This window comes from Enterobacter cloacae complex sp. 302F9 (assembly GCF_050030335.1).
Classification (GTDB): Bacteria; Pseudomonadota; Gammaproteobacteria; order Enterobacterales; family Enterobacteriaceae; genus Enterobacter; species Enterobacter hormaechei_C.
Window position 1 is genome coordinate 1,606,444 of sequence record NZ_JBLGUC010000001.1, and the last position, 115,343, is coordinate 1,721,786.

General features: G+C 55.5%; 100 protein-coding genes, 2 tRNA genes, 1 pseudogene and 1 riboswitch. Of the genes and pseudogenes, 57 read left to right on the forward strand and 46 right to left on the reverse strand.

The window, feature by feature from the left end; translation table 11 throughout:
• Positions 1-25 precede the first annotated feature (25 nt).
• The 8 genes from lolA (at position 26) to ACQG0T_RS07580 (ending at position 9,595) form a co-directional block, all read left to right on the forward strand.
• Positions 26-640 carry an outer membrane lipoprotein chaperone LolA gene (gene lolA, locus ACQG0T_RS07545; protein WP_003858270.1) on the forward strand — a complete coding sequence of 205 codons (615 nt, stop codon included), beginning with the start codon at positions 26-28 and terminating at the stop codon, positions 638-640.
• Between the two features lie 9 nt (positions 641-649).
• Positions 650-1,993 carry a replication-associated recombination protein RarA gene (gene rarA / locus ACQG0T_RS07550; protein WP_023296220.1) on the forward strand — a complete coding sequence of 448 codons (1,344 nt, stop codon included), beginning with the start codon at positions 650-652 and terminating at the stop codon, positions 1,991-1,993.
• Positions 1,994-2,085: 92 nt separating this feature from the next.
• Complete coding sequence (gene serS, locus ACQG0T_RS07555; protein ID WP_003858266.1) at positions 2,086-3,378, forward strand: serine--tRNA ligase; 1,293 nt, start codon at positions 2,086-2,088, stop codon at positions 3,376-3,378.
• Between the two features lie 211 nt (positions 3,379-3,589).
• Entirely contained in the window at positions 3,590-6,034 is a 2,445-nt protein-coding gene (gene dmsA, locus ACQG0T_RS07560; protein ID WP_126499015.1) for a dimethylsulfoxide reductase subunit A, read from the forward strand.
• A 10-nt stretch (positions 6,035-6,044) separates the two neighbouring features.
• A complete protein-coding gene (locus tag ACQG0T_RS07565; RefSeq protein ID WP_017384835.1) occupies positions 6,045-6,662 on the forward strand; it encodes a DMSO/selenate family reductase complex B subunit in 618 nt (205 codons plus the stop codon).
• Between the two features lies 1 nt (position 6,663).
• Positions 6,664-7,527 carry a dimethyl sulfoxide reductase anchor subunit family protein gene (locus ACQG0T_RS07570; protein ID WP_017693703.1) on the forward strand — a complete coding sequence of 288 codons (864 nt, stop codon included), beginning with the start codon at positions 6,664-6,666 and terminating at the stop codon, positions 7,525-7,527.
• 275 nt (positions 7,528-7,802) lie between these two features.
• Positions 7,803-8,951, forward strand: a complete 1,149-nt coding sequence (locus ACQG0T_RS07575) for an MFS transporter (protein ID WP_426723753.1) — start codon at positions 7,803-7,805, stop codon at positions 8,949-8,951.
• Positions 8,952-9,073: 122 nt separating this feature from the next.
• Positions 9,074-9,595, forward strand: coding sequence for an anti-virulence regulator CigR family protein (locus ACQG0T_RS07580; RefSeq protein WP_017384833.1), 522 nt, complete (start codon positions 9,074-9,076; stop codon positions 9,593-9,595).
• A 36-nt stretch (positions 9,596-9,631) separates the two neighbouring features.
• Here the strand turns inward: ACQG0T_RS07580 and pflA are convergent, their stop codons facing one another.
• The 4 genes from pflA to ycaO all read right to left on the reverse strand — a co-directional run bounded on the left by pflA (position 9,632) and on the right by ycaO (position 15,933).
• Positions 9,632-10,372, reverse strand: a complete 741-nt coding sequence (pflA, locus tag ACQG0T_RS07585) for a pyruvate formate lyase 1-activating protein (protein WP_003858250.1) — start codon at positions 10,370-10,372, stop codon at positions 9,632-9,634.
• 203 nt (positions 10,373-10,575) lie between these two features.
• Positions 10,576-12,858, reverse strand: a complete 2,283-nt coding sequence (pflB, locus tag ACQG0T_RS07590) for a formate C-acetyltransferase (RefSeq protein ID WP_003858247.1) — start codon at positions 12,856-12,858, stop codon at positions 10,576-10,578.
• Positions 12,859-12,909: 51 nt separating this feature from the next.
• Complete coding sequence (focA, locus tag ACQG0T_RS07595) at positions 12,910-13,767, reverse strand: formate transporter FocA (protein WP_017384832.1); 858 nt, start codon at positions 13,765-13,767, stop codon at positions 12,910-12,912.
• Positions 13,768-14,172: 405 nt separating this feature from the next.
• Positions 14,173-15,933 carry a 30S ribosomal protein S12 methylthiotransferase accessory factor YcaO gene (ycaO, locus tag ACQG0T_RS07600; protein WP_023303388.1) on the reverse strand — a complete coding sequence of 587 codons (1,761 nt, stop codon included), beginning with the start codon at positions 15,931-15,933 and terminating at the stop codon, positions 14,173-14,175.
• A 127-nt stretch (positions 15,934-16,060) separates the two neighbouring features.
• On the opposite strand from ycaO, the gene ACQG0T_RS07605 reads away from it, so the two are divergent.
• The 13 genes from ACQG0T_RS07605 to ACQG0T_RS07665 all read left to right on the forward strand — a co-directional run bounded on the left by ACQG0T_RS07605 (position 16,061) and on the right by ACQG0T_RS07665 (position 30,984).
• Positions 16,061-16,753, forward strand: coding sequence for a DUF421 domain-containing protein (locus ACQG0T_RS07605; protein ID WP_017384830.1), 693 nt, complete (start codon positions 16,061-16,063; stop codon positions 16,751-16,753).
• Positions 16,754-16,915: 162 nt separating this feature from the next.
• Positions 16,916-18,004 carry a 3-phosphoserine/phosphohydroxythreonine transaminase gene (gene serC, locus ACQG0T_RS07610; RefSeq protein WP_017384829.1) on the forward strand — a complete coding sequence of 363 codons (1,089 nt, stop codon included), beginning with the start codon at positions 16,916-16,918 and terminating at the stop codon, positions 18,002-18,004.
• 68 nt (positions 18,005-18,072) lie between these two features.
• Positions 18,073-19,356, forward strand: a complete 1,284-nt coding sequence (gene aroA, locus ACQG0T_RS07615) for a 3-phosphoshikimate 1-carboxyvinyltransferase (RefSeq protein ID WP_015570969.1) — start codon at positions 18,073-18,075, stop codon at positions 19,354-19,356.
• A gap of 185 nt (positions 19,357-19,541) precedes the next feature.
• Entirely contained in the window at positions 19,542-20,225 is a 684-nt protein-coding gene (gene cmk, locus ACQG0T_RS07620; protein ID WP_015570968.1) for a (d)CMP kinase, read from the forward strand.
• A gap of 111 nt (positions 20,226-20,336) precedes the next feature.
• The gene (gene rpsA / locus ACQG0T_RS07625) at positions 20,337-22,010 is read left to right on the forward strand and encodes a 30S ribosomal protein S1 (RefSeq protein ID WP_003858235.1); all 1,674 of its coding nucleotides are present in this window, start codon (positions 20,337-20,339) and stop codon (positions 22,008-22,010) included.
• Between the two features lie 170 nt (positions 22,011-22,180).
• On the forward strand, positions 22,181-22,468 hold the full coding sequence (gene ihfB, locus ACQG0T_RS07630; RefSeq protein ID WP_003858233.1) for an integration host factor subunit beta: 288 nt from the start codon (positions 22,181-22,183) through the stop codon (positions 22,466-22,468).
• A 212-nt stretch (positions 22,469-22,680) separates the two neighbouring features.
• Positions 22,681-24,945 (forward strand): ComEC family protein, encoded by a 2,265-nt coding sequence (locus ACQG0T_RS07635; protein ID WP_271040653.1) that lies wholly within the window; start codon positions 22,681-22,683, stop codon positions 24,943-24,945.
• A gap of 36 nt (positions 24,946-24,981) precedes the next feature.
• Positions 24,982-26,730 carry a lipid A ABC transporter ATP-binding protein/permease MsbA gene (gene msbA, locus ACQG0T_RS07640; RefSeq protein WP_032103950.1) on the forward strand — a complete coding sequence of 583 codons (1,749 nt, stop codon included), beginning with the start codon at positions 24,982-24,984 and terminating at the stop codon, positions 26,728-26,730.
• Positions 26,727-27,704 (forward strand): tetraacyldisaccharide 4'-kinase, encoded by a 978-nt coding sequence (gene lpxK, locus ACQG0T_RS07645; RefSeq protein ID WP_015570966.1) that lies wholly within the window; start codon positions 26,727-26,729, stop codon positions 27,702-27,704. Before msbA ends, lpxK begins: the two co-directional genes overlap by 4 nt.
• A 43-nt stretch (positions 27,705-27,747) precedes the next feature.
• Positions 27,748-28,977 carry a winged helix-turn-helix domain-containing protein gene (locus ACQG0T_RS07650; RefSeq protein WP_271040654.1) on the forward strand — a complete coding sequence of 410 codons (1,230 nt, stop codon included), beginning with the start codon at positions 27,748-27,750 and terminating at the stop codon, positions 28,975-28,977.
• A gap of 45 nt (positions 28,978-29,022) precedes the next feature.
• Positions 29,023-29,205, forward strand: a complete 183-nt coding sequence (gene ycaR, locus ACQG0T_RS07655) for a protein YcaR (protein WP_003858220.1) — start codon at positions 29,023-29,025, stop codon at positions 29,203-29,205.
• Positions 29,202-29,948, forward strand: a complete 747-nt coding sequence (kdsB, locus tag ACQG0T_RS07660; RefSeq protein WP_015570964.1) for a 3-deoxy-manno-octulosonate cytidylyltransferase — start codon at positions 29,202-29,204, stop codon at positions 29,946-29,948. The genes ycaR and kdsB overlap by 4 nt, the downstream gene beginning before the upstream one ends.
• Before the next feature lie 142 nt (positions 29,949-30,090).
• The gene (locus tag ACQG0T_RS07665) at positions 30,091-30,984 is read left to right on the forward strand and encodes a YcbJ family phosphotransferase (protein ID WP_003858216.1); all 894 of its coding nucleotides are present in this window, start codon (positions 30,091-30,093) and stop codon (positions 30,982-30,984) included.
• Here ACQG0T_RS07665 and elyC read toward each other — a convergent pair.
• Entirely contained in the window at positions 30,961-31,740 is a 780-nt protein-coding gene (gene elyC / locus ACQG0T_RS07670) for an envelope biogenesis factor ElyC (RefSeq protein WP_015570963.1), read from the reverse strand. The genes ACQG0T_RS07665 and elyC overlap by 24 nt on opposite strands.
• Before the next feature lie 120 nt (positions 31,741-31,860).
• Here elyC and cmoM point away from each other — a divergent pair, with 120 nt between their 5' ends.
• From cmoM to ACQG0T_RS07705, 7 genes are all read left to right on the forward strand, one after another.
• On the forward strand, positions 31,861-32,640 hold the full coding sequence (gene cmoM, locus ACQG0T_RS07675) for a tRNA uridine 5-oxyacetic acid(34) methyltransferase CmoM (protein ID WP_271040655.1): 780 nt from the start codon (positions 31,861-31,863) through the stop codon (positions 32,638-32,640).
• A gap of 3 nt (positions 32,641-32,643) precedes the next feature.
• On the forward strand, positions 32,644-33,966 hold the full coding sequence (gene mukF / locus ACQG0T_RS07680) for a chromosome partition protein MukF (RefSeq protein ID WP_015570962.1): 1,323 nt from the start codon (positions 32,644-32,646) through the stop codon (positions 33,964-33,966).
• Positions 33,947-34,651: a chromosome partition protein MukE gene (mukE, locus tag ACQG0T_RS07685; RefSeq protein ID WP_017384823.1), complete on the forward strand. Its 705-nt coding sequence runs from the start codon at positions 33,947-33,949 to the stop codon at positions 34,649-34,651. Before mukF ends, mukE begins: the two co-directional genes overlap by 20 nt.
• Positions 34,651-39,099 carry a chromosome partition protein MukB gene (gene mukB, locus ACQG0T_RS07690; RefSeq protein WP_032619973.1) on the forward strand — a complete coding sequence of 1,483 codons (4,449 nt, stop codon included), beginning with the start codon at positions 34,651-34,653 and terminating at the stop codon, positions 39,097-39,099. Before mukE ends, mukB begins: the two co-directional genes overlap by 1 nt.
• Positions 39,100-39,278: 179 nt before the next feature.
• Positions 39,279-41,102 (forward strand): L,D-transpeptidase, encoded by a 1,824-nt coding sequence (ldtD, locus tag ACQG0T_RS07695; protein WP_032619971.1) that lies wholly within the window; start codon positions 39,279-39,281, stop codon positions 41,100-41,102.
• 175 nt (positions 41,103-41,277) lie between these two features.
• Positions 41,278-41,829 (forward strand): YcbK family protein, encoded by a 552-nt coding sequence (locus tag ACQG0T_RS07700; RefSeq protein WP_003858202.1) that lies wholly within the window; start codon positions 41,278-41,280, stop codon positions 41,827-41,829.
• 20 nt (positions 41,830-41,849) lie between these two features.
• The gene (locus ACQG0T_RS07705; RefSeq protein WP_032619969.1) at positions 41,850-42,497 is read left to right on the forward strand and encodes an MBL fold metallo-hydrolase; all 648 of its coding nucleotides are present in this window, start codon (positions 41,850-41,852) and stop codon (positions 42,495-42,497) included.
• Positions 42,498-42,550: 53 nt separating this feature from the next.
• On the opposite strand, the gene ACQG0T_RS07710 is transcribed toward ACQG0T_RS07705, so the two are convergent.
• The 4 genes from ACQG0T_RS07710 to pncB all read right to left on the reverse strand — a co-directional run bounded on the left by ACQG0T_RS07710 (position 42,551) and on the right by pncB (position 48,362).
• A complete protein-coding gene (locus ACQG0T_RS07710; RefSeq protein WP_017384820.1) occupies positions 42,551-43,741 on the reverse strand; it encodes an amino acid aminotransferase in 1,191 nt (396 codons plus the stop codon).
• 184 nt (positions 43,742-43,925) lie between these two features.
• Positions 43,926-44,984, reverse strand: coding sequence for a porin OmpF (ompF, locus tag ACQG0T_RS07715; protein ID WP_017384819.1), 1,059 nt, complete (start codon positions 44,982-44,984; stop codon positions 43,926-43,928).
• Positions 44,985-45,590: 606 nt separating this feature from the next.
• The gene (gene asnS / locus ACQG0T_RS07720) at positions 45,591-46,991 is read right to left on the reverse strand and encodes an asparagine--tRNA ligase (RefSeq protein WP_015570955.1); all 1,401 of its coding nucleotides are present in this window, start codon (positions 46,989-46,991) and stop codon (positions 45,591-45,593) included.
• Between the two features lie 168 nt (positions 46,992-47,159).
• Positions 47,160-48,362 carry a nicotinate phosphoribosyltransferase gene (gene pncB, locus ACQG0T_RS07725; RefSeq protein ID WP_015570954.1) on the reverse strand — a complete coding sequence of 401 codons (1,203 nt, stop codon included), beginning with the start codon at positions 48,360-48,362 and terminating at the stop codon, positions 47,160-47,162.
• A gap of 254 nt (positions 48,363-48,616) precedes the next feature.
• On the opposite strand from pncB, the gene pepN reads away from it, so the two are divergent.
• Positions 48,617-51,229, forward strand: coding sequence for an aminopeptidase N (gene pepN, locus ACQG0T_RS07730; RefSeq protein WP_271040656.1), 2,613 nt, complete (start codon positions 48,617-48,619; stop codon positions 51,227-51,229).
• Positions 51,230-51,328: 99 nt separating this feature from the next.
• Here pepN and ssuB read toward each other — a convergent pair whose 3' ends face one another.
• The 5 genes from ssuB to ssuE are packed head-to-tail and all read right to left on the reverse strand — an operon-like array spanning position 51,329 to position 55,569.
• Positions 51,329-52,099 (reverse strand): aliphatic sulfonates ABC transporter ATP-binding protein, encoded by a 771-nt coding sequence (ssuB, locus tag ACQG0T_RS07735; RefSeq protein ID WP_015570909.1) that lies wholly within the window; start codon positions 52,097-52,099, stop codon positions 51,329-51,331.
• Positions 52,096-52,887 carry an aliphatic sulfonate ABC transporter permease SsuC gene (ssuC, locus tag ACQG0T_RS07740; protein ID WP_003858185.1) on the reverse strand — a complete coding sequence of 264 codons (792 nt, stop codon included), beginning with the start codon at positions 52,885-52,887 and terminating at the stop codon, positions 52,096-52,098. The genes ssuB and ssuC overlap by 4 nt, the downstream gene beginning before the upstream one ends.
• Before the next feature lie 9 nt (positions 52,888-52,896).
• Positions 52,897-54,042 (reverse strand): FMNH2-dependent alkanesulfonate monooxygenase, encoded by a 1,146-nt coding sequence (gene ssuD, locus ACQG0T_RS07745; RefSeq protein WP_426723754.1) that lies wholly within the window; start codon positions 54,040-54,042, stop codon positions 52,897-52,899.
• Positions 54,039-55,001, reverse strand: a complete 963-nt coding sequence (locus tag ACQG0T_RS07750) for a sulfonate ABC transporter substrate-binding protein (RefSeq protein WP_040117456.1) — start codon at positions 54,999-55,001, stop codon at positions 54,039-54,041. Before ACQG0T_RS07750 ends, ssuD begins: the two co-directional genes overlap by 4 nt.
• A complete protein-coding gene (gene ssuE / locus ACQG0T_RS07755; protein ID WP_003858180.1) occupies positions 54,994-55,569 on the reverse strand; it encodes an NADPH-dependent FMN reductase in 576 nt (191 codons plus the stop codon). Before ssuE ends, ACQG0T_RS07750 begins: the two co-directional genes overlap by 8 nt.
• 249 nt (positions 55,570-55,818) lie before the next feature.
• On the opposite strand from ssuE, the gene pyrD reads away from it, so the two are divergent.
• Both pyrD and zapC read left to right on the forward strand, forming a co-directional pair.
• Positions 55,819-56,829, forward strand: coding sequence for a quinone-dependent dihydroorotate dehydrogenase (gene pyrD, locus ACQG0T_RS07760; RefSeq protein WP_023299739.1), 1,011 nt, complete (start codon positions 55,819-55,821; stop codon positions 56,827-56,829).
• A gap of 166 nt (positions 56,830-56,995) precedes the next feature.
• A complete protein-coding gene (zapC, locus tag ACQG0T_RS07765; RefSeq protein WP_015570906.1) occupies positions 56,996-57,538 on the forward strand; it encodes a cell division protein ZapC in 543 nt (180 codons plus the stop codon).
• Here zapC and ACQG0T_RS07770 read toward each other — a convergent pair.
• Positions 57,535-58,644 (reverse strand): YcbX family protein, encoded by a 1,110-nt coding sequence (locus ACQG0T_RS07770; RefSeq protein ID WP_252051910.1) that lies wholly within the window; start codon positions 58,642-58,644, stop codon positions 57,535-57,537. The two genes, zapC and ACQG0T_RS07770, sit on opposite strands and share 4 nt — an antisense overlap.
• 98 nt (positions 58,645-58,742) lie before the next feature.
• Between ACQG0T_RS07770 and rlmKL the strand changes: the two genes are divergently transcribed.
• The 6 genes from rlmKL to rmf all read left to right on the forward strand — a co-directional run bounded on the left by rlmKL (position 58,743) and on the right by rmf (position 66,668).
• Positions 58,743-60,851: a bifunctional 23S rRNA (guanine(2069)-N(7))-methyltransferase RlmK/23S rRNA (guanine(2445)-N(2))-methyltransferase RlmL gene (gene rlmKL / locus ACQG0T_RS07775; RefSeq protein ID WP_026080728.1), complete on the forward strand. Its 2,109-nt coding sequence runs from the start codon at positions 58,743-58,745 to the stop codon at positions 60,849-60,851.
• A gap of 12 nt (positions 60,852-60,863) precedes the next feature.
• The gene (locus ACQG0T_RS07780) at positions 60,864-62,771 is read left to right on the forward strand and encodes an ABC transporter ATP-binding protein (RefSeq protein ID WP_045344709.1); all 1,908 of its coding nucleotides are present in this window, start codon (positions 60,864-60,866) and stop codon (positions 62,769-62,771) included.
• 13 nt (positions 62,772-62,784) lie between these two features.
• Positions 62,785-64,038, forward strand: a complete 1,254-nt coding sequence (pqiA, locus tag ACQG0T_RS07785; RefSeq protein ID WP_017693685.1) for a membrane integrity-associated transporter subunit PqiA — start codon at positions 62,785-62,787, stop codon at positions 64,036-64,038.
• Positions 64,039-64,042: 4 nt separating this feature from the next.
• Positions 64,043-65,683: an intermembrane transport protein PqiB gene (pqiB, locus tag ACQG0T_RS07790; protein WP_015570901.1), complete on the forward strand. Its 1,641-nt coding sequence runs from the start codon at positions 64,043-64,045 to the stop codon at positions 65,681-65,683.
• Positions 65,680-66,246 carry a membrane integrity-associated transporter subunit PqiC gene (gene pqiC, locus ACQG0T_RS07795; RefSeq protein ID WP_015570900.1) on the forward strand — a complete coding sequence of 189 codons (567 nt, stop codon included), beginning with the start codon at positions 65,680-65,682 and terminating at the stop codon, positions 66,244-66,246. Before pqiB ends, pqiC begins: the two co-directional genes overlap by 4 nt.
• A 254-nt stretch (positions 66,247-66,500) precedes the next feature.
• Positions 66,501-66,668, forward strand: a complete 168-nt coding sequence (gene rmf, locus ACQG0T_RS07800) for a ribosome modulation factor (RefSeq protein ID WP_003858162.1) — start codon at positions 66,501-66,503, stop codon at positions 66,666-66,668.
• A gap of 71 nt (positions 66,669-66,739) precedes the next feature.
• Here rmf and fabA read toward each other — a convergent pair whose 3' ends face one another.
• Both fabA and ACQG0T_RS07810 read right to left on the reverse strand, forming a co-directional pair.
• Positions 66,740-67,258 (reverse strand): bifunctional 3-hydroxydecanoyl-ACP dehydratase/trans-2-decenoyl-ACP isomerase, encoded by a 519-nt coding sequence (gene fabA, locus ACQG0T_RS07805; RefSeq protein WP_000227926.1) that lies wholly within the window; start codon positions 67,256-67,258, stop codon positions 66,740-66,742.
• Between the two features lie 68 nt (positions 67,259-67,326).
• Entirely contained in the window at positions 67,327-69,087 is a 1,761-nt protein-coding gene (locus tag ACQG0T_RS07810) for an AAA family ATPase (protein WP_017384808.1), read from the reverse strand.
• Positions 69,088-69,273: 186 nt separating this feature from the next.
• Here ACQG0T_RS07810 and matP point away from each other — a divergent pair, with 186 nt between their 5' ends.
• Positions 69,274-69,726, forward strand: coding sequence for a macrodomain Ter protein MatP (matP, locus tag ACQG0T_RS07815; protein WP_006809347.1), 453 nt, complete (start codon positions 69,274-69,276; stop codon positions 69,724-69,726).
• Positions 69,727-69,791: 65 nt separating this feature from the next.
• Here matP and ompA read toward each other — a convergent pair whose 3' ends face one another.
• Positions 69,792-70,844, reverse strand: a complete 1,053-nt coding sequence (gene ompA / locus ACQG0T_RS07820) for a porin OmpA (protein WP_017694761.1) — start codon at positions 70,842-70,844, stop codon at positions 69,792-69,794.
• Positions 70,845-71,200: 356 nt separating this feature from the next.
• On the reverse strand, positions 71,201-71,710 hold the full coding sequence (gene sulA, locus ACQG0T_RS07825; protein WP_032104231.1) for an SOS-induced cell division inhibitor SulA: 510 nt from the start codon (positions 71,708-71,710) through the stop codon (positions 71,201-71,203).
• Between the two features lie 217 nt (positions 71,711-71,927).
• Here sulA and ACQG0T_RS07830 point away from each other — a divergent pair, with 217 nt between their 5' ends.
• Complete coding sequence (locus ACQG0T_RS07830) at positions 71,928-72,554, forward strand: TfoX/Sxy family DNA transformation protein (protein WP_017384804.1); 627 nt, start codon at positions 71,928-71,930, stop codon at positions 72,552-72,554.
• Here ACQG0T_RS07830 and yccS read toward each other — a convergent pair.
• Positions 72,511-74,673, reverse strand: a complete 2,163-nt coding sequence (yccS, locus tag ACQG0T_RS07835) for a YccS family putative transporter (RefSeq protein ID WP_271040657.1) — start codon at positions 74,671-74,673, stop codon at positions 72,511-72,513. The genes ACQG0T_RS07830 and yccS overlap by 44 nt on opposite strands.
• An 18-nt stretch (positions 74,674-74,691) precedes the next feature.
• On the reverse strand, positions 74,692-75,138 hold the full coding sequence (locus ACQG0T_RS07840; RefSeq protein WP_003858149.1) for a YccF domain-containing protein: 447 nt from the start codon (positions 75,136-75,138) through the stop codon (positions 74,692-74,694).
• A gap of 122 nt (positions 75,139-75,260) precedes the next feature.
• Here ACQG0T_RS07840 and helD point away from each other — a divergent pair, with 122 nt between their 5' ends.
• Positions 75,261-77,315, forward strand: coding sequence for a DNA helicase IV (gene helD / locus ACQG0T_RS07845; RefSeq protein WP_271040658.1), 2,055 nt, complete (start codon positions 75,261-75,263; stop codon positions 77,313-77,315).
• Positions 77,316-77,368: 53 nt separating this feature from the next.
• On the opposite strand, the gene mgsA is transcribed toward helD, so the two are convergent.
• Positions 77,369-77,827, reverse strand: coding sequence for a methylglyoxal synthase (mgsA, locus tag ACQG0T_RS07850; protein WP_426723755.1), 459 nt, complete (start codon positions 77,825-77,827; stop codon positions 77,369-77,371).
• Between the two features lie 80 nt (positions 77,828-77,907).
• On the reverse strand, positions 77,908-78,570 hold the full coding sequence (csgI, locus tag ACQG0T_RS07855; RefSeq protein WP_023296276.1) for a curli synthesis inhibitor: 663 nt from the start codon (positions 78,568-78,570) through the stop codon (positions 77,908-77,910).
• A gap of 171 nt (positions 78,571-78,741) precedes the next feature.
• Here csgI and ACQG0T_RS07860 point away from each other — a divergent pair, with 171 nt between their 5' ends.
• Positions 78,742-79,155 (forward strand): CoA-binding protein, encoded by a 414-nt coding sequence (locus ACQG0T_RS07860; protein WP_006809337.1) that lies wholly within the window; start codon positions 78,742-78,744, stop codon positions 79,153-79,155.
• Positions 79,156-79,187: 32 nt separating this feature from the next.
• Here ACQG0T_RS07860 and hspQ read toward each other — a convergent pair whose 3' ends face one another.
• Positions 79,188-79,505 (reverse strand): heat shock protein HspQ, encoded by a 318-nt coding sequence (gene hspQ / locus ACQG0T_RS07865; protein ID WP_003858136.1) that lies wholly within the window; start codon positions 79,503-79,505, stop codon positions 79,188-79,190.
• Positions 79,506-79,565: 60 nt separating this feature from the next.
• The gene (gene rlmI / locus ACQG0T_RS07870) at positions 79,566-80,756 is read right to left on the reverse strand and encodes a 23S rRNA (cytosine(1962)-C(5))-methyltransferase RlmI (protein ID WP_017693677.1); all 1,191 of its coding nucleotides are present in this window, start codon (positions 80,754-80,756) and stop codon (positions 79,566-79,568) included.
• Between the two features lie 93 nt (positions 80,757-80,849).
• On the opposite strand from rlmI, the gene yccX reads away from it, so the two are divergent.
• Positions 80,850-81,131, forward strand: coding sequence for an acylphosphatase (gene yccX / locus ACQG0T_RS07875; RefSeq protein ID WP_003858131.1), 282 nt, complete (start codon positions 80,850-80,852; stop codon positions 81,129-81,131).
• On the opposite strand, the gene tusE is transcribed toward yccX, so the two are convergent.
• Positions 81,128-81,457 carry a sulfurtransferase TusE gene (tusE, locus tag ACQG0T_RS07880; RefSeq protein WP_003858129.1) on the reverse strand — a complete coding sequence of 110 codons (330 nt, stop codon included), beginning with the start codon at positions 81,455-81,457 and terminating at the stop codon, positions 81,128-81,130. The genes yccX and tusE overlap by 4 nt on opposite strands.
• Positions 81,458-81,545: 88 nt before the next feature.
• Positions 81,546-82,205: an FtsH protease modulator YccA gene (gene yccA / locus ACQG0T_RS07885; protein ID WP_003858127.1), complete on the reverse strand. Its 660-nt coding sequence runs from the start codon at positions 82,203-82,205 to the stop codon at positions 81,546-81,548.
• A gap of 270 nt (positions 82,206-82,475) precedes the next feature.
• On the opposite strand from yccA, the gene ACQG0T_RS07890 reads away from it, so the two are divergent.
• On the forward strand, positions 82,476-84,104 hold the full coding sequence (locus ACQG0T_RS07890) for an ABC transporter substrate-binding protein (protein ID WP_032670182.1): 1,629 nt from the start codon (positions 82,476-82,478) through the stop codon (positions 84,102-84,104).
• Between the two features lie 144 nt (positions 84,105-84,248).
• Positions 84,249-84,336, forward strand: a tRNA-Ser gene (locus tag ACQG0T_RS07895).
• 60 nt (positions 84,337-84,396) lie between these two features.
• Here the strand turns inward: ACQG0T_RS07895 and ACQG0T_RS07900 are convergent.
• The 3 genes from ACQG0T_RS07900 to ACQG0T_RS07910 are packed head-to-tail and all read right to left on the reverse strand — an operon-like array spanning position 84,397 to position 87,190.
• On the reverse strand, positions 84,397-85,158 hold the full coding sequence (locus ACQG0T_RS07900; protein WP_032671209.1) for an ABC transporter ATP-binding protein: 762 nt from the start codon (positions 85,156-85,158) through the stop codon (positions 84,397-84,399).
• Positions 85,155-86,186 carry a FecCD family ABC transporter permease gene (locus ACQG0T_RS07905; protein ID WP_271040661.1) on the reverse strand — a complete coding sequence of 344 codons (1,032 nt, stop codon included), beginning with the start codon at positions 86,184-86,186 and terminating at the stop codon, positions 85,155-85,157. Before ACQG0T_RS07905 ends, ACQG0T_RS07900 begins: the two co-directional genes overlap by 4 nt.
• On the reverse strand, positions 86,183-87,190 hold the full coding sequence (locus ACQG0T_RS07910; RefSeq protein WP_271040662.1) for an ABC transporter substrate-binding protein: 1,008 nt from the start codon (positions 87,188-87,190) through the stop codon (positions 86,183-86,185). Before ACQG0T_RS07910 ends, ACQG0T_RS07905 begins: the two co-directional genes overlap by 4 nt.
• A 173-nt stretch (positions 87,191-87,363) precedes the next feature.
• Here ACQG0T_RS07910 and ACQG0T_RS07915 point away from each other — a divergent pair, with 173 nt between their 5' ends.
• The gene (locus tag ACQG0T_RS07915; protein ID WP_032104945.1) at positions 87,364-88,977 is read left to right on the forward strand and encodes a mechanosensitive ion channel family protein; all 1,614 of its coding nucleotides are present in this window, start codon (positions 87,364-87,366) and stop codon (positions 88,975-88,977) included.
• A gap of 40 nt (positions 88,978-89,017) precedes the next feature.
• On the opposite strand, the gene ACQG0T_RS07920 is transcribed toward ACQG0T_RS07915, so the two are convergent.
• Positions 89,018-89,536, reverse strand: coding sequence for a LuxR C-terminal-related transcriptional regulator (locus ACQG0T_RS07920; protein WP_003858117.1), 519 nt, complete (start codon positions 89,534-89,536; stop codon positions 89,018-89,020).
• A gap of 254 nt (positions 89,537-89,790) precedes the next feature.
• On the opposite strand from ACQG0T_RS07920, the gene ACQG0T_RS07925 reads away from it, so the two are divergent.
• A tRNA-Ser gene (locus tag ACQG0T_RS07925) sits at positions 89,791-89,878 on the forward strand.
• Between the two features lie 42 nt (positions 89,879-89,920).
• Here the strand turns inward: ACQG0T_RS07925 and ACQG0T_RS07930 are convergent.
• Positions 89,921-90,922 carry a magnesium transporter gene (locus ACQG0T_RS07930; protein ID WP_045142614.1) on the reverse strand — a complete coding sequence of 334 codons (1,002 nt, stop codon included), beginning with the start codon at positions 90,920-90,922 and terminating at the stop codon, positions 89,921-89,923.
• A gap of 60 nt (positions 90,923-90,982) precedes the next feature.
• A riboswitch (M-box (ykoK) riboswitch) is annotated at positions 90,983-91,152 on the reverse strand.
• A gap of 159 nt (positions 91,153-91,311) precedes the next feature.
• On the opposite strand from ACQG0T_RS07930, the gene ACQG0T_RS07935 reads away from it, so the two are divergent.
• Complete coding sequence (locus ACQG0T_RS07935; protein WP_015570881.1) at positions 91,312-91,815, forward strand: DedA family protein; 504 nt, start codon at positions 91,312-91,314, stop codon at positions 91,813-91,815.
• A gap of 1 nt (position 91,816) precedes the next feature.
• On the opposite strand, the gene ACQG0T_RS07940 is transcribed toward ACQG0T_RS07935, so the two are convergent.
• The gene (locus ACQG0T_RS07940) at positions 91,817-92,566 is read right to left on the reverse strand and encodes an SDR family oxidoreductase (RefSeq protein ID WP_426723756.1); all 750 of its coding nucleotides are present in this window, start codon (positions 92,564-92,566) and stop codon (positions 91,817-91,819) included.
• Between the two features lie 100 nt (positions 92,567-92,666).
• Between ACQG0T_RS07940 and ACQG0T_RS07945 the strand changes: the two genes are divergently transcribed.
• On the forward strand, positions 92,667-93,026 hold the full coding sequence (locus ACQG0T_RS07945) for a winged helix-turn-helix transcriptional regulator (RefSeq protein WP_017384779.1): 360 nt from the start codon (positions 92,667-92,669) through the stop codon (positions 93,024-93,026).
• A 66-nt stretch (positions 93,027-93,092) separates the two neighbouring features.
• On the opposite strand, the pseudogene ACQG0T_RS07950 reads toward ACQG0T_RS07945, so the two are convergent.
• Positions 93,093-93,200 (reverse strand): annotated as a pseudogene (locus tag ACQG0T_RS07950) (winged helix-turn-helix transcriptional regulator); the annotation flags it as partial.
• Between the two features lie 152 nt (positions 93,201-93,352).
• Between ACQG0T_RS07950 and agp the strand changes: the two are divergent.
• Positions 93,353-94,594 (forward strand): bifunctional glucose-1-phosphatase/inositol phosphatase, encoded by a 1,242-nt coding sequence (gene agp / locus ACQG0T_RS07955; RefSeq protein ID WP_126291286.1) that lies wholly within the window; start codon positions 93,353-93,355, stop codon positions 94,592-94,594.
• A gap of 32 nt (positions 94,595-94,626) precedes the next feature.
• Here agp and ACQG0T_RS07960 read toward each other — a convergent pair whose 3' ends face one another.
• Entirely contained in the window at positions 94,627-94,854 is a 228-nt protein-coding gene (locus ACQG0T_RS07960) for a YccJ family protein (RefSeq protein WP_006809324.1), read from the reverse strand.
• Positions 94,855-94,872: 18 nt separating this feature from the next.
• A complete protein-coding gene (gene wrbA, locus ACQG0T_RS07965; protein ID WP_252051404.1) occupies positions 94,873-95,469 on the reverse strand; it encodes an NAD(P)H:quinone oxidoreductase in 597 nt (198 codons plus the stop codon).
• A gap of 391 nt (positions 95,470-95,860) precedes the next feature.
• Between wrbA and ACQG0T_RS07970 the strand changes: the two genes are divergently transcribed.
• Positions 95,861-96,031, forward strand: a complete 171-nt coding sequence (locus ACQG0T_RS07970) for a general stress protein (protein ID WP_001273664.1) — start codon at positions 95,861-95,863, stop codon at positions 96,029-96,031.
• Positions 96,032-96,147: 116 nt separating this feature from the next.
• On the forward strand, positions 96,148-97,068 hold the full coding sequence (locus tag ACQG0T_RS07975) for a DMT family transporter (RefSeq protein WP_017384777.1): 921 nt from the start codon (positions 96,148-96,150) through the stop codon (positions 97,066-97,068).
• A gap of 110 nt (positions 97,069-97,178) precedes the next feature.
• Here ACQG0T_RS07975 and rutG read toward each other — a convergent pair whose 3' ends face one another.
• Genes rutG through rutA form a run of 7 tightly spaced genes read right to left on the reverse strand, consistent with a single transcriptional unit; the run spans position 97,179 to position 102,613 of the window.
• On the reverse strand, positions 97,179-98,501 hold the full coding sequence (rutG, locus tag ACQG0T_RS07980) for a pyrimidine utilization transport protein G (RefSeq protein ID WP_094089241.1): 1,323 nt from the start codon (positions 98,499-98,501) through the stop codon (positions 97,179-97,181).
• 21 nt (positions 98,502-98,522) lie between these two features.
• Positions 98,523-99,014 (reverse strand): NADH-dependent FMN reductase RutF, encoded by a 492-nt coding sequence (gene rutF, locus ACQG0T_RS07985; protein ID WP_040117474.1) that lies wholly within the window; start codon positions 99,012-99,014, stop codon positions 98,523-98,525.
• A 12-nt stretch (positions 99,015-99,026) separates the two neighbouring features.
• Positions 99,027-99,617 (reverse strand): malonic semialdehyde reductase, encoded by a 591-nt coding sequence (locus tag ACQG0T_RS07990; RefSeq protein ID WP_103270012.1) that lies wholly within the window; start codon positions 99,615-99,617, stop codon positions 99,027-99,029.
• A 9-nt stretch (positions 99,618-99,626) separates the two neighbouring features.
• Positions 99,627-100,427 (reverse strand): pyrimidine utilization protein D, encoded by an 801-nt coding sequence (rutD, locus tag ACQG0T_RS07995; RefSeq protein WP_045907445.1) that lies wholly within the window; start codon positions 100,425-100,427, stop codon positions 99,627-99,629.
• Between the two features lie 7 nt (positions 100,428-100,434).
• Complete coding sequence (gene rutC / locus ACQG0T_RS08000; protein ID WP_040117477.1) at positions 100,435-100,821, reverse strand: pyrimidine utilization protein C; 387 nt, start codon at positions 100,819-100,821, stop codon at positions 100,435-100,437.
• Positions 100,822-100,832: 11 nt separating this feature from the next.
• On the reverse strand, positions 100,833-101,522 hold the full coding sequence (gene rutB, locus ACQG0T_RS08005; RefSeq protein ID WP_063151336.1) for a pyrimidine utilization protein B: 690 nt from the start codon (positions 101,520-101,522) through the stop codon (positions 100,833-100,835).
• A complete protein-coding gene (gene rutA, locus ACQG0T_RS08010) occupies positions 101,522-102,613 on the reverse strand; it encodes a pyrimidine utilization protein A (RefSeq protein WP_063151337.1) in 1,092 nt (363 codons plus the stop codon). Before rutA ends, rutB begins: the two co-directional genes overlap by 1 nt.
• A 245-nt stretch (positions 102,614-102,858) precedes the next feature.
• Between rutA and rutR the strand changes: the two genes are divergently transcribed.
• Positions 102,859-103,497 (forward strand): HTH-type transcriptional regulator RutR, encoded by a 639-nt coding sequence (rutR, locus tag ACQG0T_RS08015; RefSeq protein ID WP_032647941.1) that lies wholly within the window; start codon positions 102,859-102,861, stop codon positions 103,495-103,497.
• Here rutR and ACQG0T_RS08020 read toward each other — a convergent pair.
• The gene (locus ACQG0T_RS08020) at positions 103,494-103,889 is read right to left on the reverse strand and encodes a lysozyme inhibitor LprI family protein (RefSeq protein WP_032647943.1); all 396 of its coding nucleotides are present in this window, start codon (positions 103,887-103,889) and stop codon (positions 103,494-103,496) included. The two genes, rutR and ACQG0T_RS08020, sit on opposite strands and share 4 nt — an antisense overlap.
• Positions 103,890-103,989: 100 nt before the next feature.
• Entirely contained in the window at positions 103,990-107,952 is a 3,963-nt protein-coding gene (putA, locus tag ACQG0T_RS08025; protein WP_271040664.1) for a trifunctional transcriptional regulator/proline dehydrogenase/L-glutamate gamma-semialdehyde dehydrogenase, read from the reverse strand.
• Positions 107,953-108,374: 422 nt separating this feature from the next.
• Between putA and putP the strand changes: the two genes are divergently transcribed.
• Positions 108,375-109,883: a sodium/proline symporter PutP gene (putP, locus tag ACQG0T_RS08030; protein ID WP_017384768.1), complete on the forward strand. Its 1,509-nt coding sequence runs from the start codon at positions 108,375-108,377 to the stop codon at positions 109,881-109,883.
• 72 nt (positions 109,884-109,955) lie between these two features.
• On the forward strand, positions 109,956-110,375 hold the full coding sequence (locus ACQG0T_RS08035; protein WP_271040665.1) for a DUF3574 domain-containing protein: 420 nt from the start codon (positions 109,956-109,958) through the stop codon (positions 110,373-110,375).
• 72 nt (positions 110,376-110,447) lie between these two features.
• Here ACQG0T_RS08035 and ACQG0T_RS08040 read toward each other — a convergent pair whose 3' ends face one another.
• Positions 110,448-111,632 (reverse strand): NupC/NupG family nucleoside CNT transporter, encoded by a 1,185-nt coding sequence (locus ACQG0T_RS08040; protein ID WP_017384766.1) that lies wholly within the window; start codon positions 111,630-111,632, stop codon positions 110,448-110,450.
• A 251-nt stretch (positions 111,633-111,883) separates the two neighbouring features.
• On the opposite strand from ACQG0T_RS08040, the gene efeU reads away from it, so the two are divergent.
• From efeU to efeB, 3 genes are read left to right on the forward strand one after another with little or no spacing between them, the layout of a single operon-like run.
• Positions 111,884-112,717: an iron uptake transporter permease EfeU gene (gene efeU, locus ACQG0T_RS08045; RefSeq protein ID WP_252051413.1), complete on the forward strand. Its 834-nt coding sequence runs from the start codon at positions 111,884-111,886 to the stop codon at positions 112,715-112,717.
• Between the two features lie 40 nt (positions 112,718-112,757).
• Positions 112,758-113,885 (forward strand): iron uptake system protein EfeO, encoded by a 1,128-nt coding sequence (gene efeO / locus ACQG0T_RS08050; RefSeq protein ID WP_039271135.1) that lies wholly within the window; start codon positions 112,758-112,760, stop codon positions 113,883-113,885.
• Between the two features lie 3 nt (positions 113,886-113,888).
• Positions 113,889-115,172: an iron uptake transporter deferrochelatase/peroxidase subunit gene (gene efeB / locus ACQG0T_RS08055; protein WP_023296295.1), complete on the forward strand. Its 1,284-nt coding sequence runs from the start codon at positions 113,889-113,891 to the stop codon at positions 115,170-115,172.
• Positions 115,173-115,343 lie beyond the last annotated feature (171 nt).

Consider the following 115,343-nt stretch of genomic DNA (forward strand, 5'->3'; position numbering starts at 1 on the left):
GGAAGACGTATTTTAAGGAATAACAATGAAAAAAATCGCCATCGCCTGTGCATTACTCTCCAGTTTTGTTGCCAGCAGCGTCTGGGCTGATGCAGCCAGCGACCTTAAAAGCCGACTGGATAAAGTGAGCAGCTTCCACGCCAGCTTCACGCAAAAAGTGACTGACGGCAGTGGCAACGCGGTGCAGGAAGGTCAGGGGGATTTGTGGGTGAAACGCCCGAATCTCTTCAACTGGCACATGACCCAGCCGGATGAAAGCGTGCTGGTGTCCGACGGGAAAACCTTATGGTTCTACAACCCGTTTGTTGAGCAGGCGACCGCCACCTGGCTGAAAGACGCGACCAGCAATACGCCGTTTATGCTCATTGCCCGTAACCAGTCCAGCGACTGGCAGCAGTACAACATTAAACAAAACGGTGATGAGTTCGTCCTGACACCAAAAGGCAGCAACGGTAACCTGAAGCAGTTCACCATTAACGTGAGCAGCAACGGTACCATTAATCAGTTCGGTGCGGTTGAGCAGGACGATCAGCGCAGTAGCTATCAGCTCAAGTCTCAGCAAAACGGCGCCGTAGATGCTTCGAAATTCACCTTTACCCCACCGCAGGGCGTAACGGTGGACGACCAACGTAATAAGTAAGAGGCATGAGTGAGCAACCTGTCGCTCGATTTTTCAGATAATGCGTTTCAACCTCTGGCCGCCCGTATGCGGCCAGAAAATTTAGCGCAGTACATCGGCCAGCAACACCTGCTGGCTGCGGGGAAACCCTTGCCGCGCGCCATAGAGGCGGGGCATCTGCACTCCATGATCCTCTGGGGGCCACCCGGCACCGGCAAAACAACCCTCGCTGAAGTGATCGCCCGCTATGCTAACGCGGACGTTGAGCGCATCTCGGCGGTTACCTCCGGCGTGAAGGAGATTCGTGAGGCGATCGAGCGCGCGCGGCAAAACCGTAATGCCGGGCGCCGCACCATTCTGTTTGTCGATGAAGTCCACCGCTTCAACAAGAGCCAACAGGATGCGTTTCTGCCGCACATTGAAGACGGCACGATTTTCTTCATCGGCGCAACCACGGAAAACCCGTCGTTTGAGCTGAACTCTGCGCTCCTTTCCCGCGCCCGCGTTTACCTGCTTAAATCCCTGACTACAGAGGATATCGAAAAGGTTCTGACCCAGGCGATGGAGGACAAAGCGCGGGGTTACGGCGGACAGGATATCGTTCTGCCGGACGATACGCGTCGTGCGATCGCTGAACTGGTCAACGGCGATGCGCGTCGTGCACTGAATACGCTGGAAATGATGGCCGATATGGCCGAAGTGGATGATGCCGGCAAGCGCGTACTGAAACCTGAATTGCTCACCGAAATAGCCGGTGAACGCAGCGCGCGCTTCGATAATAAAGGCGATCGTTTTTACGACCTGATCTCTGCGTTACATAAGTCCGTGCGCGGCAGCGCCCCGGATGCGGCGCTCTACTGGTACGCGCGTATCATTACCGCCGGTGGCGATCCGTTATATGTCGCGCGTCGCTGCCTGGCCATTGCGTCGGAAGATGTCGGTAATGCCGATCCACGCGCCATGCAGGTTGCTATTTCCGCCTGGGACTGCTTTACCCGCGTCGGACCCGCAGAAGGTGAGCGTGCCATTGCGCAGGCAATTGTCTATCTGGCCTGCGCGCCGAAAAGTAACGCGGTGTATACCGCCTTCAAAGCGGCGATGTCAGATGCACGTGAACGTCCGGACTACGATGTGCCGGTTCATCTGCGCAATGCGCCAACTAAATTGATGAAAGAGATGGGGTATGGGCAGGAGTATCGCTACGCCCATGATGAACCCAATGCCTACGCCGCCGGCGAGGAGTATTTCCCGCAGGAGATGGCACAAACCCGCTATTATCACCCCACAAACAGAGGTCTTGAGGGTAAGATTGGCGAAAAGCTCGCCTGGCTTGCCGGACAGGATCAAAATAGCCCTATAAAACGCTACCGTTAGTTCAATCGTTGCGGTAATGTTGGCAATATATCTCTGTGGCCGCAGGCTGTGGTCACTTTTTCCTTTTTTAATTCGATAAGCACAGGATAAGCATGCTCGATCCCAATCTGCTGCGTAATGAGCCAGACGCAGTCGCTGAAAAACTGGCACGCCGGGGCTTTAAGCTGGATGTAGATAAGCTGCGCGCTCTTGAAGAGCGTCGTAAAGTTTTGCAGGTACAAACTGAAAATCTGCAAGCAGAGCGTAATTCTCGATCGAAATCCATTGGCCAGGCGAAAGCGCGCGGGGAAGATATTGAGCCATTACGCCTGGAAGTGAACAAACTGGGTGAAGAGCTGGATCAGGCGAAAGCTGAACTGGATGTTCTTCAGGCTGAAATTCGTGATATCGCTCTGGCGATCCCGAACATTCCTGACGACAGCGTGCCTGTCGGCAAAGACGAAAACGACAACGTTGAAGTGAAACGCTGGGGCACGCCTCGCGAGTTTGACTTTGAGGTGCGCGATCACGTCACGCTGGGCGAAATGCACGCGGGCCTGGACTTTGCGGCTGCGGTTAAGCTGACCGGTTCTCGCTTCGTGGTAATGAAAGGTCAGATTGCCCATCTGCACCGTGCGCTGGCGCAGTTTATGCTGGATCTGCACACCGAGCAGCATGGCTACAGCGAAACCTACGTTCCGTATCTGGTTAACCACGATACGCTGTACGGTACAGGCCAGCTGCCGAAATTTGCCGGCGATCTGTTCCACACCCGTCCGCTGGACGAAGAAGCTGACAGCAGCAACTACGCGCTGATCCCAACCGCGGAAGTGCCGCTGACCAACCTCGTGCGTGATGAGATCATCGACGAAGACGATCTGCCAATCAAACTGACCGCACACTCTCCATGTTTCCGTTCTGAAGCCGGTTCTTACGGTCGCGATACGCGCGGTCTGATCCGAATGCACCAGTTCGATAAAGTTGAGATGGTGCAGATCGTTCGTCCGGAAGAGTCTATGGACGCGCTGGAAGAGATGACCGGTCATGCTGAGAAAGTGCTGGAGCTGCTGGGCCTGCCGTACCGCCGTATGGCGCTGTGCACCGGCGACATGGGCTTCGGTGCCTGCAAAACCTTCGACCTTGAAGTCTGGGTGCCTGCGCAGAACACCTACCGTGAAATCTCCTCCTGCTCCAACGTCTGGGATTTCCAGGCGCGTCGTATGCAGGCGCGTTGCCGCAGCAAATCTGACAAGAAAACCCGTCTGGTTCATACCCTGAACGGTTCCGGTCTGGCAGTAGGCCGTACGCTGGTTGCTGTGCTGGAAAACTACCAGCAGGCTGACGGACGCATTGAGATCCCTGAAGTGCTGCGCCCTTACATGAAAGGCCAGCAGTTCATCGGCTAATTATTTGCTCTAAGACAAAAAAGCGCCTCAGGGCGCTTTTTTTATGCCTCTGATTTGATACGAAGCAATAACCCCTCCCTCTAAAGTAGTAATACTCCTCCGAACGAAAGTCAGCATAAAACACTGATAACCAAAAATATCGTTATACATAAAACTATATAGCGGTGTATGCCGCCCTTTATTTCTTTGTGAGCAACCAAAGTGAGTCTTTATGAAAATCAAAGCGCCTGAAGCGTTAATGGCTGCCGAGGTCACTCGCCGTGGGTTGATGAAAACCACGGCAATAGGCGGTCTGGCGGTTGCCAGCAGCGCCTTTACGCTCCCTTTTACCCGTCTGGCGTCGGCGGCGGAGGCTCTGTCTCCCGCTTCAGCCCCGGAAAAAGTGGTGTGGAGTGCCTGTACCGTTAACTGTGGTAGCCGTTGTCCTCTGCGTATGCATGTTGTGGACGGTGAAATCAAATATGTCGAAACAGACAATACCGGCGATGATAACTACGAAGGGTTACATCAGGTTCGTGCCTGTCTGCGTGGCCGTTCAATGCGCCGTCGCGTTTATAACCCGGATCGTCTGAAATACCCAATGAAGCGCGTCGGTAAGCGTGGGGAAGGGAAGTTCGAGCGTATTAGCTGGGACGAAGCCTACGATATTATCGCGACTAACATGCAGCGCCTGATCAAAGAGTATGGCAACGAATCCATCTACCTCAACTACGGCACCGGCACGCTGGGCGGTACCATGACCCGCTCCTGGCCGCCGGGTAAAACGTTGGTGGCGCGCCTGATGAACTGCTGCGGCGGCTATCTCAATCATTACGGCGACTACTCTTCCGCACAGATTGCTGCGGGGCTGAACTACACCTACGGCGGCTGGGCAGACGGTAACAGCCCGTCGGATATCGAAAACAGTAAACTGGTGGTGTTGTTCGGTAACAACCCAAGCGAAACCCGGATGAGCGGCGGTGGGGTAACCTATTATCTTGAGCAGGCGCGCGCCAAATCCAACGCACGTATGATCATCGTCGATCCGCGCTATACCGATACCGGCGCGGGACGTGAAGACGAGTGGATCCCTATTCGCCCTGGTACCGATGCGGCGCTGGTCAATGCGCTGGCGTATGTGATGATCACTGAAAACCTCGTCGATCAGCCGTTCCTTGATAAATACTGCGTTGGTTATGACGAGAAGACCCTGCCAGCCAGCGCACCGGCTAACGGGCATTACAAAGCGTACATTCTTGGTCAGGGCAGCGACGGGGTAGCGAAAACCCCTGAGTGGGCATCCACCATTACCGGCATTCCAGTCGAGCGTATTGTTCAGCTGGCCCGTGAAATTGGTTCAGCCAAACCGGCTTATATCAGCCAGGGATGGGGACCACAGCGCCACGCGAACGGCGAAATTGCCACCCGCGCTATTTCTATGCTCTCGATTCTGACTGGCAACGTTGGTATTCACGGCGGTAATAGCGGGGCGCGTGAAGGCTCGTATGAAGTCCCGTTTGAACGTATGCCAACGCTGGATAATCCGGTTCAGACCAGCATCTCCATGTTTATGTGGACGGACGCGATCGAGCGCGGCCCGGAAATGACCGCGCTGCGTGACGGTGTTCGGGGCAAAGATAAGCTGGACGTGCCGATCAAAATGATCTGGAACTACGCCGGTAACTGCCTGATCAACCAGCACTCTGAAATCAACCGCACCCATGAAATTTTGCAGGACGACAAGAAGTGCGAAATGATTGTGGTGATCGACTGCCACATGACCTCATCGGCCAAGTATGCCGATATTCTGCTCCCAGACTGCACTGCGTCTGAGCAGATGGATTTCGCGCTGGACGCCTCCTGCGGCAACATGTCCTATGTGATCTTCACTGACCAGGCCATCAAACCGCGCTTCGAGTGCAAAACCATTTATGAGATGACTTCCGAGCTGGCGAAACGTCTTGGCGTTGAGCAGCAGTTCACTGAAGGACGTACTCAGGAAGGGTGGATGCGCCATCTGCACGAGCTCTCACGCAAAGCCATTCCTGACCTGCCGGACTTCGATACCTTCCGCAAGCAGGGCATGTACAAGCAGCGCGATCCCGAAGGGCATCACGTGGCGTATAAAGCCTTCCGCGACGATCCGCAGGCCAATCCGCTGACCACGCCGTCGGGCAAAATCGAGATCTACTCCGAAGAGCTGGCAAAAATTGCCGCAACGTGGGAATTGCCGGAAGGGGACGTTATCGATCCGCTGCCGATTTATACGCCAGGCTTCGAAAACTACAACGATCCGCTGACGGCGAAATTCCCGCTTCAGTTGACCGGTTTCCACTACAAAGCGCGTGTTCACTCCACCTACGGCAACGTTGACGTACTGAAAGCGGCCTGCCGACAGGAGATGTGGATCAACCCGATGGATGCGAAAGCGCGCGGCATCAGTAATGGCGATCGCGTACGTATCTTCAACGGACGTGGCGAAGTGCATATCGAAGCTAAAGTGACTCCGCGTATGATGCCTGGCGTTGTCGCGCTGGGGGAAGGGGCCTGGTATAACCCGGATGCGAACCGTATCGATCAGGCGGGCTGCATCAACGTTCTCACTACGCAGCGTCCGTCGCCGCTGGCGAAGGGCAACCCATCCCACACAAACCTCGTTCAGGTTGAAAAGGCGTAAGGAGTAACCGATGACAACCCAGTATGGATTTTTTATTGATTCCAGCCGCTGCACCGGGTGCAAAACCTGCGAGCTGGCCTGCAAGGATTACAAAGATCTGACCCCGGACGTTAGCTTCCGTCGTATTTATGAATACGCGGGCGGCGACTGGCAGGAGGACAACGGCGTCTGGCATCAGGATGTCTTCGCCTATTACCTGTCGATTGCCTGCAACCACTGCGAAGATCCGGCCTGCACCAAGGTCTGCCCGAGCGGGGCAATGCACAAGCGCGACGACGGTTTTGTGGTGGTGGACGAGGATGTCTGCATCGGCTGTCGCTACTGCCACATGGCCTGCCCGTACGGCGCGCCGCAGTACAATGCCGCCAAAGGCCACATGACCAAGTGCGACGGCTGCCATAGCCGCGTGGCGGACGGCAAAAAGCCCATCTGCGTCGAATCCTGCCCGCTGCGCGCGCTGGACTTTGGCCCGATTGAAGAGCTGCGCAAAAAACACGGTCAGCTTGCTGCCGTCGCGCCGCTGCCGTCTGCGCACTTCACGAAGCCGAGTATTGTGATTAAACCTAACGCCAACAGCCGTCCGACGGGTGACACCACCGGCTACCTGGCAAACCCGAAGGAGGTGTGAGATGGGAAGTGGATGGCATGAATGGCCGCTAATGATCTTCACGGTCTTTGGGCAGTGCGTGGCGGGCGGGTTTATCGTCCTTGCGCTGGCGCTGTTAAAAGGGAACCTCAATGCTGAACAGCAGCAGCGTTTGGTGTTAAGCATGTTTGGCCTGTGGGTGTTGATGGGCATTGGGTTTATCGCCTCTACGCTGCACCTGGGCTCACCGATGCGCGCGTTCAACTCCCTGAACCGCGTAGGTGCCTCTTCGCTGAGTAACGAGATTGCCAGCGGGGCAATCTTCTTTGCCGTTGGCGGGCTGGGGTGGTTACTGGCAGCGGTGAAAAAGCTGCCGTCAGGGTTACGCGCGTTGTGGCTCATCGTCACCATGGTACTGGGCGTTGTCTTCGTCTGGATGATGGTCCGGGTGTACAACACCATCGATACCGTTCCGACCTGGTACAGCGTCTGGACGCCGATGAGCTTCTTCCTGACCATGTTTATTGGCGGGCCGCTGCTGGGTTATCTGCTGCTGCGTGTGGCTGGCATTAATGGTTGGGCGATGCGCCTGCTGCCCGCGGTCTCGCTGCTGGCGCTGGTAATCAGTACCGTTGTCGCGCTCATGCAGGGAGCGGAGCTGGCGACCATTCACAGCTCTATCCAGCAGGCTTCGGCGTTGGTGCCGGATTACGGTTCGCTGATGGCCTGGCGTGTGGTGCTGCTGACGGCGGCGCTGGTGTGCTGGATTGCCCCTCAGCTTAAAGGTTACTCGCCTGCGCTGCCGTTACTGTCCCTGGCCTTTGTGCTGGTGCTGGCAGGGGAGTTAATTGGTCGCGGCGTATTTTACGGTCTGCATATGACGGTCGGTATGGCTATCGCCAGCTAATTTTTAGATTTTGTTATAAAAAGCCGGGACATAGCGCCCGGCTTTTCTTTTTTCATTCATGAAATTTTTCGACTGATGTTTCGTTGTAAAAATTCCCGGAAATAAATAAAAACAAATAGATAATTAATATCAGTAGCAGGCTTTGCATTAGCAGGATGAGTTTTTTAAATCGACAAGGCGCATAACGTGCGTGACGCCTGAACCGGTGGATTGACTTTGTTTTTGCCAGTGGCATGATGCGCACGAAATCTGAACTTCCTCACGGTTTTTAATCCATGACCACCTATACCCGCCCGGTGCTTTTGTTGCTCTGTGGCCTGCTTTTGCTGACCCTGGCGATCGCGGTGTTAAACACACTCGTCCCGCTATGGCTCGCCCATGAAAACTTACCGACCTGGCAGGTGGGTATGGTTAGCTCGTCCTTTTTTACGGGCAATCTGCTGGGCACCTTATTAACGGGCAGCCTTATTAAGCGCTTTGGTTTTAACCGCAGTTATTATCTGGCGTCGCTGATCTTTGCCGTCGGCTGCGCCGGTTTAGGCCTCATGGTCGGCTTCTGGAGCTGGATGGTCTGGCGCTTTATTGCGGGCGTCGGCTGCGCCATGATCTGGGTGGTGGTTGAAAGTGCGCTAATGTGCAGCGGAACGTCCCGTAATCGCGGGCGTCTTCTGGCGGCCTATATGATGGTTTACTACGTCGGTACCGTTCTGGGACAGCTGATGGTCAGCAAACTGCCAACAGACCTGATGAGCGTGCTGCCGTGGGTGACGGGCATGGTTCTGGCGGCGATCCTGCCGCTGCTCTTTACCCGCATTGTGAATCAAAACAGCGAGCATCAGGAAGCTACCCACGTCTGGCCGATGCTGAGACTGCGCCAGGCGCGTCTGGGGGTTAACGGCTGCATTATTTCCGGGATTGTGCTGGGCTCGCTCTATGGCCTGATGCCGCTCTATCTTAACCATCAGGGCGTCAGTGATTCCGGGATCGGTTTCTGGATGGCGGTGATGGTCAGCGCGGGGATTGTCGGCCAGTGGCCGATTGGCCGCCTGGCGGACCGCTTTGGTCGTCTGCTGGTGCTGCGCGTCCAGGTTTTCGTGGTCATCATGGGCTGTCTCGCCATGCTCAGCAACGCCGCAATGGCGCCTGCGCTGTTCATTCTGGGAGCTGCGGGCTTTACGCTCTATCCGGTCGCGATGGCCTGGGCCTGTGAGAAAGTTGAGCATCACCAGCTGGTTGCAATGAACCAGGCTTTGTTGCTGAGTTACACCATCGGCAGTTTACTGGGTCCGACGTTTACCGCTATGCTCATGCAAAATTATTCTGACAATCTGCTGTTTATTATGATCGCCAGCGTGTCGTTTATTTATCTGTTAATGCTGCTGCGCAAAATGGGCGAACATCCAACGCCAGTGGCCCATGCATGACTTATTAAAAGCCTGTCGATGACAGGCTTTTTTGTCCCTGTCACATATAAGACTTTTACTTATTGTGAGTTTTTACTGCCTGGCGATAATTCAAATGAGTTTACCACTAAAAGGCAGCAATCATGTCTACTCGTCGTTTTTCCACTACCGCACTTGCCGTAGTGTTGGCTTTAACGTTTGCAACGGCTCCGGCCATGGCTAATCCTGGAAACGGGAATGGTGGTGGTCACGGAAACGGTGGCGGACAAGGTAATAGCGGCAATCATGGTAACGGGAACGCTGGTAACCATGGTAATAAACACAATAACGGTCAGGATAACCCTGGGAAATCGGATAAGAGCTTTAAAAACAGCAAAGATGTCGGTAATGATGTGGATGCTCGCGTGAGCTTCGATCATGCCCGCCATCTGGCACTGAATTACGGCTTAACGGGCTACGACTCTCTGCCTCCGGGAATTGCGAAAAACCTGGCGCGCGGTAAGCCACTGCCTCCGGGCATTGCGAAGAAAACCGTGCCAGCCGATATGCTGGGTCAGCTTCCTTCCTATCCGGGCTATGAATGGCGCGTAGTAGGTGACGACCTGGTCTTAATTGCGCTGAGTACGGCGATTGTGACTTCCGTTATTAATGGCGTCTTTAAATAGAATATAAAAAGGCCCGGTTTTCACCGGGCCTTTTCGTTAATACATGACCTTGTGGCCATACTGCTCAAGAATACCTTTGACGCGCTCCATCGTCTCTTTTTTCGGCGGCTTCACGCCATCGAGTTTGTACTCTTCACCCATCGCCACCCATTTATGTTTACCCAGCTCGTGATAGGGCAGGAGTTCAATTTTCTCCACGTTACCCATATCCCGGGTAAATTCACCCAGACGATGTGCAGAGTCATCATCATCTGACCAGCCCGGCACCACCACGTAGCGGATCCAGGTCTTGACGCCTTTGTTGGCAATGTATTTGGCAAATTCCAGGGTACGGTGGTTTGAAACGCCAACCAGATTCTGGTGGATCTCATCGTTCATCTGCTTGAGATCGAGCATGACCAGATCGGTCACTTCAAGCAGTTCATCAATAACCGGATCGTAACGGCGCACAAAGCCGTTGGTGTCGAGGCAGGTATGAATGCCTTCTTTGTGGCAGGCGCGGAACCAGTCGCGCACAAACTCAGCCTGAAGAATGGCTTCACCGCCGGATGCCGTCACGCCACCGCCGGACGCGTTCATGAAGTGGCGATAGGTCACCACCTCTTTCATCAGATCTTCAACGGTGACTTCTTTACCGCCATGGGTGTCCCAGGTGTCACGGTTATGGCAGTACAGGCAGCGCATCAGGCAGCCCTGGAAGAAAGTGATAAAGCGGATCCCCGGGCCATCGACGGTGCCACAGGATTCAAAGGAGTGAATGCGACCAATAATTGACATTGCGGTGATATCTCCGAATTTGGCCCATCCGGGGGCCTATGTAGATGCACAGCTCAAAGGCTATGTCGAGTCTGTTTTGGCTGTTATCCATTAAGTATAGATAGCGGACAAAAGAGACTGATGAAGCGAGGGTGTTAAAAAGGCCCCACTTGCGTGGAGCCTTTATTGTACGCTTTTTAACGCGTGATTTCAGTCAATTCCACTTACATGGACTGAGTGAAAGTACGGGTAATAACGTCCTGCTGCTGTTCTTTCGTCAGGGAGTTAAAACGTACTGCGTAGCCAGATACGCGGATGGTCAGCTGAGGATATTTCTCAGGATGTTCCATCGCGTCGAGCAGCATTTCACGGTTCATCACGTTCACGTTCAGGTGCTGACCACCTTCGATGGACGCTTCGTGGTGGAAGTAACCATCCATCAGACCCGCCAGGTTAGTTTTACGCACTTCGTCGTCTTTACCCAGCGCGTTTGGCACGATAGAGAAGGTGTAAGAGATACCATCTTTCGCGTAAGCAAACGGCAGTTTAGCAACGGAGGTCAGAGAGGCAACCGCACCTTTCTGGTCACGACCGTGCATTGGGTTAGCACCTGGGCCGAATGGCGCGCCAGCACGACGACCGTCTGGGGTGTTACCGGTTTTCTTACCATACACAACGTTAGAGGTGATGGTCAGAACAGACTGAGTCGGGATAGCGTTACGATAGGTAGTGAGTTTCTGAATTTTCTTCATGAAACGTTCTACCAGGTCAACCGCCATGTCATCAACGCGAGCGTCGTTGTTACCAAACTGCGGATATTCGCCTTCGATTTCGAAGTCGATAGCCAGACCATCTTCGTCACGAATTGGTTTAACTTTCGCATATTTGATTGCAGACAGGGAGTCAGCCGCAACGGACAGACCTGCGATACCACACGCCATGGTGCGAACGACGTCACGGTCGTGCAGCGCCATCAGAGAGGCTTCGTAGCTGTACTTGTCGTGCATGTAGTGGATAACGTTCAGCGCGGTCACGTACTGTTTAGCCAGCCAGTCCATGAAGTGGTCCATGCGGTCCATGACTTCGTCATAGTTCAGCACGTCGCCTTTGATCGGTTCAGACTTAGGACCAACCTGCATTTTCAGTTTTTCATCAACGCCGCCGTTGATTGCGTACAGCATGGTTTTCGCCAGGTTTGCACGCGCACCGAAGAACTGCATTTGCTTACCAACAACCATTGGACTTACGCAGCAAGCGATAGCGTAGTCATCGTTGTTGAAGTCAGGACGCATCAGGTCATCGTTCTCATATTGCAGAGAAGAGGTGTCGATGGACACTTTAGCGGCGAATTTCTTGAAGTTCAGAGGCAGTTTTTCAGACCACAGAACGGTGATGTTCGGCTCCGGAGAAGGACCCATGGTGTACAGGGTGTTCAGGAAGCGGAAGCTGTTTTTGGTTACCAGAGTACGGCCGTCTACGCCCATACCGCCGATAGATTCGGTTGCCCAGATTGGGTCACCAGAGAACAGCTCATCATATTCTGGGGTACGCAGGAAGCGAACCATACGCAGTTTCATGACCAGGTGGTCAATCATTTCCTGAGCGTCTTGTTCGGTGATTTTGCCTGCTTTCAGGTCACGTTCGATGTACGCATCCAGGAAGGTGGATACGCGGCCGAAGGACATTGCTGCACCGTTCTGAGACTTAACAGCGGCCAGGTAGCCGAAGTAGGTCCACTGGATAGCTTCCTGAGCGTTGGTTGCAGGACCAGAGATATCGCAGCCGTATTTAGCCGCCATCTCTTTGATCTGACCCAGCGCACGGTGCTGTTCAGCGATCTCTTCACGCAGACGGATAGTCGCTTCCAGGTTTACGCCGTTTTCCAGGTCAGACTGGAGAGAGACGAACTGTGCGTATTTGTCTTTCATCAGGAAGTCGATACCGTACAGCGCAACGCGACGGTAGTCACCGATGATACGGCCACGGCCATAGGCATCTGGCAGACCGGTCAGAACGCCAGATTTACGGCAGTTCAGAATGTCTTTGGTGTAAACATCGAATACGCCCTGGTTATGGGTTTTACGGTATTCGGTGAAGATTTTTTTCAGCATTGGGTCCAGCTCGCGGTTATACGCTTTGCAGGAACCTTCAACCATTTTGATACCACCGAACGGGATGATTGCGCGTTTCAGTGGTGCTTCAGTTTGCAGACCAACGATTTTCTCAAGGGCTTTGTTGATGTAGCCAGCATCGTGAGAAGTGATGGTAGAAGCAACGGAGGTGTCAAAATCAACTGGCGCGTGAGTGCGGTTTTCCAGTTTAACGCCTTCCATTACGCTGTCCCACAGCTTGGTGGTTGCGTCAGTCGCACCAGCCAGGAAGGATTCGTCACCTTCATACGGGGTATAGTTTTTCTGAATGAAGTCACGGACGTTGACTTCATTCTGCCAGTCACCTTTCGTAAAACCTTCCCAGGCTGTGGCTAACTTTTCATTAAGCTCGGACATGTAACACCTACCTTCTTAAGTGGATTTTTTATTTACTGCCTGAGACAACCATTAATGATGATCGCCGCCACGCAGGTAAATGACCCAGTATGTCAACCCAACTAACAGACCCCCACCGATAATGTTCCCGATAGTGACGGGGATCAGGTTATCAGTAATGAAGTTCATAATAGTCAGGTGTGAAAAACTTTCCGGGGTTGAACCTACAGCAGTCCAGAACTCCGGGCTTGCAAAGTTGCGGATAACAATCCCCATCGGGATCATGAACATATTCGCAATACTGTGCTCAAAGCCGCTGGCAACAAACATCGCAACCGGCAGAACCATAATCATGGCTTTATCCATCAGGCTACGACCAGAGTAGCTCATCCAGACCGCCAGGCAGACCATCAGGTTTGCGAGGATGCCGAGAGCAACAGCTTCGATAAATGTATGGTGCATTTTGTGGTCGGCGGTTTGCAGGACGTTAAGCCCCCAGCCGCCGTTGGCGGTCATATACTCGCCAGAGAGCCACATCAACAGAACAAAGAGCAGACAGCCAATCAGGTTGCCAACGTAAACGTTGAGCCAGTTGCGCCCCAGTTGACCCCAGGTAATTCTTCCGCTGGCTTTTGCCACCACAATCAGCACCGTTGAGGTGAAGAGGTCGGCGCCGCAGATGACGCAGAGAATCAGGCCCAGTGAGAAGCAAATACCACCAATCAGTTTCGCTATGCCGAAAGGCATCCCGGCAGTGCCGGTGGTGGCTGTGATATAGAAGACGAAAGCGATGGAGATGAACACCCCAGCCGTAATGGCCAGAAAGAACGTCGTCATCGGATGTTTCGTGGCTTTGTAGACACCCGCTTCTTCGGCAACTTTCGCCATCGCAGCGGGGAGTAATAGATCAAAAGGGTTGTCAGCTTTCACACTAACTCTCTCTTTATTAAGTCGGCGACGAGATACTAACAAAGCATTATAGAAGAGAAATTGATATAGATCATATCTCGCCTGGCTTATAGGCCCGCAGTGTGTATGGTTTTACAGCAAAAGCGGAGTAAGTATTTGATTATCCGTATAAAAATAAATTTTAAAAGTTATGAAAAGAGTTGAATTTTTTCCTTCAGCCTCCCGTGGAACAGTTAATTAAAATGGAGTATTTATTATAATTAGTAACAGTAAAGCTCAGGTAAGCGTTTTTATATTTACCCGTGGTTAACTTAATTATTACAATTAAACGTCATTGCGGAAAAATAAAAAAAAAGGGCAATGAAATTGCCCCGTAATATAGCTCAGGCGATTGAATACGCCTACAGCCATTAATGTTATATGCGCTTATTTTGACCAGTAAGCGGCTTTTGCCTTCTGCAATTTTTCATACGCATTCAGCAGTGACTGATGCGCCGGGAAGGCTTTCAGATCGCTGTCAACCGCTTGCAGGCCGTAGAATGGTTCTTCACCGCTCAGCGCCGCGCTGGCAGCTTCAACGGCATCCGCACCGTACATACGTACAAAGGCGTTCAGATACTGCAATGGCTCGCGGTCGTCTTCCTGAGAAAGCAGGAGCAGCGTTTGCAGGCAACGGTAATAGTTAGTGCGCTCGGCGGAGAAGACGGACTGGTTAAACTCCATCGTCCACTCGGTCCAGGCCAAAGCCTGATCCAGATCGCCGCCCGCCAGCGCCAGCATCGCTTTCAGCTCGCCGATGCGCAGGGTATACCAGCCGTTATCTTTTCCGGTCGCCAGACCCAGCAGTTCGCGCACGCGGGTGAAATCATCGTGTCCTTCTTCGTCCAGCTGGGCGATCAGGTTCAGATAATCTTCTTTATCCCACTCGCTGCCTGGCAGGGCCAGCAGGGTTTCACGCAGATGTGCGCCCATGCTGTTGTTCGCCAGCCATAAATCTTCTGCCGGATAAATGTCCGACATACCTGGCACAATAATACGGCACGCGTAAACACCGAGGTGTTCATAGTCGGCAATGTAGACTTCCTGATCTTCCGCGTTAAAGATCGCCATCAGGGTGGCGAACTCTTCTTCCGTCGTACCGGCAAAGCTCCAGTCCACGAACGGATAGTCCGCGTCCTGTTTGAACATATCCCAGGAGATCAAACCGCTGGAGTCGATGAAGTGTGTTTCGAGGTTGGTGTGCTCGGCGACTTCTTCGTCATCAAAGGTTGGCGGAGTAAAGACATCGAGATCTTTCAGGCTACGACCTTGCAGCAGTTCGGTTACGGTACGCTCCAGCGCCACGCCGAAGTCCGGGTGCGCGCCGAAGGAGGCGAAGCAGGTGCCATTTGCCGGGTTGAACAGTACCACGCAGATAACCGGATATTTGCCGCCCAGAGAGCCGTCATAAGCAAAGATTGGGAAACCTTCTGCTTCCAGTTTGGCGATGGATTCCACCACGCCCGGGTAGCGCGCCAGCACGTCAGCCGGGATCTCCGGCAGGCTGATGGATTCAGCAATAATGCGGTTTTTGATATGACGCTCGAAAACTTCAGACAATCCCTGCACGCGCGCTTCGTTGCGGGTATTACCGGCAGACATGCCGTTAGACACATACAGGTTGCCGACGATGTTCATCGGGATATAAACGGTCTGCTCGTCAGACTGACGGGTGAACGGCAGGGCGCAGATCCCACGATCCTCATTGCCGGATTGCAGGTCGATCAACATGCTGCCGGTCAGTTCGTTTTCCGGATCGTAGAACGCGCGCAGGCGGGCATCGAGAATGCCTTCCGGCAGTTCATCGTTTTCGGTCAGCGGGAACCATTTTTCGTTCGGATAGTGAACGAACGGACCGTTGGCAATAGTTTCGCCCAGCCAGAAGTCGGCGAAGAAGTAGTTGGTGGACAGACGTTCAAAATACTCACCCAGTGCAGAGGCCAGCGCCGCTTTTTTGGTCGCGCCTTTACCGTTGGTAAAGCACAGCGCACAGTCTTTGTCGCGAATATGCACGGACCAGACGTGAGGCACCGGATTCAGCCAGGAGGCTTCTTCGATATTAAAGCCCAGGTCGGTCAGTTTCTGCTGGAAGCGAGCGATGGAGTCTTCCAGAGCGGCGTCTTTGCCGGGGATAAACGTTTGAGTCATGGCGTTCACTTTTATCGTACGTAAAGCGCGCAATGATACGGGTTTTGCGTGACGGGTGCTATCTCCGGCGAAAATAAATGGCTGGACTATGCTTATAAGCAGTAACCTACTGTTAAGGCATAAAAAAATGAAAGCTTTCGATCTCCAGCGGATGGCGTTTGATAAAGTCCCTCCTGAGTTTTTAGGCGAAGTAGCGCTGCGCAGCCTGTACACCTTTGTACTCGTTTTCCTGTTTCTGAAAATCACCGGACGTCGCGGCGTGCGGCAGATGTCGCTGTTTGAAGTGCTGATCATCCTGACGCTGGGGTCGGCGGCAGGGGACGTTGCCTTTTATGACGATGTGCCGATGGTGCCGGTCTTTATCGTCTTCGTGACGCTTGCACTGCTGTACCGGCTGGTCATGTGGCTGATGTCGAAAAGTGAGAAACTGGAAGATCTGCTCGAAGGGAAGCCGGTGGTGATTGTCGAAGATGGTCAACTGGCCTGGGAGAATGTGCAAAGCGCCAATATGACGGAGTTTGAGTTCTTTATGGAACTCCGTTTGAGCAGCGTTGAGCAACTGGGGCAGGTGCGTCTGGCGATTATGGAAACGAATGGTCAAATCAGCGTCTATTACTATTCCGACGATGAGGTGAAGCCCGGCCTGTGCATCCTGCCGGATATGCTCATCGAGCGATACAAAACTGTACCTGAAGCGGGCGAGTACGCCTGCATAAAATGTAGTCATGTCGTGGTTATGCAGGCGGGCGAACATCAATTATGCCCCCGCTGTACGAATCCAGAATGGACGAAGGTTAGCCGGGCTAAACGTAACACCTGACAGCGATTTTGTCGGTTTTGTGACAACGGTACGGCAGATTGTATTGTGTGACGAGGGGCACATTTCTTCGGCCATCAGTTTTAGACATTGCGGCGCGTGTCACTGAATGATAAAACCGATATCCACAGTTATAACTTATGGCTTTTAGCGTGGTGAGGGGAAATGGCTCAAGTCTTTAATTTCAGTTCAGGTCCGGCAATGTTACCGGCAGACGTGCTCAAACAGGCTCAACAGGAGCTGTGTGACTGGAACGGTCTGGGTACGTCGGTGATGGAAGTCAGCCACCGGGGTAAAGCGTTTATTCAGGTGGCGGAAGAAGCAGAAAAGGATTTTCGCGATCTGCTGAACATTCCCTCGAACTACAAAGTATTGTTCTGTCACGGCGGTGGACGCGGCCAGTTTGCGGGTATCCCGCTCAATCTACTGGGCGACAAAACCACCGCTGATTACGTTGATGCCGGCTACTGGGCGGCCAGTGCGGTAAAAGAAGCGCACAAATATTGCACGCCGAATGTCATCGATGCCAAAGTGACCGTTGACGGTCTGCGCGCCGTGAAGCCGATGAGTGAGTGGCAGCTTTCTGACAACGCCGCGTATCTTCACTACTGCCCGAACGAAACCATCGACGGTATTGCCATTCACGAAGAGCCAGACTTTGGCGAAAATGTCATTGTGACGGCGGATCTCTCTTCAACCATTCTGTCCACCCCGCTGGATGTCAGCCGCTACGGCGTCATCTACGCGGGTGCCCAGAAAAACATCGGTCCTGCGGGTCTGACTATCGTTATTGTGCGTGAAGACCTGCTGGGGAAAGCCCATAAGTCTTGCCCGTCAATTCTGGATTACACCGTCCTGAACGACAACGATTCCATGTTCAACACCCCACCAACGTTTGCCTGGTATCTCTCCGGCCTGGTCTTCAAATGGCTGAAGCAAAAAGGCGGTGTGGCGCAGATGGATAAGATCAATCAGCAAAAGGCTGAACTGCTGTACGGCGTGATCGACAAGAGCGATTTCTACCGTAACGATGTCGCCAAAACTAACCGTTCGCGCATGAACGTGCCGTTCCAGCTTGCGGACAGCAACCTGGATAACGTGTTCCTGGAAGAGTCCTTCGCGGCGGGTCTGCATGCGCTGAAAGGCCACCGTGTGGTAGGCGGAATGCGCGCCTCTATCTATAACGCCATGCCGCTGGAGGGCGTTAAAGCCCTGACTGATTTCATGATCGACTTCGAACGTCGTCACGGTTAATTGGCTGTTTTTCACCCCCGCAGCGTTCCTGCGGGGTTTTTATTATGTTGAGTTGAGAGTTGAGTTTCATGGAATCCCTGACGTTACAACCTATCGCGCGGGTAGATGGCACCATTAATCTGCCTGGTTCAAAAAGTGTCTCGAACCGCGCTCTGCTGCTGGCAGCTCTGGCAAACGGCACCACCGTCCTCACTAATCTGCTGGACAGCGATGACGTGCGCCATATGCTCAATGCACTGAAAGCGTTGGGCGTTCAGTACGCGCTGTCTGACGATCGTACCCGTTGTGAAGTCACCGGTAACGGCGGCGCGTTACATTCTGCTGAAGCGCTGGAGCTTTTCCTGGGTAACGCCGGTACCGCGATGCGTCCTCTGGCCGCAGCGCTGTGTCTGGGGAGTAACGATATTGTGCTGACCGGTGAGCCGCGAATGAAAGAGCGTCCGATCGGCCATCTGGTGGATGCCCTGCGTCAGGGCGGCGCGCAGATTGATTATCTTGAGCAGGAAAATTACCCGCCCCTGCGTCTGCGCGGGGGATTCACTGGCGGCAATGTTGAGGTTGACGGTAGCGTTTCCAGCCAGTTCCTGACCGCGCTGCTGATGACCGCACCGCTGGCACCACAGGACACCGTCATCAGCATTAAAGGCGACCTGGTTTCTAAGCCGTACATTGATATCACCCTGCACCTGATGAACACCTTTGGCGTTGAGGTGGAAAACCAGTCTTATCAGCGTTTCGTGGTGCGCGGAGCGCAGCAGTACCAGTCGCCGGGCCACTACCTGGTTGAAGGCGATGCTTCATCCGCCTCCTATTTCCTTGCCGCAGGCGCGATTAAAGGCGGTACGGTAAAAGTGACGGGCATTGGCCGCAACAGCGTACAGGGCGATATCCGTTTTGCTGACGTGCTGGAAAAAATGGGCGCGGTGGTGACCTGGGGCGATGACTTCATCTCTTGTACCCACGGTGAGCTGAACGCCATCGATATGGATATGAACCATATTCCGGATGCGGCGATGACCATTGCCACCGCTGCGCTGTTTGCGAAAGGCACCACCACGCTGCGAAACATTTACAACTGGCGTGTGAAAGAGACGGACCGCCTGTTCGCGATGGCAACCGAGCTGCGTAAAGTGGGGGCCGAGGTAGAAGAGGGCGAAGACTACATTCGCGTCACGCCGCCGGCAAAACTGCAATTTGCAGAAATTGGCACCTACAACGATCACCGCATGGCGATGTGTTTCTCGCTGGTGGCGTTGTCAGATACGCCAGTCACTATCCTTGATCCGAAGTGTACGGCAAAAACGTTCCCGGACTACTTCGAACAGCTGGCGCGCATTAGCACCCTGGCCTGATGATCGTATGCCGCATCACCTGATGCGGCATTTCCTTACGCTTTCTGACACTCATCCTCTTTCATTTCTTCTACACTCTGCTTCAATCATTCCGTAATTTGCACGCAAAGGTAACAGTTGCGCACGTTGGCGCGTATAATGCGCGGCGTTCATGTAAACGGTATGCCTTAATTAAGGAGAAAAAGATGACGGCAATTGCCCCGGTAATCACCATTGATGGGCCAAGTGGCGCAGGGAAAGGTACTCTGTGCAAAGCGATGGCGGAAGCATTGCAATGGCATCTTTTAGATTCGGGAGCAATCTATCGCGTGCTGGCGCTGGCTGCGCTGCATCATCATGTGGATGTTGCGTCTGAAGAAGCGCTGGTACCGCTGGCTGCGCATCTGGATGTGCGCTTTGTCTCGACCGATGGCAACCTTGAAGTGATCCTGGAAGGGGAAGATGTCAGCGGTGAAATCCGTACGCAAGAAGTGGCCAATGCGGCCTCTCAGGTGGCGGCTTTCCCACGCGTTCGTGAAGCGCTGTTACGTCGCCAGCGCGGTTTCCGTGAAGCGCCGGGGCTGATCGCCGACGGCCGCGACATGGGAACCGTGGTATTCCCCGATGCGCCAGTGAAAATTTTCCTTGACGCCTCTTCAGAAGAACGTGCTCAACGCCGCATGCTTCAGTTGCAGGAAAAGGGGTTTAGTGTTAACTTTGATCGCCTTTTATCCGAGATAAAAGAGCGCGATGACCGCGATCGTAACCGCGCCGTCGCACCACTTGTTCCCGCGCAAGACGCATTAGTGCTGGATTCAACCAGTTTAACTATTGAGCAAGTGATTGAAAAAGCGCTACAATATGCGCGCCAAAAACTGGCACTCGCGTAATCGCGACCGATTTAGCAGTACCCCCGCTGCAATGGATTGACGGCGGGTATGTGAAACAACCCCATCCGGCACGGAGCCAGGTGGACGTTAATATTAACCTGAAGATTAAACATGACTGAATCTTTTGCTCAACTGTTTGAAGAATCCTTAAAAGAAATCGAAACCCGTCCGGGTTCCATCGTTCGTGGCGTTGTTGTTGCTATCGACAAAGACGTTGTACTGGTTGACGCCGGTCTGAAATCTGAGTCTGCCATCCCGGCTGAGCAGTTCAAAAACGCCCAGGGCGAGCTGGAAATCCAGGTTGGTGACGAAGTTGACGTTGCTCTGGACGCAGTAGAAGACGGCTTCGGCGAAACCCTGCTGTCTCGTGAGAAAGCTAAACGTCACGAAGCATGGATCACGCTGGAAAAAGCTTACGAAGAAGCTGAAACTGTGGTCGGTGTTATCAACGGCAAAGTTAAAGGTGGCTTCACTGTTGAGCTGAATGGTATTCGTGCGTTCCTGCCAGGTTCTCTGGTAGACGTTCGTCCAGTCCGTGACACCCTGCACCTCGAAGGCAAAGAGCTTGAGTTCAAAGTAATCAAGCTGGACCAGAAGCGTAACAACGTTGTTGTTTCCCGTCGTGCCGTTATCGAATCCGAAAACAGCGCAGAACGCGATCAGCTGCTGGAAAACCTGCAGGAAGGCATGGAAGTCAAAGGTATCGTTAAGAACCTCACTGACTACGGCGCATTCGTTGACCTGGGCGGCGTTGATGGCCTGCTGCACATCACCGACATGGCGTGGAAACGCGTTAAGCACCCAAGCGAAATCGTGAACGTGGGCGACGAAATCACTGTTAAAGTGCTGAAGTTCGACCGCGAGCGTACTCGTGTATCCCTCGGCCTGAAACAGCTGGGCGAAGATCCATGGGTAGCTATCGCTAAGCGTTACCCAGAAGGTACTAAACTGACTGGTCGCGTTACCAACCTGACTGACTACGGCTGCTTCGTTGAAATCGAAGAAGGCGTTGAAGGTCTGGTGCACGTTTCCGAAATGGACTGGACCAACAAAAACATCCACCCATCCAAAGTTGTTAACGTTGGTGATGTAGTGGAAGTGATGGTTCTGGATATCGACGAAGAACGTCGTCGTATCTCCCTGGGCCTGAAGCAATGCAAAAACAACCCATGGCAGCAGTTCGCGGAAACCCACAACAAGGGCGACCGTGTTGAAGGTAAAATCAAGTCTATCACTGACTTCGGTATCTTCATCGGCCTGGACGGCGGCATCGATGGCCTGGTTCACCTGTCTGACATCTCCTGGAACGTTGCAGGCGAAGAAGCAGTTCGTGAATACAAAAAAGGCGACGAAATCGCAGCAGTTGTTCTGCAAGTTGACGCAGAGCGTGAGCGTATCTCCCTGGGTGTTAAACAGCTCGCAGAAGATCCGTTCAACAACTGGGTTGCACTGAACAAGAAAGGCGCAATCGTAAACGGTAAAGTGACTGCTGTTGACGCTAAAGGCGCAACCGTAGAACTGGCTGACGGCGTTGAAGGTTACCTGCGCGCTTCCGAAGCTTCACGTGACCGCGTTGAAGATGCAACTCTGGTTCTGAGCGTTGGTGACGACGTTGAAGCTAAGTTCACCGGTGTTGACCGTAAGAACCGTGCAATCAGCCTGTCTGTTCGTGCTAAAGACGAAGCTGATGAGAAAGATGCAATCGCAACTGTGAACAAACAGGAAGATGCAAACTTCTCTAACAACGCAATGGCTGAAGCTTTCAAAGCAGCTAAAGGCGAGTAAGTTCAGGTTCGCACCATCATTTGAGCTGTAACGCATTTACAGCGCGAAGGATGGAGAGCAGACTTGACAGATTGCAGGATTCGTCCTGTAATCAATAACAAAGGGCGGCTACGGCCGCCCTTGTTTAATAAGCTGTTCAGCTAATGGGTTTGAAAGGAACCGGAGGAATCATGACCAAGTCAGAATTGATTGAAAGACTTGCCAGTCAGCAACCGCATATCCCTGCCAAGGCTGTGGAAGATGCCGTTAAAGAGATGCTGGAGCATATGGCTACCACTCTTGCCCAGGGCGAGCGCATTGAAATCCGCGGTTTCGGTAGTTTTTCTCTGCACTATCGTGCACCACGTACCGGGCGTAACCCGAAGACTGGTGATAAAGTGGAGCTGGAAGGAAAGTATGTTCCGCACTTTAAGCCGGGTAAAGAACTGCGCGATCGCGCCAATATTTACGGTAACTGAGTTTAATCATCAGGGTTAAACTGAGTTTAAAGAAAGCACCTTAGGGTGCTTTTTTTGTATCCCGCCCCTGCATTTCTGAATACGCGCCGCATTTAAATTTTCTCTTTGCTGTAAACGCTTAAAAACGTTGCAGCGCCCGCTGTAAATCACGTTTTTTCTGTCTGACGACGCATCAATCCCGCCGCATAATCACCTGAAACATGGAGGTGAAGATGGGGATCCACGTTATCAGTATGTGCGCCATTCTGGCCATAATCCCGCTCTATTGGTTACCCGTTTTGCCAGATTTGCATATTGTCTGGTTGCTGATTGCCGCAGGAATTGCGTTATCCGTACAGCAGAGAAAATGGCTCAGGTTTTCAGGCCTCGCATTGCTTTTTATGTGCTGGGGGATCCTGGCCGCTCAGGAAAGCGTGTGGCAGATGAACTATTTAACGCAAGCACCGCAGCAGACCGAGGTGGTCATTACCGCAACGGACGGCGCAACGATGCATCAGGGAAGGATTGTCAGCCTCAATGGAGAACGCGTGTGGGCTGCCATGGGCGTGGCGCTGTATGGCAACTATTTGCCGCAAAACGTCTGCGTGGGTCAACGCTGGGCAATGACCCTGCGGCTCAGGGCGGTACACGGAGAACTCAACGATGGCGGCTATGATTCACAGAAAAATGCCTTTGCCCGACACCAGACGCTGAGTGGACGGTTTACCCATGCGGCGCTCGTTGACGAAGGCTGTAGTCTGCGTGCGCAATACCTGACATCACTACAGAATACTCTTTCAGCATATCAGTGGGGACCCGTGATCCTGGGGCTGGGGATGGGGGAGCGGCTGTCGGTCTCGCGGGAGATAAAAAACCTGATGCGTGATACCGGAACGATGCATCTGATGGCAATCTCGGGATTACATATTGCGCTGGCCGCTTCTGTCATCTGGTTTCTGGCGCGGGGCATCCAGTTCTTCCTGCCGGGCCGCTGGATTATCTGGCAAATCCCCTTGCTGGCAGGGCTGATTTTTGCCGCGTTTTACGCATGGCTAACGGGCTTGCAGCCGCCCGCGCTGCGCACGGTTATCGCGCTTGTGGTACTGGCTGCATTAAAAATGAGCGGTCACCAGTGGTCGCCCTGGCAGGTATGGCTTACCTGCGTGGCGGCGATCCTGATTTTCGACCCACTGGCGGTACTGTCACAAAGCCTGGCGTTGTCAGCGTTTGCGGTCGCCGCGCTTATTTTTTGGTATCAGTGGTTGCCTCTCCCGCACTGGCAACGTGGCCGGTGCCTGCGGCCGCTGGTTACGCTGTTGTATTTGCAGGTTGGAATGCTGCTGCTTCTGTTGCCGCTTCAGGTCCTGATTTTCCATGGTTTCAGCCTCTCCTCGCTGGTGGCGAACCTGTTTGCCGTTCCTCTGGTCACGTTTATCTCAGTTCCGCTGATCCTGCTCGGCATGTTTCTGCATCTGTTTCCGGTCGCTGCGCTGGAAAGTATTGTCTGGCTGGCTACTGATAAATCTCTGGCAGGGCTTTTCTGGCTATTGATGCGTTTACCGAATGGCTGGCAGGACGTTGATGAACGCTGGCAATACCTGACGTTACTGCCGTGGCTGCTGGTCATTGGCTGGCGATTCAGGGCCTTCAGCGCAGCACCCGCAGTCTGTCTGGCAGGCAGCGTGGTGCTGGCCTTTCCCCTCTGGCACAGGGTTAAAACAGACAGCTGGTCCCTGCATATGCTGGATGTAGGGCAGGGGCTGGCGATGGTCATTGAGCGTCACGGCAAGGCCATTCTGTATGACACCGGGCTGGCATGGCCCGGTGGGGACAGTGCGCAACAGCTGATTATCCCCTGGCTACGCTGGCATCATCTGAGACCGGAAGGGGTGATCCTGAGCCATGAACATCTCGACCACGCGGGGGGACTGGCATCGCTAAAAGATGCCTGGCCCGCAATGTGGATCAGGAGCCCCTTATCCTGGTCCGGACATCTTCCGTGCTTTCGAGGACAGCGATGGCAGTGGCAGGGTTTAACGTTCTCCGTGCACTGGCCACCCGAAAACACCTCGGCGAAAGGTAACAACCGCTCCTGCGTGGTAAAAATCGATGACGGCGAACAGAGCGTTTTACTGACCGGAGACATTGAAGCGCAGGCAGAACTGGCAATGCTGAGCCACCGCTGGCGTCAGCTTGCGTCTACACTGATTCAGGTGCCGCATCATGGAAGTAACACGTCATCTTCAACACTGTTGCTACAGCGCGTAGAGGGGCAGGTTTCGCTGGCCTCGATGGCCCGCTATAACGCGTGGCGTTTCCCTTCTATTAAAGTGGTCCGGCGCTATCGAACGGAGGGATATCTCTGGCTTGATACCCCGCAGTCCGGGCAGATATCTGTGACCTTTTCGCACCATAGTCGGCAAATTCGTCGCTTACGCGAACACTATTTACCGCGTTGGTATCATCAGTGGTTTGGCGCGCCCGTAGATAACGGGTAGAATATGCGGCTATTTCAACAAATGCTGGTTTTTTGAATGCATAACGACAAAGATCTCTCCACGTGGCAAACGTTCCGCCGGCTCTGGCCGATGATTGCTCCTTTCAAAACAGGCTTGATCGTGGCGGGCGTAGCGTTAATCCTCAACGCAGCCAGCGATACGTTTATGTTATCGCTTCTCAAACCGTTACTGGATGACGGTTTTGGTAAAACGGATCGTTCAGTGCTGCTATGGATGCCGCTGGTGGTTATTGGGCTGATGATCTTACGCGGAATCTCCAGCTATGTATCCAGCTACTGCATCTCCTGGGTATCCGGTAAAGTGGTGATGACCATGCGCCGTCGGTTATTCAGCCATATGATGGGGATGCCAGTCTCATTCTTTGACAAACAGTCAACCGGTACCCTGCTGTCGCGTATTACCTACGATTCGGAGCAAGTGGCCTCGTCCTCTTCCAGCGCACTGATTACCGTTGTGCGTGAAGGCGCATCCATCATCGGCCTGTTCGCGATGATGTTCTATTACAGCTGGCAACTGTCGCTGATCCTTATTGTGCTGGCGCCGATTGTCTCCATCGCGATCCGCGTGGTATCAAAGCGTTTTCGCAACATCAGTAAAAATATGCAGAATACGATGGGGCAGGTGACTACCAGCGCCGAGCAGATGCTGAAAGGCCATAAGGAAGTGTTGATTTTCGGCGGTCAGGAAGTCGAAACCAAACGCTTTGACAAGGTCAGCAACAGAATGCGCCTGCAAGGAATGAAAATGGTATCGGCCTCGTCGATTTCCGATCCGATCATTCAGCTGATTGCCTCTCTGGCCCTGGCCTTCGTCTTGTATGCCGCCAGTTTCCCGAGCGTCATGGAAACCCTGACTGCGGGTACCATTACGGTGGTGTTCTCATCCATGATTGCGCTAATGCGTCCGCTGAAATCGCTGACTAACGTCAACGCCCAGTTCCAGCGCGGGATGGCAGCCTGTCAGACGCTATTCAGCATCCTCGATTCCGAACAGGAAAAAGATGAAGGTACACGCGAGATCGAGCGCGCTAAAGGCGACCTGGAATTCCGTAACGTCACCTTTACCTATCCAGGCCGTGAAGTGCCGGCGCTGCGTGATATCAGCCTGTCCATCCCGGCGGGTAAAACCGTTGCGCTGGTCGGTCGTTCCGGTTCGGGCAAGTCGACCATTGCCAGCCTGATTACCCGTTTCTACGATATCGACCAGGGCGAGATCCTGCTTGATGGTCACGACCTGCGGGAATATACCCTCCAGTCGCTGCGTAACCAGGTCGCGCTGGTCTCGCAGAACGTGCATCTGTTCAACGATACGGTGGCGAACAACATTGCGTATGCCCGTACCGAAGAGTACAGCCGTGAAGAGATTGAGAATGCGGCGCGTATGGCCTATGCGATGGACTTCATTAACAAAATGGATAACGGTCTGGATACGATCATTGGCGAAAACGGGGTGCTGCTCTCAGGTGGTCAGCGTCAGCGTATCGCGATTGCCCGCGCGCTGCTGCGCAACAGCCCGATTCTGATCCTCGATGAAGCAACGTCCGCACTGGATACGGAATCTGAACGCGCTATTCAGTCTGCTCTGGATGAATTACAGAAAAACCGTACCTCGCTGGTTATCGCGCACCGCCTGTCGACCATCGAACAGGCTGACGAAATCGTGGTGGTGGAAGATGGCGTGATCGTTGAACGCGGCAGCCATGCGGACCTGCTGGAACAGCGTGGTGTTTACGCGCAGCTTCATAAAATGCAGTTCGGTCAATGATTGCACGCATCTGGTCGGGGGAATCCCCTCTGTGGGTGCTGCTTCTCCCGCTCTCCTGGCTGTATGGCCTGGTGAGCGGTGCTATTCGTCTGCTTTACCGCCTCGGGATCAAGCGCGCCTGGCGCGCACCGGTACCGGTGGTGGTGGTCGGCAACCTGACGGCGGGTGGAAACGGCAAAACCCCGGTGGTGATCTGGCTGGTAGAACAGCTCCATAAACGCGGTATCCGCCCGGGAGTTGTCTCACGCGGTTACGGTGGTAAAGCGGCGCAGTATCCACTGGTGCTGAGCCCAGCTACGACAACCGCTGAAGCCGGTGATGAGCCGGTACTGATTTACCAGCGTACCGGCGCGCCGGTTGCGGTATCGCCGGTGCGCAGTGATGCCGTGAAGGCACTGCTTGCGGAGCATGACGTACAAATCGTTATTACCGATGATGGTTTGCAGCATTACGCGCTGGCGCGTGACAAAGAGATCGTGGTCATTGACGGCGTGCGGCGTTTTGGCAACGGCTGGTGGCTGCCAGCCGGTCCAATGCGTGAGCGTGCGTCGCGCCTGAAGAGCGTCGATGCTGTGATTGTAAACGGTGGTGAAGCCAGAGCGGGCGAAATCCCGATGCATCTTCGTCCCGGACAGGCCGTGAATATGTTGACCGGCGTGCGTAAAGACGTCGCGCAACTGGAACATCTGGTTGCGATGGCCGGTATAGGTCATCCGCCGCGTTTCTTCGCAACGCTGGAGCAGTGCGGCGCAAAGCTTGATAAACGGGTGCCGCTCGCCGATCACCAAGCGTTAGTTGCCGAAGAGGTTGAAAGGCTGGCAGCGCCGGGACAGACGCTGATCATGACGGAAAAAGACGCGGTAAAATGCCGGGCCTTTGCGAAAGAAAACTGGTGGTATCTGCCGGTTGACGCTGAACTCAGCGGCGAACAGCCGGAACATTTGCTCAAGGAACTGCTCGCGTTAGTGCAGTAACTTCTACGCGGTTCCGGTGGCGCTTTGACTAACAGGAAAACGCATGTCTCTACCGCAATTCTCACTTGCAGCCGCACGAAACCTGCATCTTGCCGCCCAGGGGCTTCTGAAAAAGCCCCGCCGCCGCGCGCAGCCAGCTGATATCCTCTCTACCGTGCAACGCATGTCGTTGCTGCAAATCGACACCATTAACATCGTGGCGCGTAGCCCGTATCTGGTCCTGTTTAGCCGCCTGGGAAACTATCCTCCGCAGTGGCTGGATAATGCGCTAAGTCAGGGCGAACTGATGGAATACTGGGCGCATGAAGCCTGTTTTCTCCCACGAAGCGATTTTGCCCTGGTGCGTCACCGCATGCTCGCCCCGGACAAAATGGGCTGGAAATACCGTCAGGAGTGGATGGTGGAACACGCGGATGAAATAGAGCAACTGATTGCCCATATTCAGGAAAACGGGCCGGTACGCTCCGCGGATTTTGAACACCCGCGAAAAGGCGCAAGCGGATGGTGGGAGTGGAAACCGCACAAACGCCATCTTGAAGGGCTGTTTACGTCGGGCAAAGTGATGGTGGTCGAGCGTCGCAACTTTCAGCGCGTCTATGACCTCACACACCGCGTTATGCCTCACTGGGACGATACGCGTGACCTGCTGTCTCAGGACGCTGCCGAAGCAATCATGCTCGGGAATAGCGCCCGCAGCCTTGGCATCTTCCGTCCACAGTGGCTGGCGGATTATTATCGTCTGCGTCAGCCGCAGCTAAAACCACTGCTGGAATCGTGGCAGCGCGAACAGCGCGTCATGCCGGTCTCGGTAGAGTCGTTAGGTGAAATGTGGTTGCATGCGGATTTGTTCCCTCTGCTGGCGCAGGCGCAGGAGGGCAAACTCCAGGCGACCCACAGTGCCGTGCTGTCGCCGTTCGACCCCGTTGTCTGGGACAGAAAGCGGGCCGGGCAGTTGTTTAATTTCAGCTACCGTCTGGAATGCTACACTCCGGCGCCCAGACGGCAGTATGGTTATTTTGTTTTGCCGCTGCTGCACAAAGGCCAGCTAGTCGGGCGCATGGACGCTAAAATGCACCGTAAAACCGGCATGCTTGAAATTATCGCGCTCTGGCTTGAAGAGGGCATAAAGGTGATGGCTGGCCTGGAGAAAGGGTTAACGACTGCGCTCAGTGAATTTGCCCGCTGGCAGGGGGCGCATGAAATTGTACTCGGTCGCGTGCCTGCGGGGCTGTTTACGACCTGTCGAGGTGGCTGGGAAACAGGCACTCCCTGAAAAGGGAATGTGATAAGCTTTAGCGATTACCCATACGGAGGAACTATGGATCACCGTTTACTTGAAATTATTGCCTGCCCGGTGTGCAACGGCAAACTGTATTACAGCCAGGATAAACAAGAGCTGATTTGCAAACTGGACAGCCTGGCGTTCCCGCTGCGTGACGGTATTCCGGTCCTGCTGGAAAATGAAGCCCGTTCCCTGGTGGCAGAAGAGATCAAACCATGAGTTTTGTTGTCATTATCCCTGCGCGTTATGCTTCAACGCGCCTGCCAGGTAAACCGCTGGTGGATATCAATGGCAAACCGATGATTGTGCATGTCCTTGAACGGGCACGCGAATCGGGCGCCGGACGCGTCATCGTCGCCACCGATCACCCGGATGTTGCGCGCGCGGTTGAGGCCGCGGGTGGGGAAGTGTGCATGACCCGTGCCGATCATCAGTCAGGCACCGAGCGCCTTGCGGAAGTCGTCGAAAAATGCGGTTTCAGCGACGAGACGGTGATTGTGAACGTGCAGGGCGATGAGCCGATGATCCCGGCGGCGATTATCCGTCAGGTGGCCGACAACCTGGCTCAGCGTCAGGTCGGGATGGCGACCCTCGCGGTGCCGATTCACCACGCTGAAGAGGCGTTCAATCCGAATGCGGTGAAAGTGGTCATGGACGCAGAGGGCTACGCGCTCTATTTCTCCCGCGCCACCATTCCGTGGGATCGCGATCGTTTCGCGCAATCGAAAGAGACAATCGGCGAAACCTTCCTGCGCCACATCGGTATTTACGGCTACCGCGCCGGCTTTATTCGTCGCTACGTCGCCTGGGCACCAAGCCCGCTGGAGCATATTGAAATGCTCGAACAGCTTCGCGTGCTGTGGTACGGCGAGAAAATTCACGTTGCGGTTGCCCAGGAAATCCCAGGCACCGGCGTGGATACCCCTGAAGATCTCGAGCGCGTACGCGTCGAAATGCGTTGATTCGCTGGCATCCCCTCGTCTGGGGGGATGCTCTCCCGCCTGGCTATTTTCCTTTTCTTTTTCATTATTGATCTCTACCGGGTGACATCCGGGTTTCGCGCGCTCATTATAAAAGCAGTAGTCTTAATGGGGGTAATCTCATATGGAACAGCTGCGTGCTGAACTCAGCCATCTCCTTGGCGAAAAGCTAAGCCGGGTGGAATGCGTGAATGAAAAGGCCGACACCGCACTCTGGTCGTTGTACGACAGTCAGGGAAACCCCATGCCGCTGATGGCCAGAAGTTTTACCTCGCCGGGCGTCGCCAGACAGCTGGCCTGGAAAATGTCGATGCTGGCGCGGGAAGGGACTGTCCGCATGCCGACGGTCTACGGCGTGATGACCCATGAGGAGCATCCCGGCCCGGATGTTCTGCTTATCGAACGTTTACGCGGGGTTTCTGTTGAAGCCCCGACGCGTACACCGGAGCGCTGGGAACAGCTGAAAGATCAGATTGTCGAGGCTCTGCTTGCCTGGCATCGGCAGGACAGCCGGGGTCTTGTTGGCGCGGTGGACAGCACGCAGGAAAACCTGTGGCCGCTGTGGTATCGCCAGCGTGTTGAAGTGCTGTGGGGCACGCTGAACCAGTTCAACAACACCGGTTTAACGATGCAGGACAAACGTATTTTATTCCGCACCCGGGAGTGTCTGCCGACGCTGTTTGAGGGTTTTAACGACAACTGCGTGCTGGTTCACGGCAATTTCACGCTGCGCAGTATGCTTAAAGACTCGCGCAGCGACCAGCTGCTGGCGATGGTCGGGCCGGGGATCATGCTCTGGGCGCCGCGCGAGTACGAACTGTTCAGGCTGAGCGAGGGCGGGGCGGCGGAAGATTTGCTCTGGCACTATCTTCAGCGCGCCCCTGTTGCGGAGGCCTTTCTCTGGCGACGCTGGCTCTATCTTCTCTGGGATGAGGTGGCGCAGCTGGTCAACACCGGGCGCTTTAATCGCGCCAGTTTCGATCTGGCCGCAAAATCACTCCTGCCCTGGCTTGCCTGACGAACCTTTGAGCCACTGCCAGAGGCGGCCAAGCGTCTCGTAGCCGACGCGATCGCTGTGCATCAGCCATACCGGGGACGGGATTATCCGTTCCCACGGATTGAGCGGGGCGTCAATAGCCATCTGGTTTGCCGGAGCAGGAAGCGGATGCAGGCCCTGCTTCTCAAAGAAAATCATTGCGCGCGGCAGGTGTGAAGCAGAGGTCACCAGCAGGAACGGAACATCACCGATGGCCTGTTTCACCGCCGCCGCCTCTTCTTCGGTATCTTTTGGGCTATCCAGCGTGATGATGGCGGAACGTGGTACGCCAAGCGATTCAGCCACTCTTGCTCCTGCTTCAGCGGTACTGACCGGGTTGGTTTTTGCCGCAGCGCCCGTGAAGATCATCTTCGATCCCGGATTGGCCAGCCACAGGCGGATCCCCTCGTTCAGGCGCGGCAGGCTGTTGTTGATCAGGTTCGAGCTGGGCGCCCAGTTCGGATCCCAGGTATACCCGCCGCCCAGCACCACGATATAGCCCACCTTCTGATTTCCCTGCCATGTCGGGTAGGTGTTTTCAATCGGACGTAATAAACCGTCAGCGACCGGTTGCAGGCTGAGTAACAGCAGCGCCAGCCAGCCCACGGTAACGAGGGATTTACCGCTTTTCTGAAAGCGGCTAAACCATATTAATGCCAGCCCCAGCGCGATGAGAAGCAACAGCAGGGGAAGGGGAAGCATCATGCCTCCGATATATTTTTTTAGGGTAAAAAGCATCCTTTTTGGTTCCTTTTTTAACCATACAGCAGGCGATTGTCGGTGATATTACACCAGAGTGGTTCATTCTCCGCGCGGGTGTGACAAAATAGCGGTTTTGTAGTGAGTGGAACCCTCCCAATGCGGGATCGCAATTTTGATGACATCGCGGAAAAGTTTTCGCGCAACATTTATGGCACCACCAAAGGTCAGCTTCGTCAGACGATCCTCTGGCAGGATCTGGACAAGCTGCTGGCTGAATTCGGTGACCGACCGTTGTGCGTGCTGGATGCTGGCGGTGGGGAAGGTCAGACTGCAATTCTGATGGCGCAGCGGGGACATCACGTCACGCTTTGCGATCTTTCTGCCGAGATGGTTGCGCGCGCAGGGCGAGCGGCAGAAGAGAAAGGTGTGAGCGACAACATGCATTTTATACATTGCGCCGCTCAGGACATTCCGCAGCATTTGGAAACGCAGGTTGATCTGATATTGTTTCATGCTGTGCTCGAATGGATCGCCGAACCACAAGCGATGTTAAAAACGCTGTGGTCGATGTTGCGCCCGGGCGGTGCGTTATCGCTGATGTTTTACAATGCCAACGGCCTGCTAATGCGAAACGTGCTGGTCGGCAATTTTGGCTATGTACAACAGGGCATGTATAAAAAGAAACGACGCACGCTTTCACCGGATTTCCCCCGTGAACCGCAGCAGGTCTATGGCTGGCTGGAGGAGATCGGTTGGGAAATTACCGGCAAAACCGGCGTGAGGGTGTTTCATGATTATCTGCGTGATAAACAAAAACAGGATGACTGTTTAGACGCCTTAACAGAAATAGAGACGCGGTACTGCCGCCAGGAGCCTTATCTGAGCCTTGGCCGCTATATACATGTCACCGCGCGCAAGCCGCAGATGCAAGGATAATCTATGAGTGAATTTTCCCAGACAGTCCCCGAACTGGTTGCCTGGGCCAGGAAAAACGATTTCTCCATCTCGCTGCCGGTAGACAGACTCTCATTCCTGCTGGCGGTTGCGACGCTAAACGGCGAACGCCTGGATGGCGAAATGAGTGAAGGCGAACTGGTGGATGCGTTCCGCCACGTCAGTGATGCGTTTGAGCAAACCAGCGAAACCATTAGCGTGCGTGCCAACAACGCAATCAATGATATGGTGCGTCAACGTCTGCTGAACCGCTTTACCAGCGAGCAGGCGGAAGGAAACGCCATCTATCGTCTTACGCCACTGGGCATTGGCATTACCGACTATTACATCCGCCAGCGCGAATTTTCCACGCTGCGTCTCTCCATGCAGCTCTCTATTGTTGCAGGTGAGCTGAAGCGTGCCGCCGACGCGGCTGATGAAAACGGTGATGAATTCCACTGGCATCGCAACGTTTACGCGCCGCTGAAATACTCGGTCGCCGAGATTTTCGACAGTATCGATCTGACTCAACGTCTGATGGACGAACAGCAGCAGCAGGTGAAAGACGATATCGCTCAACTGCTTAATAAAGACTGGCGTGCGGCCATCTCCAGCTGTGAACTCTTGCTGTCAGAAACGTCGGGTACGCTGCGTGAGTTGCAGGATACGCTGGAGGCGGCGGGAGATAAGCTACAGGCCAATCTGCTGCGCATCCAGGACGCGACGATGGCGCACGACGATTTGCATTTTATCGACCGTCTGGTGTTTGATTTGCAGAGCAAGCTTGACCGCATTATCAGCTGGGGCCAGCAGTCAATCGACCTGTGGATCGGTTACGACCGCCACGTGCATAAATTTATCCGTACCGCCATCGATATGGATAAGAATCGCGTCTTTGCTCAGCGTCTGCGCCAGTCGGTACAGACCTACTTCGATGCGCCGTGGGCGCTGACCTACGCCAACGCCGATCGTCTGCTGGATATGCGCGACGAAGAGATGGCGCTGCGTGATGAAGAGGTCACCGGTGAACTGCCGCCGGATCTGGAATACGAAGAATTTAACGAAATTCGCGAGCAGCTTGCGGCGATGATCGAAGAACAGCTCGCTGTCTACAAAACCAGACAAGCACCGCTGGATCTTGGCCTCGTGGTACGCGACTATCTGGCGCAGTATCCGCGCGCGCGCCACTTCGATGTTGCCCGCATTGTTGTAGACCAGGCGGTGCGCCTGGGCATCGCACAAGCCGATTTCACCGGACTGCCGCCGAAGTGGCAGCCGATTAACGATTACGGAGCCAAGGTACAGGCGCATGTCATTGACAAATATTGAACACGTGATGCCAGTTAAGCTGGCACAGGCGCTGGCGAATCCGTTGTTTCCGGCGCTGGATAGCCAGCTGCGTGCCGGTCGTCACATTGGCCTTGACGAGCTGGATAATCACGCCTTTTTGATGGACTTTCAGGAGTACCTGGAAGAATTTTACGCTCGCTATAACGTTGAGCTGATCCGCGCGCCGGAAGGTTTTTTCTACCTGCGTCCGCGCTCTACCACGCTTATTCCGCGCTCGGTGCTTTCCGAACTGGATATGATGGTCGGCAAAATTCTCTGCTACCTCTATCTCAGCCCGGAACGTCTGGCGAATGAAGGGATCTTCACCCAGCAGGAGCTTTACGATGAGCTGCTGTCGCTGGCGGATGAAAGCAAGCTGCTCAAGCTGGTGAATAACCGCTCAACGGGGTCCGATCTGGACCGTCAGAAATTACAGGAAAAAGTTCGCTCTTCCCTGAACCGTCTGCGCCGTCTGGGAATGGTCTGGTTCATGGGTCACGACAGCAGCAAGTTCCGTATTACCGAATCGGTCTTCCGTTTTGGCGCCGATGTGCGTGCGGGTGACGATGCGCGTGAAGCGCAGCTGCGCATGATCCGTGACGGTGAAGCGATGCCGGTGGAAAACCATTTGCAGCTCAATGACGAGCACGAAGAGAATCAGCCGGATAGCGGGGAGGAAGAGTAATGATTGAACGCGGTAAATTTCGCTCACTAACGCTGATCAACTGGAACGGCTTCTTTGCCCGAACCTTCGATCTGGATGAGCTGGTGACAACGCTCTCCGGCGGTAACGGGGCGGGTAAATCCACCACCATGGCGGCCTTCGTGACGGCGCTGATCCCTGACCTGACCCTGCTGCACTTCCGTAACACCACTGAAGCGGGCGCCACGAGCGGCTCTCGTGATAAAGGTCTGCACGGTAAGCTGAAAGCGGGCGTCTGTTATTCAGTGCTGGACGTCATCAACTCCCGCCATCAGCGCGTGGTTGTAGGCGTGCGTCTGCAACAGGTTGCTGGCCGCGACCGTAAAGTAGATATCAAACCGTTTGCGATCCAGGGACTACCAACCTCCGTACAGCCGACCGCGCTGCTGACGGAAACCCTGAATGAACGTCAGGCGCGCGTCCTCACGCTCCAGGAGCTGAAAGACAAGCTGGAAGCTATCGAAGGCGTGCAGTTTAAGCAGTTTAACTCTATTACCGACTACCACTCTCTGATGTTCGATCTCGGTGTGGTAGCCCGTCGTCTGCGCAGCGCGTCAGATCGTAGTAAATACTACCGTCTGATTGAAGCCTCCCTGTACGGCGGTATCTCCAGCGCCATTACTCGCTCCCTGCGCGACTACCTGCTGCCGGAAAACAGCGGCGTGCGTAAGGCCTTCCAGGATATGGAAGCCGCGCTGCGTGAAAACCGCATGACGCTGGAAGCGATTCGCGTCACACAGTCTGACCGCGACCTGTTTAAGCACCTGATCAGCGAAGCCACCAACTACGTGGCGGCGGACTATATGCGCCACGCCAACGAGCGCCGTATTCATCTCGACCAGGCGCTGGAGTATCGCCGCGAGCTGTTTACCTCCCGCAAACAGCTGGTGGCTGAGCAGTATAAGCATGTCGAAATGGCGCGCGAACTGGGCGAGCACAACGGTGCGGAAGGGGATCTGGAAGCCGATTACCAGGCGGCCAGCGATCACCTGAACCTGGTGCAGACCGCGCTGCGTCAGCAGGAAAAAATCGAGCGCTATGAAGCCGATCTGGATGAGCTGCAAATTCGTCTTGAAGAGCAAAATGAAGTGGTGGCCGAAGCTGCCGAATTGCAGGAAGAGAACGAAGCCCGCGCGGAAGCCGCCGAGCTGGAAGTGGATGAGCTGAAAAGCCAGCTTGCTGATTACCAGCAGGCGCTGGATGTGCAGCAGACGCGTGCGATTCAGTACAACCAGGCGTTGCAGGCGTTGCAGCGTGCCAAAGAGCTGTGCCATCTGCCGGACCTGACCCCGGAAAGCGCTGACGAATGGCTGGATACCTTCCAGGCCAAAGAGCAGGAAGCCACTGAGAAACTGCTTTCTCTTGATCAGAAAATGAGCGTGGCGCAAACGGCGCATAGCCAGTTTGAGCAGGCGTACCAGCTGGTGGTGGCGATCAACGGTCCGCTGGCGCGTAACGAAGCGTGGGACGTTGCCCGTGAGCTGCTGCGCGACGGCGTCAATCAACGCCATCTGGCCGAACAGGTGCAGCCGCTGCGCATGCGCCTGAACGAGCTGGAACAGCGTCTGCGTGAACAGCAGGAAGCCGAGCGTCTGCTGGCGGAATTCTGCAAGCGTCAGGGTAAAAATTACGATTTCGACGAGCTTGAGGCCCTGCACCAGGAGCTGGAAGCGCGTATTGCGGCCCTGTCGGATACCGTATCGAACGCCAGCGAACAGCGCATGACGCTGCGTCAGGAGCTGGAACAGCTTCAGTCGCGTTCGAAGACGCTCTTACAGCGTGCGCCGATCTGGCTGGCTGCACAAAGCAGCCTGAACCAGCTCAGCGAACAGTGTGGCCAGGAGTTTTCCTCCAGCCAGGACGTCACCGAATACATGCAACAGCTGCTGGAGCGCGAGCGTGAAGCGATTGTTGAGCGTGACGAAGTGGGTGCGCGCAAGCGTGACGTCGATGAAGAGATTGAGCGTTTAAGCCAGCCTGGCGGCTCAGAAGATCCGCGCCTGAATGCCTTAGCCGAGCGTTTCGGCGGCGTGCTGCTGTCTGAAATTTACGACGATGTCGGCCTGGACGATGCGCCGTACTTCTCCGCGCTGTACGGTCCATCCCGTAACGCGATTGTGGTGCCGGATCTGTCGCTGATTTCGGACCAGCTTGCAGGGCTGGAAGACTGCCCGGAAGATCTCTACCTCATCGAAGGGGATCCGCAGTCGTTTGATGACAGCGTATTCAGCGTCGACGAGCTGGAAAAAGCGGTGGTGGTGAAAATCGCCGATCGCCAGTGGCGCTATTCGCGCTTCCCGGAACTGCCGCTGTTTGGCCGCGCCGCGCGTGAAAACCGTATTGAAAGCCTGCACGCTGAGCGCGAAACGCTTTCTGAACGTTTTGCAACCCTGTCGTTTGATGTTCAAAAAACGCAGCGTCTGCATCAGGCGTTCAGCCGCTTTATCGGCAGCCACCTGGGCGTTGCCTTTGAGCCCGATCCGGAAGCTGAAATCCGCAAGCTCAACACCCGCCGTGGTGAGCTGGAGCGTGCGCTTGCCAGTCATGAAAATGACAACCAGCAAAGCCGCGTGCAGTTCGAGCAGGCGAAAGAGGGCGTTGCGGCCCTTAACCGCATCCTGCCGCGCCTGAACCTGCTGGCGGACGATACGCTCGCCGACCGCGTAGACGAAATTCAGGAACGTCTGGACGAAGCGCAGGAAGCGGCGCGCTTTGTGCAGCAGCACGGCAATCAGCTGGCAAAACTGGAGCCGATGGTTTCCGTTCTCCAGAGCGACCCGGAACAGTTTGAGCAGTTAAAAGAAGATTACGCCTGGTCACAGCAGGTGCAGCGCGAAGCGCGTCAGCAGGCGTTTGCCCTGACGGAAGTGGTGCAACGTCGCGCACACTTCGGCTACTCCGATTCAGCAGAAATGCTGAGCGGGAACAGTGATCTTAATGAAAAGCTGCGCGAGCGTCTTGAGCAGGCCGAAGCAGAGCGTACGCGCGCCCGTGAAGCGATGCGTACTCACGCCGCACAGCTGAGCCAGTACAGCCAGGTCATGGCCTCGCTGAAAAGCTCCTTCGACACCAAGAAAGAGCTGTTAAACGATCTGCATAAAGAGTTGCAGGACATCGGCGTGCGCGCCGACAGCGGTGCAGAAGAGCGGGCGCGTATTCGCCGCGATGAGCTGCATGCTCAGCTCAGTAACAACCGCGCGCGTCGTAATCAGCTGGAAAAAGCGCTGACCTTCTGTGAAGCAGAGATGGACAACCTGACGCGACGCCTGCGCAAGCTGGAGCGTGACTATCACGAGATGCGTGAACAGGTTGTGACCGCGAAGGCGGGGTGGTGCGCGGTGATGCGCATGGTGAAAGATAACAACGTGGAACGTCGTCTGCATCGTCGCGAGCTGGCGTACCTGTCAGCCGATGAACTGCGCTCTATGTCGGATAAGGCGCTGGGCGCGCTGCGTCTGGCGGTGGCGGATAACGAACACCTGCGCGACGTGCTGCGTATGTCCGAAGATCCGAAGCGTCCTGAGCGAAAAATTCAGTTCTTCGTGGCGGTTTATCAGCACTTACGCGAGCGTATTCGTCAGGACATCATCCGTACCGACGATCCGGTGGAAGCGATCGAACAGATGGAGATCGAGCTGGGCCGTTTGACGGAGGAGCTGACCTCCCGCGAGCAGAAGCTGGCAATCAGCTCCCGCAGCGTGGCGAATATTATTCGTAAAACCATTCAGCGCGAGCAGAACCGTATCCGTCAGCTGAACCAGGGCCTGCAAAGCGTGTCGTTTGGCCAGGTCAACAGCGTGCGGCTGAACGTGAACGTGCGTGAGGCGCACTCCACGCTGCTGGACGTGTTGTCTGAACAGCACGAACAGCATCAGGATCTGTTCAACAGTAACCGCCTGACCTTCTCCGAAGCGCTGGCGAAGCTATATCAGCGTCTGAATCCGCAGATTGACATGGGCCAGCGTACGCCGCAAACCATCGGCGAGGAGCTGCTGGACTACCGCAACTATCTGGAAATGGAAGTTGAGGTTAACCGTGGCTCAGACGGCTGGCTGCGCGCGGAATCCGGTGCGCTCTCTACCGGTGAAGCCATCGGTACCGGTATGTCGATTCTGGTGATGGTGGTGCAGAGCTGGGAAGATGAAGCGCGTCGTCTGCGCGGCAAAGACATCTCGCCATGCCGTCTGCTGTTCCTCGATGAAGCCGCGCGTCTCGACGCCCGCTCCATCGCCACGCTGTTTGAGCTTTGCGAGCGACTCGATATGCAGCTCATCATCGCGGCGCCGGAAAACATCAGTCCGGAAAAAGGGACAACCTATAAGCTGGTGCGTAAGGTGTTCCAGAACAGTGAACACGTACACGTCGTGGGCCTGCGTGGTTTCGCCCCGCAGCCACCGGAGTCATTACCGGGCACGGCTGACGCCTCTTAACCCGGGGTGCGACAAATAGCGGCGCTCATGCGCCGCTTTTTTTATTCACTTAACTTGTGTTCAGGGCTGCGTTATCTTTAAACTTCTTTACATAAGGTAAGGCAGCAGCGAGTATGCCTTTCTATACTGAAGGAAAGCTCCAGAATAATGGGCATGTCGTGAAAAACAGGGGGCAAGGGATGTTGCTTAAGAAAAATCGTGGTCGTCAGCTGTCTGCGCTGAGTTTGTGCCTGACAGTGATGTTTGCTCCACTGTTTACCGCTCAGGCCGATGAGCCTGAAATTGTACCGACTGACAGCTACGCGACGATGGGCGCGCAGCCGACGTCGCTGTCACAACCGCTGGATCAGTCTCCGGCGACGGCCATCATGGCCGGCATTAAACCGCTGCCGGAAGGCATCGATACTGAATCATTACGCCAGCAGCTTATGACCGGCCTGCCCTCGGGCTATACTCCCGCTTATATTAACCAGCTCACGCTGCTTTACGCTGCGCGTGATATGAAACCGATGTGGGAAAATCGCGAGGCGGTACGAGCCTTCCAGCAGCAGCTGGCTGAAGTGGCGATTGCAGGCTTTCAGCCGCAGTTCACGACCTGGGTTGAGCTCCTGACCGACCCTGCCGTTTCCGGACAGGCGCGTGACGTGGTGCTGTCTGATGCCATGATGGGCTACTTACAGTTTGTGGCGGGGATTTCGGTGAACGGCAACCGCTGGTTATACAGCAGTAAACCGTACAAGCTGGCGACGCCTGCGCTGTCCGTCATTAATCAGTGGCAGCTGTCGCTGGATAACGGCGAACTGCCGCGCTTTATCGCAAGCCTTGCGCCTGCCCATCCGCAATATGCCACGATGCATCAGTCGCTTCTTGAGCTGGTCGCGGATTCCCGCCCGTGGCCTCAGCTGCGTGGCACCACAACGCTGCGTCCGGGGCAGTGGAGCAGCGATGTGCCTGCGATCCGCGAAATTATGAAACGCTCCGGCATTCTCGACAGCGGCCCTAAAATTGCGCTGCCCGGTGACGAGACGCAAAATGCGGTCGTCAGCCCGTCGGCGCCGGTAAAAGAGAAAACGGCCGTTGCGTTGAGCAATAAGCCCGCCGCTTACGATCGCGAGCTGGTCGCCGCAGTGAAGCAGTTCCAGGCCGCGCAGGGGCTTGGCGCTGACGGCGTGATTGGTCCATCTACTCGCGACTGGCTGAACGTCTCTCCGGCCCAGCGGGCAGGGGTGCTGGCGTTGAATATCCAGCGCTTGCGCTTGCTGCCGGGCACGTTATCCACCGGCATTATGGTCAACATTCCGGCGTACTCCCTGGTCTACTATCAGGACGGTAGCGAAGTGCTGGCGTCCCGCGTGATTGTCGGCCGACCTGACCGAAAAACGCCAATGATGAGCAGCGCGCTGAATAACGTGGTGGTTAACCCGCCGTGGAACGTGCCGCCGACGCTGGCGCGCAAAGATATCCTGCCTAAGGTATGGAATGACCCGGGTTATCTGGAGCGACACAACTATACGGTGATGCGGGGCTGGAACAGCAAAGAAGCGATTGATCCCTGGATGGTCGACTGGTCAACGATTACGCCTTCGAACCTGCCGTTCCGTTTCCAGCAGGCACCGGGCGCACATAACTCGCTGGGACGTTACAAATTCAATATGCCAAGTTCGGACGCTATCTACCTGCATGATACCCCGAACCATAATCTGTTCCAGAAAGACGCTCGCGCGCTCAGCTCGGGCTGCGTTCGCGTGAATAAGGCCTCGGAGCTGGCGAATATGCTGTTGCAGGATGCAGGCTGGAACGATACGCGGATATCAGATGCCCTGAAGCAGGGGGATACGCGTTACGTCAATATCCGCCACAATATTCCGGTCAATCTTTACTATCTGACGGCGTTTGTAGGCGCGGACGGACGCACCCAGTATCGTACAGATATTTACAATTATGATCTGACAGCGCGATCCGGCGCACAAATTTTGCCAAAAGCGGAACAATTAATCAGGTAAATGAAGTAGTTCGGTAAAAATGATTGTCGTAAGTTATGGTGAATATGAGGCGATCTGGCTGCAAGCCGCGTATTCACTGGGGTTGGGCGCCTTGACGTAGCAGGCTTTGCCAGTTATGGTGCCCTTCGTGCGCTAAGCATATTGACAATTTCTTTTACCTGTAGACCTGATTATCATGGACAAATTTGACGCTAATCGTCGCAAATTGCTGGCGTTAGGTGGCGTTGCGCTGGGCGCAGCAGCCATCCTTCCGACGCCAGCATTTGCCACCCTCTCGACACCTCGTCCGCGTATTTTAACGCTCAACAATCTGCATACTGGTGAGACGCTTAAAGCGGAATTTTTCGATGGCAGAGGCTATATTCAGGATGAATTAGCAAGACTCAACCATTTTTTCCGTGATTTCCGCGCGAATAAAATCAAAGCCATCGACCCTGGATTATTCGATCAGCTTTACCGCTTGCAGGGACTGCTGGGGACCAAAAGGCCGGTGCAACTCATTTCTGGCTATCGCTCTCTGGATACCAACAATGAACTGCGCGCCCACAGCCGTGGGGTAGCGAAAAAAAGCTATCACACTAAAGGGCAGGCGATGGATTTCCATATTGAAGGCGTTTCGTTAGCCAATATTCGCAAAGCGGCGTTATCTATGCGCGCAGGTGGTGTAGGATACTACCCACGTAGCAACTTTGTGCATATTGATACCGGGCCGGTTCGGCACTGGTAATAACGAAACACAGGAGCAGTATGAACTATCGTATTATTCCGGTTACCGCGTTCTCACAGAACTGTTCATTGATCTGGTGTGAACAAACTAAACTGGCCGCGCTTGTCGATCCCGGTGGAGACGCCGGGACAATCAAGCAGGAAGTCGCTGCCAGCGGTGTAACGCTGATGCAGATTTTACTCACCCATGGCCATCTCGACCATGTGGGTGCAGCGGCAGAACTGGCTGAACACTACGGTGTGCCGATTATCGGCCCGGAAAAAGAAGATGAGTTCTGGCTTCAGGGGCTGCCTGCCCAAAGCCGCATGTTTGGTCTGGATGAGTGTCAGCCACTGACACCGGACCGCTGGCTGAACGAAGGCGATCGCGTTAACGTAGGGAATGTAACTTTACAGGTGTTGCATTGCCCAGGGCATACGCCCGGCCATATCGTCTTCTTTGATGACGTGTCGCGCCTGCTGATTTCCGGTGACGTGATTTTCAAAGGGGGCGTAGGACGCAGCGATTTCCCACGCGGCGATCACGGTCAACTGATTCAGTCGATTAAGCAGAAGTTATTGCCGTTAGGTGATGATGTGACGTTTATCCCTGGACACGGACCAATGTCGACGCTGGGCGATGAGCGGTTGCATAACCCGTTCCTTCAGGATGAAATGCCTGTCTGGTAAACCCGGTAAAATAAAAAAGCCTGCGCGATGCAGGCTTTTTTTATGGGTGCAGGTTACAGCACCGCGACAATGGCTTCGCACAGCGGCGCCATGTTGTCAGGCGTCATACCTGCAACGTTCACGCGGCCAGAGGCAACGGCATACACGCCAAACTCTTCACGCAGGCGCAGCACCTGCTCTTTGGTCAGGCCGCTGAAGGAGAACATGCCGTTCTGCTTGATGATGAAGCTGAAGTCACGGTCAGCGCCTTTCTCAGCCAGCGTGTTCACAAACAGCAGACGCATGCGCTGAATGCGCTGACGCATATCGTTCAGCTCTTGTTCCCAGATTGCGCGCAGCGCATCGTTGCTCAGGATCGTCGCGACCACAGACGCACCGTGTGCCGGTGGGTTAGAGTAGTTAGCGCGGATCACGGACTTCATCTGGCTGAATGCGCGATCGACGGTTGCTTCGTCAGCAGCCACCAGCGTACAGGCGCCGACACGCTCGTTATACAGACCAAAGTTCTTGGAATAGGAGCTTGCGACAATCAGCTCCTGATGCACGGCGGCGAATGCGCGCAGACCTTCTGCATCTTCTTCCAGACCACGGGCAAAGCCCTGGTAAGCGAAGTCGAACAGCGGCAGCCAGCCTTTTTCAACGGACAGCTTAGCCAGCTGTTCCCACTGCTCAAGCGTAGGATCGATACCGGTTGGGTTATGGCAGCAGCCGTGGAACAGCACCACATCGCCCGCCTGGGCTTCGCTCAGGCTGGCCAGTAGACCGTCGAAATCCAGCGCGTGGTTTGCCGCGTCGTAGTAGGCGTATTCACGCACTTCCAGACCCGCAGAATTAAAAACGCTCTTGTGGTTCGGCCAGCTTGGATTGCTTACCCACACACGCTTCACAGAGGTGTTTTTCGCCAGGAAATCTGCCGCCACGCGCAGTGCGCCGGTACCGCCTGGGGTCTGCGCCGTGCGGGCGCGTTTTTCGCTCACAATGGTGCTGCCTTTGCCGAACAGCAGCTCCTGGGTGCAGCGACCAAATTCAGGGATACCATCAATACCGAGGTAGTTTTTGGTGGTTTCGTTTTCCAGCAGATACTGCTCAGCTTTTTTGACGCTGGTCAGTACCGGAGTTTTGCCGGTTTCATCTTTATATACACCAATACCCAGGTTGATTTTGCCAGGGCGGTCGTCGGCACGAAACAGATCGGCCAGGCCCAGAATTGGGTCGGCAGGAGCGGCAGTAATGTTCTCAAACATGACGAAGTTCCATTGTGATTACAGAAGTGAAATCCGCTATCAGGTTAACGGTAGATTTACAAAATGCCAACCGTTTGCGACGAAAAGCGTGCGGCTTTTCAAAAGTCGCTATTATTTTCTCTCAGGAATAAAAAAACAGGGCCGAAGCCCTGTTCATTAAGCATATAACAACGAGGTGTGCTGATTAGAACTGGTAAACCAGACCCAGAGCCACGATATCGTCGTTGTTGATGCCCAGCTTGTTGTCGTCTTTCAGCTGGTTGATCTGATAGTCAACATAGGTAGACATGTTTTTGTTGAAGTAGTATGTCGCACCAACGTCGATGTAGTTGATGTAGTCTTCGTCACCGATACCTTCTACGTCTTTCGCTTTAGATTTGTAGTAAGCGATGGATGGACGCAGACCGAAGTCGAACTGGTACTGAGCGACGACAGAGAAGTCCTGAGACTTGTTAGCGAAACCACGGCTGCCCAGACGCGCTGCGTTACGCATCTCGCCATAAATAGCTGCCAGGTAGATGTTGTTCGCGTCATATTTCAGGCCGGTTGCCCACTGTTCAGCTTTGTCACCTTTACCCCATTCCAGCGTCTGCTGGTTGTTGGTACGGTCAGCTGCACCATAAGCACCCACAATGCCGAAACCGTCGAAATCATAGCTCAGAGAGGTTGCCCAGCCGTCACCGTTGGAACGTACTGCATCATCACGTTCATTTTTGCCCAGGTACTGAACACCAAAGTTCAGACCGTCAACCAGGCCGAAGAAGTTGCTGTTACGGTAAGTCGCCAGACCACCCGTACGGCCTGCGAAGAAGTTATCGCTCGCGCCGGTGTCGCCGCCGAACTCAGGCAGCATATCGGTGATGCCGATTGCGTCATAGACCAGACCGTAGTTACGACCGTAGTCGAAGGAGCCTGCGTCACCAAATTTCAGACCTGCGAATGCCAGACGGGTTTTGTTGCCGTTCTGTGCATCGCCACCTTCAGAGTTGTTACCCTGGAAGTTGTATTCCCACTGACCGTAGCCAGTCAGCTGATCGTTGATCTGAGTTTCACCTTTGAAGCCCAGACGCGCGTAAGTGTTGTCGCCATCGTTGCCCGCGTAATCAGAGAAGTAATGCAGGCCAACTGCTTTCCCGTAAAGATCTAATTTGTTGCCGTCTTTGTTATAGATTTCAGCAGCGTTTGCTGCACCGGCTACCAGCAGGGCAGGGACTACCACTGCCAGGATATTGCGCTTCATCATTATTTATTACCCTCATTGGTTTTTTTATGACACTCGCCACTGCCGCCAATAAATTCTGTCAATAAATATTTCCGGAACTATTGATGAGAGTTAGGTGTCTTTATGTGTCTGACAGGCATCTTTCCATTCATAGAACCGTTTCGCTACACTGAAAGTGCTACAATCTTCAAGATTCAGTTACCAAAAGAAAATATGTGTAACTAAATATGTATTTTTGGGAACTTTGTGAAGCACCTCAAATTTCAGTGCCGCCTGGCGAATTAAACATCCGCTTTATTCTTATATATATGATTTCCTTATGTTTAATTTAGCTAAAGGCCTTTCGTATAAACAGAAGTTAAACGGCTCATTTTTTCTTATGATCGACAAAAGCCATCCAGATGGCTGTGAAATTGATTGTTTTTTATGCTAATGCGTAAGAATTGTTTTAAGCGCAATAAGAATGGGGTTATTTTTTTGTCTCAGGATATTTCGTGGAAACAAAACGTAACAGGTAGAGATAATAGCGGGGTTGTGGTTTAAAGACGCTTACTTCTGACTGACGAAAACTGACATTGCAGGATAAAATAATGGCCAGCATTTGCTGGCCATTAATGATTTGGTCGGTTAGAAACTTGCGTTACGCGGTGTGCGTGGGAACGGAATCACATCACGTACGTTCTGAACACCTGTTACGTAAGCAATCAGACGTTCGAAGCCCAGGCCAAAGCCGGAGTGTGGAACGGTGCCGTAGCGACGGAGATCGCGATACCAGCTGTAGTCCGCCGGGTTAAGGCCCATCTCCTGCATACGCGCGTCCAGCACATCCAGGCGCTCTTCACGCTGGGAGCCACCGATGATCTCACCGATGCCCGGCGCGAGGACATCCATCGCGGCAACGGTTTTACCGTCTTCGTTAAGGCGCATATAGAACGCCTTAATGTCTTTCGGATAGTTTTTTACCACAACCGGTGCTTTAAAGTGCTTCTCTGCCAGATAACGTTCGTGCTCGGAGGAGAGATCCACGCCCCAGTAAACCGGGTTTTCGAATTTCTCGCCGCATTTTTCCAGGATAGCGACCGCGTCGGTGTAATCCACCTGCGCGAAGTCTGCGGAGACGAAGCGCTCAAGACGGGCGATGGCGTCGTTATCGACACGCTCAGCGAAGAATTTCATGTCGTCTGCACGCTCTTCGAGAACGGCTTTAAACACGTATTTCAGCATCGCTTCTGCCAGGGCTGCCGCGTCATTTAGATCGGCAAAGGCCACTTCCGGCTCCAGCATCCAGAATTCCGCCAGGTGACGGCTGGTGTTGGAGTTTTCCGCACGGAAGGTTGGGCCGAAGGTGTAGATCTTAGACAGCGCACAGGCGTAGGTTTCACCGTTGAGCTGGCCGGAAACCGTCAGGAAGGCTTCTTTACCAAAGAAGTCTTTGTCGTAATCGACTTTACCTTCCGGCGTACGCGGCAGGTTTTCCATATCCAGCGTTGAAACGCGGAACATTTCACCTGCGCCTTCGGTATCGGAAGCCGTGATCAGCGGAGTAGAAACCCAGAAGTAACCCTGCTCGTCAAAGAAACGATGCAGCGCCTGCGCCAGCGTATGACGCACGCGGGCAACCGCACCAATCAGGTTGGTGCGCGGACGCAGGTGCGCGACTTCACGCAGATATTCGATGCTGTGACGCTTCGCAGCCATCGGGTAGGTGTCCGGATCTTCAACCCAGCCGGTCACTTCCACCGAGGTCGCCTGAATTTCGTAGCTCTGACCCTGGCCCGGAGAGGCCACCACAACACCGGTGACGATCACGGAACAGCCGGTTGTCAGGTGCAGAACGTCATCATTGTAATTGGGCAGAGAATTATTAATGACGGCCTGTACAGGATCAAAGCAGGAACCGTCATAGACGGCGAGGAAGGAGATGCCAGCTTTAGAATCTCGGCGAGTACGCACCCATCCGCGCACGGTGACCTCCTGGTCAACGGCGACACGGCCCTGGAGTACGTCGGCTACAGGCACAACGCTCATAATATTCTCTCTGTTAATAGTCGGAAAAAATAAACACTTGTCCGCCCTTATAGGGGGGATATCTATGTTACCTGCCATCCGCTATCAGACAAGTAAATTTCACCGTCTTAAGAGAAGAAATAAGAAATTAATAAGAGAAGGGGAGCCATGAAGGCTCCCCCGAAGCCGTTAGCTGGCTTTTTTAACCTGAGGCAGATCGAAGGCTTTACGTAATGCGCGGACAAACGCTTTGTCATGGCAGATGGTTTTGCCCGGACTGTCGGAGAGCTTCGCGACCGGCTTACCGTTACATTCCACCAGTTTTATGACGATGTTCAGCGGTTTCACCTGAGGAATATCACAGGTTAACCGCGTACCAATCCCGAAACTCAGGTTCACCCGCGATGAGAAATGGCGATAAAGGTCGACGGCTTTCGCCAGGTCAAGGTTATCGGAGAAGACCAGCACCTTACTCATGGGGTCGATGCCCAGTTTTTCGTAATGGGCGATGGCTTTCTCACCCCATTCAACCGGGTCCCCGGAATCATGGCGCAAACCCTGGTAGCGTTCGGCAAACTCAGGGCCAAAGTCGCGCAGGAACGCGTCCATGGTAATGCAGTCGGTAAGGGCAATACCCAGCCGATCCGGGTATTCCTCTAGCCACGCGGCGAGGGCGGCTCGCTGGCTGTTGGCAAGGTCAGGGCTGATCTGCTGGTGCGCCTGGAACCATTCGTGCGCCTGGGTGCCCATAGGCGTTAAATCAAGGCGACGTGCCAGATCGTAGTTACTGGTGCCAACGAACCACGGCTCCTGTTGCAGACGTCTGACAATGGCTTCCTGAACCTCGCGAGAGAAGCGGCGGCGCGTGCCAAAGTCCATCAGACGGAATCGGGACATATCCAGCCCTTCGGTCAGTCTGGAAAACTCAACGAGTTTATTCTCCAGAGCGGCAACCGCCTGCGTCACACCGGTTTCAGGGGAGCGATAGCGGTGGGCCAGCTCGCTGATCACGGCCAGAAGCGGCACTTCCCACATGATCACCTCACGCCACGGGCCGGTCAGACGAATGTCCAGCTTGCCGTTATCATTGGTGACGGTGACCTGTTCCGGGTTATAGCGGAACTCACGCAGCCAGTTCAGATAATCCGCTTTAAAGAAAGGCAGGCCTGAAAGCCACTGATATTCGTCATCGGTGAGCGCCAGATGCTGCATGGCCTCGACCTGTTCACGAATGGAATCTGCGTAGATACCCAGCAAGTCGTCACCCCGGCAGCGAAATTCCGCCGCAACATGGACATCATGATAGTGGTGAAACACGGCTTGCTGCATATGCAGCTTGTACGCGTCGGTATCCAGCAACGTATGCAGAACCGGAGAAGCGAATTGAGTCATAGGTGCGCTGTAGCATCCTCTCACGGGAGCGTTTAGTACAATAAACAACTCCGGAGTATACCCTGTTTAGTGATTTATTGAACCCCGATCACAACATAAGCACACTTTATGGTCGAGAGCATTTCGTGCCCCGTGTTATAAAAATGTAGCTAAAAAGGGCGTTGTGCCTGAAAAGATGAACATTCTGCATAGCGCGTTTTACACAACAGGAATATATTGAATCGTTACTCGACAAACGATGCATAAGGTTTTCTATGACACAACAGCCACAAGCTAAATACCGCCACGACTATCGTGCGCCGGAATACCTGATAAGCGATATCGATCTGACTTTCGACCTGGATGCCACAAAAACCGTGGTGACGGCGGTAAGCCAGGTGACGCGCCAGAGCGCGACAGCCGTGCCGCTGCGTCTGGATGGTGAAGACCTGACGCTGGTTTCCCTGCATATTAACGATGAAGCCTGGTCAGACTATAAAGAAGAAGGCAACCAGCTGGTCATCGACAACCTGCCGGAACGCTTTACCCTGCGCATCGTGAATGAAATTAGCCCTGCCGCCAATACCGCGCTGGAAGGACTTTACCAGTCAGGCGTAGCCCTGTGTACCCAGTGTGAAGCCGAAGGTTTCCGCCACATTACCTGGTATCTGGATCGCCCGGACGTCCTGGCGCGCTTTACCACCAAAATTATTGCCGACAAAACGCTGTACCCGTACCTGCTTTCCAACGGCAACCGGATTGGTGAAGGGGAACTGGAGAATGGCCGTCACTGGGTACAGTGGCAGGATCCGTTCCCGAAACCCTGCTATCTGTTTGCGCTGGTGGCGGGAGATTTCGATGTCCTGCGCGACACCTTTAAAACGCGCTCTGGCCGTGAAGTCGCGCTGGAGCTGTTCGTGGACCGTGGCAACCTTGACCGCGCACCGTGGGCAATGACCTCCCTCATCAACTCCATGAAGTGGGATGAAACGCGCTTTGGCCTCGAATATGACCTCGACATCTATATGATCGTTGCGGTCGATTTCTTCAACATGGGCGCGATGGAGAATAAAGGTCTTAACATCTTTAACTCTAAATACGTGCTGGCGCGTACCGATACCGCCACGGATAAAGATTACCTCGATATCGAACGCGTTATCGGCCACGAATATTTCCATAACTGGACCGGGAACCGCGTCACCTGTCGCGACTGGTTCCAGCTGAGCCTGAAAGAGGGCTTAACCGTCTTCCGCGATCAGGAGTTCAGCTCCGATCTGGGATCGCGGGCGGTGAACCGCATCAACAACGTGCGCACCATGCGTGGTCTGCAATTTGCAGAAGATGCCAGCCCAATGGCGCACCCGATCCGCCCGGATAAAGTCATTGAGATGAATAACTTCTACACCCTGACGGTGTATGAAAAAGGCGCTGAAATTATCCGTATGATCCACACCCTGCTGGGCGAAGAGAATTTCCAGAAAGGGATGCAGCTTTACTTTGAGCGTCACGACGGCAGTGCGGCCACCTGCGACGATTTCGTCCAGGCGATGGAGGACGCCTCTAACGTCGATTTGTCTCATTTCCGCCGCTGGTACAGCCAGGCCGGTACGCCGATCGTGACGGTCAAAGACGACTACAACCCGGAAACCGAGCAGTACACGCTGACCATCAGCCAGCGCACGCCGCCAACGGCCGAGCAGGAAGAGAAACATCCGCTGCACATTCCGTTCAGCGTTGAGCTATACGACAACGAAGGCAACGTGATCCCGTTACAGAAGGGCGGCCACCCGGTGCATAACGTGCTGAACGTGACCCAGGCAGAGCAGACCTTTATCTTCGATAACGTCTATTTCCAGCCCGTTCCTGCCCTGCTGTGCGAATTCTCCGCGCCGGTGAAACTCGAATATAAGTGGAGCGATCAGCAGCTGACGTACCTGATGCGTCACGCGCGCAACGATTTCTCGCGCTGGGATGCGGCACAAAGCCTGCTGGCGACCTACATCAAGCTGAACGTCAACCGTTACCAGCAGGGCCAGCCGCTGACGCTGCCGGTTCATGTGGCAGACGCGTTCCGTGCCATCCTGCTGGATGAGAACATTGACCCGGCGCTGGCGGCTGAAATTTTGACGCTGCCGTCTGCGACTGAAATCGCCGAGCTGTTTGACATCATCGACCCGATTGCCATCGTCGCCGTGCGTGAAGCGCTGACCCGCACGCTGGCGACCGAACTGGCAGATGAGTTCCTCGCCATTTACAACGCCAACAAGCTGGACGGGTATCGGGTGGAACATGCGGATATCGGTAAACGTTCCCTGCGCAATACCTGCCTGCGCTATCTGGCGTTTGGTGAGGCAGAGCTGGCGAACACGCTGGTCAGCAAGCAGTACCACGAAGCCGATAACATGACGGATGCCCTGGCCGCGCTGGCCGCAAGCGTTGCCGCCGAGCTACCGTGCCGCGATGCGCTGATGCAGGAGTACGACGACAAGTGGCATCAGGATGGTCTGGTGATGGACAAGTGGTTCATCCTTCAGGCCACCAGCCCGGCAGCCGATGTACTCAGCAAAGTACGCAGCCTGCTGAAGCACCGTTCGTTCACCATGAGCAACCCGAACCGCGTCCGCTCTCTGATTGGTGCCTTCGCCAGCAGCAACCCGGCCGCGTTCCATGCCGAAGACGGCAGCGGTTATCAGTTCATGGTTGAAATGCTGACCGAGCTTAACAGCCGTAACCCGCAGGTGGCGTCTCGTCTGATTGAGCCGCTGATCCGCCTGAAACGTTACGATGCGCAGCGTCAGGCGAAAATGCGCGCCGCGCTTGAGCAGCTGAAAGGGCTGGAAAATCTGTCTGGCGATCTGTACGAGAAGATTGCTAAGGCGCTGGCCTGATGTAAAAAAGCCCGGTGGCGCTACGCTTACCGGGCCTACGTGGGGCGCGGGGCATCGGTTTTCTCCCTCTCCCACAGGGAGAGGGCCGGGGTGAGGGCATCAGGCATTAGCCTTTATCCGCTGAATCTCCGCTTCCCCACGTTTCATCACCCGATCCAGTACTTCGGCTTCCAGCTCCGCCAGTCTGGCCGATCCCACGCGGCGAGGACGTGGAATATCTACCGTCAGATCCAGACCAATTTTGCCCTCTTCTATTAACAGCACCCTGTCTGCCATTGCCACGGCTTCACTGACATCATGCGTCACCAGCAGTACCGTAAAGCCGTGCGTCTGCCAGAGGGTTTCAATCAGATCCTGCATCTCGATCCGCGTCAGGGCATCAAGCGCGCCGAGCGGTTCATCGAGCAGCAACAGGCCGGGACGGTGAATCAGCGCGCGTGCCAGCGCTACGCGCTGCTTTTGTCCACCCGACAGGGCCGCAGGCCACTCTCCCGCGCGATTCTCCAGCCCTACCGCTGCGAGTGCCTGCCGGGCGTCCTCCCGCCAGCTGCCCTTCAGGCCCAGCCCGACGTTATCCATCACCGTTTTCCACGGCAGCAGACGCGCGTCCTGAAACATCATGCGCGTATCATCCTGAATCGTGGCCAGCGGCGTAGTGCCTGCCAGAATGTCACCGCTGTTTGGCGCTTCCAGCCCGGCTAAAAGACGCAGCAGGGTACTCTTGCCGCCACCGCTGCGGCCGACAACGGCCACGAACTGTCCGGCAGGAATATGCAGATCCAGTGCATTCAGAATGGTGTTGTCGCCGTAGCGTTTGGTCACGCCGTTCAGCAGTAACGGTGTTCCCTGGTTCAGTCGTGCAGTATTCATGCTTTCGCCTCCTGAGCGGTGTAGGCCGGGTTCCAGCGCAGCCAGCTACGTTCCAGCCACTGGGCGCTGACGTCCGCAAGTTTGCCGAGCAGGGCATAAAGGATAATGGCAACCACCACCACGTCCGTTTGCAGGAACTCGCGGGCGTTCATCGCCAGATAACCAATGCCGGAGTTAGCCGAAATGGTTTCCGCCACGATCAGGGTTAGCCACATCAGGCCGAGCGCAAAACGCACCCCAACCATAATGGAGGGCAGGGCGCCCGGCAGGATCACATGGGTAAACAGGGCAAAACCTGACAGGCCATAGCTGCGGGCCATCTCCACCAGACCGCGATCGATATTACGGATCCCATGCCAGGTATTGATATAAATCGGGAATAACGTTCCCAGCGCCACGAGGAAAATTTTGGCGCTCTCATCAATGCCAAACCACAGGATAACCAGCGGAATAAGCGCCAGATGCGGCACGTTGCGCAGCATCTGAACGGAGGTATCCAGCAGCCGCTCACCCCAGCGTGACAGGCCGCTGATCAGCCCCAGCGTCAGGCCGATGCTTCCGCCTATCGAAAAGCCAATTACCGCGCGCCAGGAGCTGATGGCAAGATGTTGCCACAGCTCACCGCTGGCGCTTAGCGACCAGAACGCTTCCACAACGCCCTCCGGAGAGGGCAAAATGCGGCTCGACAGCCAGCCAGTTGAAGACGCCAGTTGCCAGACGAGGACAATGCCGACGGGCAGAAACCACGGCGCGGCGCGCAGCAGCCATTTTTGTGCGGTTGCAGACATGGTGGCTCCTTAGCTTTGCGCGACTTTTCTCGGGATAAACGCGTTCGCCACGGCTTCGCCCTGCAACTGAAGCTGACGTGGCTGCGGAATTTCCGGGATAGCGACATCCAGATGCGGGAACAGCAGTTCACCCACCTTGTACGCCTCCTCCAGATGTGGGTAGCCAGACAGGATAAAGCTGTCGATCCCCAGCGCCGCGTATTCATTAATGCGTGCCGCTACGGTTGGACCGTCGCCGACCAGTGCCGTGCCGGCGCCGCCGCGCACCAGACCTACCCCGGCCCACAGGTTCGGGCTAATCTCAAGATTTTCACGCTTGCCGTTGTGCAGGGAAGCCATCCGGTGCTGGCCCACGGAGTCGGTTTTGGCAAACGCCGCCTGTGCTTTGGCGATAGTGTCGTCGTTCAGATGAGCGATCAGACGGTCGGCGGCTTGCCAGGCCTCGTCGTTGGTTTCACGGACGATCACGTGCAGGCGAATGCCGAAGCGTACCGTACGGCCATGTTCTGCGGCTTTAGCGCGTACCTGAGCAATTTTATCTTTCACCAGCTCCGGTGGCTCGCCCCAGGTCAGATAGAGATCGACCTGCTCAGCCGCCAGCTCCTGCGCCACGTCCGACGATCCGCCGAAATAGAGAGGAGGGCGCGGCTGCTGTACCGGCGGGAAGTAGAGCTGCGCATCGCGAACGTGGATATGTTTCCCTTCGAAGGTGACGGTTTCCCCTTCCAGCAGACGTCGCCAGACGCGGGTGAACTCTGCGGAGGCTTCATAGCGCTCGGTATGATCGAGAAAGACGCCATCTCCCGCCAGCTCCTGCGGATCGCTGCCCGTCACCAGGTTGAACAGCGCACGGCCGTTGGAAAGCCTGTCCAGCGTTGCCGCCTGACGCGCCGCGACGGTTGGCGACACCACGCTCGGGCGCAAGGCTACCAGGAATTTCAGGCGCTGGGTGACGGGGATCATTGACGCGGCAACCAGCCACGCATCCTCACACGAGCGGCCCGTCGGGATCAGTACCCCGGTAAAACCGATGCGGTCTGCCGCCTGGGCGATCTGCTGTAGATAGCCGTGATCGACCGGGCGGGCGCCTTCTTCTGTGCCAAGATAGTGTCCATCACCGTGGGTGGGTAAAAACCAGAAAAGATTCAGACTCATGATTTTTTTCCTTCAATGACAGCGGGTTGCCAGATGCGTTCGCGAATATTCACCTGCTTTGGAACCAGGCGGTTTTGATAAAAGAGGTCTGCCGTTTGCTGCTGGAGAGCGGCAACGTGGGCGTCAACCGGTGCTATGGTGGTGGGAGGACGGTGGTCAAGATAAGTGGCGATCACCGGTTCAGGCAGGCCCATGGTTTTTGCCAGCAGCGTGATGCTCTGCTGACGCTGGCTTTGGGTCAGCGCATCGGCCTGAGAGAAGGTATCCAGCACCTGCTGAATAAATGCGCCATTTTTCTCAGCGTAAGGACGTGCCGCCAGGTAGAACGAACCGGTCTGCTTCAGGGTGGTGCCGTCTTTCAGCACCCGCACACCGCCCTGCAACAGTGCGGCGGAGTAGTACGGATCCCAGATAGCCCAGGCATCAACATTTTTTTGCTGAAACGCCGCGCGCGCATCGGCAGGCGTCAGGTAAACGGGCTGGATATCGGTGAATTTAAGGCCGGCCTCCTGCAACGCGCGCAGCAGCAGGTTGTGCGAGCTTGAACCTTTCTGGAAAGCAACCTTACGGCCTTTGAGGTCGGCGACGCTTTTGATCTCACTGTTTTCCGGCACCAAAATAACCTCTGCCTTCGGCTTGGCGGGCTCAACGCCAACGTAAACCAGATCCGCCCCGGCAGCCTGCGCAAAGATTGGCGGGATATCGCCGGTGCTACCTAAATCAATACTCCCGACGTTCAGCGCCTCCAGCATCTGTGGTCCGGCAGGGAACTCGACCCATGAGAATTTGGTCTCCGGGAAACGCTTCTCAAGCAACGCATGGCTTTTCGCCAACACCATGCTGACGCTGCCTTTCTGATAACCGATACGCAGGCTCTCCGGCGCTTTCTCCGCCGCCTGAGCCAGCGACGCCACTGCCAGCAGACCTGCCAGCCCGATACGGGTAACTGTTTTAAACATGCGCCACTCCTTGTGATTGATGAAATGCTGCCGCGTGGCGATCCCGACGGTTCAGGGCGTGCCAGAAGGTTTCGAGCGCACTGTCGAGGCGGGTTTGCAGATTCGGCGTGAAATGGGGTTTATGCTGGTAGTCGATTACCTGTGAGTCGTCAGCGAAGACGCCATGCAGGATCTCCTGCGCTTTCAGCGCGTTCAGAACCGGCTTGAGGGCATAATCCACCGCCAGTAAATGAGCTACCGTACCGCCTGTGGCCAGCGGCAGGACGACCTTACCGTCCAGCGCGCGTTCGGGCAGCAGATCGAGCAGCGTTTTCAGTGCGCCGGAAAAAGAGGCTTTATAAATCGGTGTCGCGACGACCAGCCCGTCAGCACTCTTAAGTTGTTCGATCAGGGTTTTCAGCGCCGGGCTGTCGAAACGGGCGTAGAGCAGATCTTCAGGCGCGAAATTGTGCAAATTCCAGTGACACACTTCGACATCCAGAGCATTAAGCTTTTCGCGAGCGTATTCCAGCAGTGCGCTGGAGCGAGAGGGGAAGCGGGGGCTTCCGGCCAGGGTAATGACGCGCATGGTTGCTCCTTATAACTAATTGTTTGCTTTTATCTAACATTCATAACAATTTTCAGGAGTGTGACATTGCGTGGTTATTCCACTAAATGATTTATCCTCAGGATGAATGCAGAAAAATGCATAAGAAGCGAACCGATAAGTAAACGATTGCGTTTTACGTGGCTTTTTTTGCCACAGGTCAATTCCCTTTCCGGGCGGAATCGCACATAATCCCCTCCCGGTTTGCACACCGGGAATCCAGGAGAGTTCATGTACTACCCCTTCGTTCGTAAAGCCCTTTTCCAGCTCGATCCTGAGCGCGCTCATGAATTTACATTTCAGCAGTTACGCCGTATTACAGGAACGCCTCTGGCCGCGCTGGTGCGTCAAAACGTGCCGGAAAAACCAGTTCAGTGCATGGGCCTGACTTTCAAAAATCCACTGGGCCTGGCGGCCGGTCTGGACAAAAATGGCGAATGCATTGATGCACTCGGCGCGATGGGCTTTGGCTCGATCGAAATCGGGACGGTGACGCCGCGTCCGCAGCCGGGAAATGACAAGCCACGTCTGTTTCGCCTGGTTGAAGCCGAGGGGCTGATCAACCGCATGGGCTTTAATAACCTTGGCGTCGATCATCTGGTTGAGAACGTTAAGAAAGCCCATTTTGATGGCGTGCTGGGTATTAATATTGGCAAAAATAAAGACACGCCGGTCGAGCAGGGTAAAGATGACTATCTGATTTGTATGGAAAAAGTCTATGCCTATGCCGGTTATATTGCGGTGAATATATCTTCGCCTAACACCCCAGGGCTGCGTTCATTACAATATGGCGAAGCGCTCGACGATCTTCTTGGCGCCATTAAAAATAAACAAACGGCGCTACAGGCGATCCACCATAAATATGTTCCGGTCGCGGTTAAGATCGCCCCGGATCTTTCGGCAGAAGAATTGATCCAGGTTGCCGACAGTTTAGTTCGCCATAATATTGATGGTGTGATTGCAACCAATACAACACTCGATCGCTCTCTCGTTCAGGGAATGAAAAACTGTGACGAAGCGGGTGGATTAAGTGGCCGTCCGGTACAATTAAAAAGCACCGAAATTATTCGCGCACTCTCCGCAGAATTAAAAGGTCAGCTGCCGATTATTGGCGTGGGTGGCATTGACTCTGTCATCGCTGCACGTGAGAAGATGGCGGCAGGTGCATCGCTGGTGCAAATTTATTCCGGCTTTATTTTTAAAGGGCCGCCGCTGATTAAAGAAATCGTCACGCATATCTAATCTTTTCTCTTAATCAGACAACCAGGGCTTTATTTCCAGCCCTGGTTGTTTTATATTCCGTCATTGTTGCTTATTTAAACATTATAGTCTTTTATTACTAGTGTTATAAGCGAAGCGGCAAACAGGACATTTTTAGTACAGGACGTTTAGGGGACGGGAGAGAAACATGCGAATTAAACCTGACGATAACTGGCGCTGGTATTTTTGTGACGAGCATGACCGTATGATGCTCGACTTAGCCAATGGCATGTTGTTTCGCTCTCGTTTTGCGCGCCGAATGTTAACGCCAGACGCGTTTGCTCCCTCAGGCTTTTGCGTTGACGACGCTGCACTCTATTTCTCTTTTGAAGAAAAATGCCGCGAGTTCGATCTCTCCAAAGAACAGCGCGCTGAACTGGTACTAAATGCGCTGGTGGCGATCCGTTTCCTGAAACCGCAAATGCCGAAAAGCTGGCATTTTCTCGCCCACGGCATGTGCTGGACCCCGGCTATCGGCGATGCGGCGAGCGTCAATCTGAGCGATACCGAAGAAGAGGTGAATTTGCTGGTGGTTGAACCCGGTGAAAACGCTGCGCTCTGTTTGCTGGCCCAACCCGGCGTGACCATTGCCGGGCGAGTTATGCAGTTAGGTGATGCCATCAAAGTGATGAATGACAGGCTGAAGCCACAGCTGCGCGTTGATTCCTTCAGCCTTGAACAGGCAGTTTAAGCTTCCAGCTGTACGGATGTTTTCGGGACACAGCTACAGCACAGGATCGTGCCGTCACTGCCAATCGCAGATTTCTTCAGGGCACTTACTTCACCATCGACCAGTTTAATGCGACAGCATCCGCAAATCCCCGCGCGACAGGAATACGGTACGCGGATACCTGCCTGCTCCAGCTGTTCCAGTAGCACCTGCTGATTGTTACCACGGATAACTTTGCCTTCCCAGTGAATATCCACCGCGGAAGCGACGTTGGTGACAACGTCAACCATCTCTTCTTCCTGACCTGCGCCGTACACCCTGGCAGGCCCGCGGGTGAGAATTTCGACCTCGTCGCCCACGCGGATCACGCCGCTGGAGCGGGGGATCAGGTTCTGGCCGAAGTCGACATCGCCGTTATCCTGCGCGGTACGAAATGACTGCAAGGTTTTCAGCGGTTCGCCGGAAGGGTGTTTCTGGCCTTTCTCCGGGCTGACAGTGGTAAAAATACAGCGGCTGCACGGCTTCACGACATCAAAAATAACGCTGCCGATGCGGATCACTTTCCAGGTATCTTCATCCCAGGCATTCGCTCCGGTCACCACCAGATTCGGGCGAAATTGCTCCATCTGCACGCTGGCTTTGCAACGGTTTTGTAAATCACGCAGCGAGGCCTCGCTGGTCAGAAGGAAGGGAAAACCATCCGCGAAGGAGAGAGGAACCGCATCGTGGCGCTTCACGCGACGGGTCAGCGCAGGCCCAACCCAGCGCAGCTGAACGTCACGGGAGAAAAAGCCGCTCAGCCACTGGTTAATGTTATCCGGCGCGATACGCGCGGTAAAATGATTGCCCCACACTTCCGTTGGCGCATCAACCGGCGCAAAATCAGCAAAGCGGATCACGACGCTTGAACCGTCTGGCGCGGTCAAATGCAGCCCGTCATGAAGCGGGGAAGGGGTAAAGCGAACCATCTGCGGGAACTGACGTGCGGTGATAAACGTACCGTCAGGCTCGGTGACCATAAAAATACGATCGAAGGCGAATCCGCTCATATCGGCCAGCGCGTGAGTCACGCCGATACCGCGCATCGATTTCACCGGATGAATAAAAAGCCTGGATAACGTCGCCACTGCACACTCCCGCTAAAGAAAATAAGCCTTCAACTTTATGACATACACGCCATATTAGCTATAATGCGCGACAATTTTCTATGAGTAAAAGTGACGATATGAATTCTCTGTTTGCCAGTACGGCCCGTGGGCTGGAAGAGCTGTTAAAAACTGAACTGGAAGCCCTGGGCGCGAAAGAGTGCCGGGTGGTTCAGGGTGGTGTCCATTTTGAGGGCGACACGCGGCTTATTTACCAGAGCCTGATGTGGAGCCGTCTGGCGTCGCGCATCATGCTGCCGATGAAAGAGTGCAAGGTCTACAGCGATCTTGATCTCTACACCGGCGTACAGATGATCGACTGGACAGAGATCTTCACCCCGGACGCCACCTTTGCGGTGCATTTCAACGGCGTCAACGATGAGATCCGCAACAGCCAGTACGGTGCCCTGCGCGTTAAGGATGCCATTGTGGACTGCTTCACGCGTCGCAATAAAGAACGTCCGAACGTTGACCGTGAAAACCCGGATCTGCGTATCAACGTCTGGCTGAACGGCGATACGGCCAGTATTTCCCTGGATCTGAGTGGCGCAGGCCTGCATCTGCGCGGCTATCGCGATCGCACCGGGATGGCGCCGATCAAAGAAACGCTGGCTGCCGCTATCGTGATGCGCTCCGGATGGCAGCCAGGTACGCCGCTGCTCGATCCGATGTGCGGTTCCGGTACGCTGCTGATTGAAGCCGCGATGCTGGCCACCGACCGTGCGCCTGGGCTGCACCGCGGCCACTGGGGCTTCAAAGGCTGGGCGCAGCACGATGAAGCCATCTGGAAAGAGGTCAAAGACGATGCGCAGACCCGCGCCCGTAAAGGGCTGGCGGAGTACACCTCTCACTTTTACGGTTCGGACAGCGACGCACGGGTGATTGAACGCGCGCGCAGCAACGCCCGTCGTGCCGGTATCGGCGAGCTGGTGACCTTCGAGGTGAAGGACGTGGCGAATCTGACCAATCCTCTGCCAAAAGGCCCGTACGGTACGGTGATCAGCAACCCGCCGTATGGTGAGCGTCTGGACAGCGAGCCGGCGCTGATTGCACTGCACAGCCTGCTGGGCCGCAACATGAAAGCGCATTTCGGCGGCTGGAACCTCTCCCTGTTTAGCGCCTCGCCGGAGCTGCTGAGCTGCCTGCAATTGCGTGCCGATCGCCAGTTCAAAGCGAAAAACGGCCCGCTGGACTGCGTGCAGAAAAACTACCATCTGGCAGAGGTAGCGGCGGATAGCAAACCGTCAGGCGTGGCGGAAGATTACGCCAACCGCCTGCGCAAAAACCTGAAGAAATTTGAGAAGTGGGCGAAGCAAGAAGGCATCGAATGTTATCGCCTGTACGACGCTGACCTGCCCGAGTACAACGTGGCGGTTGACCGCTATGCGGACTGGGTGGTGGTTCAGGAATACGCCCCGCCGAAAACTATCGATGCGCAAAAAGCGCGTCAGCGTATGCTGGATGTGATTGCGGCCACCATCGCCGTACTCGGCATTTCGCCAAACAAGCTGGTGCTGAAAACACGTGAGCGTCAGAAAGGCAAAAACCAGTATCAGAAGATGGGCGAGAAGGGTGACTTCATCGAAGTGGGCGAATATAACGCGCGCCTGTGGGTTAACCTGACCGACTACCTTGATACCGGCCTGTTCCTCGATCACCGTATCGCCCGCCGCATGCTGGGCCAGATGAGCAAGGGGAAAGACTTCCTGAACCTGTTCTCCTATACCGGCAGCGCCAGCGTTCATGCGGGGCTTGGCGGCGCGCGTAGCACCACCACGGTAGATATGTCCCGGACTTATCTGGAGTGGGCAGAGCGCAACCTGCGTCTTAACGGCTTAACCGGCCGTCAGCATCGCCTGTTACAGGCCGACGTGCTGGGCTGGCTGCGCGATACCGACGAGCAGTTTGACCTGATCTTTATCGATCCGCCGACCTTCTCTAACTCCAAGCGTATGGAGGATAGCTTTGATGTTCAACGCGATCACCTGCGCCTGATGACCGACCTGAAGCGTCTGCTGCGTAAAGGCGGCACCATTATGTTCTCGAATAACAAGCGCGGATTCCGCATGGATCACGACGGCCTGGCCGAACTGGGACTGAAAGCACAAGAAATCAGCCAAAAAACGCTGTCTCAGGACTTTGCCCGTAACCGTCAAATCCACAACTGCTGGCTGATCTCCGCGGTCTGAAAGGAAAAATAAATGTCTTTAATTAGTATGCACGGCGCGTGGCTCTCTTTCAGCGACTCACCGCTTCTCGATAATGCAGAGCTGCATATCGAAGATAACGAGCGCGTCTGTCTGGTGGGCCGTAACGGCGCAGGTAAATCGACGCTGATGAAAATCCTCAACCGTGAGCAGGGGCTGGATGACGGCCGTATTGTTTACGAGCAGGATCTGATCGTCTCTCGTCTGCAACAGGATCCGCCGCGTAACGTCACCGGCAGCGTGTACGATTTTGTGGCCGAAGGGATTTCAGAGCAGGCGGAATACCTCAAGCGTTATCACGAGATTTCGCATCTGGTGATGACGGACCCGAGCGACAAGAATCTCAACGAGCTGGCAAAAGTGCAGGAGATGCTCGATCACCACGGTCTGTGGCAGCTGGAAAACCGCATTAACGAAGTGCTGGCCCAGCTTGGCCTGGAAGCGGATATGGAGCTGTCGGCGCTCTCCGGCGGCTGGCTGCGTAAAGCGGCGCTGGGTCGTGCCCTGGTGAGCGGGCCTAAGGTGCTGCTCCTGGACGAACCGACGAACCACCTGGATATCGAAGCGATTGACTGGCTGGAAGGGTTCCTGAAAACCTTTAACGGTACCATTATCTTCATCTCCCACGACCGTTCGTTCATCCGCAACATGGCCACGCGCATTGTCGATCTCGATCGCGGCAAGCTGGTGACCTATCCGGGCGATTACGATACCTATCTGCTGGAGAAAGAAGAAAACCTGCGCGTGGAAGAGCTGCAAAACGCCGAGTTCGACCGCAAGCTGGCCCAGGAAGAGGTATGGATCCGTCAGGGCATTAAAGCGCGTCGTACCCGTAACGAAGGCCGCGTTCGCGCCCTGAAGGCGATGCGCCGCGAACGTAGCGAACGCCGCGAAGTCATGGGTAGCGCCAAAATGCAGGTGGAAGAGGCGTCCCGCTCGGGCAAGATTGTCTTCGAAATGGAGAACGTGAATTATTCGGTTGACGGCAAAGTGCTGGTGAACGGTTTCTCCGCTCAGGTTCAGCGCGGCGACAAAATTGCGCTGATCGGCCCGAACGGGTGCGGTAAAACCACACTGCTGAAACTGATGCTCGGTCAGCTCCAGGCCGACAGCGGTCGTATCCACTGCGGTACCAAACTGGAAGTGGCGTACTTCGACCAGCACCGCGCCGAGCTGGATCCAGACCGTACGGTGATGGATAACCTCGCCGAGGGTAAACAGGAGGTCATGGTTAATGGCAAGCCGCGTCACGTGCTGGGCTACCTTCAGGACTTCCTGTTCCACCCGAAACGCGCTATGACGCCGGTGCGCGCGCTGTCCGGGGGAGAGCGTAACCGTCTTTTGCTGGCGCGTCTGTTCCTGAAACCCAGTAACTTATTGATTCTCGATGAACCGACTAACGATCTGGATGTCGAAACGCTGGAACTGCTGGAAGAGTTGATTGATGGTTATCAGGGAACCGTAATGCTGGTCAGCCACGATCGTCAGTTTGTCGATAACACCGTGACCGAGTGCTGGATCTTCGAAGGCAAAGGGCGCATCGGGCAATATGTGGGCGGCTATCATGACGCGCGTGGACAGCAATCGCAGTCGCTGGCGCAAAAACAGGCGAAGACCAAAAATGTCGCTGAACCTGTTGTTGCAAAGGCAGAAACTGTCAAAAAGTCTCCTGCTAAAATGAGTTATAACTTGCAGCGCGAGCTGGAAGGGCTGCCGCAGCGTCTGGAAGAGCTGGAAGCTGCACTGGAAGCACTGCAAATCCAGGTCGCTGATGCGTCATTCTTTACGCAGCCTCACGACTATACTCAGAAAGTATTGGCTGAACTCTCCCAGGCTGAACAGGCGCTGGAAGAGGCATTTGAGCGCTGGGAGTACCTTGAGTCTCTGAAAAACGGCGCATAAACAGGGATAATCTATGTGTGACCAGCACCATGCCGATCGGCATATATTATGCTCGCAATGCGATATGCTCGTGGCGTTGCCAGAGCTTGGTCACGGACATAAGGCTGCCTGCCCGCGCTGCGGCGCTACGCTGACGACCGAGTGGGACGCGCCAAGGCAGCGTCCTACGGCTTATGCGCTGGCAGCCTTATTCATGTTACTGCTCTCCAATCTCTTCCCTTTCATCTATATGAAAGTGGGCGGGATGACCAGCCAGGTGGATTTACTGGAAATACCAGGCGTGATGTTCTCGGAAGATTACGCCAGCCTTGGCACCTTCTTTCTTCTTTTCGTGCAGATCGTCCCGGCTTTTTGCCTGGTCGTCATTCTGCTGCTGGTCAACCGCGTCAGGATGCCCACTGTCCTTAAAATCAAACTCGCGCGGATCCTGTTCCAGTTGAAAAGCTGGGGGATGGCGGAAATTTTTCTCGCGGGTATCCTGGTCAGTTTCGTGAAGCTGATGGCCTACGGCGATGTGGGGATTGGCAGCAGCTTTATTCCGTGGTGTCTGTACTGCGTGCTACAACTGCGCGCGTTCCAGTGCGTGGACCGACGCTGGGCCTGGGACGATATTGCCCCGGCGCCTACGCTCTCGCAGACGGTAAAGGTGGGCGTACCGGGTATCCGTCAGGGGCTTCGCTCCTGCTCGTGCTGCACCGCCGTGCTGCCCGCGGATGTCGAGGTGTGCCCGCGCTGTGAAACAAAAGGTCACGTCCGGCGTAAAAATAGCCTGCAATGGACCATGGCGCTGCTGGTGACCTCTGTCATGCTCTATCTGCCCGCCAATATCTTGCCGATCATGATCACCGATCTGCTCGGCGACAGAATGCCCTCGACCATACTGGCCGGGGTGATTTTGCTGTGGAGCGAGGGGTCTTACCCTGTAGCAGGCGTCATATTCCTCGCCAGTATTATGGTTCCGACCTTAAAGATGATTGCCATTGCCTGGCTTTGCTGGGATGCAAAAGGGCACGGTAAGCGAGACAGCGAGCGTATGCATCTGATTTATGAGGTCGTGGAATTTGTTGGCCGCTGGTCGATGATTGACGTGTTCGTGATTGCGGTTCTCTCAGCGCTGGTGCGTATGGGGGGGCTGATGAGTATTTATCCCGCTATGGGGGCGCTGATGTTTGCGTTGGTCGTCATTATGACCATGTTTGCGGCCATGACCTTCGACCCTCGTTTATCGTGGGATCGTGAGCCCGATTCAAGCCATGAGGAAGAGTAAGAGCATGGAAAATAAGAGTGGAGAGGCTAAAGTGCAGAAGGTCAGAAACTGGTCGCCGGTGTGGATTTTCCCCATCGTGACCGCGCTGATCGGTGCATGGATCCTGTTTTATCATTACAGCCATCAGGGACCGGAAGTCACGCTAATTACCACCAATGCAGAGGGGATTGAGGGCGGAAAAACCACCATCAAGAGCCGCAGCGTGGATGTGGGTGTCGTGGAAAGCGCGACCCTGACGGATGATTTAACCCATGTTGAAATCAAGGCCCGCCTGAATGCCGGCATGGAAAAACTGCTCCATGAAGATTCTGTTTTTTGGGTAGTGAAACCGCAGGTCGGAAGAGAAGGGATCAGCGGCTTAGGGACGCTATTGTCAGGGGCCTACATCGAACTCCAGCCCGGCAACAAAGGCGCCCAGCCAGCAAACTATCAGCTGCTGGATTCACCGCCGCTTGCGCCACCGGATGCAAAAGGGATCCGCGTTATTCTGGACAGCAAAAAAGCGGGCCAGCTCTCGCCGGGCGATCCGGTACTGTTCCGTGGATATCGCGTCGGTTCGGTTGAAACAAGCACCTTCGATCCGCAAAAACGGACCATCAGCTATCAGCTTTTTATCAATGCGCCTAATGATCGCCTGGTGACCAGCAACGTTCGCTTCTGGAAAGACAGCGGGATCGCGGTGGATCTGACCTCTGCGGGGATGCGCGTTGAGATGGGTTCACTCACCACGCTGTTTGGTGGGGGCGTCAGTTTTGATGTGCCGGAAGGTATCGATCTGGGACAACCGGTGGCGGAGAAAACCGCCTTCAGGCTGTTTGACGATCAAAAAAGCATTCAGGATGCGCTCTATACCGATCACATCGACTACCTGATGTTCTTTAAGGACTCTGTACGCGGCTTGCAGCCTGGGGCGCCAGTTGAGTTCCGCGGTATCCGTCTGGGGACCGTGGGACAAGTGCCTTACTTTGTTCCGGGACTCAAGCAGATGCTTGATGATGATTATCGTATTCCGGTGCTGATCCGCATTGAGCCTGAGCGTTTGATTAACCAGATAGGCGAGGACCAGGATATTGGGGAGCATATCAGCGATCTGATGAATCGCGGTCTGCGCGGCTCGCTGAAAACTGGCAACCTGGTCACAGGGGCGTTATATGTCGATATGGACTTCTATCCAAAAGCGCCACCAATGACGGGGATCCGTGAATTTGGCGGCTACAAAATCATTCCTACGGTCAGCAGTGGCCTGGCGCAGATCCAACAGCGCCTGATGGAAACACTGGATAAGATCAACAATCTGCCGCTGAATCCAATGCTTGAGGCCGCGACGGGATCACTGCATCAGAGCCAGGCGACGATGCAACGTCTGCAAACCACGCTGGATAATATCAACAAGATCACCGCCAACCAGTCCATGCAGCAGCTGCCGCAGGATATGCAGAAAACGTTGCGCGAACTGAATCGCAGTATGCAGGGCTTCCAGCCGGGCTCAGCGGCTTACAACAAGATGGTGGCGGATATGCAACGTCTTGATCAGGTTTTACGCGAGCTACAGCCCGTTCTGAAAACGCTCAATGAAAAGAGCAACGCGCTGGTGTTTGAAGCGAAAGACAAAAAGGATCCTGAGCCTAAGAGGGCGAAACAATGAAAAAATGGCTAATCATCGCAGGCGCACTGGTATTAACGGCCTGTAGCTCTGGAAGCGATAACAAAAGCTACTACCAGTTGCCGTTAAGCGCGCAATCCGGTGCGCAGAGTAGCAGCTCGCAGGGCAGCCGTCTGCTGTGGGTTGAACAGGTTGCCGTGCCAGATTATCTGGCGGGCAACGGGGTGGTCTACCAGACCAGCGATGTGCAGTACGTTATCGCCAACAATAACCTGTGGGCCAGCCCGCTGGATCAGCAGCTACGCAATACGCTGGTGGCGAATCTGAGCAGCCAGCTCCCTGGTTGGGTAGTCGCCTCGCAGCCTCTGGGAAGCGATCAGGATACCCTGAATGTTAACGTGACGGGATTCCATGGCCGCTATGATGGTGCGGTTGTTATCAGCGGGGAGTGGCTCTTGAATCATCAGGGCCAGCTGATTAAGCGTCCTTTCCATCTGGAACTGAAGCAGCAGAAAGATGGCTATGACGAAATGGTGAAAGTGCTTGCGCAGGGGTGGGCACAGGAGTCGGCTGCTATCGCAAGAGAGATTTCCCGGCTGCCATAAGTAAAATTCATCGACGAAAGCCGCACTCAGCTTCTTGCTGATTGCGGCTTTTTTTTCGTTTTATGTTCAGTTTGTTACTTGTCCCGCGTCACATTTTTTGTACAAACGATCTTCCATGTAGCTCACAAATATGACACCCGTATGAATTTTGAACGTTGACGCTGACGCCGATTCGGGGTATTCGTTAACTGTGCTTGCACATATTGCAATCACTGTTTTCTTTCCACCAGACAAAAGAATGAGGGAAACGAGGCATGAAGAGACAGAAACGAGATCGCCTGGAAAGGGCTCATCAACGTGGTTATCAGGCTGGCATCGCCGGACGTTCAAAAGAAATGTGTCCCTATCAGGCCCTGAATCAAAGGTCCCAATGGCTAGGGGGCTGGCGAGAAGCCATCGGAGACAGGGCAGTACTTGCTTGATACCGTCTCTTTAAAAAGAAACCTCCGCAATGCGGAGGTTTCGCCTTTCTGGAAGGGGCTAAATGCCGTTATCAGAAAGCGGAGGTATCCTGGAACAGACCCACTTTCAGGTCGTTCGCAGTATAGATAAGACGACCATCTACCAGCACTTCACCGTCCGCCAGGCCCATAATCAGGCGGCGGTTAACGATGCGTTTGAAATGGATACGGTAGGTGACTTTCTTCGCGGTAGGCAGAACCTGACCGGTGAATTTCACTTCGCCTACGCCCAGCGCACGGCCTTTACCTTCACCGCCAAGCCAGCCCAGATAGAAGCCAACCAGCTGCCACATGGCATCGAGGCCCAGGCAGCCAGGCATTACCGGATCGCCAATAAAGTGGCAACCGAAGAACCACAGGTCCGGGTTGATATCGAGTTCTGCTTCTACGTAACCCTTATCAAAGTTGCCGCCGGTTTCGGTCATTTTCACGACACGGTCCATCATCAGCATATTTGGGGCCGGTAACTGCGGGCCTTTCGCACCAAACAGTTCACCGCGACCAGAGGCAAGAAGGTCTTCTTTAGTATAGGATTCGCGTTTATCTACCATGTTCTCAGTAAGCCTTATTTTAGTGAAGGACGCAGGATAGCTAACACGTGTACGCTGAACAAGTCCGATCAGTTAGCACTAAACCAACTTAACCAGCGTAACGGCCACGGATAACGATGACGAGCATCCTGCTGTGTCGCCTGAGCTATACGTTCCTGAATGGTCTGCATCAGGGTTGTCTGGCCTTCGCCGTCCCAGACCAGGTTTGTCAGTAATGGTAGTGCATCCTCAACTCCTTCGATGGCCCAGACGGCGAATTGTTCCTGCTCTACCGCATCCAGAATCGCCTGGCTCAGGCTCAAATGGCGAGCGTTAGGCGCCGGAATAATCACGCCCTGTTTGCCGTTTAAACCGCGCTGCTGGCAGATAGCGAAGAAGCCTTCGATTTTCTCATTCAGTCCACCCACCGGTTGAGCACGACCAAACTGATCCACGGAACCGGTAATCGCAATATTCTGATTAATCGGTACGTCTGCAAGCGCGCTGATCACGGCGCACAGCTCTGCCATCGAGGCGCTGTCGCCGTCGACTTCACTGTAGGACTGCTCAAAGGTCAACGAGGCAGAGAAGGGGATCTGCTGCTCCAGCTGAAGTTCAGACATCAGGAATGCCTGCATGATCATCATGCCTTTGGCATGAATGTTTCCGCCCAGTTCGGCCTTGCGTTCGATATCGGTAAATTCGCCGTCACCAATGTGCACGACACAGCTGATACGGGAAGGCTCGCCAAAGGCGCGCGGATGTCCGGGGAACTCGATGACGGACAAGGCGTTGATTTGCCCGATACGTTCGCCTTCGGTCTCCACCAGAATCTGTTCCAGCAGAATTTCATCCTGCATACGGTCAGCAAGATAACCTTCACGCCATTCACGCTGGGCCAGCATCTGGCTAAGCTGCTCGCCGGTAAACGGACCGTTGCCGCTGATAACGCCCACTTCACGCAGCTGTTTACCGATCCAGAGCGGGCAGAGCGGCAGGGTTTCCTGATCGCCAGTGTAGCGTACGGCCTCGCGGATTAAGCCCGGCCACGCATCCTCGGCAGGCGAGGGCAGCGCGAAACGTTCCGCCACGGCCATAACCCACTGACACCACTGCGCCATGTCATCGGCATCGGCGATCTGAATATTGTCTTCAAATTCACTGTAAACCGCCTGCTCCGCGAGTTCTGGCTCCATTTCCTGGAAATCAGCCAGAGATTCACGGTCACCCGTCAGCACGACGGTCAGCGACAGCGGCATAGACGGAATGGAAACAGGCAGCGGACGTGAATCGTCGTAGCCTATCCAGTCAAAACGTTGCTGCATCACCACCGTTTTCAGGCGCATCCACAGCAGAGGCTGTGCGAGCAGGGTGCGAAGGGAGATGAGCAACACACCACCGTTCGCGCGGTGTACCAGACCGGGTTGCAGTGACACATCGCCATTGAACTGACGAAGGCAGCCGAACAGCTGTTCTGCTTCCACCCAGTTGGCGGTGATCACTTCGCCTTTTGCAGCGAATTGTCCGTCTGCCTGCGTGGCAGGTTCGAAGGTCACGTCACGTCCGGCAATATGATACTGACCACCAAAAACGGCATTCGTTTTTGGATGCAACTGGCGCATGGCATCACCGAGAAGCGTCAGATACTCGGCTTCTTCCGGGGCTTTGAGCAGCATGAAAGGAGATGTAGCCCATGGGGATGACATCTGCTCCAGCGCGTAATGCAAACGCGGTTGTGTATCGCTAAGTATGAATTCGTGTTCTTTTGTGAGGTCTGGCTGTGCAAACAGCTCCTGATAGCTCTCGGTATCCGGAACCAGGTCACGCCATGCAAGTTTCGTAATGGTCAAAGTTGATGTTTTTTAGTCAGAAGTAAAACCGTGGAGTATACCGTAAGCGGCGCACTCTGCCCAATCAGGATTCGGGTTTTCGTCATGCGGATCGCCTGCGGCGTTTCACAGGATATGATTTCTTTTCAGCAGATTGCCAAAAAACTGATATTCTGAACAGAGTTACACGGTAACACTGAGATCGCAATGAAATATCAACAACTGGAAAACCTCGAAAGCGGCTGGAAATGGAAGTACCTGGTCAAAAAGCACCGTGAAGGGGAGCTGATCACCTGCTACATCGAAGCCAGCGCGGCACAAGAAGCTGTGGATATGTTGCTGACCCTCGAAAACGAACCGGTACAGGTCAACGGCTGGATTGAGAAACACATTAATCCGGCCTTGTTAAACCGGATGAAGCAAACTATCCGTGCTCGTCGTAAACGGCATTTCAATGCCGAGCATCAGCACACCCGTAAGAAATCCATCGACCTGGAGTTCATGGTCTGGCAGCGTCTGGCCGGGCTTGCGCAGCGGCGCGGGAAAACCCTGTCGGAAACGGTGGTGCAGCTGATTGAAGATGCCGAGCACAAAGAGAAGTATGCCAGCCAGATGTCGACGCTGAAGAACGATCTACAGGCACTGTTAGGTAAAAAATAAGCTTTTTACTTTTCTTCAGATAATAAAAAACCCCGCATCGCGGGGTTTTTTTATAAGACGATAACTTATGCCGCAGGCTGAGTTACAACGTCTTTGATACCTTTAACTTCGATCTCTACGCGACGATCTGGTGCCAGGCAGTCGATCAGTGCAGCGCGTGGTTTCACGTTGTCACAGGTAGAACCGGTAACTGGGTTAGATTCGCCCATACCACGTGGGGAGATCTTGTTAGCTGGGATACCTTTAGATACCAGGTAATCAACTACAGACTGAGCACGTTTCTCAGACAGACCCTGGTTGTAAGCGTCAGAACCGATACGGTCGGTGAAGCCCAGAACCACTACAGAACCGTCTTTAGGATCCAGGTTGCTCAGCTGGGTGTACAGCTGATCCAGTGCCTGCTGACCTTCTGGTTTCAGGGTAGCTTTGTTGAAGTTGAACAGAACGTCAGACTTCAGAGTGAAGTGCTTGGTCTGTACTTCTGGAGCTGGAGCCGGAGCTGGAGCTACGACTGGCGCATCTTCCTGCTGACCGAAACGGTAAGAAACACCAACGCTCAGCATGCCGTTGTCTGGACGAACGCCAACGGTAGCACCGTCACCGATGTTGTTAACCCACTGGTATTCCAGACGGGTAGCGATGTCACGGGTCATTGCCCACTCAACACCACCAGCGAATACTGGGGAAACACCAGTGTCGTGGTCGTCACCAGCGATGCTGTTGCTGGAGTCTGCACGCCATACCATGCCGCCCAGACGGGTGTACACGTCCAGATCGTCAGTTACTGGGTAACCCAGTTTAGCGGTCAGCTGTACGCCTTGAGCTTTGAAAGCGCCATTTACGTTGTCGCCTTTGTAAGGCATACGACCTAACCAGTCGTAACCCATTTCAAAGCCAACATACGGGTTAACCTGATAGCCACCGAACGCACCTGCACCCAGCTGGCTCTCGTGAGTAGGGCCATCGTTGTTCAGGCTGCTGTTGTACCAACCGGTGTCATGGAACTGAGACCAGCCCAGTTTACCACCTGCATACCAGGTATTATCTTTCGGAGCGGCCTGCGCTACGGTAGCGAAGCCAGCCAGTGCCACTGCAATCGCGATAGCTGTCTTTTTCATTTTTTGCGCCTCGTTATCATCCAAAATTTGCCATGAATATCTCCATCGGAGGAATCACGGTTAAATCCTTCACCGGGGGGCGTGGTCAAATATAAACCTACCGATATCTTCGGCTTAGGCCGAGCACCCCTGGCGATGTAAAGTCTACAACGTAGCTGAAAACTTACAAGTGTGAAGTCCGTCAGGCATATGAAAAAAAAAGTTCCGTATACCTAATATTTAACAATTTTTGAACGAATTTTGTGCAGTAAAATTAACGAGAACCGCGTCAGACAAGCCTTGCCGCAGTTTTGACGCGTTGAACTTTTTTTGCATACCGTGGTCGAAAAAAATTCCAGGAAAACTCTTAAAATGACTCAATGGTACACATTTGAGTGAATTTTTAGCCCGGGATGTTGTCCTCTGCGATAGGAATCTCCACGAACCGGCCGCATGATGAAACCCATCGCATTACCTTCTTCAGCCGCTTCAGACAGACGCAAATGTTCCTCTTGCGACAGATCCTCAGGCAACCACCCAATCACGACGCTATAGTTCCCGGTACGTAATGCCCGGACCATCGACTCGACCGTATCGCAAGGGGAGAGTTGATTAATCTGCATCACCTTCGCTAACGGCAGGCCAGCCGACTGAACCCATTCACGACTTAATTTTTGCTGTGGCGTCAGCCAGAGCTGCCAGCGAGACTGTTGCCCGAGCTGCTGCAAAAGCGGCAGGAGTAAGAGTTGTGTTAACAGCGGCTGGTCTTCACGGTAAACCACTTCACTGATAAGCCCTGTCGATACACGCCCGATAGAATTCTGCGCAGCATTGCCTGCGGCAGAAGTGGAAGGTGTTAAGTGATTTGCATAGCCTGAAGTGTACATATTCATTCCAGCCCTGTAGTTACTGTATGGATATACAGTAACCCCTGTGTGCATAAAGATCAACCTCATTTTCGGAAAGCGACTCGCAAATTTCATCCATTCCTGGTGAACCTGAAAAAATCATCTTGCCCAACGGCAATAAGTTGCCTATTTTCCTGCTAACGGATCCGTTAGTAAGAAATATCGTGTTTACTGTATGATTTTTAATGGAATTATCATGAAAAAGATATCTTATGATCGGATTTATCAATCTCAAGAATACCTCTCTCCGCTGGGCGAAATTCATCATCGCGCCCTGTTTGGCGGTTATACCCTGGCCGTGGATGAAGCGGTGTTCGCGATGGTGTCTGACGGCGAGCTGTACCTTCGCGCCTGTGAGCAAAGTGCAAAATACTGTGTAAAAAACGCCTCCTCTTTTCTGACACTGATGAAACGAGGACGGCCAGTGCTGCTTAATTACTACCGTGTGGATGAAGGTCTGTGGCAAAACAGGGAAAAGCTGCTTCAGCTCTCCTCGTTTGCGCTCGATGCCGCCAGGAAAGAGCGCTACCAGCGCCATCAGCGTAATCGGCTTAAGGATCTGCCGAACCTGACCTTTCAGATTGAGGTCCTGCTTATGGAGGCGGGCATTACCAATGAAGAGACGCTACGACAGTTGGGGGCGAAGACGAGCTGGCTGAAAATGCGCTCTAAGAATAAAGCGCTGAGTATCCGGGTATTGTTCGCGCTTGAAGGCGCCATCGAAGGGTTACATGAAGCGGCACTCCCGGCGGATATTCGCCGGGAGCTTATGGAGTGGTTTAATGCGCTGCCTGAGTCGCAGGGCCATCATTCCGCCAGGTAGCGATCTTCTGTCGCAGCCGACAAATTTCCGGCAGCAAAGCGATAAGCAGGCCAATTTGCTGTAGGACCAGCGGAGCTTTGTTGTCGGTGCCAGGATCAAGGTGTGCGATACGTTGCACCAGTTCATCCAGTGCCTGGTGAACCCGTGGCTCATCCGCAGGTTGATGATGAAGCGCATCATCAACGTAGCAAACGGCGTCGTCCAGCAGCGCCAGGATGCCCGGATTTGTCAGTTTCTCACGGTGGGCGCCAAGGGTAGAGATATAGCTGGTGAACGTGTGGTTCAGACACAGCAGGCGGAAGGCTGTCTCCCGGATTTCTGCCGTGGCGCGCGGCTCAGTTGACATATTCGAGACAACGGAAGCCAGCTCTGCGTCCGTGTTATGCGCATCGCGACGGGCAATCCGATAGGCCAGACGGTTATCGCGACCCTGATGGTATTGCTCAAGAATAGCATCCAGATAGCGGCAGTTGGCGTTCATTGCTCTGTCGGACACGCGCGGTAAGTTACGAAAACGCCAGTCCGGCCAGATAAAGCTCACCGCCGCCCAGGCAATGGCGCAGCCGATTAGCGTGTCGATCACGCGGGGGAGGGCCACTTCAAAGCCTTCACCCAGCAGATTGAAGCAGAGCAGCACCAGCAGCGTGATGAACATCGTGGCGTGGGCGTACTGCACATTGCGGAAGGCGAAAAACAGTACACCGGTAATCACGATCAGGATCAGTTGCCCTTCTACGGATGGCACAAAGTAGAGCACCGGCAGCCCGATGGCGACCCCGACTAATGTCCCGACAATACGCAGCGCGAGCCGATGGCGGGTAGCGTTATAGTTCGGCTGGCAGACAAACAGGCTGGTCAGCAGGATCCAGTAACCGTGGTGCAACCCTGTTATCTGGATAAATGCATAGCCGACGCACAGAACCAGCGACATCCTTACCGCATGGCGAAAGAGGGCGGATTCCGGCGTAAAATGACGGCTCAGGCGCAGCCACATATCGCTGAAACCGTTGAGACTGTCGTCGGCAAGCTGGTTGTCGGCGTCATTGCCCGGCATTGCCATCGCCTGTTCAGACTCAATGGTGGCGAGCTGAGCATCGATGGCTCTCAGGTTGTTGAGCAAGAATCCCAGGGCTTTGAACTGTTCCGGCGATGTCCCACTGGCCTGAACGCGATCGAGGGCCGCATCCAGATGACTGAATGCGCGTTCAAAGCGAGGATCGTGCTGATAGGGCGTGCGCAGCAGTATTGAGCGCGCAAGTTGCTGGCAGGCCTGAGACTGCATTGACAGCAGGCGCTGGAAACGGAACATCACGTCGCTGTAGCGGAATTTCTCGCGCAGGTCAGCGTACTGCACATGCGAGAAGCTGGCGCGCTCGTGAATATCCTGGGCGACAAAGTAGTAGTGCAGTGTGCGCCGGGTACCGCGCTGACCGCGATCGCCGCGCAGACGGGTGAGCAGAGACGCTTTGGTCTGATTTAGCGTGGCGACCAGCTGGCCATTTGCCAGCGCCAGATCGTACAGGGGCGCCTGGCTGTCCTCTTCAATATCCGGATCAAACAGCCGGGATTTCAGCTCCAGATAGTGGGCCAGCTGTTCGTAACTGCGGGCAATGTTGTCCTGTAAGGCACGAACCGGAAAAATAAGATGTCCGGTTAAGGTCAGCAGGTTATACCAGATAGCGCCCAACAGCAGCAGGACCGGCTGCTGATACCACTGATCGTAAAGAGAGACGCCCAGCATGGTGTAAATGGCAATCAGCAGGGCGCCAAACGCGATAGTGGCGTAGCGTTGCCCGAGGCCGCCGAGCAAAATGAAGCCGCTGGTAGACACCGTCAGCCCTAAGGCAAACAGCCAGGGCCAGGGGAAAAGCAGCTCAACGGAGGCGGAAGCAATAAAGAAGCAGACCAGCGTGATGACCAGATTACGCAAACGACCGGCCAGGCGGTCGTCGAGATCCGCCAGCGCACCGGCCACCACCCCAAGCGTGAGGGGGATGGTGAGCTTCACGTCATTTAGCCACCACGGCAGAGCGACGGTGCCGCAGAGGGCGATAAAGATCCTGACGTTATACAGCCAGTTACTGTTCCACGTATAGCGACGAAGCAGGGGGCTTAGCATGAGTGCGGCCAGTCCTTATTACTGAAAACGGCGACGGGCGTTGGCTTCACGCGCGGCTTGCGCGACTTCGACCGGGACAACACGGCGTCCTACCGGCCACAGGGCGATGGTAGCAATTTTGAAATTAGCGATGCCAACCGGAATGCCTATAATCGTGATGCACTGGGCGATACCGGCGAAGATATGCATCAGACACAACCACCAGCCAAAGAAGATCAGCCATAAAATATTCAGCAGCGTGCCGCCGGTATTCATCAGGGCATTTTTTCTTTCCGGCTCCAGCTCATCCACGTGTACGGCTTCATTTCCATAAGGAACGAGGGACAGTTTGGTGATTTCCCAGCAGGAGCGCGTCAGCGGAAGGGTGAAGATGAGCACGATGCTCACCAGGGTGGCAAAAAGCCAGGAAAGGGTGGTGGCAAAACCGCCAAGGACAAAATTCAACACATTCAGAACGGTACGCATAAACCCTCATTTCCTTCGATATGATTAACGCCCGGTGATTGTAACGTTTTTTTGGGCTGGAGCACCTTAAAACTGGCAGTTAAACTGTCTGACAAATTATGACCTCGTGGATCCGGCAGGATATGGAACTGAAAGCAACTTCAATGGGCAAACGCCTGGCGCAGCACCCTTACGACAAGATTGTCCTGCTCAATGCAGGAGTGAAAGTCTCCGGTGAACGCCACGAATACCTTATTCCGTTTAATCAGCTACTGGCCATTCATTGTAAACGAGGGCTGGTATGGGGGGAGCTGGAGTTCGTCCTGCCGGCAGACAAAGTGGTGCGACTCCACGGGACCGAGTGGGCGGAAACCCAACGCTTCCACCATCATCTGAACACGCGCTGGCAGCAGTGGAGCCAGGAGATGAGCGTGATTGCCGCACAGGTTCTGCAACAGGTGCTGGACGATATCGCGCTAAGCAATACGCAGCAGAAGTGGCTGACGCGCCAGCAAACCGCCGGGCTTCAGCAAAAAATCGCCCAGGCGCTGACGGCATTGCCTTTACCGGTGGCGCGGCTTGAGGAATTTGAGAACTGCCGCGACGCGTGGCGGAAGTGCCAGGCCTGGCTGAGCGATATCGAGAAAAGCCGTCTGGCGCATAACCAGGCCTGGACTGAGGCGATGCTTACGCAATATGCCGACTTCTTCAGTACAGTGGAGTCATCGCCCCTCAATCCTGCCCAGGCGCGCGCCGTGGTGAATGGCGAACAGTCTTTATTGGTGCTGGCAGGTGCCGGGAGCGGCAAAACGTCGGTGCTGGTGGCGCGCGCGGGTTGGCTTCTGACAACGGGCGAGGCGGTTGCAGACCAGATTTTGCTGCTGGCCTTTGGTCGCAAGGCTGCGCAGGAGATGGATGAGCGCATTCAGGCGCGTTTGCATACCCAGGATATCTCGGCGCGCACGTTCCACTCCCTCGCTTTACACATCATTCAACAGGGCAGCAAAAAAGTTCCTGTTGTCAGCAAGCTGGAGAACGACGCTCAGGCTCGCCAGGCGCTGTTTATCAAGGCATGGCGTCAGCAGTGCAGTGAAAAAAAGGCGCAGGCGAAAGGCTGGCGTCAGTGGCTTGAAGAGGAACTCAGCTGGGAGGTGCCGGAGGGCAGCTTCTGGCAGGATGAAAAGCTGGCGCGCCGGCTGGGCTCTCGTCTCGACCGGTGGGTAAGCCTGATGCGCATGCACGGCGGCTCTCAGGCGGAGATGATAGAAAGCGCACCGGAGTCGATCCGCGCTGTGTTTTCTAAACGGGTTAAGCTGATGGCGCCGATGCTGAAAGCGTGGAAAACCGCGCTGAAAGACGAAAACGCGGTCGATTTTTCGGGGCTGATCCATCAGGCCATCATCATTCTGGAGAAAGGGCGCTTCGTCAGCCCGTGGAAACACATTCTGGTGGATGAGTTTCAGGATATCTCGCCGCAGCGCGCTGCGCTGCTTTCGGCGCTGTGGGCGCAGAATAAACACACGTCGCTGTTTGCCGTGGGCGATGACTGGCAGGCTATCTACCGTTTCAGCGGGGCGCAACTATCCCTCACGACGGCCTTCCACCACTATTTTGGGGAAGGCGATCGCAGCGATCTGGACACCACCTACCGCTTCAACGCGCGGATTGGCGAAATAGCCAACCGTTTTATTCAGCAGAACCCGCATCAGCTGTCGAAACCGCTTAACAGCCTGACGTCGGGGGATAAAAAGGCCGTCACGCTGCTGGCGGACGATCAGCTGGAACCGCTGCTGGATAAACTGAGTGGCTATGCGAAACCGGATGAACGGATTCTGGTGCTGGCGCGTTATCACCACCTCAAGCCGACGGCGCTGGAAAAAGCGGCGACGCGCTGGCCAAAACTTCAGCTCGATTTTATGACCATTCACGCCAGTAAAGGGCAGCAGGCCGACTACGTGATTGTGGTGGGGCTAAAAGAGGGGAGCGACGGTTTCCCTGCACCGGCGCGGGAATCCGTGATGGAAGAGGCGTTATTACCTGTTCCGGAAGATTTCCCGGATGCAGAGGAGCGGCGTTTACTGTACGTGGCGATAACCCGCGCGCGCCATCGCGTGTGGCTCTTGTTCAACAAAGAGGAGCCGTCGGTGTTTGTCGATATTTTGAAAAGTATTGACGTGCCGGTGGCGAGAAAGCCGTAACGCGCCGGGCAAATTCTGTAGGCCCGGTAAGCGCAGCGCCACCGGGCAAAAAACTACTTCAGTCTCTCCGCAAGATAACGCTGATAATCCGGGATCAAAATCTCCACCGGACCGTTAAACTGCGGCGATTCAATGATGAAATCTGCCGTTGAAAGATTGGTGGCTACCGGAATGTTCCACACCGTCGCCAGACGCAGCAGCGCTTTAACGTCCGGATCATGCGGAACCGCGTTCAGCGGATCCCAGAAGAAAATCAGAACGTCAATTTTACCTTCTGAAATCTGAGCACCTACCTGCTGGTCACCCCCCATCGGGCCGCTCAGCATGGCATTCACTTCCAGACCGGTTTCGCGGTGGATCAGGTTGCCGGTTGTTCCCGTGGCAGAAAGGGCATGATGCTGTAAAAGAGGCTGATGGCGACGAACCCAGTTAAGCAGCATTTGTTTACAGTGATCGTGCGCAACCAGAGCAATGTGCTTGCGCGCCGGAAGTGTGCGTGTTGTCAGTTCCATAATCTTATCCGTGAGGTTACCTCGCTACACGATGACGGGAACTGGCTGATGCTGCAAGAGAAAGGACGAAAAAATGTGGCTTACGACGAAGGTTGTTGCTTCGCCCATTGCAGAAAACGGGCGCGCGTGTCCGGATCGGCATTCTGGAACCAGAACTTGAGGCGTTGCTCAGTAAGGGTCTGCGACTGAGGGGGGAGTACATCCAGCTCCGATACGCCCGAAAGCAGGGTACTGTCATCCGCCATCATGGTGGCGAACTGGGGCAGCGAGGCGCGCCTGCTGGCCCTGTTGTAGGTCTCGGTGTCCGCTTCATAGTCTGTTCCCTTTGGCCTTTTTGTCAGCGCCAGAATATCCAGTTTTACCGGGATGGGCATGGAGTCCCCGTCCACCAGTTCAATGCGCGGCGAGGCATCAAATGCCAGTGACTCCTTTTCTGTCTCAAGGCGCGGGAGACGAAAATTGACCTGGCTGATACGCTGGGTATTAAAGCTGACCACCAGCGGAGGCGAAATGTACACCTGCTGTTCGTTGTCGGCGAGGCGAATGGTTTTTTCCACCCGAAAAACCACCTGATGAGGGCCGTTATCCAGCTCGATACTGTCTGCACCCCGCAGCAGGGAGCTGGAGACTTTTTTCCCGTCCAGCACCAGCAGGTCAATGTCGGTTGAGAGTCTGAGGGTGGTTGCGAAAACACAAACCGGCATGATTAACGCAACCACAGCCCAGGCAATGCCGGTTTTCATAGCAGACTCCTGTAGACAAACTACCCGGTAAGAATGTATCAAAAGTTTTCGACAAACACGTTTACTAACATATAGACATATTCTGCCGTTTTGCCCTCATACTTCTGTATGGGATGCGTGGTTGAGATGTCCGCTTTGACGTACACTTTGAAAAAAGCCAGGAGGAAGAGCATGAAAGAGAACGACATTGTCGAGATTCTGACGTCCACGCGCACTATTGCGCTGGTCGGCGCGAGCGATAAACCGGATCGCCCAAGCTATCGGGTCATGAAATACCTTCTGGATCAGGGTTATCACGTGATCCCGGTCTCGCCGAAGGTGGCGGGGAAAACGCTGCTGGGCCAGCAGGGCTATGCGACGCTCGCGGACGTGCCGGAAAAGGTGGATATGGTGGACGTTTTTCGCAATTCAGAGGCGGCCTGGGGCGTGGCGCAGGAGGCGATTGCCATCGGCGCGAAAACGCTGTGGATGCAGCTGGGCGTGATTAATGAGCAGGCGGCCGTGCTGGCGCGCGATGCCGGGCTGAAGGTGGTGATGGATCGCTGTCCGGCAATCGATATTCCCCGTCTGGGGCTGGCAAAATAAAAAAAGCCCGTTTGACGGGCTTTTTTACACCTTCAGTTGCGCAGTCTTGGTGCCTGTAACTGTTTGCGGATGGTCTGAGCAAGCTCGTCCATAGTGGGTTGTTCCGGATGCTCATCCTGTAGTTCACCACTCAGCTGCGCTTCGGCAAGATAGGTATGGACAGGCTGACCATCGTCGCCCTCCATAACCACATGATACCAGGGCGCGGCGCGAAGCTCTGCGTCAACGGCCAGATCGTCTGCTGACGGTTCATCAAGGGAATACTCCGGGTCGATATCCACGACCACACCCAAATATCCAAGCAAGGTGTGGCGGACCTGCTGGCCGATACCGAATTTGCTGGCAATCATAGTCACCTCCCGGGAAACATTACATACACACTATGTGCGGGCAATATTTCTCTTTTCAAGTTACATGACGCGACAGGCAAACCCTTTCAGATACAGCCCTTCCGGGTAGGTAGCGATCACCGGGTGATCGGCGGCCTGACGGAACTGCTCTATAAATTGTACATCACGACCCGCATCTATTGCGGCATCGGCGATGATTTTTTGGAATAAATCTGTCGTCATCAGGCCAGAGCAGGAGAACGTCAGCAGCACGCCGCCCGGGTTCAGCAGCTGGATCGCCAGCATGTTGATGTCTTTATAGCCACGGCAGGCGCCCATCAGCTGGCTTTTGTTTTCCACAAACTTCGGCGGGTCCATCACGATGACGTCAAATTTCTCGCCCTGGTCGCGGTATTTACGCAGCAGTTTGAATACGTCGTCGCGCACAAACTCCGCTTTGCTCAGATCCAGCTTATTCAGCTCAACGTTCTGCTTCGCCACGTCCAGCGCTTCCTGTGAGGTGTCGACGCTCACTACCTGAGCACAGCCGCCCATCAGGGCAGAGACCGCAAAGCCGCCGGTATAAGAGAAGCAGTTCAGCACGCGTTTATCGGCAACGTACTGGCGCGTTGCCAGACGGCTGTCACGCTGGTCGAGGTAATAACCGGTCTTATGGCCGCCCTGGATATCCACCAGCAGCTTCATGCCATGTTCTTCGATAGGCAGCAGGGCAGGCGGCAGTTCGCCGGTGACCGGGCCTTGCGTCAGCTCCATGCCCTCTTTTTTACGTACCGCCACGTCGCTGCGGTCGTAAATGGCACATTCCGGGAACAGGGTTTGCAAGGCGCTAATCAGCGCGGCACGCTGGTATTCCGCCCCGGCGCTCAGCAGCTGCAACACCAGGAAATTGCCGAAGCGGTCAATGGTCACGCCCGGCAGCCCGTCGGACTCTCCGGCAATCAGACGATAGCTGTCCAGCCCGTCACGCTTTGCCAGCCACTCGCGCCACTGCTGCGCCTGTTGCAGACGACGGACAAAGAAGTCGATATCGATGGTTTCGTCTTTATCGAACGTCCAGACGCGCGCGCGGATCTGAGATGCTGGCGAGTATGCGCCGCGTGCTAACCATTTCCCCTGATGGTCAACAATATCGATGGTTTCACCGAGGCTGGCTTTACCTTCCATGCGGGCAACCGCGCCGGAAAAGACCCAGGGATGACGGCGCAGTAATGACTTCTCGCGCCCTTTGGCTAACACTAAACGTACACTCATAATTTGCTATTCTGTCGATTCCAATGAAATGGCCGCCATTTTCCCGACTTCAGTGAGGAAATGCAACGCGCCAGTCGGATAAGGAGAAGGATGATGTCAAATGTTTGCACCATTGCCTGGGTCCATGGCCTTGTACAGGGCGTCGGATTCCGCTACAGCACCCAGCGCGAAGCCCTTCAGCTCGGGCTGACGGGGTATGCGCGTAACATGGATGATGGCAGCGTGGAGGTTGTGGCCTGCGGTGAGGCGGATCGGGTAGAGAAGCTGGTGGCGTGGCTGAAAGCGGGCGGACCGCGCAGCGCGCGGGTTGATAAGGTGCTAACGGAACCGCATCAACCCGGCCGGGAATACGCTGACTTCAGTATTCGCTATTAAATGCATTTTACCGGCTTTGGCAGGCCGGCGATTTTTGTCGCCTGTTTAGCCGGGCCTTTCGGAAACAGGCGATACAGATAACGGCTGTTGCCTTTCTCTTCGCCAAATTTATTCGCCATGGCTTTGACCAGCATGCGGATAGCCGGCGAGGTGTTGAATTCAAGGTAAAATTCTCGCACGAAGCGCACCACTTCCCAGTGTTCCGGGGAGAGGGTAATTCCTTCGTTTTCCGCAATTTTCTCCGCCAGCGCTTCGCTCCACTGGCTGCTCTCTTTCAGATAACCGTCGTTATCGGTTTCGATCTCTTTGCCTTCAAAACTCAACATATTCATTCACGCGTTAGTCAAAAACCGCCTCAGTCTACCAAAAAAACAAAGCCCCGCATAAGCGGGGCCCTGTTCACAGCACGGTGAGTTAATCGCGGCTGGCGAAGCCCAGGATGCTCAGCAGGCTGACAAAAATGTTGTACAGCGACACATACAGGCTCACGGTGGCGCGGATATAGTTCGTCTCACCGCCGTGAATGATGTTGCTGGTTTCATACAGGATTGCGCCGGATGAAATCAGGATAAACACCGCGCTGATTGCCAGATGCAGCGCAGGCAATTGCAGGAAGATGTTCGCCAGCATACCGACCAGCACAATCACGATACCTGCCATCAGCATACCGCCAAGGAAGGACATGTCCTTACGGGTGGTCAGCACGTAGGCCGAGCAGCAGAAGAACACCAGCGCGGTACCGCCCAGCGCCATACCAATTACGTCGCCCATTCCGGCAGACAGATAGGCATTCAGGATTGGCCCCAGAATGTAGCCCAGGAAGCCGGTAAAGGCGAACGCGGAGAGAATCCCCACCGGTTTATCCGCGGTTTTGTAGGTCAGGAACATCAGACCGTACATACCTACCAGCGTGAGGATCAGGCCCGGAGAAGGCAGCATCAGTACGGTGCTGGCCGTCGCGGTGATCGCCGAAAACGCCAGCGTCAGGCTGAGCATGAAATAGGTATTGCGCAGCACCTTATGGGTGCTGAGTAGCGATGTGCGGTCGCGTGAAGAAGTAATTATACGATCCATGAGTCACTCTCTTATGACAGATGTAATTAGCGCAAAGAATAGGAAACGGCGCGGCAGACGCAAAGTGGTTTTACCCATCTTTACTCAGCCCCTTAGGGATTATACTGGTTTTTTATTCTGGCAAAGCCTTTGTACTCAGAATGAAGTGCGGTTTGTAGGGCGTATTCAGATCAACCTCTTATAGGTCACTGAAAAATATTGCGTTATTTCCCTAAGGCCGCTAAGAGTTATTTCCGGATCGTCATAAAAACAGACAATAAGGCGAAGGAAATGAAACCACAAACACGCACGCACTTTACACTCTCTTTGTTAACCGCAGGGATCCTGTGCGCCAGCACGGCAACCTGGGCGGCTAACGTGCCGGCAGGAACCCAGCTGGCAGATAAGCAGGAACTGGTCAGGAACAACGGCAGTGAACCCGCCTCGCTCGACCCGCATAAAGTCGAAAGCGATGTCGAATTCAATATTATCAGCGATTTATTCGACGGGCTGGTCAGCGTCTCTCCGGCAGGTGAAATCCAGCCGCGCCTGGCGGAGAAATGGGAAAATAAAGACAACACCGTCTGGACGTTCCATCTGCGTCCGGGCATTACCTGGAGCGATGGAACCCCCATCACCGCGGAAGATATTGTCTGGAGCTGGCAGCGGCTGGTCGACCCGAAAACCGCCTCTCCGTATGCCAGCTATCCCGGTAGTATGCGTATCGTCAACGGCACTGATATCGCAGAAGGCAAAAAAGCGCCCGAGTCGCTGGGGGTGAAAGCCATCAATGACACCACGCTGGAAGTTACGCTCACGCAACCTAACGCCGCTTTCCTGGCGATGCTGGCTCACCCGTCTCTGGTGCCAATTGATAAAGTCCTGGTAGGCCGTTTCGGTGATAAGTGGACCAAACCGGAGCACTTCGTCAGCAGCGGGGCCTATAAACTGTCACAGTGGGTGGTTAACGAACGCATTGTGGCGGTGCGTAACCCGAAATATTGGGATAACGAATATACCGTCATCAACAAGGTGACCTATCTGCCCATTTCCTCTGAAGCTGCTGACGTCAACCGCTACAAAGCGGGCGAAATCGACATTGTTTACACGGTGCCGATCAACCAGTTTGCTCAGCTGAAGAAAACGCTGGGGAGCGAGCTGGACGTTTCACCGCAGCTTGCCACCTATTATTATCAGTTCAACACCACCCGGCCGCCGTTCAACGACGCCCGCGTGCGCAAGGCGCTGAACCTGGCGCTGGATAAAGACATCATTGCCGGGAAAGTATTAGGGCAGGGCCAGCGCCCGGCATGGCTGATCAGCCAGCCGGATATTGGCGGCGTCAAGCTCCAGAACCCGGATTACGCCAGCTGGCCGATGGATAAACGCATTGCCGAGGCGAAAAAGCTGCTGGCCGAAGCCGGATTTAACGACAGCCATCCGCTCAGCTTTAATCTCCTCTATAACACCTCGGAATCGCACCAGCGTATTGCCATTGCCGCCAGCTCAATGTGGAAGAAGAACCTCGGCGTGGAGGCGAAGCTGCAAAATCAGGAGTGGAAAACCATGCTTGATACCATGCACACCCATAACTTTGACGCGGTACGCTACGCCTGGATTGCCGATTACGACGATGCGGCAACCTTCCTGAACAACTTCCGTACCGGGGATAGCCAAAACACCACTCAGTACAGCAATCCGGACTACGATCGGGCACTGGTGAACGCGGCGAAATCGAAAACGGCGGAGGAGCGCGGTAAATTCTACCAGCAGGCAGAAGATCTGCTGGGACGGGATGTACCGGCGATCCCGGTCTATCATTACGTGCGCACGCACCTGGTGAAACCGTGGGTAGGGGGCTTCACGCCAGACAAGCTCGGGTACTACTACACCAAAGATATGTACATCAAAAAGCACTAACGATCCGCGGTGGATATTATGCTGACAAAACGGCCAATCTGTCGTCTATTCAACCGATTAAACGCATTTTGGCTATTTTTAAAGCGAACGAATGCGCACACTCTTTACAGCGCGCGGTGAGGTGTTTATAGTTCGCCTCACTTAGGAAGCGTGGCCGAGCGGTTGAAGGCACCGGTCTTGAAAACCGGCGACCCGAAAGGGTTCTAGAGTTCGAATCTCTACGCTTCCGCCAAATTCGAAACCCCTGCGATAGCAATATCGCAGGGGTTTTTGTTTTTGCGCCAGTCTTCCGTCATGCCACCATGTTGTAGCTTATCGTGATCCCGGCGTCGGCCTTGCAGACCTGAGCTTTTACGCACCAGGTGTCCTCGATGTTTGCCGGCGTCAGAACCGCTTCGGGCGCGCCCGTGGCGGCGATCTGCCCGGCCTTCAGGAGGATCAGACGCTGGCAATAATTGGCCGCAAGATTGAGATCGTGCAGTGCAACCACCACCGTAAGAGGCAGCTGTGAAACGAGCCGCATCAGCTCCAGCTGGTGCTGAATGTCCAGGTGGTTTGTCGGTTCATCGAGCAACAGCACCTGCGGCTGCTGGGCCAGCGCGCGGGCTATCTGGCTTCGCTGGCGCTCTCCGCCAGACAAAGAGTGCCATCGCCGCTGGCGTAAGCGGCATAACTGCATCAGGCCAATCGCCTGCTCAACCGCAGCCTCATCGTCGCGCGAGGTTCTCTGGAATGTTTTCCGGTAGGGCGTACGCCCCAGTCTGACAATGTCCTCAACGGTCAGTTCTCCGTCGACCTCAGCATGTTGCGGGACAAACGCCATGTGCTGCGCGCGTTTTTTCAGCGGCATCATGCCAAGCGTTGTGCCATTAAGCGCCACGCGTTCGCTGAGTCGTGGAAACAGCCCGGCGAGACAGCGCAGCAGCGTCGACTTGCCTGAGCCGTTTGGCCCTAACAGGCCGATAATCTGCCCGGATGGCAGGTCGAGATCGATATCCTTAAGCACCGTCTGCGCTTGTCGGGTTACGGTTAACCCGGCCACGGTAATATTCATGGATGCTCCTTTCGGTTTTGATAAAGCAACGCCACAAAGACGGGGGCGCCCACCAGCGCAGTCACCACCCCGATGGGCAGAACCTGGTGCACAATCAGCGTGCGTGAGACGATATCGGCGAGGATCATAAAGTGGGCGCCGATAAGAAACGTCAGCGGGATAGATAGACGATGGCCCGGCCCACATAGCATGCGCGTTACATGGGGAATGACCAGCCCGACAAACCCCACTGCGCCCGTGGCGCTCACCAGCGTTGCGGTAACAATGGCACAGGTCAGCAATGAGACAATACGCACGGCGGTAACCGGGATCCCCAGCGTGGTGGAGACCTCATCCCCGAAGGTGAAGGTGTCCAGCGCCCGTGAAAAGAGCAATACCACCAGTAAACCCGCAAGCGTAACGGCCAGCGCCAGCAGCGCGTCAGGCCAGCGCACGCCGCTCAGACTTCCCAGCAGCCAGAACATGACGCTACGGGACTGCTCGGCATTGGCGGACGTACTGACGACGTACGCGGTCATGGCGTTGAAGAGCTGGGTGCCCGCAATGCCAGCCAGCAAAATGCGCGACGGGCTTTCACTCATCCCGTTCGTAATCACCATGATGAGCGCAAAGGCGGCGCACGAACCGACAAACGCACCGCTGCTTACGCCAATCACGCTCCCCCCGATGCCGAGAAGCATCACGCAGACGGCCCCCAGCGATGCGCCCGCGGAAATCCCCAGCAGATAAGGCTCAGCCAGAGGGTTACGCAGGATCGACTGTAACACCAGCCCGCACAACGCCAGGCCGCCGCCGTTGCACGCGGCCATTACTGCCCGGCTCATGCGATATTGCCAGACGATACCTTCCTCCGTTTGCGGCAACGCATAAGAGGTCAAACCCAGTCCGTTGAGGATCGCTTTCCCGGTACTGGCATACGACACCGGCATATCACCGATACTGGCGGCAAAGACCAGCATCAGCGGCAGCGCCATGGCACCTGCTGCCAGTAAACCCTGCTGGCGGCGGTCAAAAGCGAAATGACTCATTGTTCATCCCGGAAAGAAGCCAGCCGATCGCTGATAAGCTCAACCGCATCGACGTTACGCAATGAAGGGTTTAACGACATCGCTGGCACCACGATGATGTGGTTGTTCCTGACCGCAGGCATGTTCTTTGTCACCGGGTCACTGCGCAAGAACGCTTTTTTTACCTCAACGTCATCGGCAGGGTAGAGCCTGCGGGACATCCCGGCGATAACAATCACGTCCGGCTGCGATCGGGCTATATGTTCCCACGTTACAGCGGGCCATTCGTCGTGAGAGTCAATAATGTTCTTCACCCCCAGCGTGCGGCTGATCCAGCCAGGCGCGCCGTAATTCCCGGCCACCCAGGGATCGCCATTCAGACGGCTGCTGGAGAACCAGAATACAACGCTAAGCGGTTTCGCGGAGGCGCGCGCCTGGGCCTTTTTAATACGCTCCGCCAGCGCACGATTGAGCTGCTCACCTCGCGCGGAAACATCAAAAATCCTCGCCAGATCTGTCACTTCCCGTGTAATTTCCGCCAGTGAAAACGGCGCGCTACGTGCTCCGTCTGCGTTTGAGGTTTCCGTTACCGTTTTATCCGTGCAGTCGGCAGGGGAGATCCACGTATTAATCCCCAGCGACGCAAACTGCTCACGGGTTCCCACTTCTCCCTGCGGACCAATGTGCCAGTGATACTGTGCGAGAACGAGTTCAGGTTTCTGCCCTACCACGGCCTCAAAGGAGGGGGAATTATCCGCAAGCCTGGGGAGGTTTTTCCCGGCATCCTCCAGCGGGGCCGGGAGCTTGCCGAACCAGACTGACGTCGCGGCGATCGTTTTCTCCAGCCCCAGTGCGAGCAGTAATTCTGTTTCATGCTGACCCACGGTCACGACGCGCTGAGGAGCCTGCGTAAAGGTCTGCTTAACGCCGCAATTTTCAATCGTGAGGGGCCAGGTGGTTGCGGCGAAAGCGGCAGGCGCCATGGAGAGCAGTGAAGCCAGAAATAACCCATTTTTAAGTAACATAGAACGCAATCCGAAATTGTTATGTTATAACATAATACATATATTGTGACTGAGAGCAACACGCTCACCGTCGCTCGTTGCAGAAACGAAAGGCTGGACTATTCTCAACATACCCACCTGGCATTCGCGGGTTGCCTGAAAAATAACAAGATTTCTGACCTGGGGTAGTAAGGATGAAAAAGATCCTGCTCGCGTTTGCGTTCTGTTTTGCCGCCCTGAGCGCCTTCTCATCGTATGCCGCAGAGCCCCGCCAGGCGCCTACGGAGCAGGAGCGCGCCCGAACGGTCTACATCTTCCATCAGCCCATCGTCATGCTCCAGGCGAAATTTGGCCTGACCACGCCGGAAGAACGCGTTTTACGCATCCGCAACACCCTGCGCAATTTTACCGAGGCGGATGTGCGTGAGCCGCTCAGCATCGTCCCCGTGACCCGCTATAACCAGCAGGGACGGCTGATAGTGATGAACGGGAAACCTGTGATGCTGCTGACGGAAGGGGATTTGGACGAAGGGGACGATCTTACCCTCAATCAGGCCGCACAGCGCGTGCTGGCGCGCATGGAAGCGCAAAGGATGGCGCTGCGCGATCAATACGATACCGGCTGGCTGGCGCTGTCGACGGTAAAAACAGCCGCTGGCCTGCTGGCGCTGTTGCTGCTCTGCTACGGCGCGTGGCGATCCTGGCGCTGGTTCCGGCGCGTCTACCGTCGGCGTATTGTGGAGAATCGCAGCCGGGTGCCGCAAAGCTGGCGGCGGTACATTGGCGCAATTGAGATTCGGCTTTACGCCTTGCTGATGTTCCTGCTGGGGTTGATCGGCTTTTACGTCTGGCTGAGCTGGGCATTCAGTCTGTTTCCGTGGACGCGGGTGTGGGGCACGTCGCTGGGAGACTGGACGCTTCGCGTGGTGCAGCAAATCGCCCTGGCGATTGTCTCGGCCTTGCCGGGGCTGACGATTGTGCTGATCATTTTCCTCATTACCGCTTTTATTCTGAAGCTTCTCAGGATGGTGCTCAATCAGGTGGAGGCTGGTCGTCTGCAACTTCCCGGCGTACATCCGGAAACCGTGGGGGCTACCCGTAAGCTCATTTCCGTTGCCGTCTGGCTATTTGCTCTCTCCGCCGCCTGGCCGTTTCTTCCCGGTGCAAACTCGCTGGCGTTTAAAGGTATTAGCGTCTTCTTTGGCCTGATGTTAACGCTGGGCTCGGCAGGGGTGATGAACCATGCCATGAGCGGTCTGGTCCTGATTTACTCCCGCGCACTGCGCAAAGGCGATGTCATTCGGGTGGCGGATAACGAAGGCAAGGTCAGTGAAATTGGCATGCTGGCGACCAAAATTATTACCCGGGAAAATTATGTCGTTACCGTGCCCAACGCGGTGGTGGTGAGCGGTAAGATCACCAATCTGAGCGCGCTACAGCCCGATGGCAGCCTCAATCTGACGGTCAGCGTCACGATCGGTTATGACACCCCATGGCGTCAGGTGCATGCCATGCTGGAGCTGGCCGCGAAACGGGCAAAAGGGATTGACCTTTCCGAGCCGCCGCTGGTACGCCAGTTAGGGCTAATGGACTGGTATATCGCTTACGAATTGCAGGTCCGTCTGCTGCCCGAACAGTCCCTCGCGGTTGCCCGCAATGAACTGCATAGCCAGATACAGGATGTGTTTAACGAATTTAACGTGCAGATCATGTCCCCGAATTTTGTTATGCAGCCAGAGGGCAGCGTAATGGTTGCCAAAGAGAACTGGTATACCGCGCCAGCCAAACCCCCTCAGGGCGAAACGTGACGGCCCGGTTTTTCCGTGGCAAGGCAAAATGTTACAGCTTTTAATCGACGATCGCCGATTTTACACGGGTCATCGCCAGAATGTTTTTTGAGCGCATATTTAATTTCTCGAGGATCCTCACGCGGTAGGTGCTGGTCGTTTTTTGTGACAGTTGCAGCTTTTTCGCGATCTCATGGTTTTCCAAATGAAACAGCTTCAGCACGTCATATTCGCGTCGCGTAAAGGAGTGTGTTCTGAGCGCCCGGTAAAAGCGCATCAGCTGCTGAAAAGGGTGAGCAGTAAAATGCATCGACGAATAGATAATATTATCGATTCTCACTGCGCGGTTGGCTTCTATCTCATGCATCAGGACAATGTAATCACGCTTAACTTTTTTGACCTGCCGAATGGTTTTATTGCGTAACTTATCCTGTTCAATCGCAATGATAAAATCCATCGCCTGATCGACCCCATCAAGATCGTGAATATCCGCGTCATCGCGAATCAAATGGGTTGATGTCAGGGAGCTTGATACACCATGGCAAAGGTAATAGTTATCACTGATAAATAAAAAATTCATAATCGTCGTTAAATAAAGTCATGGCTAATCTCTTATCGCAGTGATCTACGGTTAATGGGTGTTGTGCGAAAAAGAGTCTAAATGATCACCCGCGAATCTAATAAACGTTATGAATGTAAAAATAAATGTTTACATTTTAGCCAGTCGATGGCGAAGAAATCAGCGGGACGGAAGGGGAGGACGGAAGACGTGTAATGTTATGCAATTTCGTGCTTTACATCATGCTCAGAGATGTTTATAGTGCGCCTCACTTTGGAAGCGTGGCCGAGCGGTTGAAGGCACCGGTCTTGAAAACCGGCGACCCGAAAGGGTTCTAGAGTTCGAATCTCTACGCTTCCGCCAAATTCGAAAACCCTGCGATAGCAATATCGCAGGGTTTTTTCGTTATTCCAGCCCCAGCGTATACTGCGCGATTTTGAAGTAGATAATCAGCCCGGTCCCGTCGATTAGCGTGGCGATAAACGGTGCGGAGACCACCGCCGGATCGATTTTGCAGCGTTTCAGTACCATCGGGATCACCGACGAGACGATGGCGCTCCACAGCGTAATGCAGACCAGCGTCAGGCTGACGATGAGCGTGATTTCCATCCCAATACCCATCATCCAGGCGCGAACGCAGCCCGCCAGACCCAGCGTGGCGGCAATCATTAACGAGGTGCTGATCTCTTTGCGCAGCACGCGACCCACATCGCGAAGGTGGACTTCACCCAGCGCCATGGCGCGCACCAGCGTCGAGGTGATCTGCGTCCCGCTGTTTCCGCCGGTGCCAATCAGCAGCGGAATAAAGAACGCCAGCGCGATGGCAGATTCCAGCGCCTCTTCAAAATGCTGGATCACCGAACTGGTATACGCTTCCGCAACAAACAGCAGCAGCAGCCAGACGGAGCGTTTCTTCCACAGGCTGAAGGCGCTGGTTTCCAGATAGGGCTTCTCCAGCGGCAGCGTCGCCCCCTGAAGCTGGGCATCTTCAGTAACGTCATCTTCGAGCAGATGGGCGATTTCACGCTCGGTAAGGCAGCCCACCAGCTTGCCGTGGGTCACCACAGGCACCACATCCGCACCCGCGTGCGCCAGCAGCCCGGCGACATCCGCCCGCTCATCTTCCGGTTTGAGCTGAATAAAATCCGATATCATCAACCCCTTAACAGGCTGCACGGTATCCGTGGCCTGCAATAATTTGCGTACGGCGATTAAACCTGCGAGGCGACCGTTATCTTCGATAAAAATATGCGACGGAATATCATCATCTTTTAATTTTTCAAAGAACTGCTCGCGTGCCAGAGCTACGCATAATGAAATATCGATAACGATAAAATCGGTATTCATATATTGCGCGATGGCGCTGTCATTAAAAACCAGGTTTTGGTTGTGAATAGCGTAAGACATAGTAAATTCCCTTTGAATATTAAAATCTCTCAGGGGCGAGCAAGACAGGGCATGTCGGAAAGGAGATCCCCACGTCCTGGGTTCAGCACTGTACACCGTATCCCACAAGGGAAGTTATACTGACAAAGCCTTGATTCGACAGTGCCTGTTTTACCCTGTGCCGGTTCTCTCGAACCCACCAGAGCGATAACGTGTATTTGTACAGGAGCCTCGCCATAACGAGATCGTTGTAAAACGAGAGGGATAATACGCCTGTTTAAATTTAGTGCTCAGAAAATTAAATAATGTTTAAGAACGGTTTAGGTAAATCTTATTAATAAAATGTTGAGGGTTTATTTAAGGTTATTCATTTTAAATGGACAATTAAATTATTAACGGGGGAGGGGAAAATGACATGGTTTGATAACCTGCTGAATCATTTTGCGCTATATCCGGCACATCTGTTTGTGCTGTTATTCGTGATGGCGCTGAGCAAATCGACGGTGCTGATCTCCTCCGTGCTGCCGCCTGCGTCGGTGATGCTGCTGGCGGGCATTACCGTCAGCCAGGGGAGCATGCATCCTGCGCTGACGTGGCTCGCCGTGGTGATGGGGGCAACGGCGGGTTCGGTGCTGAATTACCATATCGGCCAACTGATGGGGCATACCAGGATGGTCACGCGCTTCACCTCAAAGCATGCCAATAAGTTCCTGCGGGTCCAGCATCAGCTGCAAAAGAACGGGGTCATCGTGCTTTTTACGTCGCGCTTCCTGGCGGTGTTGCGTTACATCGTCCCGCTGGCGGCCGGGATGCTCAGGCTGAACGCCGTCAAGGTCTACGCCGTCAGCCTGCTTTCCGCCTGTGCGTGGGCGGCGCTGTATGTCGGCGCGGTCACCGGCATCAGCGCCTTTTGAATTACAGGCTCCCCATTCCGCCGTCCACCAGCAGTTCCGTTCCCACCGTGTAGCTCGACTCGTCGGAGGCCAGATAGAGTGCGGCTTTTGCCAGCTCGGTCGTCGAGCCCATTCTGCCCAGCGGCACCAGCTTAATGACCTCTGCCATCATCGCGTTAAGCGCCTCGTCGCTTAAGCCCGTTTTTGTAAACGCCGGGGTTTCCACCGGACCGGGACTCAGACCGTTGACGCGGATCCCGCGCGGCAGCAGCTCCGCCGACAGTGTACGCGCCAGCGACAGCAGGGCGGCCTTGCTCGCGGCATACGCGCTGCTGGTGGGCAGGCCGATGCGCGCGCTCACGGAGCCGCAGAGGATCACCGAGGATGGGTTATTCAGCAGCGGCAGCAGCGCCTGAATTAAAAAGAACGGTCCCTTCAGGTTGATGTTCATCAGACGGTCCCAGGCCTCTTCCTGCCAGGCTTCCAGCGGCGCGTGCGTTACGTCACCGGCGTTGAGAAAGACCGCATCCAGGCGTGGCCAGCGGGCGGTGAGGGTCTCCGCCAGCGCTTTTTGCGACGAAATATCGCCTGCGTCGGTTGGGATCACCCAGGCCTTATCGCCCAGAATGCGCTCTGCTTCGGCGAGGGTATCCGGGTTGCGTCCGGTCACGGCGACGCGCGCCCCTTCGGCGATAAACGCCTGCGCGGTGGCGAGACCGATAACGCTGGTGCCGCCGGTAATCAACGTATACTTATCGGTTAAACGACCCATGTTCTTCTCCTGAAATGTCTCTGGAGAAAGCACTATAGAAACGTTAGTATCGAAAGGAAACCAGGTACCAAATGGATACTAACGAGGCAAGAGGTGTGAAATGGCAGAGCTGCTGGAAGCGTGCTGCGAAAAAAAATCTGAGGCGTATACCTGCCCGATGACGCAGTTTGTGAATCTGATTTCCGGTAAGTGGGCGATCCCCATTCTCTATCGCCTGATTGTGTTCAATACGCCCGTTCGCTTTGGCGATCTGCTGCGTGCCGCTGCCCCCATCACCCAGAAAGAGCTGACGAAGCAGCTGCGCCTGTTTGAGCAGCGCGGTCTGGTGACGCGAACGGTCTACCCGGAGATCCCGCCGCGCGTGGAGTATCAGATCACCGAGCTGGGGCTAACCCTTCAGGACGCACTCTCGCCGCTGGCCGCCTGGATGAGCGAATACGGCGACCAGCTTCAGCGTTAGGCTACTGTTTTACGTAGCGCGGATCCCCGCTTCATCGGTGAGATAGGCCACCAGAATATCGACTGCGACCCCGTAGCGCGCGTCGCGAACAATCAGCAGCGACCACCAGTCGCCGATAATATCCAGCGAACGGGCGACGGGGCAGGTGCTCTCTTCAAGGCGGGTACGTTTCACAGCGAATTCTCCGGTGGGGTATGGTTTTTTTATAAAACTCATCGGCACACGCCGTAAGCACGTTAATCATCAGTTTGAGAAATGCTTCCCGAAAAACCTGTCACGGATCTGTCACACTCAGGGCGACATTAAAAACGTGTGAGGAATTAGGGATGAGAAAAGCACTACTCGCAGTTGCCGTGGCAGGTACCCTTTCCGTGACCTTTGGCGCACAGGCGCAGGACACGCCGGACGGCTATCAGCTGGAACAGGTGCTCATCATGAGCCGCCACAACCTGCGCGCGCCGCTTGCCAATAACGGCAGCGTGCTGGAGCAGTCCACGCCGAAGCAGTGGCCGGAGTGGGACGTCCCGGGTGGACAGCTCACCACCAAAGGCGGCGTACTGGAAGTGTATATGGGTCACTATATGCGCGAGTGGCTGGCAGAGCAGGGGATGGTGAAGACGGGTGAATGCCCGCCAGCGGATGCCGTCTATGCCTACGCCAACAGCCTCCAGCGCACCGTGGCGACCGCGCAGTTCTTTATCACCGGCGCGTTCCCGGGGTGCGATGTTCCTGTGCATCACCAGGAAAAAATGGGCACCATGGACCCCACCTTCAATCCGGTCATTACCGATAACTCCCCTGAGTTTCGTGAGAAAGCGCTGAAAGCGATGGAGACGGAACGGCAGAAAATGCAGCTGGATGAAAGCTACAAACTGCTGGAACAGCTGACAAACTACAGCGACTCGCCGTCCTGCAAGGAGAAAAAAGTCTGCTCCCTGACGGAGGCGAAAGATACGTTCAGCGCCGATTATGAAAAAGAGCCGGGCGTCTCCGGGCCGCTGAAGGTGGGTAACTCGCTGGTGGATGCGTTCACGCTTCAGTATTACGAAGGCTTCCCGACAGACCAGGTGGCCTGGGGGGAAATCAAAACCGATCAGCAGTGGCGCGTACTGTCGAAGCTGAAAAACGGCTATCAGGACTCGCTGTTTACGTCGACGGAGGTGGCGCAGAACGTGGCTAAACCGCTGGTGAAGTACATTGATAAAGCGCTGGTGACCGACCAGGCAAAAGCGCCAAAAATCACCCTGCTGGTGGGGCACGACTCTAACATCGCCTCGCTGCTGACCGCGCTGGACTTCAGGCCTTATCAGCTGCACGACCAGCAGGAACGAACCCCGATTGGCGGTAAAATTGTCTTCCAGCGCTGGCATGACAAAAACACTAATCAGGAGCTGATGAAAATTGAGTATGTTTACCAGAGTTCAGAGCAGTTGCGTAACGCCAGCGTACTGTCGCTGCAATCCCCTGCGCAGCGCGTGACGCTGGAGCTGAAGGGCTGTCCGGTGGATGGCAACGGCTTCTGTCCTGTCGATAAATTCAATGCGGTGATGAACAACGCGGCGAAATAGAAGATAACCCCCCGCGTGGGCGGGGGGAACGTTCAGACGTTTTTACGTTCGATGGTTTGCTCGCCCCAGAACAGCGAGTCTTTGTCGGTTTTTTCGAAGGCGCGAACCAGCACTTCATCGTTGCCTTCTTCCCAAATCTGCTCAGCCAGCTTTTCGTCATAATTGGCGACTTCAAAGATGGCTTCGGCAATCTCCGGAGAGGTATTGCGTAAACTTGCCCATTCGCCCACGTGGTGAGCTTTGGATTCTTGAGTTGGCATACTTGTCCTCCTGTTGGGTTAGCCGTTCAGTTTTTTGGCAAGACCCGCGACGTATTCACCCTGATAGCGGGCGATTGAAAGTTCTTCATCGCTTGGCTGACGTGAACCATCGCCACCGGCAATGGTGGTCGCACCATACGGTGTCCCGCCACGAACCTGGGAAACATCGAACAGTTCCTGCGCGCCGTAGCCAATCGGCACAATCACCATCCCATGATGGGCAAGAGTAGTCCAGGTGGAGGTGATCGTCTGCTCCTGGCCGCCGCCCGTGCCGGTAGAGCTGAACACGCTGGCCAGCTTGCCGTATAACGCGCCGGAGGCCCAGAGCCCGCCCGTCTGGTCGAGGAAGGTGCGCATCTGGCCGGACATATTGCCGAAGCGGGTCGGGGTGCCGAAGATAATGGCATCATAGTCCGCGAGCTCCTGCGGGGTGGCGACCGGGGCGTTTTGTGTTTTCCCCCCGGCTTTGGCGAAGGCTTCCGCCTGCATGGTTTCCGGTACGCGTTTAACCACGACCTCAACGCCGTCTACTCTGTTTGCGCCTTCTGCTACTGCGTGAGCCATGGTTTCAATGTGTCCATACATGGAATAATAGAGCACCAGAACTTTTGCCATTTTGCATCACTCCTCGTTGGTTTTTCTTACAGCGGATCGCTGCGTTCCTTTAAAGATATGACATCACAGCCAGACTGCAAAAATGAACGGCATTTCTTTGATATATAACAATATCTTTTGGTTACGCGCCTTGTAGCAAAATGAAACAACTTTCGCGGCGCGGATTTTTCAAAATATAAGAATGGCTTATGAATAACTTCCCCGATATTTCATACGAAAGGCTGAGATCATGTTGCAGAATATTACCTCTCGCTTGCCGGATAGCCGCATTACACTAAGCTTAGTTTCACGCGGCACAGATAAAGGCACTGCCCTTGAGCCGCGAGGTGAAAGAATCCTCTTTTACTGAATGCAATATGATGTCTAATGTTTCACACTCTGGAGGTTAGAGATGGCAAACCATCGTGGTGGTTCAGGTAATTTCGCTGAAGACCGTGAAAGAGCATCAGAAGCAGGTCGTAAAGGTGGCCAGTCTAGCGGGGGCAACTTCAAAAACGACCCTCAGCGCGCATCAGAGGCTGGTAAAAAAGGGGGTAAAAATAGCCACGGCAGCAATAAGTAGTACGCCGGGTTAACGCCCTGCCGCCGGGTTTCCCGGCGGTTTTTTTATGTCAGCTACATTGAACTGTCATCAAAGGCATCGCACACTACAGGATTAATTCTTCGTGCTGGTGTCCCATGTCCGTTTCCCGTTTTACCTTCTCCATTAAGCCTCAGGAAGCGATCCTGATTTTGATCACCATGTTCTGGGGCGGAACCTTTCTTGCCGTTCAGTACGCGGTCACGATGAGCGATCCGTTTTTCTTTGTAGGGCTGCGCTTTGCAACCGCGGCGATTGCCGTGGCGCTTATTTCGCTGAAAACCCTGCGCGGGTTGACCCTGAGAGAGCTTAAGGCGGGTGTCGCCATTGGTGTGGCGATTGCCATGGGCTACAGCCTGCAAACGTGGGGGCTCCAGTCTATCTCCAGCAGTAAATCCGCCTTCATCACCGCCATGTACGTACCGCTGGTGCCGCTGTTGCAGTGGTTGTGCCTCGGCAGAATGCCGGGCTTGATGTCGTGCATTGGCATCGTGCTGGCGTTCATCGGCCTTATTTTATTAGCCGGGCCGGAAAATAATCTGCTGGCGCTGGGGCCGGGGGAGATCATCACTCTGGTGGGGGCCGTCGCCATTGCGGCAGAAATTATCCTGATTAGCGCCTGGGCAGGAAAAGTGGACGTCAAGCGGGTGACGGTGGTGCAGCTTACCACCGCGTCGCTGGTGGCGTTCGCGACGATGGTGCCGGCAGGGGAGTCCGTCCCGCCGATGTCTACCGGGCTTATCGTCGTGGCGCTGGGGCTGGGCATTTTCAGCGCCATTATCCAGGTCACCATGAACTGGGCGCAGCGCAGCGTATCCCCAACTCGGGCGACGGTCATTTATACCGGTGAACCGGTATGGGCGGGTATTTTCGGGCGACTCGCCGGGGAACGTCTGCCCCTGCTGGCGCTGGTGGGCGCGGCGTTTATTATCGCCGGGGTGCTGGTGAGCGAGTTGAAGTTAAAAAAACGACGTAAGGCGACTGCCGGATTGAGCGCTGAACAAGGGGCAGATAGCTAATAACGCGCAGCCTGCCCGTTTAGCCCGGCGGCGCTTCGCTTGCGCGGGCCTACTTGCCAATTGTAGGCCGGGTAAGCGTAGCGTCACCCGGCAAGAAAGCGGCACGTATTTCAGGTGGAGGGGGTGATGGCTTTTCCTTGCGGTACATCCCTTTTCCGGCGGCTCAGCAGGGCATTGAGCAGGATCGCGCCGAAGGTCGCCGTGCCAATCCCGCCCACCGTAAATCCGCCCAGCGTCAGGGCGAAATCACCCGCCCCCAACACCAGCGTTACCGCCACCATGATCAGGTTACCGTTCTGGCTCAGATCAACATGATTCTGCACCCAGATACGTGCCCCTGCCACGGCAATCAGACCAAATACCACAATCGAGGCGCCGCCAATCACGGGGGCCGGGATGGTGTGGATCAATGCGCCGAATTTCGGGGAAAAGCCGAGCAGCATCGCCATCACCGCCGCCGCCACGAAGACCAGCGTCGAGTAGACTTTGGTCACAGCCATCACGCCGATGTTTTCCGCGTAGGTCGTCACGCCGCTGCCGCCGACCGAGCCGGAGAGCATGGTCGCCAGACCGTCTCCCACAAACGCCCGCCCTATATACGGATCCATATTGCGCCCGGTCATTCCCGCTACGGCTTTCAGGTGGCCCAGGTTTTCAGCCACCAGAATCACCGCGACAGGCGCGATGAGCATCATCGCCTGAGCGTTAAAGGTGGGTGAGGTCATCTGCGGCAGGCCGAACCAGGCGGCCTGGTGAATCAGTGTGAAATCAACCGGTTTGCCGAGACCGAACACGTTCGCCAGCAGCGCGTAGACCAGACAGGCCGCAATCAGCCCGACCAGGATCAGCAGCCGTTGGATCATGCCGCGCGTAAAGACCGCCACCACGCCGATGCACAGCACCGTTATCACCGCCATCCAGCTTTCAAATGGTGAGCCGGAAACGCTCTTCACCGCAATCGGCGCGAGGTTCAGGCCTATCGCCATCACCACCGCCCCGGTGACGACGGGGGGCATCATCCGCTCGATCCAGCGCGTGCCGACTTTCATCACCACCAGACCGGTCAGGGTGTAGACCAGCCCACAGGCGATAATGCCGCCGAGGGCCACGCTCAGGTTGGGGTTAATACCCTGACCGTTAAACCCGGTCGCTGCAATGACCACCCCAACGAAGGCGGCGCTGGAGCCCAGATAGCTGGGCACACGCCCGCCGGTGACAAAAAAGAACAGCAGGGTACCCATACCCGACATCAAAATGGCGAGGTTAGGATCCAGCCCCATCAGCATGGGCATCAGCACCGTCGCCCCAAACATCGCGACCGCATGCTGCACGCCCATCACCATGGTCTGCCCGAGCGGGAGCCTTTCATCCGGCGCGACCACGCCTGCTTCTGTGGAGGTCGATTTCAACTGCCAGTGGGGAAGTCCGAACATGATCTGTCTCCTGAATGCGGATTAACAGGCGGGTCGCATAAGTGCGTGATAGCCGCGGTCAAACCACACCAGCCCTTGCGGCGCCGGGTGGCGTACGATGGATACAATGTCGCAGAACAGAATGTCGTGAGTACCGACGCTGACCACCTGGCTGATACGGCAGTCGAACGAGGCGAGCGCGTCCTCCAGACGCGGGCAGCCCGTGTCGCCCGTTTGCCAGCGAGCGGCGGCAAAGCGTTCCGCCATCGGCGTTTTACCGCCAAACAGGTTGGATAATGGCTCCTGTCCGGCACTCAGTGTGTTAACGCACAGGGTGCGGTTTTCGCTAAACGTCGACCAGACGGACGCGCCACGGTTGAGGCAAACCAGCAGAGTGGGCGGGGAATCGGTTACGCTGCATACCGCGCTGGCGGTGAAGCCCGCTTTTCCCGCCGGGCCGTCGGTGGTGATGATATTGACCGCTGCGCCGACGCAGGCCATAGCGTCGCGAAAGGTTTGTTTATCCGGTGTCATCACGTTCGCTCCTTACGCCAGCCCGCAGGCATCGTCAAAGGCCAGACGCGGCAGGCGTCCGTACAGTTTGGTCGTATCGCCATAGCCGATGTTAATCAGCAGATTGCTTTTGAGCAGCGTGCCCGTGAAATAGGCCGCGTCCACTTTTTCCCGGTCAAAACCCGACATCGGCCCGGTGTCCAGCCCGAGCGCGCGACAGGCGAAAATCAGGTACGCGGCCTGCATCGAACTGTTGCGAAAGGCGGTCTCTTCCGCCAGCGCGGGGCTTGCGGTAAACCAGCTTCTGGCATCGCCGTGCGGGAACAGTTCAGGCAGGCGCTCATAAAACTCGCTGTCCCAGGCGACAATCGCCGTGACCGGGGCCGTGAGCGTTTTCTCCAGGTTGCCGCTGGTGAGCGCCGGGCGCAGCTTCTCTTTTCCTTCCGGGCTTCGCACAAACACAATGCGCGCCGGGGAGCAGTTGGCGGACGTCGGCCCCCATTTCATCAGGTCATAAATCTCGCGCAGCGTCTCGTCACTGACCGGTATATCCAGCCAGCCGTTATGGGTACGTGCGCCGGTAAACAGCGTTTCCAGCGCGGCGGGCGTGATGGCTTCGCTCATTCAAGCTCCTTACAAAGCGGGTTCTGGGCTGTGCAGCAGGCTGGCAAGCCCGTTCAGCAGCAGAGTGTTAAAGATGTCCGGCGCGGTCACATTGCAGGCATGCCCGCCCTGGCGCATGACCGTTTTGCGGGCGTGCGGGAGGGCGGCGTGCAGTTCAGCGGAGCAGACGGACGGCACCAGCAGATCGTCGGTGGAGCAGATAATCTGTACGGGGCAGCGAACGCGTGCAGCGTGGCGGCTGAAATCGGCCTGTTTCAGGGCATGCAGCCTGCGCAGCAGATTGGCTTTGCCCTGAAAATGGGCCAGCGCCAGCGCGTGCTCGGCCTCCAGCCGCGGGGCGCGGGCGGCCATCCAGTCTGCCGGGTAGAGGAACAACGGCTGTGCCTCTACCCACGCCTGCGCGCCGCCCGCATGCAGCAGACGTTCGCGAACGTCAAAACAGCGGCGGGTATGGGCATTGAGGGTCAGCCAGCCGTTGACGCAGACCAGCGCGGTGAGGGCGTCGGGCTTATCGATGGCCAGCCGCAGGCCGACCAGCGCCCCCAGCGCGTGGCCGACTACGCAGTAACGGGCGATCCCGGCCCCGGCTAACGCCAGCGCAAGCTCGTCGGCCATGTGTGCGAGGGTGTAGTTTTCCGGCAGGGTATCCGGGTTGTTCCCCGTGCCCCGCTGGTCGTAGCACACCACCTGATACTCCTGCCCCAGCACGGCGAGCTGGGGCAGCCAGTAGCTGCCGCTGCCGCCGAGCCCGGCAATCAGTACCACCACGGGCGCGCCCGCAAAGGGGGGCGGTGAAATGGACAGTTTCATGGCCGCCTCACTTCGCGATGTGCGCAACGGTGGCAATTTCAACCAGCGCTTCGGGCTTTACCAGCCCGCACTGGATGCAAAACCGCGCCGGTTTATCGCCGGGGAAAAACTCCGCGTAGATTTCGTTAATCGCGGCGTAGTTTTTCCAGTCGGTGATAAAGATGCTGTTGAAGGTCACGTCCTCCATCGTCCCACCCGCCGTTTCGATCACGGTTTTGATCGTCTCCAGCACGTGGCGGGTTTGCGCCTTTGGGTCATCGATAAACACCACGTTGTTGTCTTTATCAAACGGCAGCGTGCCCGAGACATACACCACGCCGTCGGCGAGAGTGCCGGGGGCAAACGGGGCAATCGGGGTGCTGGTGCCCGGCGGAATAATCACGGATTTCGGCATAGCGGTTCTCCTCAGGCGATGCGGGCGAGCGGGGGATCCAGCGCGTCGCAGAAATCATTGACGTTACTGACCCAGCCAAAAAAGGTTTCGATATTGAACAGGGCGGCTTTCTGGGCAAAATCCGGCCCGGCCTGATGGGTGGCATCCTCCAGCACCACCCCAAAATACTCGAGGAAAAAGCCGTCGCGCAGGGTCGACTCCACGCACACGTTGGTGGCGATGCCGGTGAACACCAGATGGCGAATGCCCCGGCTGCGCAGCAGGCTGTCGAGCGGGGTATTGAAAAAGCCGCTGTAGCGCGGTTTCGGCAGCACGATATCGCCGGGTTCCGGTACCAGCTCATCCACCAGCTGATAATCCCAGCCGCCTTTCGCCAGCAGCGTGCCCTGGAGTTCGGGCCGTTGACGCATGGTTTTCAGGGCGTTGGATTTGTGAAAGTTGGGTGAGCCGGGACCGCCAGCCTCGACGTACTGGTCGTCCCAGCCGTTCTGGAACCAGACGATCAGCATGCCCGCAGCACGCGCGGCGCTCACGGCGGTTTTGATGTTCTCAATCACCGGCTGCGTGGTGGAGACGTCAAACCCGGCCAGATCCAGATACCCGCCTTTACTGGCATAGGCGTTTTGCATATCCACCACGATCAGCGCGCTGCGCTGCGCGTCAAAGGTAATGGCTTCCGGGCGAGCGTTGAGGGTCGTCATTACGCCACCTCCTTCGTCACGGCAGGGATGTGGGCGCGGCACTGCATCAGCGGCTGAATGCGCTCGCCGAAAGTTTCCACGCCGGTGAGAAAATTATCGAAGGTCAGCAGCACGCCTTCGGCGCCGGGCACGGCAGCCACTTCGTCGAGCATTCTGGCGACGCTGGCATACGAGCCAACCAGGGTGCCCATGTTGATATTGACGGCAGACGTCGGGTCGGCCATCTGGCGAACGTTGGTGTCCGCGCCGGAGCGGGTATCCTTCTGGCTCTGCTCGGTAAGCCAGCTCAGCGCTTCGTCATCCGCGCCGTCCTTGTATCGTTCCCATTTGGCGCGCGCGGCGTCGTCGGTTTCGTCGGCAATCACCATAAACAGCACGTAGGAACCCACGTCGCGCCCGGTTTTGTCGGCGGCCGCTTTCATGCGTGCCGCGGTGGGCGCGAAGGCGGCCGGGGTGTTAACGCCTTTGCCGAAGCAGAAGTTGAAGTCGGCGTATTTCGCCGAGAATTCCATTCCCGCGTCGCTCTGTCCGGCGCATATCACCTTCATCGGCACCGACGGCTGCGGGCTGACGCGGCAGTCGTTCATGGTAAAGAAGTCGCCTTTGAAATCGCTTTTGCCGGTGCCCCATAGATCGCGCAGCACCCGCACATATTCAGTCAGGTAGTCGTAACGACGGGAGAAGTAATCGTCCCCCGGCCAGATCCCCATCTGCTCGTACTCCGGCTTTTGCCAGCCGGTGACCAGGTTAACGCCAAAGCGCCCGCCGGAGATGGAGTCGATGGTGGAGGCCATCCGCGCCACGATTGCCGGGGGAAGGGTAAGGGTGGCGGCGGTGGCGTAAATCTGGATGCGCGAGGTTACCGCCGCCAGGCCCGCCATCAGGGTGAAAGACTCCAGGTTGTGGTCCCAGAATTCGGTCTTACCGCCGAAACCGCGCAGCTTGATCATCGAGAGCGCAAAGTCGAAGTGGTAGTGCTCCGCTTTCTGCACGATGGCTTTATTCAGCTCAAAGGTCGGCATGTATTGCGGGGCAGTGGTCGAGATAAGCCAGCCGTTGTTGCCGATCGGTACAAATACGCCAATTTTCATCACGAACCTCTCTTCATTACGTCGCAGGTGTCACGATGTTTTTGCAAAGGCAGTGCCAGTTTTGAAAATCACTTTGTTATTAATGTGTTAAATGATGGTTGTTAAAATTAACAGCGAAAATGTGGACTGGATGGTCAAAATCATTGCACAGAAAACAGGCACTCATGCGCGCTGAGGGTGCAGAAGGTCGTGGCGAGACGGGGGTTTTGCTATGCTGAGCGCAGGACAGAAAATGGAGAGCGAAAATGACACAAGGCGCAGTGAAAACACCCGGAAAACGTTCGCAGGCGGTGAGCGCCAAGAAACAGGCGATCCTCAGCGCTGCGCTGGAGACATTTTCGCAGTTTGGTATTCACGGTACGCGCCTTGAGCAGGTGGCGGAGCAGGCCGGGGTGTCCAAAACCAATCTGCTCTACTACTACCCGTCAAAAGAGGCGCTCTATATCGCGGTGATGCAGCAGATCCTCGATATCTGGCTGGCACCTCTAAAGGCGTTTCGCGAAGAGCTGGCCCCGCTGGTGGCGATAGAGGAGTACATACGCCTGAAGCTGGAGGTATCGCGTGATTACCCGCAGGCATCAAGGCTGTTCTGCCTGGAGATGTTGCAGGGCGCGCCGCTGTTGCAGGCGGAGCTGACGGGAGATCTAAAACAGCTGGTGGACGATAAATCGGCCATTATTGCCGGATGGGTCGCCAGCGGAAAACTGGCGCCCGTCGATCCGCATCATCTGATCTTCATGATTTGGGCCTCAACCCAGCACTACGCTGACTTCGCGGCCCAGGTCGAGGCGGTGACCGGTAAAACGCTCCAGGACGAGGCGTTTTTCCAGAGTACGCTGGATAACGTGCAGCGGATGATTATCGAAGGGATCCGTGTGCGCTAATCAGCCGGTTGGAAAGGGCAGCTTAAATTGCCCTCTTCACACTGCATCAACGAGGCCAGAAAGGCTTCGCGCTCCGCTGTTTTCTCCGTCAGGCACTGGTTGATAATCATCGGCTGAATAGTGCCACCTTCGGTTCCTGAACCCATCAATTTACAGTCTGCGTCACGCAGGGCGATCCACGCCTGCTGCGCCTTTTTCAGCAGGTCGCGCTGAGGGGCTGCCGCGCGTTTGATGGCGGCCTGGTACGTCTGGTTGAGCTTTTTATCCGCAGCCTGGTACTGCTCTGCCGCACAGGCACTGAGTTCTGTCTGGGTGGTCGCTTTGTCGCACTCGTCGGCCAGCGCACTGGCGCTGAGCAGCAGTGCTGCGCCTGCGAGAAATATTCTTTTCATCATTCCCTCCGTGTAAAAAAGCCGGATGCGCTGCGCTTATCCGGCCTGGGCTATTTTGTAGCCCCGGTAAGCGTAGCGTCACCGGGGAGAGTTTACACGATTAACCGATTGTCATCAGGCTGGCGTTACCGCCCGCCGCCGCGGTGTTGACGCTGAGCGAGCGCTCAACGTACAGACGCTCCAGCAGCAGGTTGGTCTCCCCGCGGGCGAAGCCCTGCACCGAGACAATCGCGCCGCTGCGGGCCGCAACCTGCTCGCACAGTTCGCGCAGCTGGTCGGAATCACCGTGGTAGATCACCGCGTCAAACGGCTGGGTCAGCAGGGCATCGGCCTTCGCAAAGCGAATGCGGGCCGAGACCGCTTTTGGCAACTGTTTGGCGAGGTCGCGATGCAGGGCATCTTCCGGCCACAGCACCTCACAGCGCGTTGCCGTTGCGGCTGCCAGCTGCACCAGCGCATCCTCCTCGTTATCCGCCACGCACAGCACACGCTCGCGCGGCATCAGCGTCCAGGTGTTGCGCTCACCGGTTGGACCCGGCAGCAGACGCTGTGTTCCCGCCTGCGCCAGTTCGCCGTACTGCTGTGCAATCGCATGCAGCTCGGGACGATTTTCAGCCCACTTAATCAGCGCGTCCAGCGGCTGGGTCAGCACGGCTTTCACCTGCGCATCCACCGGATATTCCGCGTCCTGACGCGCCAGCGTCACGCCCAGCGCATTTTCCGGACGGTTTGCCAGCAGGCGGTACAGATAGAGCGGACCGCCCGCTTTCGGGCCGGTGCCGGAGAGACCTTCACCGCCGAACGGCTGCACGCCCACGACCGCGCCAACCATGTTGCGGTTGACGTACAGGTTGCCGACTTTAGCATTGCCGGTCACCTGGGCAATGGTTTCGTCGATACGGGTATGCACGCCAAGCGTCAGGCCGTAACCCGAGGCGTTGATCTGATCGATCAGCTCGTTGAGGTTGTTACGGTTGTAGCGCACCACGTGCAGTACCGGACCGAAGACCTCTTTTTTCAGCTCGTCGAAGCTTGCCAGCTCAATCAGCGTTGGCGGCACGAAGGTGCCGGTCTGCCACTCGCGGGCATCTTCGCTGTTCTCGCGCACCGCCTGGAACACCGGACGGCCTTTGGCACGCATGGTCTGAATGTGGTTTTCAATGTTGGCTTTGGCTTCCGCGTCGATGACCGGCCCGATGTCGGTGGTGAGACGGCCCGGGTTGCCCATGCGGCATTCCGCCATCGCACCGCGCAGCATCTTCAGCGTGTGGTCAGCCACGTCATCCTGTAAGCACAGTACGCGCAGGGCGGAACAGCGTTGGCCCGCGCTGTCGAAGGCAGAGGCCAGCACGTCAACGACGACCTGCTCGGTGAGCGCGGAGGAGTCCACGATCATGGCGTTCATGCCGCCGGTTTCAGCGATCAGCGGGGTAGGACGGCCCTGCGCATCCAGACGGGTGGCGATGTTGCGTTGTAGCAGGGAGGCCACTTCGGTAGAACCGGTAAACATCACGCCGCGTACGCGGTTATCGGAGGTCAGTTTGGCCCCGACCGTTTCACCGCGCCCTGGCAGCAGCTGCACCACGCCCGCCGGTACGCCCGCTTCCAGCAGAATGTTAATGCCCTGGGCGGCAATCAGCGGGGTCTGCTCTGCCGGTTTCGCCAGCACGCTGTTGCCTGCGGCCAGCGCCGCGGCAATCTGGCCGGTGAAGATCGCCAGCGGGAAGTTCCACGGGCTGATACACACCACCGGGCCGAGCGGACGGTGGGTTTCGTTGTCGAAATCATCGCGCACCTGACCGGCGTAGTAGTGCAGGAAGTCGACCGCCTCGCGCACTTCGGCGATGGCGTTGCTGAAGGTTTTACCCGCTTCACGCACCAGAATGCCGATAAGCTGCTGCATCTGATCTTCCATCAGCACCGCCGCGCGTTCCAGAATGGCGGCACGCTCCTGCGGCGGGGTGGCAAACCAGATTGGCGCGTTGTTCACCGCGCTCTCCAGGGCCTGCTCCACTTCCGTTTCCGTGGCTTCGCGCACGTAGCCGACGATATCCTTCGGCTCTGCCGGGTTGATCACCGGCTGCATTTCACCGTCCTCAACGGACTGCTCAAGGATCGGCCTGGCCTGCCACTTATGCAATGCGCTGTTTAGCAGGGCAGAAGAGAGCGACGCCAGACGGTGTTCGTTGGCGAGATCCAGACCCGCCGAGTTGACGCGACCTGCACCATACAGCTCGCGCGGCAGGGCAATCTTCGGATGCGGCAGACCAATCTGGCCTTCCTGCGCCGCCATCTTCTCAACGGCCTGTACCGGATCGGCCACCAGCTCGTCCAGCGGCAGGGTGGTATCGGCGATGCGGTTAACAAAGGAGGTGTTCGCCCCGTTCTCCAGCAGACGACGCACCAGGTAGGCCAGCAGGGTTTCGTGGGTACCTACCGGGGCATAGATTCGGCACGGACGGTTCAGCATGCCGTCGGCCACTTTACCGGTCACTTGCTCGTACAGCGGTTCACCCATGCCGTGCAGGCACTGGAACTCGTACTGGCCCGGATAGTAGTTTTGCCCGGCCAGGCTGTAGATCGCCGCCAGGGTGTGGGCGTTGTGGGTGGCGAACTGAGGATAAATCAGGTTCGGCACGCCGAGCAGTTTTTTCGCGCAGGCGAGGTAAGAGACGTCGGTATAGACCTTGCGGGTATAGACCGGATAACCTTCCAGACCTTCCATCTGGGCGCGTTTGATTTCGCTGTCCCAGTAGGCGCCCTTCACCAGACGGATCATCAGGCGGCGACGGCTGCGGCTGGCCAGATCAATCAGGTAGTCAATGACGAACGGACAGCGTTTCTGGTAGGCCTGGATAACGAAACCAATCCCGTTCCAGCCCGCCAGCTCCGGCTCGAAGCACAGTTTTTCCAGCAGGTCGAGGGAGATCTCCAGACGGTCCGCCTCTTCGGCGTCGATGTTGATGCCGATGTCATACTGGCGCGCCAGCAGGGTCAGGGACTTCAGGCGCGGGTAGAGTTCTTCCATCACCCGGTCGTACTGCGCACGGCTGTAGCGCGGGTGCAGGGCGGAAAGCTTGATAGAGATGCCCGGACCTTCATAAATACCGCGACCGTTGGACGCTTTACCGATGGCGTGGATCGCCTGCTGGTAAGAGACCATGTAGGCCTGCGCGTCGGCGGCGGTCAGCGCCGCTTCACCCAGCATGTCGTAGGAGTAGCGGAAGCCTTTATCTTCCAGCTTACGGGCGTTCGCCAGCGCTTCGGCAATGGTTTCCCCGGTGACGAACTGCTCGCCCATCAGGCGCATCGCCATGTCCACGCCCTTGCGGATCAGCGGCTCGCCGCTCTTGCCGATAATGCGGTTCAGAGAGCGTGACAGGTTGGCTTCGTTATGGGTGGAGACCAGCTTGCCGGTAAACAGCAGACCCCAGGTGGCGGCGTTGACGAACAGGGACGGGCTGCGGCCAATGTGGGAGTGCCAGTTGCCGTTACTGATTTTGTCGCGGATCAGGGCATCGCGGGTGGCTTTATCCGGAATACGCAGCAGCGCTTCCGCCAGACACATCAGCGCCACGCCTTCCTGCGAGGAGAGGGAGAACTCCTGCAACAGACCCTGCACCATACCGGCGCGTCCGCTGGCGGTTTTCTGGTTACGCAGCTTGTCGGCGAGCTGATACGCGAGGCTGTGCGCCTGAGCGGCAACGGCTTCCGGCAGGCGCGCCTGCTCCAGCAGCATCGGCACGGCGTCGGTTTCGGCACGGCGGTAGGCGCCGGTAATGGCGGCGCGGCTGACGGACTGCGGCAGGATCTGCTCGGCAAATTCCAGGAACGGCTGGTGGTTCTCTTCAATGGCCGTCGCGGCCTCTTCGCTTTCGTTCGCTGCGCCCGCCAGCAGAGCAGGCAGCTCCGGCAGACCTTCTTCACTCTCCAGTCTTTCCAGATAGTTAAAAATCGCCTGCTTGATTAACCAGTGCGGTGTGCGGTCGATGCGGGTCGCAGCGGTTTTAATCCGTTCGCGGGTAGCGTCATCCAGCTTAACCCCCATGGTGGTCATCCCCATGCCAAAACTCCTGTTGTTCTGTAATAGCGTTCTGTTGATAGCGTGAAATATCCACCATGTTGCAACTTTGTGCAACCGTGTTAAATGTGACCTGGTCTGCAAGCTGGAAAATGAATGGATTGTTAACGATTAGTTAGCTGTGAAAAAGAACGTGCGGCGGTTTCTGAGCCCAGTTTTTATGCGGTGCTTAACACTTTTTAAAGGTGCAACCCGTAAAAGCGTGAGCGAGTGCAACCTATAGGAAAGACGTATAAAACCAGGGATGAAATTCATGTAAATGCAGTGTTAAATCGTTTGTCAGTGGGATGCGTATACGGCAGGATAGCGCGCCCAACGGAAACACATACACACATCACTACGTTCCGGTGATGACATAACAAGGCAACCCGGACGGTTGTCGCTCGACATTTTGGAGAATTTGAATGGCTATTAGCACACCGATGCTGGTGACATTTCTCGTTTATATTTTTGGCATGATCCTGATAGGGTTTTTGGCATGGCGTTCAACGAAAAACTTTGACGACTACATCCTCGGCGGGCGCAGCTTAGGCCCGATGGTCACCGCACTCTCTGCGGGCGCTTCCGACATGAGCGGCTGGCTGCTGATGGGGCTGCCGGGCGCGATTTTCATCTCCGGTATCTCCGAAAGCTGGATCGCCATCGGCCTGACCGTTGGCGCGTGGATCAACTGGAAGCTGGTGGCAGGCCGTCTGCGCGTGCACACCGAAGCCAACAACAACGCCCTGACGCTGCCGGACTACTTCACCGGACGCTTTGAAGATAACAGCCGTATCCTGCGCATTATCTCCGCGGTGGTGATCCTGCTGTTCTTCACCATCTACTGTGCCTCCGGCATCGTGGCGGGCGCGCGCCTGTTCGAAAGCACCTTCGGCATGAGCTATGAAACCGCCCTGTGGGCCGGCGCCGCAGCAACCATCCTCTATACCTTCGTGGGCGGATTCCTGGCGGTAAGCTGGACCGATACCGTGCAGGCGAGCCTGATGATCTTCGCCCTGATCCTGACTCCGGTGATTGTCATTTTCACCGTCGGCGGCTTTGGCGAATCGCTGGAAGTGATCAAGCAGAAGAGCATCGAAAACGTCGATATGCTGAAAGGGCTGAACTTCGTCGCCATTGTCTCTCTGATGGGCTGGGGCCTGGGCTACTTCGGCCAGCCGCACATTCTGGCGCGCTTCATGGCGGCGGATTCTCACCACACCATCGTTCACGCGCGTCGCATCAGCATGACGTGGATGATCCTGTGTCTGGCGGGGGCGTGTGCGGTCGGCTTCTTCGGTATCGCGTACTTCAACAACAACCCGGCGCAGGCGGGCGCGGTGAACCAGAACGCCGAGCGCGTGTTCATCGAGCTGGCGCAGATCCTGTTCAACCCGTGGATTGCCGGTATTCTGCTCTCCGCGATCCTCGCGGCGGTGATGTCCACCCTGAGCTGTCAGCTGCTGGTGTGCTCCAGCGCCATCACCGAAGACCTCTACAAAGCGTTCCTGCGTAAGGGCGCGAGCCAGAAAGAGCTGGTGTGGGTAGGGCGCTTTATGGTGCTGGTGGTTGCGCTGGTGGCGATTGCGCTGGCGGCAAACCCGGAAAACCGCGTCCTGGGGCTGGTGAGCTACGCCTGGGCGGGCTTCGGTGCGGCATTTGGTCCGGTGGTGCTGTTCTCTGTACTGTGGTCACGCATGACCCGCAACGGCGCGCTGGCGGGGATGATTATCGGTGCGGTAACCGTTATCGTCTGGAAACAGTTCGCGTGGCTGGGCCTGTACGAAATCATTCCGGGCTTCATCTTCGGCAGCCTCGGTATCGTGGTGTTTAGCCTGCTGGGTAAAGCGCCGTCTGCGTCTATGCAGAAACGCTTTGCGGAGGCGGACGCGCACTATCACTCAGCGCCGCCGTCTAAGCTCCAGGCTGAGTAATTTACCCCCCACCCTAACCCTCTCCCCGGTGGGGAGAGGGGATAGTCCTTTCACCTATGTGAGTCTTCATCAATGAGAATTAAAACAGGGTTAATGGTGGCAGCATTCGTGATGCTGGCGGGCTGTAGCGCACCCGCACAGCACGCGGCGGTGGAAACCTGCAAAGCAGAAAATCAGATGCAGCAGACCACGCTTTATTTCGGCTTAAACCGTCCTGCCGGGGCGCAAATCACAGGCAACGAATGGCAGCAGTTTGTCGACCAGGACGTGACGCCACGCTTTCGCGATGGTTTAACGGTATTTGATGCGCGCGGTCAGTGGCTGGGGAATGATGGAAAAGTGGCGCGCGAGCCGAGCAAGGCATTGATGCTGATCCACGGTAAAGATGCGCAGAGCGAGAAGAACATCGAAGCGTTGCGCGAAATTTATAAATCACGCTTCGCGCAGGAGTCGGTGATGCGGGTCGACCAGCCGGTGTGCGTGCAGTTTTAATGAAAACGGCGGGATAACCCGCCGTTGTTGTATCGTAGGCCCGTGCAAGCGAAGCGCCGCCGGGCACAAAACTTACAGCACCAACCCCGCAAAGCTCGCCGACAGCAGGCTTACCAGCGTTGCCCCGTATACAAGGCGTAAACCAAACCGCGACACCACGTTACCCTGTTGCTCATTCAGACCTTTTATTGCTCCCGCCACAATGCCAATGGAAGCGAAGTTAGCGAACGATACCAGGAACACGGACAAAATCCCCAGCCCGCGCGGTGACATTTGATGGGCTATTTTTTGCAGCTCGATCATCGCCACAAATTCATTCGCCACCAGTTTAGTTGCCATAATGCTCCCCGCGCTTAAGGCATCGCTCAGCGGAATACCAATAAGCCACGCCAGCGGATAAAACACATAACCCAGAATCTGCTGGAAGCTCATGCCAAATATGCCGGAGAAGAGGGCGTTAATGGCGCTAATAAGGGCGATAAAGCCAATCAGCATCGCCAGAATAATCATCGCCACCTTAAAACCGGCCAGAATATACTCGCCCAGCATTTCAAAGAAGCTCTGGGATTCGTGCAGTTTTTCCAGCCTGATATCCGGCTCCGCTTCCGGGCGGGCCGGGTTAATGACCGAAAGAATAATAAAGGTGCTGAACATGTTCAGGATCAGCGCCGCGACGACAAACCTGGCGTCGAGCATAGTCATATAGGCCCCGACAATCGACAGCGAAACCGTCGACATGGCCGTGGCAGCCATCGTAAACAGACGACGCGAGGAGAGATCGCCCAGCACGCCTTTGTAGGCAATGAAGTTTTCCGACTGACCGAGGATCAGCGAACTCACCGCGTTAAAGGATTCCAGCTTGCCCATGCCGTTCAGTTTTGACAGCAGCGTCCCGATCACCCGAATAAAGATCGGCAGAATACGCCAGTGCTGAAGAATACCAATCAGCGCCGAGATAAAAATAATGGGGCAGAGCACGCCAAGGAAAATGAACGCCAGCCCTTTTTCACCCATCCCGCCAAAGACAAAATTCGTCCCTTCGGCAGCGAATTTAAGCAGCGACTCAAAGAAACCGGAAACGTATTTAATAATAAACAGGCCGCTTTCTGCGTGGAGGAAAAAGAACGCCAGCGCGATTTCGATCACGATCAGCTGTAAAACGAAACGAATACGAATTTTTCGGCGGTCGAAACTCACCAGCCAGGCGAGCGCAAGAATAATCACCAGCGCCAGCAGGAAATGGACAATTTTAAACATGGCTTATTTTCAGTTGGTTTTCGAGGCGGACATTTAGCCACAGCCCCGGTTAACCGTAAATGGGCATTTTCGTTATACCTTATAAAGGTAACGGTTACTCAGGCAATTATTACTCCGCAATGCGTTTACATCTGGTCATCAAAACGCAACACATTTCGCTTGTTTTTCTTGTTGCCGTAATGATAATCACTATCACAAGAATTTACTTTTCTTTGCATCAGTTGACCGCGATAAACATTTAAGGTGTCGGCATGTTTGTTCCTTTTCTCATTATGTTACGTGAAGGCCTTGAAGCGGCCCTGATTGTTAGCCTTATCGCCAGTTATCTGAAGCGTACCCAGCGCGGACGCTGGATTGGCGTGATGTGGGTTGGGGTTTTCCTTGCTGCGGCGCTCTGCCTGGGCCTCGGTATCCTCATCAACGAAACCACCGGGGAGTTCCCGCAGAAAGAGCAGGAGCTGTTTGAAGGGATCGTCGCCGTGATTGCGGTGGTGATCCTCACCTGGATGGTGTTCTGGATGCGCAAGGTCTCCCGTAACGTGAAGGTACAGCTTGAGCAGGCGGTGGATAACGCCCTGCAAAAAGGCAACCACCACGGCTGGGCGCTGATCATGATGGTCTTTTTCGCCGTGGCGCGTGAAGGCCTGGAGTCTGTGTTCTTCCTGCTCGCGGCTTTTCAGCAGGACGTGGGCATCTGGCCGCCGCTGGGCGCGGTGCTCGGGCTGGCCACGGCGGTTGTGCTTGGCTTCCTGCTCTACTGGGGCGGCATTCGTCTTAACCTGGGCGCGTTCTTCAAGTGGACCAGCCTGTTTATTCTGCTGGTGGCCGCAGGGCTGGCGGCAGGGGCGATCCGCGCCTTCCACGAAGCGGGTCTGTGGAACCACTTCCAGGAGGTGGCGTTCGATCTCAGCAACGTCCTGTCGACCCATTCACTGACCGGTACCCTGCTCGAAGGGATCTTCGGCTACCAGGAAACGCCGAGCGTCAGCGAAGTGGCGATGTACTTTATCTATCTGGTTCCGGCGCTGATCCTGTTCGCTATGCCGCCGCGTACCGGCTCGCAGGCGTCGCGCGTAGCGCCGTAAGTGCTGTTTTAGTTACAACATACTTTTAAAGGGAAGAGTCATGGCCATTCAGTTCCGTCGTAGTGCGTTATGCGCAGGCATTGCCGCGCTGTTCGTGTCTGCCTTCACCGCTCAGGCGGCAGATATTCCGCAGGTAAAAGTCACCGTCAACGATAAACAGTGCGAGCCGATGACCATCACGGTTAACAGCGGTAAAACGCAGTTTATTATTCAGAACCACAGCCAGAAGGCGCTGGAGTGGGAAATTCTGAAAGGCGTGATGGTGGTGGAAGAGCGCGAGAATATCGCGCCGGGCTTCAGCCAGAAGATGACCGCAAATCTTCAGCCCGGGGAATATGACATGACCTGCGGCCTGCTGACTAACCCGAAAGGTAAGCTGATCGTCAAAGGCGCAGCGACGGCGGACGCGGCCAAAGGCACGGCGCTGCTGAGCCTCGGCGACGCCATTACCGCCTATAAAGCCTACGTCACCAAAGAGACAGCGGACCTGGTGGCAGGCACCAAAGCCTTTACCGACGCGGTGAAAGCGGGCGACATCGAAAAAGCGAAATCCCTGTATGCGCCTACCCGTCAGCACTACGAGCGCATTGAGCCGATTGCCGAACTGTTCTCTGACCTCGATGGCAGCATTGACGCCCGTGAAGACGACTACGAGCAGAAGGCCGCCGATCCGAAATTCACCGGCTTCCACCGTCTGGAAAAAGCCCTGTTTGGCGATAACTCCACCAGTGGGATGGAGAAATACGCCGAGCAGCTCAACAGCGACGTGCTGGAGCTGCAAAAACGCATCAGCGAGCTGGCATTCCCACCGTCGAAAGTGGTGGGTGGCGCAGCGGGCCTGATTGAAGAAGTGGCCGCCAGCAAAATCAGCGGTGAAGAAGATCGTTACAGCCACACCGACCTGTGGGACTTCCAGGCGAACGTCGACGGCGCACAGAAAATTGTCGAGCTGCTGCGGCCTCAGCTGCAAAAAGAGAACGGCGAGCTGCTGGCGAAAGTGGATGCCAACTTTAAGAAAGTTGACGCTATCCTGGCGAAATACCGCACCAAAGACGGGTTCGAAACCTACGACAAGCTGACCGATGCTGACCGTAACGCGCTGAAAGGCCCGATAACCACCCTGGCGGAAGATCTCTCCCTGCTGCGTGGCGTACTGGGTCTGGATTAAGCGATGAACAAGCATGACGAATACGACGTGGCGGAACCTTCCCGACGTCGGTTGTTAAAAGGGGTAGGGGCGCTGGGCGGCGCGTTTGCCCTGGCGGGAGGCTGTCCGGTGGCGCATGCGGCAAAACCGCAAAGCGCCCCTGGCACGCTCTCCCCGGATGCGCGTATGGAAACGCAGCCGTTTTATGGTGAGCACCAGGCGGGGATCCTGACGCCGCAGCAGGCCTCGATGATGCTGGTGGCTTTCGATTCGCTGGCGAGTGATAAAGCCGACCTTGAGCGTCTGTTCAGGCTGTTGACCACGCGTATTGCCTTCCTCACCGCCGGCGGTCCCGCACCGGAAACACCGAATCCGCGCCTGCCGCCGATGGATTCCGGCATCCTCGGCGCGTTTATCGCTCCCGATAATCTGACCATCACCGTGTCGGTGGGGGAATCGCTGTTTGATGATCGCTACGGACTGGCGAAGCAGAAGCCGAAAGCGCTGCAAAAAATGACGCGATTCCCGAATGATTCTCTCGACGCGGCGCTGTGCCACGGCGATCTGCTGTTGCAGATCTGCGCTAATACCCAGGATACGGTGATCCATGCCCTGCGCGATATTATCAAGCACACCCCGGATCTGCTGAGCGTGCGCTGGAAGCGGGAAGGTTTTATCTCTGACCACGCCGCGCGCAGTAAAGGGAAAGAGACGCCGGTCAACCTGCTGGGCTTCAAAGACGGCACCGCCAACCCGGACAGCAGCAATACCGCGTTGATGAAGAACGTGGTATGGGTGACGGCGGATCAGGGCGAACCGGCCTGGGCGGTCGGAGGCACCTATCAGGCGGTGCGTATCATTCAGTTCCACGTGGAGTTCTGGGACCGCACGCCGCTGAAAGAGCAGCAAACTATCTTCGGTCGCGATAAGCAAACCGGCGCACCGCTCGGCATGAAGCACGAGCACGATGAACCCGACTACGCCCGCGATCCGAACGGGGATGTCATCGCGCTGGACAGCCATATTCGCCTCGCCAATCCTCGCACCAAAGAGACGCAATCCAGCCTGATGATGCGCAGGGGCTACAGCTACTCGCTGGGGGTGACCAACTCCGGTCAGCTTGATATGGGACTGCTGTTTGTCTGCTATCAGCACGATCTGGAGAAGGGATTCCTCACCGTGCAGAAGCGGCTTAACGGCGAAGCGCTGGAGGAATATATTAAGCCCATCGGCGGCGGCTATTTCTTTGCCCTGCCCGGCGCGCGTGACGCGAACGCCTGGCTCGCTCAGGGTCTGATAGAAGCCTGATAATCGTCCCTGCGACAGTTCGCGGGGACATTATTTTTTCGAAGGACTATCTTATTGTTATATTTCTGTAATATTTCTATATAAGACTGATTTTCCATGTAGGGGCAGTCCTAAAAGTTGCATTCAGGTAAAATAAATGTTGCATTTATGATAATTCCTGATGTACTTAAG

Bases quoted from the DNA above. Each gene is read 5' to 3' on its own strand.
- pyrD (WP_023299739.1), top strand. From the start codon at position 55,819: ATGTACTACCCCTTCGTTCGTAAAGCCCTTTTCCAGCTCGATCCTGAG.
- csgI (WP_023296276.1), bottom strand. From the start codon at position 78,570: ATGAAAACCGGCATTGCCTGGGCTGTGGTTGCGTTAATCATGCCGGTT.
- rutG (WP_094089241.1), bottom strand. From the start codon at position 98,501: ATGTTCGGACTTCCCCACTGGCAGTTGAAATCGACCTCCACAGAAGCA.
- putP (WP_017384768.1), top strand. From the start codon at position 108,375: ATGGCTATTAGCACACCGATGCTGGTGACATTTCTCGTTTATATTTTT.
- ACQG0T_RS07900 (WP_032671209.1), bottom strand. From the start codon at position 85,158: ATGAATATTACCGTGGCCGGGTTAACCGTAACCCGACAAGCGCAGACG.
- msbA (WP_032103950.1), top strand. From the start codon at position 24,982: ATGCATAACGACAAAGATCTCTCCACGTGGCAAACGTTCCGCCGGCTC.
- efeO (WP_039271135.1), top strand. From the start codon at position 112,758: ATGGCCATTCAGTTCCGTCGTAGTGCGTTATGCGCAGGCATTGCCGCG.
- rutB (WP_063151336.1), bottom strand. From the start codon at position 101,522: ATGACGACCCTCAACGCTCGCCCGGAAGCCATTACCTTTGACGCGCAG.
- rutR (WP_032647941.1), top strand. From the start codon at position 102,859: ATGACACAAGGCGCAGTGAAAACACCCGGAAAACGTTCGCAGGCGGTG.
- cmoM (WP_271040655.1), top strand. From the start codon at position 31,861: ATGCGGGATCGCAATTTTGATGACATCGCGGAAAAGTTTTCGCGCAAC.
- yccA (WP_003858127.1), bottom strand. From the start codon at position 82,205: ATGGATCGTATAATTACTTCTTCACGCGACCGCACATCGCTACTCAGC.
- rlmI (WP_017693677.1), bottom strand. From the start codon at position 80,756: ATGAGTGTACGTTTAGTGTTAGCCAAAGGGCGCGAGAAGTCATTACTG.
- mukE (WP_017384823.1), top strand. From the start codon at position 33,947: ATGTCATTGACAAATATTGAACACGTGATGCCAGTTAAGCTGGCACAG.
- ACQG0T_RS07830 (WP_017384804.1), top strand. From the start codon at position 71,928: ATGAAAAAGATATCTTATGATCGGATTTATCAATCTCAAGAATACCTC.
- fabA (WP_000227926.1), bottom strand. From the start codon at position 67,258: ATGGTAGATAAACGCGAATCCTATACTAAAGAAGACCTTCTTGCCTCT.
- ACQG0T_RS07840 (WP_003858149.1), bottom strand. From the start codon at position 75,138: ATGCGTACCGTTCTGAATGTGTTGAATTTTGTCCTTGGCGGTTTTGCC.
- ACQG0T_RS08035 (WP_271040665.1), top strand. From the start codon at position 109,956: ATGAGAATTAAAACAGGGTTAATGGTGGCAGCATTCGTGATGCTGGCG.
- wrbA (WP_252051404.1), bottom strand. From the start codon at position 95,469: ATGGCAAAAGTTCTGGTGCTCTATTATTCCATGTATGGACACATTGAA.
- ACQG0T_RS07750 (WP_040117456.1), bottom strand. From the start codon at position 55,001: ATGTTTAAAACAGTTACCCGTATCGGGCTGGCAGGTCTGCTGGCAGTG.
- aroA (WP_015570969.1), top strand. From the start codon at position 18,073: ATGGAATCCCTGACGTTACAACCTATCGCGCGGGTAGATGGCACCATT.
- ycaO (WP_023303388.1), bottom strand. From the start codon at position 15,933: ATGACTCAAACGTTTATCCCCGGCAAAGACGCCGCTCTGGAAGACTCC.
- efeU (WP_252051413.1), top strand. From the start codon at position 111,884: ATGTTTGTTCCTTTTCTCATTATGTTACGTGAAGGCCTTGAAGCGGCC.
- ACQG0T_RS08040 (WP_017384766.1), bottom strand. From the start codon at position 111,632: ATGTTTAAAATTGTCCATTTCCTGCTGGCGCTGGTGATTATTCTTGCG.
- ACQG0T_RS07920 (WP_003858117.1), bottom strand. From the start codon at position 89,536: ATGAATTTTTTATTTATCAGTGATAACTATTACCTTTGCCATGGTGTA.
- ACQG0T_RS07650 (WP_271040654.1), top strand. From the start codon at position 27,748: ATGTCTCTACCGCAATTCTCACTTGCAGCCGCACGAAACCTGCATCTT.
- ACQG0T_RS07565 (WP_017384835.1), top strand. From the start codon at position 6,045: ATGACAACCCAGTATGGATTTTTTATTGATTCCAGCCGCTGCACCGGG.
- ACQG0T_RS07940 (WP_426723756.1), bottom strand. From the start codon at position 92,566: ATGGGTCGTTTAACCGATAAGTATACGTTGATTACCGGCGGCACCAGC.
- lolA (WP_003858270.1), top strand. From the start codon at position 26: ATGAAAAAAATCGCCATCGCCTGTGCATTACTCTCCAGTTTTGTTGCC.
- serC (WP_017384829.1), top strand. From the start codon at position 16,916: ATGGCTCAAGTCTTTAATTTCAGTTCAGGTCCGGCAATGTTACCGGCA.
- ssuD (WP_426723754.1), bottom strand. From the start codon at position 54,042: ATGAGTCTGAATCTTTTCTGGTTTTTACCCACCCACGGTGATGGACAC.
- cmk (WP_015570968.1), top strand. From the start codon at position 19,542: ATGACGGCAATTGCCCCGGTAATCACCATTGATGGGCCAAGTGGCGCA.
- ACQG0T_RS07570 (WP_017693703.1), top strand. From the start codon at position 6,664: ATGGGAAGTGGATGGCATGAATGGCCGCTAATGATCTTCACGGTCTTT.
- ACQG0T_RS07705 (WP_032619969.1), top strand. From the start codon at position 41,850: ATGAACTATCGTATTATTCCGGTTACCGCGTTCTCACAGAACTGTTCA.
- ACQG0T_RS07860 (WP_006809337.1), top strand. From the start codon at position 78,742: ATGAAAGAGAACGACATTGTCGAGATTCTGACGTCCACGCGCACTATT.
- asnS (WP_015570955.1), bottom strand. From the start codon at position 46,991: ATGAGCGTTGTGCCTGTAGCCGACGTACTCCAGGGCCGTGTCGCCGTT.
- ACQG0T_RS07780 (WP_045344709.1), top strand. From the start codon at position 60,864: ATGTCTTTAATTAGTATGCACGGCGCGTGGCTCTCTTTCAGCGACTCA.
- yccS (WP_271040657.1), bottom strand. From the start codon at position 74,673: ATGCTAAGCCCCCTGCTTCGTCGCTATACGTGGAACAGTAACTGGCTG.
- agp (WP_126291286.1), top strand. From the start codon at position 93,353: ATGAGAAAAGCACTACTCGCAGTTGCCGTGGCAGGTACCCTTTCCGTG.
- mukB (WP_032619973.1), top strand. From the start codon at position 34,651: ATGATTGAACGCGGTAAATTTCGCTCACTAACGCTGATCAACTGGAAC.
- ACQG0T_RS07945 (WP_017384779.1), top strand. From the start codon at position 92,667: ATGGCAGAGCTGCTGGAAGCGTGCTGCGAAAAAAAATCTGAGGCGTAT.
- rutA (WP_063151337.1), bottom strand. From the start codon at position 102,613: ATGAAAATTGGCGTATTTGTACCGATCGGCAACAACGGCTGGCTTATC.
- ompF (WP_017384819.1), bottom strand. From the start codon at position 44,984: ATGATGAAGCGCAATATCCTGGCAGTGGTAGTCCCTGCCCTGCTGGTA.
- pqiA (WP_017693685.1), top strand. From the start codon at position 62,785: ATGTGTGACCAGCACCATGCCGATCGGCATATATTATGCTCGCAATGC.
- ACQG0T_RS07710 (WP_017384820.1), bottom strand. From the start codon at position 43,741: ATGTTTGAGAACATTACTGCCGCTCCTGCCGACCCAATTCTGGGCCTG.
- ACQG0T_RS07990 (WP_103270012.1), bottom strand. From the start codon at position 99,617: ATGAGCGAAGCCATCACGCCCGCCGCGCTGGAAACGCTGTTTACCGGC.
- rutF (WP_040117474.1), bottom strand. From the start codon at position 99,014: ATGACACCGGATAAACAAACCTTTCGCGACGCTATGGCCTGCGTCGGC.
- ACQG0T_RS07635 (WP_271040653.1), top strand. From the start codon at position 22,681: ATGGGGATCCACGTTATCAGTATGTGCGCCATTCTGGCCATAATCCCG.
- ACQG0T_RS07975 (WP_017384777.1), top strand. From the start codon at position 96,148: ATGTCCGTTTCCCGTTTTACCTTCTCCATTAAGCCTCAGGAAGCGATC.
- efeB (WP_023296295.1), top strand. From the start codon at position 113,889: ATGAACAAGCATGACGAATACGACGTGGCGGAACCTTCCCGACGTCGG.
- mukF (WP_015570962.1), top strand. From the start codon at position 32,644: ATGAGTGAATTTTCCCAGACAGTCCCCGAACTGGTTGCCTGGGCCAGG.
- ycaR (WP_003858220.1), top strand. From the start codon at position 29,023: ATGGATCACCGTTTACTTGAAATTATTGCCTGCCCGGTGTGCAACGGC.
- ssuE (WP_003858180.1), bottom strand. From the start codon at position 55,569: ATGCGCGTCATTACCCTGGCCGGAAGCCCCCGCTTCCCCTCTCGCTCC.
- ACQG0T_RS07960 (WP_006809324.1), bottom strand. From the start codon at position 94,854: ATGCCAACTCAAGAATCCAAAGCTCACCACGTGGGCGAATGGGCAAGT.
- putA (WP_271040664.1), bottom strand. From the start codon at position 107,952: ATGGGGATGACCACCATGGGGGTTAAGCTGGATGACGCTACCCGCGAA.
- mgsA (WP_426723755.1), bottom strand. From the start codon at position 77,827: ATGGAACTGACAACACGCACACTTCCGGCGCGCAAGCACATTGCTCTG.
- ACQG0T_RS07575 (WP_426723753.1), top strand. From the start codon at position 7,803: ATGACCACCTATACCCGCCCGGTGCTTTTGTTGCTCTGTGGCCTGCTT.
- ACQG0T_RS07970 (WP_001273664.1), top strand. From the start codon at position 95,861: ATGGCAAACCATCGTGGTGGTTCAGGTAATTTCGCTGAAGACCGTGAA.
- ssuB (WP_015570909.1), bottom strand. From the start codon at position 52,099: ATGAATACTGCACGACTGAACCAGGGAACACCGTTACTGCTGAACGGC.
- pflB (WP_003858247.1), bottom strand. From the start codon at position 12,858: ATGTCCGAGCTTAATGAAAAGTTAGCCACAGCCTGGGAAGGTTTTACG.
- zapC (WP_015570906.1), top strand. From the start codon at position 56,996: ATGCGAATTAAACCTGACGATAACTGGCGCTGGTATTTTTGTGACGAG.
- ACQG0T_RS07910 (WP_271040662.1), bottom strand. From the start codon at position 87,190: ATGTTACTTAAAAATGGGTTATTTCTGGCTTCACTGCTCTCCATGGCG.
- sulA (WP_032104231.1), bottom strand. From the start codon at position 71,710: ATGTACACTTCAGGCTATGCAAATCACTTAACACCTTCCACTTCTGCC.
- ompA (WP_017694761.1), bottom strand. From the start codon at position 70,844: ATGAAAAAGACAGCTATCGCGATTGCAGTGGCACTGGCTGGCTTCGCT.
- yccX (WP_003858131.1), top strand. From the start codon at position 80,850: ATGTCAAATGTTTGCACCATTGCCTGGGTCCATGGCCTTGTACAGGGC.
- hspQ (WP_003858136.1), bottom strand. From the start codon at position 79,505: ATGATTGCCAGCAAATTCGGTATCGGCCAGCAGGTCCGCCACACCTTG.
- rmf (WP_003858162.1), top strand. From the start codon at position 66,501: ATGAAGAGACAGAAACGAGATCGCCTGGAAAGGGCTCATCAACGTGGT.
- pncB (WP_015570954.1), bottom strand. From the start codon at position 48,362: ATGACTCAATTCGCTTCTCCGGTTCTGCATACGTTGCTGGATACCGAC.
- rutC (WP_040117477.1), bottom strand. From the start codon at position 100,821: ATGCCGAAATCCGTGATTATTCCGCCGGGCACCAGCACCCCGATTGCC.
- lpxK (WP_015570966.1), top strand. From the start codon at position 26,727: ATGATTGCACGCATCTGGTCGGGGGAATCCCCTCTGTGGGTGCTGCTT.
- rpsA (WP_003858235.1), top strand. From the start codon at position 20,337: ATGACTGAATCTTTTGCTCAACTGTTTGAAGAATCCTTAAAAGAAATC.
- ssuC (WP_003858185.1), bottom strand. From the start codon at position 52,887: ATGTCTGCAACCGCACAAAAATGGCTGCTGCGCGCCGCGCCGTGGTTT.
- ACQG0T_RS07580 (WP_017384833.1), top strand. From the start codon at position 9,074: ATGTCTACTCGTCGTTTTTCCACTACCGCACTTGCCGTAGTGTTGGCT.
- helD (WP_271040658.1), top strand. From the start codon at position 75,261: ATGGAACTGAAAGCAACTTCAATGGGCAAACGCCTGGCGCAGCACCCT.
- rutD (WP_045907445.1), bottom strand. From the start codon at position 100,427: ATGAAACTGTCCATTTCACCGCCCCCCTTTGCGGGCGCGCCCGTGGTG.
- pepN (WP_271040656.1), top strand. From the start codon at position 48,617: ATGACACAACAGCCACAAGCTAAATACCGCCACGACTATCGTGCGCCG.
- pqiC (WP_015570900.1), top strand. From the start codon at position 65,680: ATGAAAAAATGGCTAATCATCGCAGGCGCACTGGTATTAACGGCCTGT.
- ldtD (WP_032619971.1), top strand. From the start codon at position 39,279: ATGTTGCTTAAGAAAAATCGTGGTCGTCAGCTGTCTGCGCTGAGTTTG.
- dmsA (WP_126499015.1), top strand. From the start codon at position 3,590: ATGAAAATCAAAGCGCCTGAAGCGTTAATGGCTGCCGAGGTCACTCGC.
- ACQG0T_RS07915 (WP_032104945.1), top strand. From the start codon at position 87,364: ATGAAAAAGATCCTGCTCGCGTTTGCGTTCTGTTTTGCCGCCCTGAGC.
- ACQG0T_RS07700 (WP_003858202.1), top strand. From the start codon at position 41,278: ATGGACAAATTTGACGCTAATCGTCGCAAATTGCTGGCGTTAGGTGGC.
- elyC (WP_015570963.1), bottom strand. From the start codon at position 31,740: ATGCTTTTTACCCTAAAAAAATATATCGGAGGCATGATGCTTCCCCTT.
- pflA (WP_003858250.1), bottom strand. From the start codon at position 10,372: ATGTCAATTATTGGTCGCATTCACTCCTTTGAATCCTGTGGCACCGTC.
- rlmKL (WP_026080728.1), top strand. From the start codon at position 58,743: ATGAATTCTCTGTTTGCCAGTACGGCCCGTGGGCTGGAAGAGCTGTTA.
- ACQG0T_RS07665 (WP_003858216.1), top strand. From the start codon at position 30,091: ATGGAACAGCTGCGTGCTGAACTCAGCCATCTCCTTGGCGAAAAGCTA.
- ACQG0T_RS07930 (WP_045142614.1), bottom strand. From the start codon at position 90,922: ATGTCTTACGCTATTCACAACCAAAACCTGGTTTTTAATGACAGCGCC.
- matP (WP_006809347.1), top strand. From the start codon at position 69,274: ATGAAATATCAACAACTGGAAAACCTCGAAAGCGGCTGGAAATGGAAG.
- ACQG0T_RS07890 (WP_032670182.1), top strand. From the start codon at position 82,476: ATGAAACCACAAACACGCACGCACTTTACACTCTCTTTGTTAACCGCA.
- ACQG0T_RS07935 (WP_015570881.1), top strand. From the start codon at position 91,312: ATGACATGGTTTGATAACCTGCTGAATCATTTTGCGCTATATCCGGCA.
- ACQG0T_RS07905 (WP_271040661.1), bottom strand. From the start codon at position 86,186: ATGAGTCATTTCGCTTTTGACCGCCGCCAGCAGGGTTTACTGGCAGCA.
- tusE (WP_003858129.1), bottom strand. From the start codon at position 81,457: ATGTTGAGTTTTGAAGGCAAAGAGATCGAAACCGATAACGACGGTTAT.
- ACQG0T_RS07605 (WP_017384830.1), top strand. From the start codon at position 16,061: ATGAAAGCTTTCGATCTCCAGCGGATGGCGTTTGATAAAGTCCCTCCT.
- serS (WP_003858266.1), top strand. From the start codon at position 2,086: ATGCTCGATCCCAATCTGCTGCGTAATGAGCCAGACGCAGTCGCTGAA.
- pqiB (WP_015570901.1), top strand. From the start codon at position 64,043: ATGGAAAATAAGAGTGGAGAGGCTAAAGTGCAGAAGGTCAGAAACTGG.
- ihfB (WP_003858233.1), top strand. From the start codon at position 22,181: ATGACCAAGTCAGAATTGATTGAAAGACTTGCCAGTCAGCAACCGCAT.
- ACQG0T_RS08020 (WP_032647943.1), bottom strand. From the start codon at position 103,889: ATGAAAAGAATATTTCTCGCAGGCGCAGCACTGCTGCTCAGCGCCAGT.
- kdsB (WP_015570964.1), top strand. From the start codon at position 29,202: ATGAGTTTTGTTGTCATTATCCCTGCGCGTTATGCTTCAACGCGCCTG.